The following is a 115,343-nucleotide window of genomic DNA, read 5'->3' as shown; positions in this document are numbered from 1 at the left end:
ATAGTAACTGAGTTGCAAATCCCCTTTTTCGCCTTTGTAAGTCTCCTTCCAGCTTACGTATTCGGCTACATTCATATTCACACCGTAATTGTTGATCGGGTTCTTTACAGCCCAATTGAAGGTGCGGGTATTGTCGTCGTTATCTACAACCGACAGCAAATTTCCATTTGAAACGTCGGTCATATTCTTCGGGACCGTTATGCTGATCTTCATGCTGTCGGGCTCGTCGTACATGTGATCCTTGCAAGGCCACCACACACTGGACCCCAGTCCCTGGCAGGAGGTAGAGATCATCGTATTGCCTTTTCCGTCGGGTATCCATTGCACGCCACCGTCCCAGGGCGGATTTTTGGCCAGCCGCGGTTTACCCGAATAGAATACTTCAATTGTTTCGGTATTACCCGCTTCCTGTTTTTTCTTTAGGTCAATAAAGAATGCATTACCGTCGCGTCTGAATTCCAGCGATTCTCCGTCCTGGGTCACCTTGCTGATTTGAAGCGGTTGTTGCAGGTCAACCTGAATGCGCTGGTTCGGTTGAAGGACCTTGTAAGTGATCGAAGTACTGCCTGTTAAAGTACTGTCCTTTGCATTAGGTGTGACTTTGAGATGGTAGTGAGTCAAATCCCACCACGCACGCTGCGGTGTGATGGCGCCTCGCAATGTGTCGGCGTGTGTGAATTTCTGATCTTGTGAAAAGCCGGGAGCTGCCGCAGATAGCAGCAGCAGCAACATGGAATGGCGTAGGTTCATTCGGTAGGTTTGGATTAATTATTTATTCAGTACTTCCATATCGTTCAGTTCCGGCCCGCCTCCCCGGTTGGCGGAGCCTGCTGCGATGAATATCTTTTTATTCAAAATTACCGCCCCGGTACCGTGGCGGCCCTGGTGCAGCGAAGGTAAATTTTCCCATTTATTTGTCTTTGGATTGAAAGCTTCCACTTCATTATGCGCCTCGACATGCGCGTCACTTTCTCCTCCGATTACGACTAACTTGTTCTCATAAACAACGGTCATATTCCCGGCCCGTAAAGTAGGCAGGTTATTTTCAGCAGGTAGCGTAGTCCATTTGCCAGTTTTGAAATCAAAAACATCTACTTCCGCGATTACCGTATTCAGTACCTGATTGATTCTTGCAGTGGACAATCTGCCGCCGGCAACATACAGCTTATTGTCAAGCACAGCTACCTGCACATGGTCTCTTGGGCGGGGCGCATCGGGTAGCGTTTTCCAGGTACCCTTGGCCGGATCAAACTCGTCGAACCAGGTAACCTGTCCGTCCCAATGTCCATCCTGAATACCGCACACGAGATAGATTTTGTCATTCATTACAAATGCACCAGCCGCGCCTCTCCGCCGGTTTTCCGGAATAGACGCACCTTTTCGCCATTCGTTTTTGACGGGATTGAAAATGTAAATGTCGGGAATCGGGATCTCGTGCGGGTAGCCGCCGGTAAATGCGCCAAGTACGTAGATCTCGTTTTTATAGGTAACTGCCTGAAAGTGGCTCATTTCGAGCGGAGTTTCCGCCAGGCTGGTCCATGCATCTTTCATGAAATCATATTCGTCTACCGGCTTGATACCTCGTCCCCCTAAAAGGTAGAGCTTCCCATTGGCAGTCGCCATTGCATTTTCATGCCGTTTCACCGGAAGATTCTCTGGCTTTGAAACCTGCCATAGCTGGGCATGAGCAGATGCAAAGATCAGGTTAAGCAGAAAAACCCGGCAGACCTTTTTGTAGAGGAGATTCATAGTTAAAAAGTGTTTGTGATGATCAGAAAAGCACTTTCCAGCACTTCGTATCAAAAAAGCACCATCAAGATACAATTATATTCTATAAAACCGAAAGACCAGCGAGTGGCTGGTCTTTCGGTTAATTTAGGTCAAAAACTGATTAATTTTTACTGCTTACCTGCAATGCGGGACTCTCAAACCCTAGCTTTTTCAGGCCCGACTGAATATCGGGATCTTTCATAAAAAGCTTCCATATCAAGCCTGTGCGGTAATTCTCAATCATCACGATAATGGGGCCCTGGTCAATGGCTAAATGCGATTTTGCGTACCAGTTTTGCGACTCGTTGAACGCATCCACAAAACCGTATTCACTCCATATCTTATCCCCCAGATCATCGTAAAAGTGGCGAAGCGCTTTCATCGATTCTTTTGGAGTATAAGGAAATGAGGAAAGTGCGGCAGTAGGTGTAATGGTACCGAAATCGTTTGTTGGCGAATGTGCATTGTATCCATTGTAAGTATCACTGGCAGTCAGTCCCCAGCTATTTTCACCATAACCTTTGAACTTACCAGGGTTGGCCACACAATGTTTATAGTTGATGAGAGTGTGGTTTACATTCTGCTCCCAGTAGTCGGCATACTGGTCTTTCAGCTGGCGGGGATCCAATCCTAGAAATGAATAGTGAGCAAAAAACAATGGACCACCGTAATCGAAACCAAGCGGCAGCTTTACCCCGTGATACTCTTTCCCATTTTTAAAATGATCACTCTGCGCCCAGCATTTATGGTACACCTGCTCGGAAATCGGGTAGCGCGGTGAAGCTGCGGCCAGTATGTACGTAATCAGGGTTTCATTGTAGCCACGCAGCTCGAAATTCATAGCCCAGCCATGATTCGGACTCCAATGCCAGTACAGCTGATTTGGATTTCCCCGCGTATACCAATCCCATTCTGCCTCACTCCAAAGCCACTGAATGCGGTTGCGCAGATCACGTTCCAAATCGTTTTCACCATCGAAATATTGCCTTGCTGCAAGTAATCCCTGGAACAGAAATGAAGACTCAACCAAATCGCCGCCATCGTCTTTTCTGCCGAATGGGATCGTTTTTCCGGTTGCTCCATTGAGCCAGTGCGGGAAAATGCCGTGGTAATGATCAGCCTTTGAAAGAAACTTTACCATTTTCAACAAGCGCGCAGCTACCGAGTCGCGCGGCTGCCATTTTCTTTCGGCCGCGACAATCATCGCCATCACGCCGAAACCGGTTCCGCCTGTTGTAACTACCTCGTCGCCATAATCAAAAGCGATATCGCTTCGCTCGCGTGACATACCGCTTGCCGGGTGGCCAAATTCCCAGAAGTAACGGAAAGTCTGCTTTTGAACCAGTTCGAGCAATGCAGTATCCGACAAGTTTTTCGGCCTCGCAGCTGCATTGAAAGCTTCTGCTTTCGCAGTAGTATTCTTTTTCTTCTGAGCATGACAATCCACTTTCGCGAATAGCAGCAATAGTCCTATTAGGTAATAGCAGGATAACTTCATAATTGAGTAGTTAAATTTCTTAATTGATATTCGGGCTTGTAAATCCCAGCTTTTTGAGGCCGGATTTTACTTCCGGATTAGCCATAAACAGCTTCCAGGGCAGCCCGCTTCTGTGATTTTCGATCATTACGACAATCGGCCCTTGATCAATAGCCAGGTAGGAGTCTGCAAACCAGAGGTCCTTCAATGAGAATGCATCATGGAACCCGTATTCGCCCCATGTCTTATCTCCCAGTTTATAGTAGAAGAATTTCAAGGCTTTCATCGACTCCGCCGGTGTATAAGGAAATGCTGATAGTGCCGCAGTAGGTGTGATCACGCCCCGGTCATTGGCTGGTGAGTTGGCGCTATAACCGCCAGGAATGTCGCTGGCGGTCAATCCCCAGCATTGATCGCTGTACCCGTAGAATGCACGAGGATTGGCGATGCAGTAGTTGTAATTGATTAATGTATGATTTTTGTTTTGGGTAAAATAATCGGCGTACTGATCTTGAAGTCCGGTCGGATTCAAACCTAAAAATGAATAATGCGAAAAAAACAGCGGACCTCCGTAAGGCTCACCTAAAGGCAGAGGAATGTTGAAATAGCTGTTCCCATTCTTCAAGCCGCCGGAGTTTGCCCAGCCTTTATCATAAACCTCTCTCGTAATACTGTGCGTAGGAGAGGAGGCAGCAAGCATGTAAGTGATCAGGCATTCATTCCAGCCGCGGATCTGATGGTTCATTTCCCAGCCGAAAGTAGGGCTCCAATGCCAGTAGAGTACGTTTTCTTTGTTTTTCGTAAACCAATCCCATTCAACTTTCTCCCAGATCGTATTGATATCGGCCCGCAATTTGCTCTCAGCTGCATTGTTAGCATTGAAATATTGCCGGGCGGTAAGCAGTCCCTGGATTAAGAAAGAAGTTTCAACTAAATCAGCGCCGTTATCCCTCTCACTAAACGGAACCACCGAGCCGGTAGCGCCATTGAGCCAGTGCGGAAATGCGCCGTGAAACTTCTGCGTTTTGTCTTTCAGGAATGCGGTAATCTTCTGCATTCTTTCCAGTCCAGCTGCACGGGTGATAAACTTTCGTTCAATCGCAATCGGGATGGTCATGATTCCGAACCCACTTCCACCGCTGGTAACAACGTCACCCGAACTGTTCCGTTCTCTTGCGAGTCCGCTTACCGGATGCGCAAAGTCCCAGAAGTATTTGAAAGTTTGCTGTTGTACCAGACTTAGCAATGCTTCATCCGTGATAACCGGGAATTTGTTGGTACTATCGAGCCGGGTATTCAGGTTTAAAGTAACAGCATCTGACAGAGCGGTATTCGTTTTCGATTTCAAGGCCGTGGTGGCTGATACCGTATAAGCATTAAGGTATTCGAGATTGTTGCTCGGGACGATTACGATGGTACTATCTCCATTTTCGAGGCTGGCCGAGAATGGGACTTTCTCCCCTGATCTTGACACGAAAGTAAGTCCACTAGCAAGGGAAGCGTTGCTGAGAGCGGATGAAAATGTGAACCTGAGATTGGGTTTCAGGTTCACATTTTTGTATTCAAAGCCTGAAAATGCACCGTCCATTTCCAAGCTGCGCAATGTGAAAGAGGGAGGCTTCACGGGAGACGGTGGTTCAGGATCATCCTTTGTATCACAGGAAATCCCAAACCAAACCAAAAACCCAGCAAAAACAATACTTCCAAATCTTTTCACACATTCAGTCATTCAGTCATTCACTCATTAAATCAGTACCCCGGATTCTGCGTCAGCAGCCCTCCGCTCAGGTCTATCTCGTTTTGCGGAATAGGCCATACTTCGTTCTTATTTGCTTTCCAGCCTTTTGGTCCAAAGATCTGGGCAGCTCTTCCCTGACGGATCACATCGAAGTATCTGTCAAACTCCATTGCCAGCTCTACATGCCGCTCGTGCCAGATCGCGTTCCGCAAAGCTGCCTGGTTCGTGGTTGTAACTTTTGGCAGTACATTTTTCAAAGTACCTCTGGCCCGGGCACGTACCATTTCAAGTGATGCAAGTGCCTGAGTAGTGTTTCCCAGTTCGTTCGCAGCTTCTGCATTCATGAGCAGTACTTCGGCATAACGGATTACACGTATATTCTGCTGAGCACCCTCGTTGAAGCCTGTGATAAACATGCTGAATGGAACGTAGGATTTCTGATTATACATCGGATTGTCGCCGACAGCAGGAATTACATCACCTGCAGGCGTTGTTTCGCCCCGGAAAATGATAGTTGCATCACGTCTTGGGTCGCCTGTTTCAAATGAATCAGCCAATGCTTTTGTCGGTACATTGAAGCCCCAGCCGCCTCCAACCACACCACGCACTCCCTGAACCTGGGAATACTGCGAGTTGGAAGCATCTTTATTTGATTCGATCAATGCATTCTGGATCTCAAAAATTGACTCAACAGAATTTTCGTTCGGAACTCGGAAAAGCGCCTCGTACGAAGGGAAAAGTGAATATTGACCCGAAGCAATCACCAGATTGGTCAAGTCAAATACCTGCTGCCATTTAGCCTGGTACATTGCCACCTTCGCATGCAGCGATTGTGCAGCTCCTTTTGTTACACGGCCAAGATCCGCTGCACTGTAGCTTAGCGGCAATACTGCGGCAGCGTCTGTCAGATCCTGTTCAATGGCCGCATAAACTTCTGCCTTTGGAGTGCGCGGTATGTTATATTCGGTCGCATCCTTCGGTAATGTCAGGCGGAGCGGTACATCACCAAAAGCCCTCACCAGGCGGAAGTACGAATAAGCGCGGACAAACTTGGCTTCTGCGATATAGCGGGCTTTAAGTGCCTCATCCATGCTGATTGCCGGAATGTTGGTAATTACCTGGTTGGCATAGTTGATGTTCTGGTACTGACCTTCCCAGAATCCAAGCAGCTGTCCGTCCGTTGAACCAACCGTAAATTCGTCGTATTGATTGAAGAATGGCGCATCGGACGCCGTCGAACCTTTCTCAGCATCGTCGGAACCTACGCTTTCAATGGAGATCGCAGCAAATGCCGTGTTGTTCCAGCTCCTGAGATTGGCATACATCGCATTGACAGCTTTTGTTGCGTCATCTTCATTTTGCCAAAAAACGGCTCCTGCTTGTTTTCCCTGCGGGTCAGTGTCCAGAAAGCTCTCATTGCAAGCCGATGGAATAATCAGCATACCAGCCAGTCCGAAATACAAGCCGGCTTTTCTGATATGGTTTTTAAATTCTATGTGATTCATGTTGATTCTGATATTAGAAAGTAACATTGATACCGAAGTTGTAAGTAGCCGATAGCGGATACACATTCGCGTCGATTCCAGCCCGTGTCGGCTTGTTCTCATCTGCTCTCACTTCCGGCGACAATCCTTTGTATTTGAAAAAGTTCAATGCATTCTGCGCATTCGCATAGATTCTCAGCTTCCGGATTTTAAGTTTCTCGTTAAATGATTGCGGCATTGTGTAACCAAGCTGCGCATTCCGCACCCTGAAATAATTTCCGCTCTGCACATAGAAAGTACTAGGAGAGTAGTTTACACCACCACCAATGTTAGCAGAAGGATAGGTATTGGAAGTTCCTTCTCCATGCCAGCGATTGTCATAAAAATCCTTGGTGAAGTTCTCATTACCATAGCGCCAGCCCAGGTTTGCATTGTAAATGTCTACCCCGGCAACACCTTGGAAGTCAAGCATCAGATCCAGGTTCTTATAGTTCCAGTTCGTATTGATCCCGTAGGTGAACTTGGGGTTTGGATTGCCGATCACCTGTCTGTCCAGACCTGTAATAGCCCCGTCCGGCGTGCCCGAGGTGCCAGTTATATCACGGTACCGGAAATCACCAGGTTTAGCAGTTGGCTGCGCTGAGTTGGCGATTTCATCCTGATTTTGGAAAATCCCGTCGACCACATAGCCGTAAAAGGAACCGATAGGATCGCCTACCCGGGTACGGGTTGCGCGTGCGCCGCTGGTAAGTCCTACGCCACCGTCATATATCGGATTAGCACCACTGGATACTGCAAGTACCGTGTTCTCGTTGAAGCCGCCATTGAAGCCGATGCTGTAAGAAAGATCTTTGCCGATCTCGTCTCTCCAGGTCAAAGCAAACTCAAAGCCCTTGTTCTGGAAATCAGCCTGGTTACCCACGATATTTCCTGATTGTGTACCAATGGAGGCCAATACAGGGATATCAAAGATTGCTCTTTCCGTTTTCTTGATGTAATAATCAAGTTCAACTGTCAGTCGTGATTTCAGGAAAGCGGCTTCTAAACCCACGTCAGTACCTACGCCGCGTTCCCAGTAAGTAGTGGGAGGGATGATGGTATTAATGCTGGCACCAGTGTTCACCAGGTTGTTACCAAATATCGCCGCCAGATTACCACCAGTTGCCACCGTAAGCGTAGACAGATTTGAAGGCACAGATGCATTGCCTATTTTACCCCAGCTACCTCTCAGTTTCAGGTTATCGAAGAAAGTCTGATCTTTCATAAAACCTTCATTACTGATCACCCAGCCCGCTCCGATAGATGGGAAATAGCCCCATGCATTTCCTCCCTGATAAAATTTGGAAGAACCGTCAGCACGAAGTGAGGCATTGAGCAGGTAACGATCGCCAAAGGAGTAGTTTATCCGACCGAAGTAAGAAGCGTAAGTTCCCAGATCACCTTTGTCCTCGATATTGCGACCATTTGCATTACCCAGCGAGAGGTACAAGTCGCCTTCACTGTTATAAGGAACGTTCAATGCACTTGCAGTCATCTCGTAGAATTGGTCACGCTGCGCTGATTGACCTAGCAGGGCAGTGAAGCTATGCTGTCCGAATTCTTTGGTATACGTTAAAGTATTTTCAAAAATCCAGTAGCGCGTTTGTGGGCGGGTAAATCTAAGCAAGCTCGTGGTATTACGCTGCTTGAAAGTCGCCACATATTCCGGGTTATAATAACGGGTTTCATCTTGCGAGTACCTGCCGCCTAAACTTGTTCTGAATGTAAGACCAGTTATAGGGGAGAACTCCGCGTACGCATTACCTGTCAATAAGGTCTTCTTGGTATTCTGATTGTAGTAGTCAATGGTAACCTGTGGGTTAAAGTTGTTGGCGTCGCCCAGATTAAAATCATTCGGATCACCATAGGAACCATCTTCTCTATACACAGGCACAATCGGGGCAGCAGTATACAACTCGCGGAAAATTCCAGCTGCTTCGTCTTTCGACTTACTGAAAGAACCTGTTGCAGTGTAACCCACTTTCAAGCTCTTCAACACCTGAAAATCGTTTTGAAGACGCGCAGTGTAACGTTTGAAATTGTTTTTCTGAACAACACCATCCTGATCCAGGTAACCTAGTGAGAAGTTATAGCTCGATTTCTCGCCACCGCCGCTGATAGAAAGCTGGTGATTGGTAATCTTGGCAGTCCTCAAAATCTGATCGTACCAGTCAGTACCTTCGCCGAACTGGTTTGGATCCAGGATATTTTCCTTGCCATTGATGTTGCTCAGCTCGTTGACCATCGTAGCGTATTCTTTTGCATTCGCCATTTTGACCTGATTCGTTACCTTCTGGAAACCGACAAAACCGTTGTAGTCCACAACCGCTTTGCCTGATTTACCCTTTTTCGTCGTAATCAGAACTACCCCGTTTGCTGCCCGCACACCGTAAATGGATTGGCTGGAAGCATCTTTCAGGATGTTCATACTTTCGATATCGCCTGAGTTCAGAAAGCTGATATCGTCGAACCAGACACCGTCTACCACATAAAGCGGGTTAGCGCTTCCATAGGCAGTACCTACGCCTCTGATCCGGATCTGCGGTGCTTCACCGGGCTTTCCGGAGTTGTTGATCTGCACACCTGCTACTTTTCCCTGCAAGCCGCTCACCGCATTCATCGAAGGCTGTCTTGAAATGTCCTCACCTTTAATCTGCACCACAGAGCCTGTTACATCGAGCTTCCGCTGGGTGCCATAACCTACCACGACCACTTCATTGAGTGCCTTGGCATCCTCCTCAAGTCCTACGTTGATGACGGTTTGCGTGCCCACTGTAATTTCCTGAGCAGTCATTCCGATCATTGAGAATACCAGCACCGCCTGTCCCGAAGGAACCCTGATTGCGTAGTTCCCCTCGGCATCAGTAGGAACGCCCGTTGTAGTCCCCTTTATAAGCACGCTTGCTCCCGGAAGTGGCGAAGCGTCTGCTGCGGATGTTACCTTTCCTGTCACATCTATTTCCTGGGCAAAAGAGGAAGTTCCCATTGCCAGAAAAACAAGCATGTACAGTAACCGTACAGTAGTTTTCATTTGGTATCTATAAAGTTGATTGAACTATTAAAAGAATTAATTGACTTCAAATTTAAATCCGAAGAGAGAGGGAAATCAAGAAAAGCACTACATCACCACTACATCACTGGGAATAATGCAAGGTTTGTAAAAACAAAAGCGGCTTTGTAGCGGATAAATCCAATCGGATCAAACATCCATCATAAACTGTACCAGATTGTCGTCGTTGCTCAATCCTAGTTTTTTGCGGAGGCGGTAGCGCTTTATTTCCACACCACGGATAGAAATCCCAAGTACAGGCGCCATTTCCTTGGTGGACAAATTCATGCGTAAACAGGCAGCAAGCCTGAGCTCGGATGGTGAAATTGTCGGAGATATCTGGCGGAGCCGCTTGAAGAATTGTTCGTGTACTTCGTCAAAGTTTTGTTCAAAAAGCTCCCAGTCATCCTTGCCTGCAACATTGCGCTCGATACTGTGCAGCAGCTTCTGATAATGGATGTTAGGCAGCTGGTGCCCAAGCTCAGCTTTGACCTGTTTGAGCTCGTTACTTATCTCTTCCAGGATCTCATTTTTGCGTACCACGTTAATCGCAACATTGCTCAGCTGCTGACTCTTGCTCTGGATCTCACTTTGCAGCTTCTCATTCTGGATCTGCATGATCTGCCGCTCGCTGGAAAGCCGCTGCTGTCGCAGCTTCTCTTCCTGCTCTTCGATCAGCCTTCTGCGGTGCCGCGCCAGGCGCTTCTCCTGGTAAAAGATCAAGCCAAATAATGCGGTTACAATCAAAATGGTGAATAAGCTTCTCGCCAGCAGGGTCTCCCGCCAGAGCGGCTGAACACTGAAGCGGTAGGAGGCGACCAGGTCATTGAGGCTGCTCCGGACTTCGAAAACATAATCCTCGGATTCCAGGTTGGTGAATTCAACAAAGCTTTGGTCCGTCCATTCCGACCATTGATCTGTCAGGCCTTTCAAACGATACCTGTACTGAATGTTACGGCCATATTCGGGGACTGAGTACGAAATGCGGATTGCGCGTACATTACTGGGCAAACGGGGAATGTTGCTTACTGAATAGGTTTCTGACAAATTGCGGAGGTTCGCAACTCTGCGGATAATGGGCGCAGAGTCGGTTGCGCCGGCATCAATATCTGATGATCTGTCATAAAGCGCATATCCATTGTCCAGACAAAAGAAATAATGCGTGTTCGTCACCGGAATAATTGTCTCGCTGTTCCGGATCAATTTCAATGACAGATCACGGGGTTTCTGGCCTGGGGAATAGAAGGTAACCCTGTTCATGAAAACCTTAAACCAGTCGTCGCCAATGCCGGTACGAACCTTAAATGGTTCTTCTTCAGGCATGAAATCGGCGCTGCTTTTCAGACTTTCCTGGCCTGCGGGTTCCAAGAATGTATTGGCGGATCTGATATGGATTTTGTTCCGCCAGTTAAACAGCTCGACTGAAAACTCGCTGGGTATGTTCGCCGGTGCCCTAAATTCCCGCCATTTCAGCGCAGAGTCAAGGCGGGGCGTTAGCTGGCTTAGGAAAAGTCCCTTGTAAGCATGTGCGAGCCAGAAAAACCCATTCTTATCCTCCACAATCTGGCGGATCGGAGTAGGGGGTACCCCTCTTACAGGATATGCATAGGTCCAGCGATTCTGTGTATTTTTTTTGTAAGTATGCAGCCCATTGTATGCGCCTTGCAGTAGCAACGTATCGTTTCCGCTTTTTATCGGCAGCATAATCCAGCCCCCGGTAATATTTGAAACCTTTCTGATCCCATTCTCTTCAATACTATACGTAGCGTCATTGTGGCCGCAAAGCAGCTGATCGTCAAACACTTTCAGCATCCACGTCTGTCCTTCGAGTCCGGGAACTGCTCGAAAGGGTTCGGACGAGAGCCATTTTTTAACAAAAACCCCCTTGTTTGAACCCACGTAAAGCTTACCGCGCCAGATAGCCGCCGCGTAAGTGGAGCCAAGCGGATTGTCACTCGTTTGATATGAAATAACCGGAGAGGACATAGCTACCAGGCTGATTCCCTGATCCATTCCAATCCATAGCTTCTGGTGGTTATCCTCATTGAGCGCAATTACAGTGTTGTTTTGAAGACCGGTTTCTTTGTTAAACCGGTACCTGACTTCACCATTTTTCTTCAAGATATAAACCCCATTCTGAATGGTACCGATCGCAAGGCTGCTGTCCCGGGAGAGTATGATAGCTTTGTTGATGATGTTTTGCTTCAATTCCTCTGAAACGGGGATCTGCCAGGGAGATAGTACGCCGTTTTGCCAGATGAAAAGACCGTTTTTTGTAGTAGTGATGAGAATCCGCTTTCCGGGCAGCGGCAGAATGGAGGAGATTATCGAGGTCGCGAGCGTCTCTGTTCCAGGTAACGGCGAAAAGTTCTCTCCTTTTAACTCATAAATTCCCTTATCGATAACGGGCACCAGCACGCGATCGTGTACATAGCGGAGGAACATGAAATTACCATCTGCCTGCATTTCCGTAAGCTTTTGCCCGTCGTACCGATAGATCTTGGCAAATGATTGAAAGTAAATGTATTTGGGCGTTTTAAGAATATGCCAGATCTCCTCCGTTTTGAGGCTTTTGAAATTGGCCTTTTTGCTGAGTGAATGATATTTCAGTTGTCCGTCAGCGGCTCGCAGCCAATAACCAAATTCAGAAAAGCCACCGACGTAAGTGCGTTGCTCCTGCACAGGTTTTAACTTTGTCTTGCCCGAAAGTGGCGGCGCAACGGTAATTTCGTCGCAAAGCACTGCGCGCACAATCTGTCCGTCGGGCAGGGGATACAATTTCCAGCTTGCCCCGTCATACTCCATTAAACCGTCGGAATTGGCTGCATATATGATGCCGTCGGAGCTCTGGCTGATCGCCCAGTTTTGGTTGTGGGCTTTGTATTCAGAAGAATAATAATTCACCAAAGGCGGTGTTTCCTGGGCAAAAACATGGGAGAAGATGCACAAAAAAACAAGTATAGCACTACCCGAACGTGCCTTATGATTCAGGCTAGCAAAAACATCCATGTCAACAAATGAAAAAAATACTTTCTATTTTCTTGCTTACCTCGTCAGTTGCAATGGCGCAGGTAAAACCAACAGACGACAATACCAGAACTGACATTCGGTACAATCTTAACGAATCAGGTTCACATTATGTAAAAGTAACTTTCACGAATCAGGCATGGTTCCGTTTCAATGAAAGTAACCCCGGGACTACCGTACTTGGCGATCCAAAAACAAACACATTCGACATCGGGCTCCGCAGAACCCGCTTGCAGCTGTTCGGACAAATCACAGACCGGATCTTCTTCTATACCCAGTTTGGAATGAACAATTTCAACAAGGTAAGTGCCTTCCCCGCCTATAATAACGCCGGAACGCCCAGCAACAGGAAAGTCGCTGCATTCTTTCACGATGCTTTAGGCGAGTATGAAATCCAGCGAAAAGGAACGAGCTTCATTCGTTTTGGGGGCGGGTTGACAATTGTTAATGGATTCTCGCGGTTTTCTCAACCTGGTATTGGTTCTATCATGACAATGGATGTGCCTGTTTTTGCGCAGGCGACTGTCGATCAAACTGACCAGTTTGCCAGAAAGCTGGCTATTTACAGCCGGGGACAAATTGGTAAGGTAAACTACCGGGTTGGTGTTGCAGATCCTTTCCCTGTTGAAACGAATGGGTCAGCGCCGGCTGCAATTAATCAGAATGCAGTCTTTTCACAACGTGGCAATCATAAGCAGTTTGAAGGATTGCTGATCTACAACATTTTTGACACCGACGATAACACAACCCCGGGGTACTTAGCAGGTACTTATCTCGGGAAACGCCGGGTTTTGAACATCGAAGCCGGTATCAACGCCCGTAAAAATGCAACATGGAGAAGAGAAGGTGCGGACACACTGTATCACAATATGACACTGTGGTCGGTGGCGGCTTACCTGGATATGCCCGTTGATAATGTAAAAGGTACTGCTGTTTCTGCCTACTTAGGTTACTTTAATACTGATTACGGCAGAGGCTACCTGCGCTACAATGGAATTATGAACCCTGCTACCGGCACTACTCAGCCGATTTCCGGTGCGAGCGGCACCCAGGGAAATGCGTATCCGATGTTTGGAACAGGCAGTGTGATCTATTCTCAGGCAGGGTTTAAGTTTAAAGACGGATTACTGGGCAGTCATGGTACGTTAATGCCTTACGCTTCGCTGCAATATGCAGATTATGAACGCCTTCGTGACGGAATGAGTGTTTTCAATGTTGGGCTAAACTGGCTGATCAAAGGACACAACGGCAAAATGTCGCTCAACTATGAGAACAGGCCCATTTACCGCAACAGCAATGTTGTCAATGAGCTGGAAGCAAGCGGCCGGCGCGGGGCTGTGACTTTGCAGTACCAGGTTTCAATATAACATAGAGCTAAGGAAAAGAGCAGGCGGAGCAGCATGGCTTCGTCCGCTCTTTTTTATTTGTCAAAAGTTGAAATTGAGTCTCGCAAAAATATACCTTCCATTAACACCCATTTGCTGGACGCGCCGCGAATACACAAACCGTCCAAGGCTCACATTACCTGAATGCGTGTGTTTGTCCTGGTACACATCAAATACATTATTCGCTCCCACCGACAGATTGATTCCCCTGGTCAGGTTGTAATTCACTGCGATATCAGTAACTACTTTCGCGCCAAACGTTTGATCCAGCGTTTCTTTCTTTCCTGTCAATGCATTTACAGGCCAGGAGTCAGGCTTGTTCGGGTCTATGGTTGGATCCAGGTAAGTAACCTCGCCAAAGCGCACGGCGCGTAACATAATGCCCAGTTTTCCCGCATTGTAATTGACTGTCAGGCTTTGTTTGTTCTTCGGACTGGCCACTTCAAACCTGCTTTGATCTTCCCGGTTGAAGTAAGTGTTTACCTGTTTTGTCTGGATCAGGATATCGGACGCATGAATAACAGGTTTTCCGTCAGCGCCTTTCTTTACTTCATTTTGAATGAAAGTACCCGCCAGCACAGCCTTCAAAGATTGATTACCTGAGAATTTGGTATGGTAGGAAAGTACGCCCTCAACTCCTCTGGAACGAGTATTTACCGCATTGGAAAAGAAATTGGCAGTAGTTGCATTTGCTGCCGCAAGCTGTGCCTTTAAATCTGCATTCCCGCCGTCATTGAAGTTATTGGTGAGTACAATGCGGTTGTCAATGTCAATCTGGTATGCATCTACAGTGAGCTCCAATGCATTTGAAACCTGAATGGTTGTTCCTACTGTAAAGCTTTGCGAGGTTTCCTGTTTCAGTTTTGGGATACCCAGAATAGCTGCGGGACGACTGTCGTTTGTAAAGGTGCCGCTTTCCTGCGCTACCTGCTGGCCGTTTTGCGTAACGAAAAGGGTATTGGTCTTGGCATAATATCGCTGCTGCAAAGAGGGAGCCCTGAACCCCGTGCTCGCCGAAGCCCTGAATGCAATTCCGTCTGTAATCTTGTAACGTGTAGCAAACTTGTAGTTCAATGTATTTCCAAAGTCAGAATAATGCTCGAAGCGCAGGGCTGCACTGAGTACCCACTTTTTCGTAAGGTCTTGTTCAAGGTCTATATAGCCTGCAACGCTGCTCCGCGAGTGAGATCCTGCATTCTGAGGAAAGAACCCTGAAAATACCTGAGCCCCGGCCGCTACTCCGGCAGCTACATCATAGTTTTTGTAAGAAGCTTCTTCTCCCGCAGTGATTGTGTATTTGTCAGTCCGCTGCTCGGCGCCGACTCCTACATTGAGTCCCGAAAGAACCTCCAACTTTCTGTTCAAATCCAGATTGATCGTATTCTGGGAAAATCCATTCCCTCCGGCATTGAACTCGCGCTGGATCATCGTCGCCGTGTTGATCTGTGTGTAGTTGATAGAATTGGAGATGGTATAGTCAAAGTTGTTTTTGCCAAAAGTGTTACTCAGATCAAACCGCCACTGACCTAATTTTCCGCGCAAACCGGCAGCTGCCGAAATATCATTCACATTGCTGTTGATCTCCGGCAGAAATCCATTCGGATACAATGCGAGTACTCCTGTTCTTACTGCGGCGGGAATGGAGTTAGGGTACCGGTAAAAACCTGCCGCATTGCCTTTTTTGTTGTTGTAGCCTCCAAATGCATATATCTCCATGGCCGGTGACACTGGTATGTTCGCATTCAAGACTACGCCGCCGCCCTGCACTTTCGAATTCCCGATCCGCATATCGAAATCGTTCCTCGTCAGGCCTTTTTGCGTAAGCAGCTGCTCATCAACAATGGCGCCGTCTACTGCCGGGAAGATCTGACCAGTGTAGGTGCCGGTACGGTTGGTCGCCTCCCGGTTCACAAATTCTCCCGTTATGTTCAGGAAACCTCTCTCGCCGATCTTCAATCCATAGTTCAACCCGACTTGCGCAGTACCTCCGTCGGACACATTCACTGTTCCTTCTTTTCCATTGTTGAGCACATAATTCTTGTCATACTTTGTCAGGTTCTGCCCGTAAGAAACATTTCCGCTCAACCCTGTTTTTGATTTTAATATAATGTTGATAACCCCCGCAATTGCATCCGAACCGTACTGGGCAGCTGCTCCGTCTCGTAGAATTTCTATTTTATCCACTGCAGTTGCAGGAATCGCATTAAGGTCGGTACCCACTGTCCCGCGGTTGACGGTACCATTTACATTCACGAGCGACGATTGGTGTCTGCGTTTACCATTTACCAAAACCAGCACCTGATCGGGCCCGAGTCCGCGGAGCTGTGCGGGGTCAATATGGTCGGAACCGTCAGAGATAGTCTGCCGGGAAGACTGAAACGAAGGCGCCACGTAGGTCAGGATCTGATTGATATCGACTTGTCCTACATTGTTGGTAATCTGCGATACCGGGATAATATCTACCGGAACAGGGGAGTCTATACGCGAGCGTCCGCCGCTTCGGGAGCCGGTGACTACTATTTCGGTTAGTACCTCAGATGATTCTGTAAGCGTGATGTTGATCAGGGAAGGCGCATTGCCCTGTACAATGGTGGGGACTATTTTGGTCGTGTAACCGATGAAAGAAACGGCCAGATTGTACGTGCCTGGCTCGGCGGCCAAGGAGAACTTTCCGTCTGCATCAGTAACAGTTCCGTGGCTGGTACCCTGGATCAGAATGGAAACCCCTGGAAGCCCGGATCCGCTTTTTTCATCAGTAACCTTCCCGTTAATGGATTGCGGGAATGCACACAGCGCATTCATAATCATTAACATAGCTAATAGTAGTGTTTTCATAAAAGTGTGTAAAAGGGTTAAAGAGAGATGAACTGTTAAAAACAAAAAAGCCGGCTTGGAGAATCCAGCCGGCCTTGCTTAATACAATTTAAGAAATTTAGAGACTTAGCGCGCCATTCATAGAACGAACGGCTTCTGCTGACTTTTCAAACGCAGCTTTTTCAGCGTCACTCAGACGAAGATTGATGATTTTTTCCCATCCATTTCTACCCAAAACAACAGGAACTCCCATACAAATATCTTTCTGCCCGTACTCTCCATTCAGATATACGCTGCATGGTACAATGCGTTTCTGGTTACGCACGATACTTTCAACCAAAAGCATGGTAGCCGCGCCTGGTGCATACCAAGCGGAGGTACCGATCAGTTTTGTGAGCGTGGCGCCTCCAACCATCGTATCAGCGGCTACTTTTTCAAGCTGCTCCGAAGACAGGAACCGGCTTACCGGAATCCCGTTGTAAGTAGCCAGTCGCGTCAATGGAATCATGGTAGTATCACCGTGACCGCCGATTACCATTCCGTGGATATCGAGCGGCGAAACGTCCATTGCAAGTGCGAGATAAGTTTTGAAGCGCGCACTGTCCAATGCGCCGCCCATTCCTATCAGACGCTTTTTGGGAATACCCGATTCTTTCAGGGCCAGGTAGGTCATCGTGTCCATTGGATTGGATACAACGATGATGATCGCTTTGGGTGAATATTTGAGAATATTTTCGGTAACTCCTTTTACAATTCCGGCATTAATTCCGATCAGTTCTTCCCTGGTCATCCCGGGTTTGCGGGGCAAGCCAGACGTGATTACTACTACATCCGATCCTTTTGTTTTTTCATAATCATTCGTGGAGCCGACTGGTTTTGTATTGAATCCCAGCAATGCGGCAGTCTGATAGATATCAAGCGATTTACCCTCACTCACGCCCTCTTTAATGTCGAGTAGAACGACCTCCTCTGCCAGCTCACGACGAATAATATTATCGGCAGTAGTTGCACCAACGGCGCCCGCGCCTACAACAGTGATCTTCATAGGGAAATATGGTTTATTGAATAGAAACTAATGCTTTTTGAATTTTTCCTAAAAGTAGGATACATAATTTGTTAATACCAAGGGGAATGTGATTTTTTGGCGGAAAAGTAACCGCAGTGATCCAAAATGCAATTTTTTACGTATTTAGATAGTTATATTGGCATTCAAAACCACTTTTTCCTGCCATTGTATAATGATTAACAAGTCCATGGTCACACAAATATTACAGTCGATTTTTTTCAGGAAAGCAAAAGGCAAAGCAGGCCGGTACGCACGTAACTCGGGTAAGCTGCTTGAACTGGCGAAAGATGTCGTTAGCAAGCTGCAGCGCGTAGGAGTGCGGGAGAACCTGGCCGAGTTCGCCGTGAATGTTCAGTTACTGATCCGGATGGTGCGGGCTTATGCTTCGGGTGAATACCGAAATTTGCCCTGGAAAAGTCTGCTTTCAATCGTGGCGGTGCTAATTTATTTCGTATCCCCCATTGACCTGATCCCTGATTTTCTGCCTATTGTAGGTATAACTGACGATGTAGCTTTAGTGGTTTGGCTGGTGAAGACTTTGAGTGATGATGTGAGTAAATTTGGTGAGTGGGAAAAGCGGAGAAATTCGATTAACATAGGATAAAACAGAACCTTTTAGTAGTTTCTGTAGAAAAGAATTTTTATTTTTGTAAACAATATAAAAGAAACAGATATGGAATCAGCAACCGTTTTGGCATTTATGGGATTGGGGGGACAGGAGATATTTTTTGTTGCCTTGTTCGTTTTACTCTTCTTCGGTGCGAAGAAAATTCCCGAGTTGATGCGCGGTTTGGGGCAGGGTATCAATGAATTCAAAAACGCTACTAAAGACGTTAAGGAAAATATTGAAAAAAGCATGGAAGACCCCAAATAACGCTTCCATCTTATTGAAGAAGGTATAACCAGAGCCTTTAAGCTAATCCCTTAATGGCTCTGATTATTTATTTACAACCCCACAAATAATTTACATTGAAAGAGTATCTGACGCTAGCTGAAATTCAGGAAGATTTGCGTAAAGGAGGTCTGACCTGCGTCGAGTTAGTTGAGCATTACTTACACAAGATTGAATCCAATTCCCATCTGAACGCTTTCGTTGAAGTATATTCAAGCGAAGCAAGGGAACAAGCCGCCACCGTTGATCAGAAAATTGCTAACGGTACCGCAGGCAGGCTTGCCGGAATGGTGATTGGATTAAAGGACGTACTTTCCTACAAAGGCCACGCTTTACAGGCTGCCAGCCAAATACTCGATTCTTATGTTGCGCCATTCACAGCTACTGCTGTTCAGCGGTTACTCGATGAAGACGCAATTGTAATCGGCCGGCAGAACTGCGATGAGTTTGCAATGGGATCTTCCAACGAAAATTCATCTTTCGGACCGGTGCTGAATGCAGCAGACAATACCAAAGTGCCGGGTGGTTCTTCGGGTGGTTCGGCAGTGGCAGTTCAGGCAGGTTTGTGCCACGCTTCACTAGGTAGCGATACTGGTGGGTCGGTGCGGCAGCCCGCTGCATTCTGCGGGGTTGTGGGTGTCAAGCCGTCTTACGGAAGGATTTCGAGGTACGGATTAATAGCCTACGCATCTTCTTTCGATTGCATCGGGCCCATTACCAAAAGTGTTTCGGATGCAGCATTGCTGCTCGAAATCATGGCGGGAGCTGACGATTTTGACAGCACGGTTTCCACGCAGAAAGTACCTTCCTATTCAACTGAATTAGAATTTACGGAAAAAGCCAGAATCGGTTACCTACGCGATTCTGTTGAAAACGAGGCTATTTCTTATGCTATTCGCCAGCAGACAATGGACTTGCTGGATCGTCTCAGGGCAGAAGGCCACGAGGTAGTTCCGGTGGAGATGAAATTGCTCGATTCGCTGTTGCCTACTTATTATATCCTGACAACAGCTGAGGCAAGTTCTAACTTGTCGCGTTTTGACGGTGTAAGATATGGTTACAGGAGTCCTGAGTCCGTTGATCTGGAATCAATGTATAAAAAGACCAGGACAGAAGCATTTGGAGCGGAAGTTCGCAGGCGGATTTTACTGGGTACTTTTGTTTTGAGTGCAAATTACTACGACGCATACTATACCAAAGCGCAACGCGTTAGAAGATTGGTGCGGGAGGAAACAAACCGGTTCTTTGAACAATTTGATTTCCTGATTTCACCCGTCACACCTACAACAGCCTTTACAATTGGTGAAAAGACAGAAGATCCTTTACAAATGTATCTTGCGGATATCTTCACTGTGCAGGCGAATGTGGTTGGTAATCCTGCTATCGCAATTCCAAATGGAGCAGATGCGAACGGAATGCCAATTGGAATTCAAATAATGGCTCCTTATTTTGGCGAGGAAAAAATGCTGGCGTTTGCTGACTACCTTGTCAAGCTGAATCAAAAGGTTGCCGAAGCATAATAATACGGATCAAGGGGTTTGATATTTTTTGACCCTGCTTATTGAGCTTGAACTGTATTTGACCCAAAGTTTAAAGTAAATTATCGTGCCAGAATTGCATGCGGTTATCCAAAAGTTATTCTGACGAAGATTCTTTGTGTGTTTAATGATAAATGTATTAGAGATTATTGCGATTCATCAGGGCGATTTCCCGAGTAGGGAGTTTTGAAAAGAGGATTTTCAGCCTGTAAATAGTTTAGAAACAGGTACTAGCCATCGAAAACCGTGAATTGATTAACCTTCAAAAAACATTTGATTAATGAGGCTTTCAAAAAAAGTATTGTGGCTCGGAGCCATGTGTGCAGGAATCTGGAACGCACCCGCAATGGCGGTAATTCCACAGGAGAAGTTAACATTCGAGCAAGATACGCTTAAAACCGAAGCTCAGGAGGAAGCAAACCTGCTTCCGTACCTGCCCGAAGTTGAAGAAATAGGACCTAACCCGGCTGTTCCCCAGGATCTCCTGAAAACACGGTTTGCTAAACTTGAAAAGTCTATACCGCTTACCTACCACAAGTCCTCTCACGAGTTTGTGGAATATTTCATTTATAAAAAAGCCGATTTTACCCGGACAATGATGGCGCGTATGCCTTTGTTTTTTCCAATGTTTGAAAAAGCATTGCAGAAGCACGGCCTGCCGACTGAATTGAAATACCTGTCCATGATCGAGTCCGGCTTAAATCCTACCATCATTTCCCATGCACGTGCTGGCGGTCTGTGGCAGTTCATGCCGGCAACCGGTCGCGAGTTCGGTTTGTATCAGGATAAATACATTGATGAGCGTTTCGAACCTGTGAAAGCCACAGAAGCAGCTTGTCTTTACCTCAAACAGCTTTACAGGATTTTTGGTGACTGGGAGCTTGCACTGGCTTCTTACAACACAGGACCAGGCAACGTGAAACGCGCAATGCGGCGGTCGAGAGGGACCACGTTCTGGACGATCTACAATGTGCTTCCACGAGAAACACGCTCCTACGTTCCGCAGTATGTGGCGATGAATTATATGATGAACTATGGGCACGACCACGGTATTTTCCCGGAAACCACCGAATTCCAGATTCCTCATGATACTGTTCACATTAACGGTTACATTGATCTTGCTGTTTTTTGCGAGCAGAGCCATGTTAATATGGAGGATCTCAAAAAGTTGAATCCTCAGATTACTAAAACGTCACTCCCTGCACATACCCGCGATTTCGTTCTTAAAGTACCGAGCGTACAATACACTTACTTTGTCAGCAACCGTGATTCTATCATGAACTACTGCACAGGTAAGCTGCTGAATGGGGCGCTTGTTGCAAAAGCGGATAGCACAAGAACAGACTCCCTGGGCGTCAATAAGGCATTCCCTTATGCATTAGCCAGTCAGTCATCGGAAATGGATGAAGATGAGGACGGAGGAGAAGAGCAGGGATTGATTGAAAGAAACCGCACTAAAAAAACCAGCCACACTGTACGCAAGGGAGAAACCTTATCCACCATTTCGAGAAGATACCACGTGAGTGTTGCTGAACTGAAAAAATGGAACCGCATCAGCAGATCAGCAATCAACAGAGGACAGCGGCTGGTGATCTATAAAACTGTCAAAGAAACCGCGCCGGCTGCGACGAGAGTAGCAGCGGCAGCTTCAAAAGCAGACGAGCAGAAAACATATAACCAGGCAAGGCATACCAGAAAGCGTTACCATACTGTTCAGAAGGGCGACACGCTGTGGATCATTTCACAACGTTACGGACTCGAAATCGGACAGTTGAAAAAGAGAAACAATATCAGAGGTAATTCTATTAAGCCTGGACAAAAACTGATCATTTCTGCCTAATGTTCAACAGTCCACAATGCACATACTATTTATATGATTGCCTACGTTAACGGAACTGTAGCGTACAAAGACCCGGCATATGCGATTATCGATGTGAACGGATTGGGCTACGAAGTTCGCATATCCTTACAAACTTATACCTCACTTCCCGAGCCGGGTGAACGTTGCAAACTTGTAACGTTTTTGAGTATCAGGGAAGATGCACATGTGTTATATGGTTTTTGGGGAAGCGACGAAAAAAAACTTTTCCTCGATCTGATCACAATTTCAGGAATAGGTCCGTCGACGGCTCTTGTCATGCTTTCTTCCCTATCTTCATCTGAAATAAGGCAGGGGATAATAGATGAAGATCTTCGACTGATCCAGTCCATTAAAGGCATTGGATCAAAAACTGCTCAACGCGTCATTCTGGAATTAAGAGATAAAATACGCAAGGAAGAGCTGGTATCAACAGGTCAGAAATCGTCAGACACATCTTCCGGAACTTTGAAAAATGAAGCCCTCGCTGCCTTGATCACCCTCGGAATCCCGAAGGCCACGGCAGAGAAAAGCGTGGACGCCATTATCAAAAGGGAAGGGTCTGAACTCACAGTAGAAAACTTGATAAAACTAGCGCTTCGTTAACCTGAGCCGCAATGCATTCTTGTAAAAACCTTTACGCAGATAAAATCGTCTTGATGGATTTGATTGTAATTACAACCTTCTCTAAATAAGTCTATTACTTTGTCATCAACGATTTACTCTTTTCTATTTAAAGTCTTAAGTATATCAGCCGGAGCGGCTTTGCTGGCCAATATCTCGGTTGATGCGGATGAACCATATTCACAGCATCCGCAGGAGTGGGTTGTGGAAGATACCATTCCCGATACGAACAGAAGAACAGTCGACAGGTCCGGGAACCAGCTGATCACACGCTGGAAGGATTACTATTCCAACCGGATCGCCGAGCCGCGTCCCCGCTCTCCTTTTTACCTCCGGGACCCGGCGAATATCTCTACCAATATTATTCTGGATAGTGCCGGCAAGATTGCGGTGACTGAAAAAGTCAGAACGCAGTCAGGCGACCTGAATTTCCGCGCCCCCGAGCGTATGGATCTTGAAACTTATGATAAGATCCAGGAAGACCGGGCATTCAAGAGTTTGCTGCGCGAGTATGCAGGCAGGCAGGATGGGAAAAGTGCAATGGGAGCCCGTGGGTTGTTGCCTAAATTGGATATACCACCCGGACTTTCGAAGTTGCTGGGCGATGATTTCATTAACTTCAAACCCACTGGCTTTGTCTCGCTTGACCTGGGCTTAATGCATCAGTTCCTGGATAACCCGGCGATCCCGATCCGCCAGCGTCGCAATACTCAATTTATTTTCAATGAGCAGATCAGCATCAACTTCGATGCGAGATTAGGCGATCAGCTGGGCTTTCAGACAAACTTTGATACAAAGGCCAACTTCAACTTCGAGAACGCGATTAAACTGAATTACAAGAATCCGGAGGAGAGCTTTATACGGAAAATTGAAGCTGGTAATATCAACTGGGCGATCAACAGCCAGCTGATTCCGGGCGTTCAAAACCTGTTTGGTTTGAAGACTGATTTTCAGTTCGGCCGTTTGAACGCGACCTTTGTGGCTTCCCAACAAAAGTCAAGCAAGGAGCGGATCGTCCTAAGAGGTGGCGCCCAAAACCGGGATTTCGAGCTGCGTGCTGATACTTACGATGAAAACCGCAACTTTTTCCTCTCTCAATATTTCAGAAATATTTACGAAAGCTCGTTGCGGAATACTCCTACAATCACTTCCGGGGTTACCGTAACCCGGATCGAAGTGTATGTGACTAACCGGACTACAACAACCGAATCCCTGAGGAATGTGGTGGGTTTCGCGGATCTGGGCGAGCCTGCTCCGTACAAGTCGGCCAATCCAAGCCTGCAGCCGATCCGTTCCAGCTCTCCGGCCGACAATGAAGCAAACGGATTGTACAAAACCTTAACTGAAAATACCGCATTCCGGCAGGTTGATAATACCAACAGTGCGATTACTTCGCTGGGCCTTGAAAAAACACTCGACTACGAATTGCTCCGTGGCGCGAAAAGACTGGTAGCAGATCGCGACTACACTTTTCATCCGCAGCTCGGTTATATATCGCTGACCAATGCGCTGAGAAACGACGAAGTGCTCGCAGTCTCTTATGAATATACGTTGAATGGGCGCGCATTTAAGGTGGGTGAACTTACCGAAGATTATCAGGCGCGCCAGGATAACGAGGTCATTGCTTTGAAACTGCTTAAATCGTCGACGATCCGCAACAACACCCGGCTGCCGATGTGGGATTTGATGATGAAAAACATCTATTCACTGGGTACCAGTCAGATTGACAAGCAAGGATTCCAATTGCGTGTTATTTACAAAGATGACCAGACAGGTATTGATAACCCCAATTTACAGGAAAGCAGCATCGCCAATGTGCCGCTGATCCGGCTCGCGGGATTGGACAGGCTCAACCCTGTAAACGATCTGCAACCTGACGGTAATTTTGATTACGTAGAAGGGATTACCATTGATAGCAGATCCGGCAGAATCATTTTCCCTGTTCTTGAACCATTCGGAACAAACCTGGCCCGCAAGTTCGGGGCAGGTGAGGACGCTTTCCGGAATAAATACGTGTTCAATGAGCTGTACCGGACTACGATGATAGACGCGCAGCAGGTTACTGAGCGCAATAAGTTTTTTCTCAAAGGATCTTACCAGACCAGCGGGGGAGCCGAAGTACAGCTTCCATTCGGGGTACTCGAAACTTCTGTAACAGTCACCTCAGGCGGTGTGCCCCTTTCACCTGGCTCCGATTACATTGTTGAAGCGCAGATCGGGCGAGTGCGTTTGCTCAATGGAAGTGTGCTTAACTCAGGGCGGGAGATTGTCATTGAATATGAAAGACCGGATATGTTCCAGAACCAGGTCCGTTCTTTATTGGGAACGCGCCTCGACTATGTGGTAAACCGGGATATGAGCATCGGATTGACAGCGATCAAGTACCGCGAGAGACCGGCAGGATTCTTGTCCAGGGTGGCAATCGGAAATGAGCCTGTGAACAATACCATGCTCGGCTTTGATATCAGGTTCAGAAAAGATGTACCGTTTTTAACCAAGCTCCTTGATGCATTGCCGCTGATCCAGACCAAGGAAATGTCAAGCATTCAGTTTAAAGGGGAATTTGCGAAACTACTTCCGGGTGTTTCCAAAGATGTAAATAACCGATCACTGGTAGACGATTTCGAGGCGGCCCGTACAATTTACGACCTTTCGCGCCAGCCTCAGAAGTGGCGGCTTGCGTCTGTTCCTGCCCAGTTCAGGACCGGATTTGACGGCAGAACCCTGAATTACGGATATAGAAGGGCAAAAATCTCTGCCTATACGGTTGACAATATTTTTGGAGGAGCGCAGGGGCTTGGCGGAGGTTACCAGCCACCTGCCAACATTGAAGAAGCGGATCGCAAGAATTTCTACGAGCGGTTGTTCCTTCCCAATGATATTTTCCCTAACCGCCCCATTGCAGGATTGATAACCTATCCGCAGCAGGTGCTTGACATCGCTTTCTACCCAAGTGAAAGGGGGATGTACAATTACAACACAGATCTGAATCCCGACGGCCGGCTAAAAGCACCGCGTCAAAATTTCGGGGCGATCAGCCGGGCCATTACTTCTGATAATGATTTTGATAATGCAAACATTGAAAGCATCGAGTTCTGGATGCTGGATCCATTCATTCCCGGTCCAAATGGGGTTGTCAGAGATGGATTTGAACGAGCTAACAACACAACAGGAGGTAAGCTTGTCTTTAACCTGGGGGATATCTCGGAAGATGTAATTCCCGACGAGCGTTACAATTTTGAAAATGGACTGCCTATCGGCCCGAAACAGGTTGGCGTCAATGTAGATTCTACGGCCTGGGGATATGCTACTAAATCTCAATATCTGATCAATGCATTCAGCAATGAGCCCGGAGCAAGAGAGCGCCAGGATATTGGTCTTGACGGATTATCAAATGAAGAGGAGCGTGCTTTCTTCCGCCAGTTTATAGACAGACTGCCTGCGAACCTGACGCCAGCTGCACGCGAGCGTATCCTGGCTGACCCTTCCGGCGACGATTTCCGATTCTTCCTCGGTTCCGACCTGGATAGTGCAGATGCCAAAGTGCTGGAACGCTACAAAAATTATCTGGGAATGGAAAACAACTCTCCTGAAAGTCTGGGAAGAGCTGCGGACGTTACGCCGGCTTCTACGAATGTTCCTGACGGAGAGGATTTGAATGTCGACAATACGATTAACGACAACGAATCCTACTACGAATATGAAATTGATCTGAAACCGAACCAGCTTGCAGTAGGGAACGGATATATTGTTGACAAAACGGAAACAGACGGACAAAACTGGTACCTGTTCCGGGTTCCGATTAAAGAGTTTTCAGGAGTGATCGGAAATATGAATGGGTTCAAGTCCATTCGTTTCATGCGCATGTATTTGACCGACTTCCAGCAGCCTGTCGTGCTTAGATTTGCACAGTTGCAAATGGTAGGTCAGCAATACCGTAAATACACTTCTAATCTCGATGCGCCGGGCTTGCAGGAAGTGCCCGAGCCTTACGATGCGAAGTTCACTGTGGGTACGGTAAGTATTGAAGAAAACAAAAACAGGGATGCCACAACTGGCGGCGATAAGTACCAATATGACATTCCTCCGGGCTGGCAGCGTGATCTGGACAATACCCAGCGTCCTCCGCTGCAGCTGAATGAACAGTCCATGAGTCTCTGCGTGACTGATCTGCGTGATGGTGATTCCCGTGCCGTTTTCAAGAATGTCAATCTGGATCTCTTGTTCAGAAAAAGGCTGCGTATGTATGTGCACATGCAGAATGACCAGGATGAGAGTGGAATGGTAGGAACCTTCATGCGTATCGGTACTGATTTAACCCAAAACTACTATGAGATTGATCTTTCTTCGCTGAGAGCCACTTCGTCCGGTCCTAAGTTAAGAGAGGAAATATGGCCGGAAGAGAATGAGATCAATATCGCATTGGCAGATCTGATCGAGGCGAAAGCTCAGCGGAACAGGCAGGTTGATAGAAACCTGAGCGTGCCTTACACCATGCAAACTGCGGATGGACGATACAAGCTAACTGTCGTGGGTAATCCTGATTTGAGTTCAGTGCGTGTCATGATGATTGGTATGCGCAATCCGAAATCAGCGGATCAGCGGCCGAAGAGCTTCTGCTTGTGGGTAGATGAGCTGCACGTGGAGGGTTTCGACGACAGGGGCGGTATGGCGGCGATCGCACAGCTGGATGCCAAGCTTGCAGATTTTGCTACGCTTACAGCCTCGGGGCGCTTGGAAACATTTGGATTCGGAAGTGTTCAGCAGCGGATCGGTGAACGCTCGCGGAACCTTACCCAGGAATATGGATTTTCGTCAAATATCGCAGTAGATAAATTGCTTCCTGCCAGCTGGGGGTTCAGTATTCCGCTGTTTGTGAGTTACGATCGCAGGAATGTTAAGCCGCATTTCAACCCGCTTGATCCGGATACACCGCTGAATACATCGCTGGATAATTTGCTTACCGACGAACAACGCGACGGCTATCGTCGCATGGTCGAAGAAAATGCGGTAAGGCGTGGTATTAACTTCTCGAATGTCAGGAAAGTAAAAACGAGACCGGGAGCAAGAAATCATTTTTACGATTTTGAAAACTTCTCGTTCACTTACGCATTCAGTGACGATAAGCGACGGAATGTCCTTACACAGGAATATAATCAGCGGATGTACAAAGGAGGGATTTCCTATGTGTACAGTAGCCAGCCAAAGGCATTTGAACCATTTAAAAAGTGGACACCTAAAAACAGGTGGGGCGAATTAATCAAGGATTTTAACGTGACTTTGCTGCCTAATATGGTTTCGTTGAGAACCGACGTAGACCGGCGTTTCCTGAAAACACAGCTGCGTAATGCAGATCTTACTACCGATGGTATTCAGCCGCTTTATGAAAAATACTTCTGGTTCAACCGCTACTACGATTTCGGGTGGAACCTTACGAGGAACATGACCCTGAATTACAGCTCGTCAGCTAATTCGATTATCGACGAGCCAATGGGCGATATCGACACGGGTGCGAAGAAGGATTCGCTTTGGACGAATTTTAAAAAGCTGGGCCGGATCAAGAATTTTGACCAAAAAATTGACCTGACTTACAGGCTGCCGCTCGATAAAATACCGCTTACAGACTGGATGACGGCGGACTACAAGCATTCCGTTGCTTACCAGTACCAGGCCAATGCGCTTGGGCTGCGGGATACCACCGGGCTGCCTTTTGGGGACATTATTCGAAACAGCAGAGAGCGCGGGGTAACAGGTAAAGTCGATTTTGTATTGCTTTACAATAAGCTGCGCTACCTCAAATTTGCCAACACACCTTCCGCGGGGCGCAAGAATTTTGCACGTAGCCCGGGTGATATCGAGGATATTGATATGCGCACAACGGACGTGCTGAAAAGTCTTACCCGCGCGCTGATGACCGTTCGCGGTATCAACGTGAGCTACTCGGTGCTGGAAACGACCGCATTGCCGGGTTACCTGCGCGCACCCAAGTATTTCGGGATTGACGACGCCAATGCACCTGGCTTACCTTTCGTGCTCGGCCAGCAGGACAGGAACTTCCAGAAAAAAGCAGCCGAGAAAGGCTGGATTACCCGAAGTGAGCAGCAGAATATGCCTTTCCAGCAAACAATTGCGAAGAACTTTTCTGCGAACACAACACTGGAACCATTCAAGGATTTCAGGCTGATTATCGAAGCGCGACTGACGCGCCAGGATGCTTATCAGGAATTCTACCGGCCAGATACCAGCGGTGGATTTGCTTCTCAAAGCCCATTGCGGAATGGACAGTTCAGTATGTCATTTATGTCGTTCCGGACTGCATTCGCGAAAATGCGCCGGGATAATTCTTCGCCCGTTTTTGATAAATTCAGAGCTTACCGGGAAATTATCCGCGACAGGCTGAACCAGGAGAACAGGAGCGGCGGTGAGTACAATGAGACTTCTCAGGATGTATTGATCTCGTCATTCTTTGCAGCTTACACGGGTAAGGATCCGAATACGGTGCGAACAAATCCATTCCTGAAATTTCCGATGCCAAACTGGGATTTCAGCTATAACGGGTTATCTCAGCTGCCTGCATTCAAAAGGCTTTTCAGCTCGTTTACCTTGAAGCACAAGTATATGTCCAATTATAGTGTGGGTAACTTCACCTCCTCGCTGGATTACGAGGCTTTGTATGTGAACCTGGCTGTGACGGGTTATCCATTGTCGTCGAGATTGAATGATCTTGGTCAGTATATTCCTGTGTTTGCGATGAGCACCATTACCTTGTCGGAGAAGTTTCAGCCGCTGGTGGGTGTTGAGGTACGTACGCAGAGCAGGATTACTGCGAGAATGGAGTATAACAGAGACCGGACGATCGCATTGAACCTTTCCAATTCCCAGGTTGCTGAGTTGTTCAATCAGGATGTAACGGTGAACATTGGTTTTACCAAAAACAATGTAAAGCTGCCGTTCAAATTGAATGGGGTGAAGAAGACTTTGAAGAATGATATGACAATGCAATTAGGAATGACTTTCCGTGATACCAGATCTATCCAGCGGAAGTTTGACGGAGAGAATATCCCGATTGCAGGTAACATCAACTTCCAGCTGCGGCCAACTGTTAACTATATGGTTAACAACCGGCTAAGTGTACAGTTTTACTTCGATCGGACATTCAACGACCCGCTTGTTTCCAACTCGTTTTACCGGGCCAGTACCTCAGGTGGCGTACAGTTGAAGTTCAATTTGGCTGAATAAATTTTTGATTTGGAAAATACACGTCACATCATGTAATTTGCGGATCAGATTCATCCAAAACTTACCTAATAAATCATGAATTTCCCTTCAAATCTAAAGTATACAGAAGACCACGAGTGGATTCTAATCGAAGGCGATACAGCAACAATCGGAATCACGGATCATGCGCAGCACGAACTGGGCGATATTGTATACGTGGATATCAATACTGTTGGGGATCAGCTGGAAAAAGGGGAAGTTTTCGGATCAGTGGAAGCTGTGAAAACGGTTTCTGATTTATTCATACCAGTAGCTGGAACGGTGCTTGAAGTAAATGAAGCACTTGACAGTGAGCCTGAACTTGTAAATACAGATCCTTACGGACGCGGCTGGATGGTAAAAATCAGCCTTGCTGGTCCCGCTGACGGGGACGGGCTGTTATCCGCAGAAGACTACCAAAAATTTATAGGTGCCTGATAAAAGGTTGAAGCTCCATTAGGAGCTTTTTTTTTGAAACCGGATCAACAAATGCATCCGGCTACCAATTTAGAATATGAAATTGCTAATCCGATCCGTCCGAATCATTGACAGTAAATCGCCGTTCAGCGGCCAGGTTAAAGACATTTTTATCGAAGACGGGAAAGTAAAAGAAATAGGGGATAACCTCTCCGCGGACGATGCGGTGATCAGGGAAACGAATGGGCTCTGTGTATCTGCCGGCTGGATAGATATGCGCGTAGCTGCGCGTGACCCGGGGTTTGAACACAAGGAAGATTTGACAACGGTGCGTGCCGCGGCCGCGCATGGCGGTTTCACGGAGATTGTCCTGCTGCCGAACACCAATCCGGTGGTGCATAGTAAAGATACCCTCAACTATATCCGCCAGGCGGGTAGCGGCAGTCTGGTTACTTTGCGACCCACTGCGTCGGTAACCCGGAAAGCGGAAGGTGTGGACTTTACAGAAATGATAGACCTGCATACTGCCGGGGCAATCGCATTTACAGACGGAGAGCACGCGGTTCAAAGTGCGGACCTGCTCCTGAAAACGATCCTGTACCTCCGCCCGCTGAATGCATTGCTCATGAACCGGCCTGAGGATGCAGAACTTGCATTGTACGGACAAATGCACGAAGGCGTAACAAGTACATTGACGGGCATGAAAGGTATCCCGGCTCTGGCAGAGGAAATGATGTTGATTCGCGACCTGAAACTGCTTGAATATGCATTGGAAAAAAGCATGTACAGCAATGCCGATCCGGTACTGCATATTTCATTGATATCGACTTCGGTTGCTGTCGACCTGATTCGCGACGCTAAAAAGCGGGGCTTGCCGGTATCCTGTGATGTAGCCGCGCACCAGCTTGCATTCGAAGACTCGGACTTACTTGGTTTTGATACTAACCTGAAAGTCAACCCGCCATTCCGTTCTGCGGACGATCGGGCTGCATTGAGGGCGGGGCTGGCAGACGGAACAATCGATGCTATTGTATCTGACCACAATCCGCACGATGAAGAGAGTAAAAACCTGGAATTCGACCACGCGGACTTTGGTATAACCGGTCTTGAAACTGCTTTCTCGTTAGCAGTAATGCACAGTGGATTAAGTGTGGAACAAATCATTGAAAAATTCACAAGTAAGCCAAGATCCATCCTGCGGCTACCTGCTACGGGCATTGTAGTAGGAGACGTAGCAAACCTGACGTTCTTCGAACCGGAAGCAGAATGGACATTTAATAAGAGCTACTCTAAATCAAAAAATACACCGTTTTTGGGACAGACGCTGAAAGGCAAAGTAAGTGGGGTGATCAACAACGGTAAACAGGAGTGGTATTCATGAAATCGATCATTGCGTATTTTAACAAACCTATTCTCAAACTTTCGCTGCTGTTCGGGCTGGCATTGGGGATACTGCTATTTGTCTTTTTTATCGGGTTATATCTGATGGGCATTGTTCCGCTGGGAAATAACAAGGTAATGGACTTTGGTATTCACATCATATTAATTGCAGGAGCGTGCTGGTATTACCGCAAAAAGGTGGGGAATGGATTTTTACACCTTTGGGAAGCGCTCACAATTGGGTACGTCGTCAATACCATAGGCGCGCTGATCGCGGGGTGGCTGATCTACTTTTTTGTTACTTACATTGATCCGGCTGTTTTTACCAATTACCTCGCCGAAATGAAAACGCTGATGCTCGAAGGAAAAGCGGAGCTGGTGAAGAACATCGGGGAAGCCGAGTTTATGAAAATGTATAATGGAGTTGGCAGTATGGAGCGATCGGAGATTATCATGGATGAAGTAAGCAAGAAGACAGTAATGGCGATTATCCCAATCCTAGTTATTTCATTGATATTCAGAAAGCAGGATTACGGCGTTTTTCATAATAAATCTTAAACCTATCGACTTACCTGAAACAATCTAGCAACTAATGGAAGAAAAAACATCTACCGCCCGGGTGGCTTTGAAGTACGGCGTACTGGCTTCGGTTGTCATCATGATTTACACAACTATCATCAACGTGGCCGGTCTAGGCCAGAACAAGCTGCTTTCCTCGTTGTCGTTTGTATTTATGATCGTTGCGATTGTGTTGGCAATGAAGAATTTTCGGGAGCAAAACAAAGGTTTCATTAGTTACGGAGAAGGACTAGGAGTAGGATCACTGGTTTCCGCGGTAATGGGGCTGCTCAGCTCTGCGTTCACGATGTTTTACATTCAGTTTATAGACAATACATTGCTAACCCAAAGTATGGACCAGGTGAGGGAAGATATGGAGCGGAAAGGAATGGACGATGCGCAAATTGACCAGGCTATGGAGCTTTCGCAGAAATTCATGTCTCCCGGAATTGTGTTTGTGATGGGCGTACTTGGCTATGTGGTGACAGGTTTTATTATTTCCCTGATCGTAGCTGCAATAATCCGCCGGGACAAACCCGTTTTTGAATAGCTTTTTCAAGGTTGATATTTTAAAATCCAGACAGTGTTTGCAATTTTCCGGAAAGAGATTGGCAGCTTTTTCAATTCACTGATCGCCTACATGGTGATGGTCGTGTTTCTTACTGCGATCGGACTGATCGTCTGGGTTTTTCCGGATTCCAATATCCTCGACTACGGTTATGCAGATATGGGATCGTTTTTCCGTCTAGCGCCTTACGTGCTGCTGTTCCTGATCCCGGCTATTACCATGCGATCTATTGCAGAAGAAGCCCGGAATGGTACACTCGAGCTGCTGCTTACCAAACCGATTACCAATGCAGACCTGGTAATCGGCAAGTTTCTGGCCAACTGGAGTCTCGTTTTACTGACATTATTACCAACACTAATTTATTACTACAGCATTTACCAGCTGGGTAGTCCGGTAGGAAATATTGACTCGGCCGCAGTCGCAGGATCTTACATCGGACTGCTGCTGTTTAGCGGAGCGGTGGTATCAATGGGCTTGTGGGCCTCTTCGCTCAACGACAATCAGATTGTAGCATTCATACTCGGGGTATTCCTAGCGTTTATTTGGTACGTTGGGTTTAGCGCGATCTCTCAGATGCTTGGCAGCGGCGTACTTTCGAAACTGTTTTTGTGGGTGTCGCTCGACGAGCAGTACCTCGCACTCGGCAAGGGACTGGTTGATTCACGAAACGTCATTTACCTGCTGAGTCTCATTGCTTTCTTCCTTGTTCTGACCCTCTGGCGTGTCGAAAAGCTGAGAAAGTAAAAGCTTTGAAATTCAACATTAACCTTTTGATCTAACCGCGTGTATTTGATCGTATATGATCGAAAACACACCTAGATGATCGCCTTTTATATAACACCCAACTCTCGTGTTGAACATGTGCAATCCGGCAGTTGGAAGAGGCGGCCGGGCGGGGCAATAATTTACAATCGCGCTGACCGGTTCTTGGGAAATTTCGCTAGATTGCCAGCAAGTAATGCACAATTAACTATTAAGCGACTCTTGGCGACAAGCAAGGTAAAATACTCGGAAGAGGAACTCGTGCTGGCTCTCAAAAGGAATGAGAAGGTAGCATTTGATTTCCTGTACGACCATTACTCTGGCGCTTTGTTTAATATCATTTCAAAAACGTTAAGGGACGAGGAGAAAGCCGCAGATGTATTACAGGAATCCTTCGTTAAAATCTGGAAGAATATAGCTTCATACAATCCGGAGAAAGGACGGCTGTTTACATGGATTATGAACATTGCGCGAAACGGCGCGATTGACGCGGTGAGGGTAGAAGGAAGAAAACCGGCAATGGGTGATATCGATGACGTAGCGGTGAGGAATGAAAAAGACGCGTACGAAGATTTACAGACAACGAGTTCGGAAATGAAGGCAATCATAGATATGCTTCGGCCCGAGCGAAAAATTCTTATTGACATGGCTTATTTCCAGGGGTACACTCATGAAGAGATTTCCGAGGAGCTGAGCATTCCGCTGGGCACGGTGAAATCGAGGATCCGGACCGCGTTACAAGAGTTAAAACAATACTTTGCAGCATGAATATCCAAGCATACATAGAGTCCGGCATATTGGAAGAATATGTATTGGGCACTGTCTCTCCTCAGGAAAAACAGGAGGTCGAGTGTATGTCTCATATTTATCCGGAGATTAAGGAAGAGTTGATGAGAACTGAGAATGCTTTGGAAGAATATGCATTGAAACATCAAACACCACCTCCGGCTTCATTGAAAGAGTCGATTTTCGCAATGATGAATTTTGATTCGGCTGGTGATACAAATAATGACACGCAAAACGGTGATACTGCCGGCACTCAGGAAGAAGTTAAAGTAAACAATAGCATCGAAGCACCCAGGGTTGTGGAGGCTGATGGTGGTAAGGTGATAGGCGATGCGTTTGAAAGGGTAGAGGTTGAAACAAGAGAAGTAACTCCCCTGTGGGCAAAGATTGCGGCTGCGGCTGCCATTCTGCTGGCGCTTTTTGCAGGCTGGTCGGCAATGCAGATCAGCAACTATAAGAACAGCAACGAACAACTAGCGGCCGAAATCGGCAGTATGCGTGGTGAGATGGAAGGAATGAAAAGCAATCTCGCCTATACAGAATCGCTTGCGGGAATGTACCGGGATCCACAGTACAAAGTGGTAAAAATGGCCGGTATGCCAAAATCTCCTCAAAGCAGCGTTGCAGCATTCTGGAACCAGCAGACGAACGAAGTAATGCTCGATGTGCAGAATCTCCCGGCAGCGCCTGCCGGCAAGCAGTACCAGCTCTGGACGATCGTGGACAACAAGCCGGTGGATATCGGAATGATTGATAAGGATTTTGCCGGGAAAGTACTTAGAATGAAAAACACCAAACCTGGCGCAGTAGCATTCGCGATTACATTGGAAAAAGAAGGCGGCGTACCCTCGCCGACAATGGAGGAGATGTATGTAATGGGGAAAGTGAGCTAGTTTCCGCATTGTGCAAAGTGCTTCGACCGCCCGGCGGCCCGGTGCGCTCAGCATGACAAGGCGGCGCAACTTGTAATCAGCATTGTGCATGTTGCTTCGACTGCGCTCAGCATGACAAGGCAGGCTAGCATGGTAAGTACATTAACCTTTTGTCACCCTGAGCGCAGTCGAAGGGCAGGCAACCAAGCTAGCTTACATGCGAGAAGCGTTGGGCACGTTGCTTCGACCGCCCGGCGGCCCGGTGCGCTCAGCATGACAAATGTGAGCAACCGTCAAGCTAAGTTCCGCTCAGCATGACAAGGCATTTTTAACCAGTTCGAGTAAACAATGAAGCGTCGTAATTTCCTAGGTAACATAGCACTGACAGGTGCATTAGTAAATACCATTACAGAAGGTTCGGCTAAACAGTCCGAACCTTTTCTGCATAAGAGCAAGCCCAAAGAAACACTCAAAGCCGATCTCGTCATCGCAGGCGGTGGCCTCGGCGGCTGCGCAGCGGCATTAGCCGCATTACGAAATGGCTTAAACGTAATCCTTACCGAAGAAACCGACTGGATCGGCGGGCAGATTTCCCAGCAGGGCGTACCGCCTGACGAGCATCAATGGATTGAAACCCACGGTGCGCCGAAGGCCTACCGCGACTTCCGCAATGCAATCCGCGAGTATTATAAAAAGAATTACCCACTCACAGCCGAAGCCAAAAGCCGAAGTCACTTAAACCCTGGCGACGGAGCAGTATCGCGCATTTGCTGCGAGCCCAAAGTGGCCGTCACGATTTTGAATGATTTGTTCGCGCCTTACCTCAGTGCCGGCAAGCTGACATTGCTCACCGAGTACAAAGCTATTTCCGCCGAAGTGCAGGGTAACCGCGTGACTTCGCTGGAAGTAAAAAGCAGCCGCCCTGGTAAGGGCCGCTCTGGGAAACAGTTAACATTAACCGCGCCCTATTTCGTGGATGCTACCGAGCTGGGCGACTTGCTGCCGATGACCGGCACAGAGTTCGTCACCGGCACCGAATCCAAAGCGGAAACCGGCGAGCTCCACGCCCCCGAAAAAGGCAACCGCGACAATGTGCAGGCATTCACGATGTGCTTCGCGATCGATTACCGGCCGGGCGAGAACCATGTCATCGAAAAGCCAGCGGAATATGATTTCTGGAAAAACCACGTCCCCAAAATGAGCAAACCCTGGTCGGGCAGGCTGCTGGACCTGGCGTATTCCAATCCTAAAACCCTCGAACCGAAAACGCTTGGCTTTCACCCGGAAGGCATCAAAACGGGCGACGCGCTCAACCTCTGGGTGTACCGCCGCATCATCAGCCGCCAGAACTTCACGCCCGGCACTTACGCGGGCGACATCACTATTGTCAACTGGCCGCAAAACGATTACATGCTCGGCAACCTCATCGGCGCCAGCGAAAAGGATTTCCGAAAGCACGTCGACCGCGCCAAACAGCTCAGCCTCTCGCTCCTCTACTGGCTGCAAACCGAGGCCCCGCGCCCGGACGGCGGCAAAGGCTGGCCCGGCATTCGCCTCCGGAAAGACATCATGGGCACCGACGACGGCCTCGCCAAATACCCCTACGTCCGCGAATCACGGCGCATCAAGGCACTTTTCACCATCAAGGAAGAACACGTTGGCGCCGCAAACCGTGAAATAGCCGTCGCAAACGGCGCGCCCGGCGACAAAACCAAAGCCGCTACATTCCCCGACAGCGTCGGCATCGGCTACTACCACATCGACCTCCACCCCAGCAGCGCCGGCGACAATTACATCGACTTCGCCTCCCTGCCATTCCAGATCCCCCTCAGCGCCCTGCTGCCCATACGCATGGAAAATTTGCTTCCCGCGAATAAGAACATTGGCACTACGCATATTACGAATGGGTGTTACCGATTGCATCCGGTGGAATGGAGCATTGGGGAAGCCGTGGGGTTGCTGGTGAAGTATGCGCTGGGGGAGAAGGTGATTCCGAGGAAGGTGCGGGAGGATAAGGGGTTAGTGAAGGGGTTTCAGGGGTTTTTGGTGGGGGAGGGAGTGGAGTTGGAGTGGAGAGTTTGAGATGAGTTAGGTGAAATATTCATAGATTGTGAAAAGTAAATAACACCACTAGGAAAAAAGACGATATGCCTACACTATTTATAGTCTTCGGTTTGAGATTCTATTTTTACTCCAATGAGCACTTACCGATTCATGTTCACGTTAAGAATGCAGACGGTGAAGCAAAGTTTGAGGTAAATCCTGTTAAACTGATTGATAATAAAGGGATAAAAAGGAAAGACATTAGTTTAGCAGAATCCCTAATCGAAGAGAATAAGGAAATCATCATTGCTAAATGGAAAGAGTATCATGGAAATTGAAGTAAAAAAAGTTTGGTTTGAGGATGATAATATATTTATCCAAACCGTAAATGGCGAAGAGCGCAGTCATCCTTTAAAGTGGTTCCCGAGATTATTAAATGCGTCCAGCGATGAAAGGGAAAACTACGAATTATCTCCTTTCGGAATTCATTGGGAAAAGCTTGATGAAGATCTAAGCTTTGAAGGTTTCTTTTCCTTTTCTAAGGAGCAGGCACCAACCAGGTCCACAACGGCGTAGGCTTAGGCTAGTGCCACATCGACCTGCATCTCAGCAACGGAGGTGAGAACTACATTGAGTTCGCATCATAGTATTCCAAATCCCGCTAGGCGCGCTGCTGCCCGTGTGCATGGAAAACTTGCTGCTTGCGAGCTATTCATAAATCCTGATAGTTTCCTTTCATAAAATAATGAAACATTTCGCCACTTTTGTTTTCACCAGCATATATTTTTCCATCGCCGGAAATATAAATTTGCAAATTATCGGGTAACAAGCCGATCTCACTTTCCGCCCTATACAATATACGCCCAGCAATCAAACCTTCTAATGCAGTCTCGAAGTCGATATGATTTTTTGAGATTAAACCGAGGAGGCCTGGATCTGATACATTGCAAGGGCTTTGCTCTTGAAGAAATTGGAGTATTACAAACTGCGGCACATCTAGCTCATACGGTTTCCATGGCAAAGCAGATAGTGGAATTTCTAATTGTTTTTTTGTTAGGTAGTTATATTTAAAATCCCAGCCCCATTGAGATTCATTAAGTTTTATTTCTTTACAAGCTAAGAATGGATGTACGGCTTCGTGGTCAAAATCGTCTCCAAAAATTTCTGAGCTTATGCCAAACTTGTATGATAGACGGGTCCAAATAAGCTCCAACATATGATACATTGATTTTCCTGACGACGACATAAGGATTTCCCAATAATACGGATTTTGAGTGAACGGAAAAGCCATGGGCATTCCATCATTTTTAATAATCGTGTTATTGCCGCAAATGTATAAATTAGGGAGGCCGCCAGGGCTATAACCTTTGGTTGATCCGTCTTTCAAATTCTGCTCCATTTTTTTTACAAAGCCTTCACGAAGTGAAAATTCGGATGAATAGCCATAGTATCCTATAACAATTCTTAGTGGATGAAAAGCTTCCATGAGTAATAAATGATAAGCCATTTTCTCCTTGTCCGGAAGTTTTTCGACTCTTGACCTTTCCGGCAATTTTTTACCTACCAGAGCACGATAAGCATCACGATGCATGCGGCCTACAAAAGATTCAGCATCCCTTGGGGTGGAAATATCTAGAACAGATCGGAGATTTTGGTGAGAATCGTCAATGTCATTGGCATACAAATTCTTTTTAACTTGAAATACGGCGATGACATCTCTAATATGATACTTGAAGCGGCCTGAAAACGAAATATTCTGTCCTTCACCAACAACTAGCATACAATCCATTTCATCACTCATTGCTCCTTCGTCGTTGAAAATGAAACTGCGCTGAACAATTTTCAAATTAAGGCCTTTAAAAACAGATCTAGATAAGAGTTGCTGAGTTACTCCTTCAAACATTTCCCCAATAGTTACCCGGTGTTTGACGCTGCTCTCATCCTGTTCAATCTTTGTCAGGGCGTATTGTTTAAATTGTTCTAAGAGGTCGGAAATAGTGTTTATCATTTAAAACAAGCATTAATAAGAGAGGGCCTGTACTCATCCAATAAACCAGGTAAGAAGAAAATATAGTCAAAACGCGATATACTATTGAGCTTATAACCAATCGTCCTCAGAATTTTCATTCTTTAAGAAACTTTTCAATCTCCACCCTCAAAACCGGCAAGTGCCTCACCATAATCCCCCAAATAATATCATCCGAAACCGAATGATCCGATTTTGAACATCGACAAGTTTTCGGGAATTGGTGATTCGAATGGCGCTATCCTTCTTGATAATGCGGTTCATTGCCTCTCCGATGATTTCAATGTTTCTTTCGACGGCGCGTTTTGTGCGTAAATCAGCTTGGTAGTTGGCGAATAGCATGGGCCGGTCGGCGAAGAAACTGTCGATCTCTGCGATCGCATTGAGAATGTCGTATAGCCAGGTTTTGATCTCATTGTCCATACACAAGCTGCTTTTGCTGGTTTATATTTTGCAGAAATATGGGTTTTTAATCGCTTTTTCTTCCAGCAGATCCACAGGGCGTTTGAAAATATCTTGCAATGAGAATTTAAAATCAAAATAGTTATCCGCGTAATCTTCAACTTGCATGGGAGTGAAGTCGACAATCAGATCAATGTCACTATCTCCGTCGAATCGATCCGTTAGAACAGATCCGAATGTATATAAGCTTTTCACTCTGTGTGCCTTACAAAGTTTCACGATAGCATCTCTGTACCTTTCCAGCTTGTTCATATTGCTGTCTTTTTCTTTTCAATGTTCGAGCTATTATTTCCCCCCAATCAACCGCTCCAACCTCCCCATCATCTCATCCTTCTCCTTCAACATCCGCTCATAAAGCTCCATTTTCTCCTCATGAAATCTTCTTATTTCTGCAATTGGATTGACATTGAATGTTGAATGCGGATTACCTAAATATGCCTGGTCGTGAAATGTATTTGAAATAATATTGATCGCCTGATCCTCATCAAAATTCCGAATTGCCTCAGCGGGGATTTTAAGAATGGCGGAAACTTGTTCGAGGATGTCGGCATCGATTTTTTCTTTTTGTTCGAGGAGCGAAACTTTTTGCTGGTTCCACTCTTCGCCGAGCTCGAAGGCGAGCACATCTTGTTTGATTCCGAGCATTTCGCGGAAGCGTTTCAGGTTGCGGCCTTCGTGGATCTTGGGGTTGGAGGTAGTATGTGTCATACAAATCGCGATTTCGTTGAAAAGGCAATTTATATAAATATGGCGGGAAGTTTTCGGGTAATTTACGGGGGGTGGGAGGTTGGTTACTGTTTCCGAGCTGGTGAGTTTTGTGGCTGGCTTGGTTTGCCCTTCGACTGCGCTCAGGGTGACAAATGACGGTGCCGCTTAGGTGATGGGGGTTAACTCACCCTTGTCATGCTGAGCGCAGTCGAAGCAAAGTGCGAGATGTTACATTCAAGCGATTTTCACACATTAACCAACATAAAAATGAACACACAAACACACACGAACGAGCCTTCGGAGGCGGTTTTGCTGGCTTTTGGCAAAGAGGTAGACACATTGCTGAGCAGCAGCAGCCCGGCGCGATGGAGGATGCATGTTTGGGATATGTTCGGCGGCTACATCCTCGCACAAAAGGAGCTAGGTTACACGCCGGAGCTGAGCAATACGTTTTGGTCCTTTAAGGAATTAGTGGAGTTTTTTGAGGCGGCGGAACGGATTCGGGGTGGGGAAATGGTGGAGTGACTGGTGTAATTTAGAATTGGTTTCAAGAGTGTTCCGTCGACTGAACTCGGCGGGAATGGATTGGATTGGAAAGTGTTCCGTTGACTGAAGTCAACGGGAACGGATTGTGTTGGTATTCAACCAACCCCATTATCTATAGCCGTCGGTTTTAACCGACGGAAACAGATGGAAAGAATGGTGCGTTTGTTCGGTAATTTTTGGTATATAGCATTCGAAATCAATGTGTTTAATCTTTTTTCGTAAACGTATATGAAAAAGTTGTCTACGATTTTGGCAGTAGGGTTTGTTTGCCTCGCTTTTTCGGGGAAAGCGCAGAAAGCGCCGGGTTGGGAAATTGGCATTCAGGCTGAGTATGGGCGCGATTGGTATCACAAAAGTTACGCAGCTGAAGTAAATTACGGGGAAGAGAACCTGGATTTTTCTACGGATCGCTCGTGGGGCGGGGGATTCTATTTTGAAAAATCGCTGAATCCGAGATGGTCTGTTTTGGGGCAGGTGGGATACGCGCAGAAGAAGATTCACCCGCAGCTTTTTCATTATCCAAGCCAAACGACTGGGCATCACTATACCCGAGAATTGCATCACAGAATTGCGGCGGATGCGGGCATGCGGCTTTATTTGAATCCGGAATCGCGCTTGAAGATTTTTGTGGACGGCAAACTGGGCGGGAATTTCTTCGTTTCAATCGTTCAGCGAGAGGCCAGTCAGGGGGACCGGGTTATCAAAGATGTCTTCAACTTTCAGCGCATAGCCCCGGTCGCATCGGTTTCGGCAGGTCTCAAATGGTCAAGACTTACGATTTCGGCAGAGCATAGAGACGATTTGATGGTTTCGCAAAGAAGTGATAAGAGAAGTGGAATTGCTGGAAAAGGATTGTTTGGGAAAGTTGGGGTAACCTTGTTTCGGGGTAAGGGTAGGTAGGATATCTTGCTGAAAACACATTAAAATAGCTAAATGAGGGCATTGTCGTTGATTTGCATTGCATTACTAATTTCTACATTATCCCACGGCCAAACGTCGCCGGAACCTAAACAAAGCCTCTCATTGAACGCTGGTCTTGTCAAGCTTGGCACCGGAGATATGTTCGGGCTGATGTTCGGGTTTTCATATGAAAAGAAGTTCAGCCCGCGGCTTTCCTGGCTGGCAGACCTGAGCACAACCATTCACGATGGCGCAGACCTGATGCTGGTCACCATTGAAAACCAGCCAACGCAAGACATATCTTATCGTTACACGATCGCCGGAGCACAAGTAGGAGGAAAGCTGGCTTATGATTTTATCAAGTCTTCAAAAATTGACTTCGGAATGCGGCTTGGCGCATTGCTTCATTACCAAAGTTCTTCCCTGGCTGATCAGCGGGCGATTTACTTCCCAATCGTCACAGGCTATCCGCTTCCTTTAACAGTGACCATACACAGGGAGCCGCAGCGCACCTTTGCATTGGGCGGACAAGCACAGCTTTTCGGCAATTATAATGTCAACAGAAAACTGGCAATAGGCGCGTCTCTTGGCTTACAGCTGGATACAAATGGAGATACCATGTTTCCGCAGTTGCAGGTTTCGGTGGGAAGGCGGTTTTAGATAGAGCCTCTGACAATCGCACGTACATTTCGACGTAGAGTAAGGTCGTTTGATACCAGACAAGTTTTAGCCAATGAATCAACCAATTTTATGATACCAGACTTCTTTTTGTACGGTCGCCGGGTGATCCACATTGAATATGATACTGCCACAAACTGGTCTAGCAGGCTTCCAAATGCAAACTGGCTTTGCATTCTGGTCAGCGATCGTCGTGAACGCCGGTACTTGGACGAGGTAATCAGCAAGATCATTGAGAAAGATGTTGGTTGGGTCGCCACAATAGGGAGCCAATGTGAATTAGTGCATGACTTAATTGACGAGGAGATCGCTTTTCGCATGGCAGATATTGAACCGCTGTATTTACCGAAACATAACATTATGACGACTTTTCATCATGATTTCAGTGATGGAATCTGGTTTTCTATCGTAGCAGCAGATGATGATGAATTTGAAATTAAATCAGTCGTGATTTTGGATTTGACGGAAGGTGCGAGTGATGACAAAATTCAGACTGTTTTGAATACAATAATTAACAAAGAAGCCGATTGACGATGTCACGAAAAAAGCGAGCAGCGCAAAGCGCCACCCGCCAAAAATGTAAAATGCCGAACCCTATTTCGCGCCCTTCGCCTTCTTCAAAGCTTCCGTGGTCAAATAATACTTCGCAATCATATTCGGCACTTCCCATTCCGGCAGCTTGCCAGCTTTGAGATACTCCATATACTTGTTCGCTACCTGCGCGAAGTGCGCTTCGTGGCCGTTGTCATACTTCTGAGGGATTGTTACTTCCCAGCCGGCTGCATTCTTTTTCAGCTCAATGCCCGGATATTTGTCCTGTGCGGCTTTGAAGCCGGCCGCAACTGCATCTTCGTAAGCTTTGCTCTTGTCTTTTGTCTCAATGTAAAGCACCGGCTTGTACTTCTGCTCTTTACCCTGGCGCACAATCAGGTTGGCTTTTGAGCCTTTCATGATCGAATAATGCGTATCGCCAGTACCTTCTGGCGCCTGGAAATTCCACAATACGGAAACTTTCGCGTGTACGCCTTTCAGTTTATAATTCATCTCACCATTGGAATACACATTCAATGCCGTATCCTTCACGTCTTTGCTCAGGAAATCAGGGAACTTCTCGCTTTTAGTCACCAGCTTAAATTGCGAAGGCGTCAGCTGCGTGGCAGTACGTTTCGCACCCAGCAGCTCGATGTCTTTTTTGTAATCCAAAGTCACGTCCGGGAAAGCGCTCCATTGAACCAGATCTATCAAATGCGTGGTTACATCCACCATGCCTTCGCCCTGCTGTTTTACATCAAAAAACCAGGTCGGACGAACGAGCGGCTCGCCTGAGATATATTTAAAAAAGTGGTGCACACTTTCTTTCATCACCGCCGGGTCTGATGCAGTTCCTTTTTGTAATTCTCCAAAAATCGCGGGAACAGAAGCAAGCTCGCGTTGCAGCGCATTCGTGATCTCGTAACGCTCTGTCATGATATCATACAAAAGCACCTTGTTCTTTTCTGCACTGGCAAATGCTTCTTTCAGTTTGTCAAAACCGGCTGCATCAATCGCCATTGGCTTGTCGGCCAGTACGTTCAGGCCAGCGTCCACAGACCGTTTGATATAATCCGTTTTCTTCTGATTATTTCCTGCCAAAACAACCACATTACCTTTCTTATCAGACAGCATTTTGTCCATAAAATCGGTACCGGTGTACACTTCTTCTTTCCAGCGGGTCGGATCTTCGCCACGGGTGTTATACTTTTCCACCTTGTCCAGGTAAGCTTTCACATCCGGACCGTCGGTTGCATACACGTGAACCACCGAATCCACATCGGCGTACATGGATTTTTGCACAAGCGCCGCATGGAAATGGCCGGGCTCAACCACGATCAGACTCAGCGGTTTTTTAGCTTCCTCATCCTTCGCCTCTTCCTTTTTCGAATTACATGCCTGGTTAAATGCCATTGCGCTCAATAAAGCGATTGTCAAGAGTTGTTTTCTCATTTGAATGGGTTGATGTAACAGGTGCAAGTTAGTTTCAAAACGAAACTACGCCTGACTGTAAGACGAAATTTCTTTGAGCATCCCTGAACTCGCCTTGTCTATAAAAAGAACCGCATTCGGGTGGTTGCGCAAAATGGTCGACGGATACAATTCCTGAATATCTTCCTCAACCGTATGGTAAATCGCCTGCGCCTTTTTCTCTCCCGGAACAATGCAGAAAGCGTATTGAGCCTTCATTAATGTAGGGATTGTAAGTGTCAATGCAGTCGCAGGGACCTCGTCAAAAGTATCAAAACAAGCATCATTCACCTGCTGCTGGCGGCAGGCGTCGTCAAGCTCAACTTGCTTCACGATCAGAGGGTCATCAAAAAACGCTACGTGCGGATCGTTGAATGCCAAATGCCCGTTTTCACCAATACCCAAACAAACAATATCTGTCGGGTTATTGAGCAACAGCTGCGCATAACGCTCGCATTCTGCATCGAGGTCGGCTGCATTTCCGTCGAGGTAGTTAACGGATTTAAGTGGTTTGAAATCAAACAAGCGAACTTTCAGAAAGTTACCGAAGTTCTGCGGCGCATCTGCGGGAATGCCCACATATTCGTCCATGTGAAATGCATTGATTTTCCCCCACTCTATCCCTTCCTCCTGTTTCAATGCATCCAGAAATTCATTTTGAGAAGGCGCAGAGGCAAAAATAATGTTCAATGTATCTTTCAAAGCCTGCAATTCCCTGATCTTGTCTGCTACGCAACGGGCGGCGGCGGCGCCCATTTCTTTTCGCGTTTCAAAAATTCTTATTTCCAGATTGTCCACTTTCATCTTTCGTGTTTTTAATACTTATATAGCGTTATTGTAAATTATCTTTCCTTTGACGATCGTTTTTTGTACCGATATATTTTGGTCAAAAATCACAATGTCAGCATCTTTCCCGGCCACCAATGAGCCTTTTCTCTGATCAACTCCCATGATCCGGGCTGGCGTGAGACTCGCCATTCTCACCGCATCAAGCAGCGAAACGTCGGCGATCTGCACCATAGTCCGCACGAGGCGGTCGGCTGTTGAAACGCTTCCTGCAAACGAAGTGCGGTCGGGGAGCTTGGCCACGCCGTCTTCCACGATGACTTTCAACCCGTTTTTGAGTGAACCCAATGTACTTTCACCCTCGGGCATTCCGGCGGCGCGCATAGCGTCGGTAATCAGTGCAATGCGATCAGCACCCTTGATTTTACAGATCAATTTTAAAAGCGGCGCAGGCAAATGCACGCCGTCGGCAATGATCTCCACGTCCATATCCAGCAAAAAAGCACTTTCAATGGTACCCGCATACCGAAATGCATTGCGCCGCGTCACGCCCGACATCGCTGAATATAAATGTGTGGCTAGGGTATAACCATTTTCAAATGCGTCCAAAACCTCCTCGTAGATCGCATCGGTGTGCGCTACTGCGGCGAGTATCCCTTTTTGTTTTAATCTTTTACCAAAATCAATAGCCCCAGGCAACTCCGGCGCCGCGCTCCACCTGGTAATGGAAGAGGAGTAAGCGAGCACTTCTTCATACTCCGCCGGATCAGGATTGCGGATATAACGCGGGTCCTGCGCCCCCCGCTGGCTCAATGCGAAATAGGGACCTTCCAAATGCATCCCGAGAAACTGCGCGCCATTTACATTCGCGGCATTTGCTTTTTCATACAGATCCAATGTTTCCAGCAAATCTGCCTTTTCGCTCGTCAGGGTAGTAGGTACCATCGCCGTTGTACCATACTTAGCATGCGTCTCAGCAATCCCCAAAAACGCCTCCACACTCCCATCCATAAAATCATATCCGCCCCCGCCGTGAATGTGAATGTCAATGAAACCCGGGGCCACGTAATGTCCGTTCGCGTCGATTACCTCGGCATCAGGAACATCGACATCACCCTGGTGAACACCAATAATTTTTCCATCCTCAATTACCAGCGTACCGTTCTTGATGTAGCGATAGGGAGTTATTAGTGTGCTGTTTATGATTTTTGTTTTCATTACTGATGTTAAATTTTATCATCTGGCTTGCCCAACCACTTTGTCATGCTGAGCGCAGTCGAAGCACATTGCGCAATGCCAAGAAGCGAGCGATGCCGCTGAAAGCCCTTCGACTGCGCTCAGGGTGACAAAGGCGGCGCGCATTAAAACTATCGCTGAAAGCCCTTCGACCGCCCGGCGGCCCGGTGCGCTCAGGGTGACAAACGCCGACTGCCGAAAGCCGACGGCCGACACCCCTAAACCCCCCACCTCCTAAACCGATGCCCCTTCACCGCATAAAACACCAGATACAAATAGCAAGGGATCAACACCCAGTATGCTTGGCGCACGTCAAGGTGATCGGCGAAGTAGCCGTAGAATAGCGGCATGATTGCGTTTCCGCAGAGTCCCATGATCATGATTGAGGCGCCTAGCTTGGTGAAGCGGCCCAGACCATCAAGGGCAAGCGGCCAAATGCCGGCCCAAACCAGTGAGTTGGCCAGACCAAGCAGTACCACAAACCAAATGGAGATATCAGCCTCGTGCCCAAGGAAGTTGACCTGGCCTTTTGTAAAAATGATCAGCAGCGAGAATACGGTTCCGAGGATCGTGCAAATCCGCAGTGCATTGACCTGACTGATGAATTTTGGAATAAGCGTAATGCCAATCAGATACCCGCAAATCGTGCAGAACAAGGTATAGGAAGGGAATACCTTTGCTTCCAGCAGATCAATGCCCATTGAATTGGCATAACCGATAATAGTATCTATCGCGATTACCTGCGTACCTACGTGCAGGAAGATTGCCAGTGCGCCCAGGATCAGGTGCGGGAATTGGAAAATGCTCGTTTTGCCTGCATTAGCAGTAGCTATTTCCTCACTTTCGTGCTCGGTATCAATCTCCGGCAAAGGCGATTTAAAAACGAGGATACCCAGCACAAACAAAAAGGTACCCAATGCAATATACGGATTGATCACACGCCGGATCAGCTCGTCCAAAGCCGCACTTCTTTCAATGTCGGTCATGGAGCCTAGCTGTGCGAAAAGATCCGTGTCGGTCGGTTTCAGGATTACAGCTGCGAAAACAATGGGAGACAAAATACCAGCAGCTTTATTGCAAATGCCCATCATACTGATCCGCTGGGCTGCTCTTTCCTTAGCGCCGAGGATGGTAATGTAGGGATTCGCGGCAGTTTGCAGAATAGCTAGTCCGATTCCGATTGTAAACAAGCCGAGCAGGAATATCTCGTAAGTACGTGTCATGGCAGCGGGCACAAAAATGAATGCACCCAACGCCATCGCCCAGAACCCGAACATCATACCTTTTTTGAAACCAACCTTTTTCAACAAAAAAGAAGAAGGTACCGACATCACGAAATACGCAATGTAAAAGGCAAATGCGACGAGATAAGCCTGAAAACTGGTGAGCTCGCAGGCTATTTTGAAATAAGGGATCAATATCGAATTGACCCAGGAAATGAATCCAAAAATGAAAAACATTACCCCGATCAGGAAAATAGAGATGGTGGTCTCCCGCCGGGTAAGGTTCTCAACTTTAATGGCGGCTGTTGCTGCTTTCATTAGGTATTGTTTTCATTGGTGTAAAGGGGTTAATATATGTCGCGTTTGTGCTCCCCGTGTGTGACTGGCTCTTCAAACGTAGCATTTGGCCTTCCCTTCGACTGCGCTCAGGGTGACAAAGGGGCGTTTTGTCACCCTGAGCGCAGTCGAAGGGAAGGCACGACGTTACCACTTGAAGGGAAGGCACAATGCTACTTATTGAGAACTAAACCGTCGGCTCCCAGCCCTTCTGATACTCTCTCTTCCACAGCTTCTCAGCCTCTTTGTTTCCTTTGATATGCCCGTTTGACGGATCAACATTCAGCACACCGCCGGAGCGTACTGCAATATTTCCGAGCTGGGCCAGAAGCGTACTCTGGTGCCCGCCTACGATCTCGGCATTCAATGGGGTACCTTTTTTGATCCCGTCAAAAAAGTTCTGGATATGCAGCGCATCGAGTCCCTGCGACGGGTTCATTTTGTTGAGCGGGTCGATCACAAAGTCGTTCTTGGCTTCTTTCACCAGCTTGTTTTTGAGGTCGAAAATCTGGTAAGTATTGCCTTCTCCAATTTGCAGGGTGCCATTGTCGCCATAAAACACAACCCCCACGCTCGCACCTTCGTTCGTGCGTCCATTGCAGCTGCGGCCTTCCCACGACATCATGGTATTGTTGGCAAATTCAAGGTTGATTACCTGTGTATCCGGCGTTTCCCAATCGTCTTTGTAGCGGAAACGGCCGCCTGTGGAAGTTACTTTGGTGGGATAATCCACCTGCAAACCCCAGCGCATCAGGTCGAGCATGTGGGTACCATTGTTCAAAGCCTCGCCTGTGCCCCAGTTCCAGAACCAGTGCCAGTTGTAATGCACTACATTGTCTTTGTACGCTTTGCGCGGCGCGGGTCCCTGCCACAGCTCGTAGTCAAGCCACGAGGGAACTGCCACTTCCTTACCCACGCCAATCGATGCCCGGTTGTTGGTATACCAGCCTTTTGCATAATAAGCCCGGCCGATTGCGCCATCGTGAACTGCCTTGATCGCAGCGGCTACATTGGGCCAGGAGCGGCGCTGGTTACCCATTTGGATTACATTCTTGTATTTTTTCGCGGCAGCAATCAGCAGCTCGCCTTCGTGCGGATTGTGGCTGCATGGTTTTTCGAGGTAAACGTGCTTACCTGCTTTTGAAGCGAGTATGGCAGCAGGCGCGTGCCAGTGATCGGGCGCGGCAACTACAAGCGCATCCATATCCTTATTTTCCAGTGCCTTTCTGAAATCGGGTACGTTTGCAGGTTTATACTTGGCAACTTCATTAACGGTACTGATCGCCTTTTCAGCAGCACGGGAATCCACATCAGATATGGAAACGATCTCACAGTTGGGCTGTAAGGCATAGTTGGAAGATAATGCAAGTCCGCGGCTGTTTACGCCCATCATTCCTACGCGCACTTTCTCGTTTGCGCCAATGATTTTGGCATAGCTCTTTGGTGAAAAGCCAGGTAACACGCCGCCAAATGCAATTGCCGCGCCTCCTGCAAGTGATTTCTTAATGAAGTCTCTCCTGTCGCTGCCTTCGCGATGAGCAGAACCGGCGTTTTCAGTATTGTTCAAATTGGTTGTCATGGGATATAGGTTTAAGATTTTAATAGTATTTCTCAGTTGAAAAAAGCACGGGAATGGAAATCATACTGGTGACATAAGTGAGCCGCGTCGGGTCTCCCTCACGAGGTAATCCGTACAAATACCTGCATTTGGGTGACGGAACTAATGCTTATTTTTTGCGTGCTTTGGCGAGCACTGTTTCGAGCATGACGCTTTTGCCACCTTGCCTTTTACTCTCGTCCGCGGCTTCCATGAAGGCGAATATTTCAATGGTCTCTTCGGGTGTTACCGGTACTTCGCCAGTCTGGAAATACTTTACAATATCCTTTAAAAGAGGCTCATACCCACCATACGGACCCAGTACTTTGTTTCCATCCTGCGTGAAAACTGTTCCGCCGTAATCGTGTTTTCCAGTGCGTGTCCCGCGGAATGTCCCTGTGCGGCCATCTTCCCAAATCCCTACTACAATATCCGTGTTTGGTGTATTTACGCGGGTCACACTTTTGCAGCCGGTACCCATTACCGTGTACAAAGCCTCTATGCCATGGATACCGTACCAGTAAAAGTCCGGGTGTGTTTTTTCAAGAACGGCCGGGCTATACGTATCTGCGCCTAGTACTTTCGATTTATCAATTCCTTCAACACCTTTCATATACCTTAATGAAGAAGCAGAAAACACAGGTATCTTGTATTTTTTGGAAGCTTCGTAAATCGCCAGGGTGTCTGCGAGTGAAGCAGCTACCGGCTTGTCGATAAACATTCTTTTACCAGACTTGAAAACTTCCAGTGCCTGCTGCAAATGCAGCCTTCCATCATTGGTTTCGAGCAGGATCACGTCAGTTTTACTCAACAGATCCTGAATGGAGCCGACGATTTCGACGCCTAGCTTTTTCACTTCTTCAATGTAGCCGGGTATACGTTTAGCGCTGGATTCAATTTCTTTGCTGCCATAAGGATAGGCAGCCGTTACTTTGTAGCCTTCAAAAACCGGATCGGGCGTTGCTGCATTCAACGCCTTGGCGAATGCAATGCTGTGCGAGGTATCCAAACCGATGATACCGACGCGTTTTCCGTCAGCTGGCCTAGCCGAAAGCGGTAGGTGATCAAGCAAGCTGAGGCTTGCGCCTGCCGCTGCCGATTGTAAAATGAATGTTCTTCTGCTAAGCGAATGCATAGAGATTTAGGAAAAGTGTTTAGGAATAGGATTAATGATGTAATGTGATCGGGTACGTACCCGTAAATATACTAACATATTTGAATTTGCAAAATGATCAGTTTTGATAAAACGCCTGGTTCTCCCTGGTAATGATGTCGATAGGCATGAAATGCACTTTTTCAACAGGAGTACCGAGCACCAGTTTCTGATAAAGCGCCATTAATCCGCGGTAACCCTGTTCTTCGGGTTTGTGGCAGATCAGGAAATCGATCAGACCTTCGTTCAGGTAATTGATGTTTTCTTTCAAAAAGTCGTAACCGATCAGCGAAATATCGGTCCGCTTGCTCTTCTTCAAAAACGAGGCAACCGCGAAAACCCTGGAATTGGTTACAAAAATGGCTTCCAGGTCTTCATGTTCGTGCAAAACGCGCGTCAATGCATTGGTTACCGATAAATTATCTGTATCCGGAATATCAACCCGCACAATTTCGCAGGGTTGATCGTGGTCTGTAAAGTAAGCGCGGAACCCTTTTTCGATCTGCAGGTAATTGTAATCAATCTCTTTGGAAATGTTGACTACCAGTACTTTGTTGTTTTCTTTCAAACGGTAAGTCAGCAATTTGGCGCCTACATAACCACTTTGGTATAAATGCGGTCCGATATAGCACAAATTATCCTGCCCCGGCAGATCGGAGTCGATGAATGTTACTGGGATCTTTTTGTCGTGACAAGCCTGTGCAAACTCCTTCGATTCTTCAATGAAAGAAGGAGAGAGCAGCACACCTTGTATATCTTCTTTCAAAAGCTTGCGCGACTGCTCTTCGAAAGAATTCTTATCATTCAGATCAAAAAAGAAGTGAAGAATTTCAATTCCGTATTTCTTGATCTCAGACTCCGCCCGCGTGATACCGCGCAAAGGCGCTTCCCAGAAATCCGTTTCATCTGAAACCCGCGGGATTAAAACGGCCAGCGTAATAATTTTCCGTGAAGCTAGTCTGCTTGCAAGTATATTCGGTTGGTAATCAAGTTCCTTAATAATTTCATTAATTTTCCGCTTGGTCTTTTCAGAAACGCCTGTCCGGTTATGAATGACCCTGTCGACGGTTGCAATGGACACATTGGCCCGTCGCGCAATTTCCTTCACTCCATAGTAAGTAGTATCTTTTTTCATCGGTATTAGCAGAAGGCATTTTCGCCCAATATAAAGCGCGTTTTTCCAAAAACAACAAAGAAGTAGCACTGGTATCAGGAAAGGCTGCACAAGCACCCTGATATTTATGTAAACGAAAGTCCACTAATTCAGTAGAGAATAAAATATTTTCCTAAATTCCCGGTCTACTCAGCTCGTTTCTACTTTGACATCAATTTCAATTCATCCAAAAGTCATGAAGTTCAGGATTCTGTCAGCCCTCTGTTTGGCAATTATCATATCGCCGGTTATGCTGCACGCCCAATCACCAAAGCCCAGCCGGCCCAATATCATCTTTATCCTGGCCGACGATCTCGGATATGGAGACGTAGGTTTTAATGGTCAAAAGCTGATCAAAACGCCCAACATTGACAAGCTAGCCCGGGAGGGGATGATTTTCAGCCAGTTTTATGCAGGTACCTCCGTGTGTGCACCTTCGCGCTCTTCTTTGCTCACTGGCCAACATACCGGTCACACTTACATTCGAGGCAATAAAAGTGTTGAACCCGAAGGCCAGTACCCGATTGCCGACTCGGTCACTACCATTGCCGAAGTTTTGAAAAAATCAGGTTATACCACAGCTGCATTCGGCAAATGGGGTTTGGGGCCGGTAGGGTCGGAGGGAGATCCCAACAAGCAGGGTTTTGATAATTTTTACGGTTATAACTGTCAGAGCCTGGCGCACCGCTACTACCCCAATCATTTGTGGAATAACGGCGAGAAAATCGTTCTGGAAGCGAACAAAAACCTGATGTACAACAAAGAATATGCGCCGGACCTGATCCAGCAGCAGGCTTTGCAGTTTATGGACAAACAGCAGGCAGGAAAGCCTTTTTTCCTTTTTTTACCCTACATTCTTCCACATGCAGAGCTGCTCGTGCCTGACGATAGCCTTTTTCAGAAGTACAAAGGAAAGTTTGAAGAAAAATTTCACAAAGGCGCTGATTATGGTCGTAATGCGACTCCGGGCGGCTATGCATCGCAGGAATTCCCACGGGCTACTTTCGCGGCCATGGTAGCTCGGCTGGATATGTATGTAGGACAGGTAATGAGCAAGTTGAAGGAAAAAGGTCTGGATAAAAATACTTTGGTGATCTTCACTAGTGACAATGGTCCGCACGTAGAGGGCGGCGCTGATCCTAAGTTCTTTGGAAGCAGCGGCGGGTTCAGGGGCGTGAAGCGCGACTTGTACGAAGGAGGAATCCGGGAACCCTTTGCGGCGCGCTGGCCGGGAACCATCAAGCCGGGTTCTAAAAGTGACTACATCGGCGCATTCTGGGACATATTGCCCACTTTCGCCGAGCTGGCCAACGCGCAAGCGCCACGCAATATCGACGGGATTTCATTTACGGATGCATTAAAGGGCAGGCCAACCCAAAAGAAGCACGATTACCTCTACTGGGAATTCCATGAGCAGGGTGGGAGGCAGGCTGTGCGGCAGGGAAACTGGAAGGCAGTGCGATTGAAAGCAGCGGGTAACCCGGATGCATTGGTGGAGTTGTACGACCTCTCCAAAGATCCCGCCGAGACCACCAACCTCACACCACAGTTCCCCGAAAAAGCCAAAGAACTCGGTCAGCTCATGAACCGCGCCCATGTTACCTCGGCAGTATTTCCGTTCGGGAGTTTGGCGACGAATTGAGACATTAGACGTACCGCAGGATCATTTAAGGAGGTTTATATTGTTTGTATTTTGTAAATCGAATGTCATAAACTCTGGCAAAAACATTTGACCATCATGAAAGCAATTACACATACAAATTGGGCGTCGGTAATTACTGCGGCATTGTCGGGAATTGGAGGAGGAGCAATGCTGGGAGGTTCCTTGTTTGGTTTTCCGGGCGCGGTGACTGGCGGACTGATCGGGGCATTTGTTTGCGGGCTTGCTGAGGTAAATACAGAAAAACGTCTGCGCAGGGAGCAAAACATGTGATTTGATGGAAGTATCTCCCTTTTTTACCGCCTGTTGGACTGGTTTAGGTGGTATAGTGTATGTGGCAGTTTTGATCTTCCAATGTCGAAGAGAGCAAATCAATTCATTAGACTTCGGCGCGTCTTGCTTTCAATTTTTATCTCTCTTAAATGGTTCAAAGCAGATCATAGGTGTATATCAGTACTATTACTCCTATGCAAAAACCTTTGAGCTGGATCGACTTTACCTGGCATATGGAGGCCTCTGCGTGATGTGGATCGCATACATAGGTTTGAAAAAAAGATTTGCATTTGCAATGGCTGCCAAGGAATAACAGTATTATAGTTCAGTACCATATTAGTATGACATCAATGATCGATTTCCGTTTTAACTATCCCCTTACCAGTTCGCATCATGAGCTTATGAAAGGCGTGCTGGCTAGCATTCCTGAGGAAATAAACCTGCGTATGGTGCCGGTAGGAGGGGTGGGGGAGGACCGTGAACTCGGTGCACGCTGGCTGTCGCGGCCCGATCATATAATTGACGCTGAGAACATTCTTATTGCAGGAGGCGGGCACAATGCATTGACCTCTATTCTACTCGGTGCAAGATTTTCAGGAGAAGTTGTGGTGACCGATTCCATTACGTATAACGGATTTAGTGCACTCGCCAGAATGCTCAATGTGAGGCTAATTCCTTGTGCCTTCGACAGTGAAGGCATGTTACCAGATGCGTTGGAAAGGATCTGCAGTCAGGATAGTGCGAAGGCGGTTTACCTGATGCCGACTGTTCATAATCCTTTGTGCATTACCATGCCTGAGAGCAGGCGCAGGGAAATTGTGGAAGTGGCAAGGAAATATGATTTGATGCTGATCGACGATGATGCCTACGGGTTCCTTGAGGTGCAGCCTCCCCCTAGTTTTGCGGAACTGGCACCTGAAAGAAGTTTTTACATTTACAGTTTTGCCAAACCACTGGCAGCCGGGCTCAAATGCTCCTACATCGTCGCGCCGCCTAAATGGCAAAGCAATATTATAGAGGGAATACGTTTATCCGGCAGCGGCGCTCCTGCTTTGATGACAACTTTGGTTGGACAATTAATCAACACTGGCGTTGCTGATCGCATTATCCAGGAAAAACGTGTTGAAGGCACTTCGAGGCAAAAGATCGTAAGCGAAATACTAACCGGATTGCAATACATTTCTCACGAAAACAGTTTTCATCTTTGGGTCCCTCTTTCTCCCAAAACGGATGTCGCCGTGTTCGAGGGTGAGTTGAAAAATGCCGGCGTTGAGGTGGTGACTAGCTTAGCATATCAGGTTGAAAGCGATTCAAAAAACAATGGTTTTCGGATTGCGCTAGGCAATGTCGAAAGTCATTCTGAGATCCGCACCGGGTTAAAGATTATATCCGATATTCTCAGAAAGCCTTAACCAGCTAAATCAACCCCAACCCCGCCGCCAACTTAATCAGCGAAGCTGTGTTGGATACTTCGAATTTCATTAGGTGTAACCCCGTTATGATTAAATGTTTGTATATTTAATCAGGCAAATTCTTTCAAATGATGGAAACGTTAATCATACAGGCAGAGAGCGAGCAGATAGCTGCTCTGAAGGCATTCTTTAAATCTGTTGGCATAACATTCAAAACCGAGCTGGATACTACGGAGTACTTGATGAGCAACGAAGTCAACCGTAAGGAACTAGCAGATTCAATACAAGAAGCGAAAGAAGGAAAAACACAAAAAGTGCACCTGGACGATATATGGAAGTAGAGTTTACCGACAAGGCAAAAACTCAACTTCAATATTGGAAACATACAGGAAACAGCGCTATTCTAAAAAGGCTTCGAGCTTTGTTGGAATCCATTTCCGAAACCCCATTCAGTGGCATTGGCAAACCGGAGCCGCTTAAATATAACTTGTCAGGCTACTGGTCGAGGCGAATTACCGATGAACATAGGCTCGTATACAAGATACATGATAACAAGATCATCGTTGTTCAATGCCGCTTTCATTATAGCTAACCTCCTCTTAAATCAACCCCAACCCCGCCGCAAGCTTTATCAGCGAAGCTGTGTTGGATACTTCGAATTTCATTAGCAAATTCTGGCGGTGTGTATTGACGGTGGTGACACTTACAAAGAGCTGCTCGGCGATTTGGGTGTTGGTTAGTCCCTCGGCGATTAGTAGCAAAACCTCCTTTTCTCTTCTTGTTAAAAACGGTACCGTCTTGGTAGGAGCAGGGGAAGATGCCTGATCAAAATTGACATTCATGAAATAGCCGCCCGCCTGCACCTGCCGGATCGCTTCCAATATTTCTTCTTTGCCCGAACTCTTGATCAGATAGCCCGACGCGCCATTCTGGATCATCCGCGATACATAGGACCGTTCGTTGAAAGTGCTCAGCGCGAGTGTCTTCACTGCCGGGAACTGCTCTTTTATTTTCTTGCAAAGTTCTATTCCGCTGATATCCGGGAGGCTGATATCCAGAAATGCAATATCTACCTCATTCGTTTTCAAAAAGGCAATCGCATCAATTGCATTCGCGGCTGTGCCTGCCACCAGGATGCCTTCACAATCTGCCAACAGCGATTTTAAGCCTTCCAGTACCAGCGGGTGGTCGTCGACGATCAGTATCTTAACACTCATAGTTGCTGTTTAATAATCATTCAGACCTCAATTTCAACCAATATAGAAGTTCCCTCGTTCGGCGCTGACTGGATATCCAATTTCCCATTCAGGTAGTCTACCCGCGCCTGGACATTCCGCATTCCGGCGCCTTTGTTCTGATCGAGCTTGCTGATATCGAAACCTTTTCCATTATCTTCCACGGTCAGGCTCACGCGGTTATCGACTTTGGTAAGCTGTACCTGTACTTCGGTTGCTTCTGCATATTTGAGCACATTGTTGAGCAGCTCCTGTACGATCCGGTAGAGTACGATTTCAATGGAAGAATCAAGCCGCTTTTCAAACCCGAAATGCTGCATGCTTACCAGCAGCTTGCCCGACGCGCTAATCCCGTCGCAAAAGTCGCTTAATGCATCGATCAGTCCGAAATGGACCAGTGTTTCGGGCATCATACTATGGGCGACGCGGCGCATTTCACTGATCGCTCCATCTAATTGGTTCAATGCCCGGGTGAACGTCAGCGCGCTCTCTTCGGGCAGGATTACATTTCCTTTCACGGAGTTGAGTGTTAATTTAATACCTGATAATAGCCCGCCGAGCCCGTCATGTAAATCCCGAGCTACGCGTGTGCGTTCTTCTTCCTGGCCTTTCAAAATAGAGTTGGTGGCCACAAGCTGCTTTTCCTGTTGCAGCTGCAATACTTCCTGCTCGGCAATGCGTTTCCGAATGGTGATGTTCCGGTAAACCAATATAGAAATGCTCACCAGCACCACCAGCCCGGCCGCAAGTCCGTAAATCAATGTGTTGCGCGTTTGTTTTTCTTTTTCTAATGTGAGAATCTGCTTTTCCTTCTGTGCGGTCAGGTATTTCGCGTCAAGTTCCTGCAATTGTTTCTGAACGTCGAGACCCTGAATGGAATCGTTGAGGATGACGTATTTCATCAGGTACTCGTAAGCAGCTTTGTGTTTGTTTTGCCGGCTCAGGTCGGTTGCATAGTCTTCATAAAGCTCTACCAAATGATCCGTCATCTCATTTTCTTCGGCAATTTTCAAGGCTTCTTCCGTGTATTTCGCTGAAAGTGCGGGGTCTTTATAATCTTCGGCGACAAACATCAATGCACGCAAACATTCCATTTCAAGGAATACGTTTCCTGTTTTTCTCGCCAGTGCTAGTCCTTTTTCTCCATATTCCTTTGCTTTTCCAGGGTTCTTGAATCCACGGTAGGCGCGGCATAAACCGGCATAAGCTTGTACAACAAAGATCTCGGAACCGATCTTCTGCGAAATCGCAACACCCTCATTGAAATGGACAACAGCTTCTTTATATTTTTTCAGATTCAGATAGCAGGTACCCAATGTGGTCAGAATATCAGCGAGTTGCAGACTGTCTTTCATGGGCCTGGCGAGTTCCAGCGCCTTCTTTTTGTAACCCAATGATTTTTCAAAAAGATTGGCATGTTCAAATGCGGCACCAATGTTGACGTACAGTCTAGGCAGATAATCTTTCCGGCCCAGCTTCTCAAACTGGTCCGCAGACTGCTGGTAATATTTGATCGCCTCCGTAAAATTGCCCATGTACGTATGACTTGTAGCTATGTTGGCCAATGCTTTTCCCACATTCAGCGGATTTTTCATCTCCCTCGCTATTGTGAGGCTCTCCTTATTTAGTTTTAAAGCCTGATCAAACTTCCCCTGCAAGTTGAGAATGTAGGTATAATAGGTCCTGAACTTAAATTTGCCTGCTGCATACCCCAGCTTGTCACTCAGCGCCCCGGCTTTTAAGTAATACTTCGCAGCACTATCAAGGTTCTGATTTTCCACATGCTGACCATAATCAATGTAAGCGAGCACCATACTGGTATCCTGCCGCGCAGCCTGCAAACGTCGCCGAATGGTTTGAACATCGGAATCCTGGGCAGAAACATGGAAGCAGATCAGCAATAAACACAGCGCCTGGGCAATAAACTTCATATTGTCGGAGGATAGATCGACAGGATTTTACAGGAAGCAAAATTCTGAAATAAAACAGTTTAGAAATATCCTCTAAAAGCATGATTTTTCAAAAATCGTGTTTTTAGAGGATTGATTTAAGAGAACCGAAGAAGGTACCTTTGTTTTGTCAAAAAGGCGCAGGAATGCATTTGACATAATCCATTAGCCATGAAAAAAGAGCCTTGTACCGGGATGTAGTTGCCGGGTGCGGGGACAAGAATGAAGAGCCCGGCCCAGTCCGCTTTGCAGCTTTACAAGCCTGCACTGGACTGGGCCGGGCTGTTTTGCGTCAGCTCGGAGCGTTTGTACTTCTGAAGCGGTACAGTGGGGATATAACCTTTGGTCCCGTTTTCCAACGACACCCGGTAGCCTTTCGCCATTTCGCCGATTATTCTCACGACCGTATTTGCAGGCAATGCAGTGATTTGGGCGGATTTGTCAAATTGGGGAGAAAAGAAGAGGCCCGCTTTCTTTTTCAATGTAACCGTATCGCCAAACCATTTGGACGTTTCAGGCAGCCTGGGCAGCTTTTCTTTTTTGTCGTTGATAAATGGAAGCGGGTTCACAGCGCCCTGCCCGCGTAAGTAGATCCCGAAATGCAAATGCGGCGCTGTAGTAATCGCATTGCCGGTATTCCCTACCAGGCCCAGCGTATCGCCGATGGTTACGCGTTGCCCGCTCGACACCAGTTGGCTGTCCAGATGCGCGTAGTAGAGGGAGTAGGGATTTGACAAGGCCGATAAAAAGACCACTTTGCCGCCGAGGTTATTGGTTCCTGTCTGCGTTACAAAACCATCCTGTGCCGCCACCACCGGCGTACCGCGTTTTACACGGATATCAACACCCTCGTGCGACCTGATCCCGCCATCTCGATCGGCACCCCAAAAACTGATCAGATCGGACATATTGTGACCGGATACCGGAAAGCTCAGCGACGGCAGGGTAGTCAGCGAGAGTGTTACCGCGACCTTTTCATTGAGGCCGGTTTGCAGCCGCAGCAATAGCGTATCCTGTTCGTAGTTGGTATATGTCAATGATTGTCCGTCTTTGCTCAGGTAGTCGAGTCGCTGCGTTTTTTCATTGCTTTTTATTTTATACAATTCCAGAAACAAGTGTGCAGTTGTGTCCGCGTCATCGCGAAGCGGGGTAATGACGAGCTTTCTTCCTTCCGGTACTTTGAGCCTGATGGCCTGTGCAGGCACCGAGTCACCCAGATAGAAACGTTCCTGATACGGCGCAATGGAAAACACGGAATCCCTTAAAACAGCCTCTCCGACGCGGAACCAGGTTTGTCCTGCGGGTGTCTTTTCCAGTTTGGCCTTCAAAAGGTCACGTTCGTAAAATTCCTGGGGTGTCACCGGAAACCAATGCGAAACGGGCACAGGCTTACAGGAAGCAAGCAGCGCTAAAAGCAATGCGGTCAGTGACAGTTGTTGCAAATGTTTCATGACGTAGGGACTTCGTTTTAACCGGCTACTAACAAATTCATGCCCGCAAAGCATGATATAGTGTAAAAAAGGGGTATTTAGGACAAAAAATTCTATATTACGTGCAACTTTCAACCTAATAAGCCGCTAAAAACATGATACAGTTAGGCCTCTTAATTACACACAAACATCGCTTATTGAGTGTTGCTGCTATCCTGGATGTTTTTGAATCAGTTAATAGCTTTTGTGAAAGCGAGGGAGCGCCGCCTTTTTTCAATATCACGCTTTTTTCGCCCAACAAGGAAGCCGGGCAGTTTTACGGAGCGTACAATATGGAGCCGATCGACGGTTCGCCAAAACAGGACCTGGTTCTCATTCCTGCATTTGGCGCGGGTGACCTGAAATCGTCCTTGCTAACCAACCAAATGTGCATTCCCTGGCTTCGTGAGCAGCATAAGCAAGGCACGGAACTGGCGAGCTTCTGCACCGGCGCATTCCTGCTTGCGGCGGCTGGCTTGTTGAATGGCCGGCAGGCAACTACCCACATCGATTCCGCTCAGGCGCTTGCATCGAACTTCCCCGAGATAATCATGAAAAGTGACGCTGTTGTCACCGAAGACCGCGGGATATATACTAGCGGAGGCGCGACGAGCAGCTTTCATCTGATGCTTTATCTGATCCAGCGCTTTTGCGGAAAAGAGCTGACGTTGCGCACAGCCAAAATGTTCGCGATCGATATGGATCGTGAGCAGCAAACCTATTTCGGCACATTTACCCCGCCACAAAACCACGGCGACGGGCTTGTGAATATGGCGCAGCAAAAAATAGAGAAAGAATACCAGGAAGGAAGTACGATCGAAATGCTGATTCAGGATATACCTGCCAGCCGGCGTAATGTGGTGCGGAGGTTCAAGCAGGCAATTGGGGTTACACCGATCGAATATCTGCAGCGAACCAGAATCGAGGCTGCCAAAAAGCTGCTTGCGCAAACCGACCAGAGTGTGCTGGAAGTAATGCTCAATTCGGGGTATAACGATCTGAAATCATTTCGCCAGCTCTTCAAAAAAAGCACCGGGGTAACTCCCAAGGAATACCGCGACAAGTTTAACATTGCTAGGCTGGAAAGCGGCGCCCGGCTCGATCGCAGAATGAGCGGGGTAGTGTAATAAAAAAGGGGAGCCGGTCAGGCTCCCCTTTTTCGTTAGTTTAGCTTGGCAAGCTTCCTGAATGCCCTATCCTGATCCTGACTGATCTCGACGATATACATACTTGCCGGCAAATGCGTAATGTTGATCTTGTGGGTGAATTTGTTGCCCGTTTTCTGCACTTTTGCTTTGTGGTGCAAACGGCCGGAAGCTGCTTCGAATATCTTGATTTCAACTTCCGTATATTTTTCATTCGCAAGATCAATGCTGACAAAGTCGGAAGTAGGGTTCGGATAAATGCTTGCATCGGCGTGTAAAGGCTGTGCTTCAACCGCAGGCGCCGGGCTTTCTACCATCGCTTTTCTTGCACTTGACTGCTCCGCAATTACGAAAATCGGCGTTTCACCAGCAGTAACTGTTACTTTCCCATCAACGATCGGCAGCTCCTGCACGCTCATGCTGTTACTTCCGGCTTGCGGCGTGTAGATTTTCGCAATACCTGCTTCATTCAGGTTTACGGTATACTGCTCTGTACGACCAATTTCATCCGGAACTGTCAGAATGAAAAGTGATTTTCCATTGAGTTCATAGCGGTCCACAATCGGATCGGAGTTCAATGTTTCTTTGTAGCGGTAGTCTCCAAAACGCTGGTTTACCTGGTAAATGTAATCTGCGGCAGGTCGGCGCGTCTGATCCCAGTTCAGCAGGCCTGACGTTCCAAACATCCCGGATCCATTGTTATCATCATACATTTGATAAAAGAAAACCTTCTCAATGCCCGAGCGCGCTGAAACCAGTGAAGTTCTCAGAATCCAGTCAGCCTGTGTTACCTGAGCTGATTTACTGCCGATAGGTATCGCTTTAAGCGGACTTCCCTGGTTCACATCGTAGCCTGTTTCCGTAATCCAGACCGGCATATCCTGCGAAACTTCGTGCGTTGTTTTTACATACTCGTCAATGATTCGCTTCGCATTCGGGTTTTCAGGAGCAGTACCGCGGGTAGATGTTCCGCTCTGGTTCAGTGTTGCGTCATCAATGTATAAATGGAAGTTGACAATATCCCAGCAAAGGTTTACAGAACCGTCTGCGCGGTAGCCGCGGAATTCTTTGCACCAGTCGACCATACCTTTGATGTAATCAGGGCCGGTTACAAGACCTGCGATTACCACTTTCATGTTCGGGTCAGCATTTTTGATTCCCACGCCAGCACCCATTGTATTCTTGTGTCCGTCGTAAAATGCGGAAAGATTGGCGGCGTATTCCCGTGCGGTCTGGTAAGCTTTGCGGCCTTTCCACCATTTGTCGCGCTCGTTGTCGCATTCAATGTACTTCACGAGGTTCAATCCAATTTTCACTGAGTTTGGAACATCGCCATTCCATCTTGGCGTGTTATGTGTGCTGAGCAGGTTTGGATCAACGTTCGTGTTGCTTCCGTATCTTGCTGCGTATTGGAAACCAACTTTCGCCTGCTCAATGTAGGAAAGCGGGTCGGCGAAGTTCTTTCCGTAACGTACCGGCGTATTTTCATTGTCGCGCTCACCGGCAGGGTAAGTATCCAGCATCCAGCCCGGCAGTGTTTTCAGGCAAGCCAGTACTTCCATATTTTCAGCTTTGCAACGCTCATAAATCGCATCGTAATTCCAGCCTCCGGAAAGTGTCGGGTTATAAGTATAAACGCCTTCCTGCGGTTCCAGCTTCTCCCAGTCAATGTAGTGACGGAAGCCTGGAAAACCTTTTGCAAGGTTCATCAGCGGCTCATTGATTACCTGCGGGTTATTACCCACTTCAAAATTCCATTCATATCCGTTTACACCAAAAGTATCTCCCAGTCTCACTGATTTGTGCGGCACGGGAGTAGGGCCTTGTGAAGGTGCGGTGTAAGTACCATAAAACTCAATTTCAGTCGGCAGCACACCTTGTACTTTCAGAACGAGGTATTTAATGTTGCCGATAGTCGCATTCAGCTTAAACCGGTTTTCTTCCGAAACCTGCGCGTCGGGGTAGGGACCTACCCAGCTGTTGTATTCGTAGCCTTTGAACGAAGCGATTTCAATGCGTTCCCAGTTATTGTTAATGATTGACAGCGTCATCGGGTTGTTAGCCGCACTGCCTTCAAGGTCGAAGAACTTGATGCTTTCCAAAGTCATTTGCTCGCCTTCCAGCAATGGGTAATATGCTTCATATTCGTTGATGACCTTACCCCAGCCTGTATTGACCGACGCCTGTGTATTGCCGTCGAAAAGTGGTTCAAGGGAGCTGGTTGCATTGGTAAGCTGGTACCAGCGCTTTCCGTCTATTGTTACTTTATTTGTCGGTGTCGAAGGCTGTACAGGATAAATAACCTGTGTTTGAGAAACATTATCAGCTGCGGCGAAAGAAGCGCTGGCGGCCTGAGAAGCTGTGATGATCGCACTGCCCTCACCCTGGATCGTCGCCACCCAGGCTGAACCTGTGTTCGAAACTGTGATTACCGCATTGTTTGAAGAAGTAAAAGTAACAGGTACCTCGCTGTTGTTACTTGTAGCATGTAATGTAAAAGGTGCATTTGCAACTGTTTTGGCAGGAAGCGCAGCGAAGGTAATCACCCCTTTCGGATCCGGGATTGTTGCTTCTTCTACTTCAAACCAGTTGAAGTTAAACCCGCCCCTGTTGACTTGCAGCCTCAGCACCTGCTGACCTGCCGATAAGGTTACTGTATCGGCAACAACGGCGTAAGTCTGCCAGCCGCCTGTCCAGGGTATATCCACACTGCCGAGGGTATTGCCCGAAGCATTTTTGATTTCGAGCTGGCTGTTACCAGTCGCTCCCGCTACCCGGAACCTGAAAGCATGCGGGCCGGCATTTTGCACGTTCACGTGGTAATCCATCCAATCGCCAGGATCTGTGCCGCTTACGTTCAGGCCGCCGCCATTTACGTCTCCGGTATTTTCAGTTTGTAACCCATTGATCCCGTCAAAATCCTCTGCCTCTATTTTTCCGGGAATGTTTTTGGTCAAAAGCGGGGTCTCTCCTGCTACTTCAAACCAGTTGAAATTGAATGCGCCTCTTGTCGCCTGAATGCGCAGCAGGTGACTACCCGCGGTTAACGTAGCAGTAGTGCTCACGGTAACATAGTTTTGCCACCCGCCTGTGCGCGGTATGCTCACCTGACCAAGAGAAGTACCATCGCTGTCTTTGATTTCGATCAACCCGTCTCCCCACGCGTTGGATACCCGGAAGAAAAACTTGTAAGTGCCGCTGCTGGCAACATTTACATTGTAATCCAACCAATCATTATCGTCGATATTGGCTACGTTTAATCCACCGCCAGTATCTGGTGTGTTCTCTGTGATCACGTTACTGGCTGCATCAAAAAGCTCGCTCTCTACTTTACCAGGAATATTGATCGTACCTGTGGAAGCTTCAAACCAGTTGATCGCAAATACTCCGTGTTCGGCAAACAAACGGATTGTCTGGTTACCCGAAGGCAGGGAAGCAAACATGGTAACAGTTGCCCAACCCTGCATTCCGCCTGTTCTTGGAAGTGTTTTTTGTGCCAGTACAGCGCCGCTGCCTGATTTGATCTGCAAAGAAGCATTGTCGCTGAAACCGTTAGCGATCCGAATTCTGAAAGTGTAGAATCCCGCAGTAGCGACGTTGACGTTATACTCGACCCAGTTGTTGTCGTTCATCCAGCCCACATCTGTGCCTCCGCCGGCATCTTCTGTCGGTTCTGTTCCTACCCCGAAAACTGCGTCGTAGCTTTCAGCTTCTATTTTACCTGTCAATGGACGGAACGTTTGTGAAAACGCATTGAAGCCGACAATCAATAAGAAGGAGAGTAAAATGTTTTTCATATAGGAGAGTTAAAAATTCGGTCTAATATAGTAGTTGTTCGTATTGTTTCATTCAAGTGTCAAATTTTTTCAGTGAAAAATTTGTGGCTACATCGCTACAAACCTTGTCGGTATAGCTATACGTGATGAAATAGCCCAATGTGCAGCTGGATGGAATCTTCGGGTGAATAGAAGTTGTACTACAAGGTGGGTGGGGAGAGGGGAGCTGCGTGGTTTAGACAAAAAAAACTAACCTTTGAAATGAAGGTTAGTTGAATGCTGGAATTCCCGGCTGTCCGCCGGGCTCCCGGATTGGTTCTACTTCGGGGATCACAGGTTCTACGGGTGGGATCCCTGGTTCCGGTTCAAAAGGCGGCGTTTCGGGTTCTCTTTCGTAAGGCGGTGTTTCCTCAGGAATGTCGGGCGAAGGAACCTCCGGTCTTGGATCAAACGGCGGCGTTTCGCTCGGACCCGTCGGATCGCCACCACCATCAGCGGTCGGCTCCCAGTAGGTATTTGCAAGATAAATGTCCATGTCTTAGTTGTTGTTGAAGTTGTAAAGTGACGGTCATGTAAGTACAATAACTGTGCCTGAGATTATGATCCGCTCGCTTATTGTATTGCCAAAAACTTATTTGAAGCTTTGAAGAGCTACTTAACTATATACACGATGATTGATTCAATACACAATCAGAAGCAATGCAAAATAATTATGGAAAGGATTGAAGGCTACCTTCAAAAAGCAACCTCAGGAGGCGGCTTTCAGGTGTTGAATGAAAATGAGTTGGCTGAACTTCACCAGCTATCAGTACTTGCTGAACAATACGAAGATACCGTTCTGAATATAATGCCTATCGCAGTAAAGAAGGCTTAATTGTTTCCGGCGTCAAAAAAAATTGCCGTATCAGGAATTATTTTCTGAGCACGGTTGTAATGTAGCCACTGTACAGTAAATCAATATATTCAAATCTATCAATATATCTAGGCATGGAGGTTCGAAAAGTGGAGCGGATATCGAAAGCGTTGAGTGACCCAAGCCGCATCCTGATATTAAAGCAATTGCGTCAGAAGGAAGATTGTTTGTACTGTCACGAAATAGCTGATTTCATAGACCTGACTCAGCCTTCCATTTCTCACCATGTGAAGCAGCTCGCAGACGCAGACCTGATTCTGGTAGAAAAAGAAGGAAGAAACGTGAAATACAAACTCAATCAATCCATACTCAATGAGTACGTCGATTTTTTAAATACGCTTAAAGTCTAAAAATTTTTTTACCCAAATACATCGAAACATTTCAATATATCAATAAGTAACCGGTGTTAACTTAAATACAAGCTCCGGTTACTTGACTACTCTCCCGATTTGCCAATTACTCGTTTTTCATTCATCGAAATATTCAAATATATAAATCAATCAATACATGGAAAGGACAATTCTCTCAGCCAAAATCGTCTCCGGCCTGATTATCACCGGAGTGATCTTGCTCTCGGTATTTCTCAAAGGGTATACCTCCGAAGATGGGGTTCCCAAGAAAGCAGCAACTGCTGCTGCAAAGCCTGCGGCTGGCGCGGGTTCAGGTGTGCCGGTTGATGGCCAGGTGCTTCGTTCAGAATCACTGAATGATGAAATGACGGTTTCAGGTACGCTGCTGGCTTACCAGGAAGTAAATATCACCAGCGAGCTCAACCGCAAAGTGGTGGCGGTACATGCAAAAGAAGGAAAATTCGTGAATGCAGGTACATTACTCTTCAAGCTCGATGACGCCGATCTGCTTGCCGAAATGGAACAATTAAGACAACAGGAAAAATTGGTTTTACTCAATGAAAGAAGACTTAAAGACCTGATCGACAACGAAGCAGCCAAGCAACAGGATTATGACGAAGCATTTACAAATCTGAAAGTTCTGCAATCCAAGATCGAACAGCTGAAAGTTACCATTGCCAAAACGAGCATTCGTGCGCCGTTCAGCGGGAACCTAGGCATCGTGAATGTACATACCGGCGCTTACGTCACTCCGGGCAGTCCGCTGGCGCTGCTGACAGACAACAGCAAGCTCAAAATCGATTTTGCAATTCCTGAAAAACATGCGAACACGCTGAAAACGGGCGACGAAGTGCAATATCACGTAGAATCGAACAACCGCGCGTACAAAGCGAACATCATCGCACATGAAGCCGGCCTCGACCAGAAAACACGCACACTGCTGATGCGGGCAGTCACCAACAATAGCGGCCGCGACCTGCTGCCGGGTCAAAGTGCCAGGCTTACCTTACGTTTAAGCAACACCGGTAATGCATTAATGGTACCAAACCAGGCGCTGATCCCTTCTTCGAAAGGATATAGCGTGTATGTGGTCAATCAAAATAAAGCAACCTTCAAACCAATCGAAGTGGGCCAGCGCAATGCGTATTCGGTACACGTGACCAAGGGACTCGCTCCCGGCGACACGGTGATTACCAGCAATATGCTCCGTTTAATGCCTGGTTCAGAAGTTCAGCTGGTTTCAGTTCACTAATAAATTATTCATCATGAGTGCGATTTCTCAAGTAAGTATTTCCCGGCCGGTTCTGGCCGGGGTAATGTCCGTACTGCTTATACTTTTCGGGATTGTGGGTTATACCTTCCTCGGAACCCGGGAATATCCCGTCACCGATTCCCCGATTGTCATGGTAACTACGGTTTATCCGGGCGCGAGCGCAGACATTATTGCCTCGCAGGTTACCAAACCGCTGGAAGAAGCGATTGCGGAAGCAAATGGGATCCGGGCGGTTTCGTCTACTTCCCGCGAACAGGTGAGTATCATTACCGTAGAGTTTGAGCTCAATGCAGACCTCGAAGCAGCCGCCAATGATGTGCGTGATAAAGTATCCAAGTCACGCCAGCAGCTGCCTACCGACATTGAGCCTACCATCGTGGAAAAAGCTGGTCCGGCCGACTTCCTGGTGTTCCTTACCGTGCAGAGCAAGACCAAAACACTGGAAGATGTAACGGATTTCGTCAATATCAATATCAAAGAAAGGCTCCAATCCATTCCGGGAGTAAGGCTGGTTGACTCTTACGCAGGCCGGAAACGCGCGATGCGTTTGCGAATGGATCCTGTGAAACTGGCTGCATACGGACTGACTCCGGTGGACATTCAAACTGCATTGCAACGTGAAAACGTCGACTTGCCAAGTGGCCGCATTGAAGGCCAGAACACAGAGGTAACACTCAAAACGCAGGGCCGGCTTGTGACTGAGGACGATTTTAACAATATGATTATCCGCGAAAGCGACGGTGCGATTGTGCGGTTTAAGGATGTAGGGCAGGCAGTGATGTCTTCTCAGAATGAGCGTACTGCAATGATTATTTACAATGGAAAAACGGCTGATTACGGAGTAGGTACCGGCGTAAGTCCGCAGCGTGGCGCCAACTCGCTCGCGATTGTGGATGAATTCAAAAAACGGTTTGAGGAGATCAAGAAAACCGCGCCGAAAGAGTACGAGATCGCATTGGGTAAAGACTTCACGGTACCCGTAAGAAACTCACTTTCAGAAGTTGAGGAAACGTTATTGCTTGCATTCGCATTGGTTTCGCTGATCATTTTCATCTTCCTCCGCGACTGGCGTAGTACCATTATCCCGCTGCTCGCAATTCCCGTTTCGATCATTTCGGCCTTCTTCATTATGTATGTGGCCGGGTTTTCGATTAACGTTTTGACGCTGCTGGGGCTGGTACTTGCAATCGGGCTCGTGGTTGACGATGCGATTATTGTTTTGGAAAACATTTATAGCAAGGTTGAGAAAGGTATTTCGCCCATTGAAGCCGCCCGTCTTGGATCTAATGAAATCTATTTTGCAGTAATCTCTACCACCATTACGCTGGTTTCCGTGTTTCTTCCGATCCTCTTTTTGGGCGGATTGACCGGTCGGCTCTTCAAAGAATTTGCAATTGTTGTTGCAGGTTCAGTTACCATTTCCGCATTCGTGGCGCTGACTTTAACGCCGATGATGAGCGCGTATTTACTGAAATCCAGTTCGGGTCAAAGTTGGTTTTACCGAAAAACAGAACGCTGGTTTGTGGCGCTGAATAATGCTTATGGAAGATCGCTTTCCGCATTCATGAAAGTGCGCTGGCTGGGCGTGGTACTGCTGCTGGTATCATTTGGAGTAGCATTCTGGCTCGCGCCGAAGTTACCTTCTGAATTGGCGCCGCTGGAAGACAGGTCGATGATCGGGCTCGCTGTGATCGCGCCGGAGGGAACTTCGTATGAGAGTATGGAACAAAGCATGAAGCAGATCGGTAATTACATCAGCGATTCCATTCCTGATTTGAATGCACAACGCACTTACACAGCGGTAGCCGCAGCAGGAGGTACTTTGGCGCAGCCTGTGAATGGCGGTTTTCAATGGATTTTCCTCAATGAACCAAAAGACCGGAAAAGTGGCTTAACCCAGGCGCAGATTTTCCAGAAGCTGGTTGTCGCTTCGCAGCAGTTCAGAAATGTGTTGATCATACCCGTGCAAACGCCGACGATCGGCGGTTATGGAAATACGCAGCCGGTGCAGTATGTAGTGCAAGCGCCGAGCTTGAAAGCACTGATCGATGTAATGCCGAAGTTGATGACCGAAGTAGGGAGCAACAAAAAACTGACTTTTGCCGACGCCGATTTCAAGATCAACCGGCCGGAGATCAGTATCAGCATTGACAGGCAGCGCGCGGCCCAGTTAGGTATCTCCACGCAGGATATTGGTCAAACTTTGCAGCTTGCATTGAGCAGTCGGAGATATGGTTATTTCATTTACAATGACCGTCAATACGAAGTGATCGGCCAGCTCGACCGCGAAGACCGCTCTGCGCCTTACGATCTGAAATCGTTATACCTCAAATCCGGCAGCGGCGAAATGGTGTCGCTCGACAATTTGACGAGACAAAATGAAGGGATCAGTCCACCGGCGATTTACCGGTATAACCAATCTTACAGCGCCACCATCTCGGCTACGCCTGCTAATGGAGTAAGTTTAGGAGAAGCGATCAAGGAGCTTGATAAAATCTCCGCCAAAGAACTACCGAAAGGTTTTACAACCGCACTGGCCGGACAAAGCCGCGATTATTCCGAAAGTAGTTCAAGTCTGATATTCGCATTCATTTTCGCGATTATCCTCATTTACCTCGTGCTCGCGGCGCAGTTCGAAAGTTTGGTCGATCCATTTATCATTCTGCTGACAGTTCCGATGGCGCTGACAGGTGCGTTGCTGAGCTTGTGGTTCACTGCGCAGACCGTCAACATTTTCAGCCAGATCGGGATCATTATGCTCATTGGTTTGATCACCAAAAACGGTATCCTGATCGTGGAATTTGCCAATCAAAGCAAGGAAGAAGGGGCTTCTACATTTGAGGCGGCCAAAATTGCGGCAGTCTCCCGTTTCCGTCCGATTCTGATGACGACGCTGGCGATGATCTTCGGTACGCTGCCGATCGCGCTTTCGCTCGGTACCGCTTCGGGTAGCCGGCAGTCGCTTGGTATTGTAGTAGTCGGCGGCTTGATCTTCGCCGGTGTGCTCACATTGTACGTCATTCCTTCTATTTATTCTTACCTGTCCCGGCCGCATAAAAAGCGCCATGAAGAAGGACAGCAAACGCTGGCGAGAGAATCAGCTTTACAACCGCATTGATCCGCAGCATACCCCAACAACATCATGAAAAGTGAACTTTTAAATCAATGGACACGCGCATTACTGACCTTCACATTGGTCGGTGTGCCGTTCTTCCTGGCAGCTCAAAAGCAGACCATCTCTTTGGAAGAGGCAATTGAGCAAGCCAAAGCACATAACCGTGAGCTGCGGATAGATTCGCTCGGTATTAACAGATCGAGACAGCAGACAGCGATCACGAGAGGATTATTGTTGCCGAATATCAGTCTGAGCGGACAGTACCAGCATTACTTTCAGCGACCCGTATTTTTTGGTCTGAATGGGAATGCTGCATCTTCCGAACGCATTGATTACGCCCGTTTTGGCGGAGAAGATGTGGCTGGCGCGCAGGTTTCGCTGGTGCAGCCGATCTATAATGCAGGAACGCGGCACGAGATCGCGCGCCGGAAGCTTTTTGAAAAACAAAGTCAGCTCAGCTACCGGGACAGGGAAGTGAATGTTATTGCGAGTGTAAAGCAGAGCTACGTTCGGCAGCTGGTTTTAAACGAGCGCCTCAAATTGCAGCAGGAAAGCATTCTACGGAACAAGAAAGCATTGGCCGACTCCCGTTATCTGCTGGCGCAGGGAAAAGCTTTGCGCGTGGATACCTTGCGGGCTTATACTTTGGTCAAAAACCTCGAACCGGACGTGCTGAGACTTACTTATGCTCTACAAGTGAGCCAGCAGGAACTCCGGTATTTGCTGGGCGACACGCAGCAAACCGAGTACGTACTTTCGGATTCGCTGAGGCTCAGCCCGGCAGATTCCATTCCATCTGAAACCGGCGCATACCGCCTCTCCGTGCAGCAGCGCCCCGATTTGCAATTACTCAACCTTAATAAAGAGATTGCAGATAAAGAAGTTATGTTGTCGAAATCGGCCCGTTTGCCGGTGGTGAGCTTTATCAGTCAGTACCAGTTACAGACACAAACAAACCAGTTCCGCTTCGGCAATGCAGGGTACCCGCCCGTTTTCTTTGCCGGGATACAGTTTGCGATACCGATTTTCAATGGTAACCAAAATGTAAACCGCGTCGCATTGGGCAAGATCGAAAGGCAGCAGGCTGATATCGTATATACCAATGCGCAGGAACAATTAAAGACGCAGATCAAGCAAGTCCTGGCGAGTTTGTTTGAAACCTCGGAACGCATCAAAACACAGCAGAATGTATCCCAAACTGCGGAATTAAGCTATTCCATTACCAAGTACCGCTACGAAAAAGGCGTCGCAACAAGGCTGGAATTAATGGACGCTGAATTTGCATTAACTACTGCGAAAGCCAATTACCTGGAATCTGTTTTCGATTATTTGTCAGCCAAGATCGAGCTTGACAGGATTTCCGGCGATTCGAAATCTGATTTGTAAGAATTTACTGGGATAAGGTTGTATTGGTATACCGCGGGATAATTTTCCTGCGGTATATCTGTTTTGGGGTATTTGTAAAATTTAATTCTTGCAAAGAAATTTTATATTTGAATTATACTCCCATCTACAATCGTCAATTATGGAACAGCATTACGATCAGCAAAGGCAGGTCACTTTTCACGGAAAAGGCAGCGGCTTGTTTGGAATTTACATCATCAACATCCTGCTCACCATCTTTACATTGGGCCTCTATTATCCCTGGGCCAAAGCCGCCATTCTCAAATACCTGTACGCCGAAACGGAATTTGAACAAAGCCGCTTCACGTTCCATGGTACCGGCCGTGAAATGTTCCTTGGTTTTATCAAAGCGATCGGGATTTTCATTGTGCTTTACGGGGTGTTGCTCACCGCGGCTTGGTACAAAGACAAGACTTTGCTGGCCATTGCTATCATTTTTTTCTACGGCGGATTTCTGCTGCTTATTCCGGTGGCGATTCACGGTTCAATGCGGTACCGGATGTCACGCTCTTCGTGGCGGGGCATTCATTTTGGCTACCGTGGAGAGTTGAAAGAGTTTGTACAAATGTTCGTAATCGGCAGCATTCTTACACTTTGTACCTTCGGGATTTATGCTTTCTGGTTTATTATCGATATCCGTAAATACATTTTCAAGCATCTCAGGTTCGGCAATTTAGAGTTTGATTATGTGGGCAAAGGCGACACGTTTGCGTGGCTGAATGTGAAGGGTTACCTCCTGTCATTGTTTACGCTCGGAATCTATTCTTTCTGGTATGTTAAAAATCTTTTCAATTATTACATCAACAATATCAGGATGTACCAGGGAGATCAGAAACTGGTATTTCGTTCCACTGCAACTGCGGGCGGCTACTTCGTGCTGATCGCTGGAAACTTGCTGATTATCGTGCTCACACTTGGGCTTGGAACACCATGGGCGATCGTGCGGGCACTCAATTTTGTATTTACCAACATCGTAATTGAAGGCCCGCTTGATGTGGACGCGATTCGGCAGACGGAGGAAAATTATACGGATGCGACTGGCGAAGATCTGGCAGATATGATAGATATTGGCCTGGTGTAGGGTCAAATAGTAATTGAAATGCAGCAAATAAATGTCAGGTACCATGATGGCAGGACCTCAGCCGCCCACGACGCAGTGCTTGAACTGATGCCGGGTTACTGGCTGATTCATCCTGTTTCAGCAAATGCTGATTTTCAAACTGTGAGGTGGGATCTGCCCGGCATCGTGACCGAGCAGGGATTCACCAACCTGGCGATATTCAGGTACGGCGACTACCCGCAGCAAACCATTGAATGCAAAGACGATAACCTTCCGCAGATTTTAAAGCAAAAATATCCTGACCGGGTATTTTTCAGGAAAAGGATATCGGATAATGTCTTCAAAAGTCCGCTGATATTACTCGGGTTTATTCTTTTTATACTTGGGCTGCTCGCAGCTACTTACCTTTTTGTTCTCCCATTTGTAGCCGAAAAAGCAGCGAAACAGATTCCGCAGGACATTGAAGTCAGGCTTGGAGACACGATGTATAGCAACCTGATCGCGGGCTATGAGGTTGACAGCAGTCTTTCCGTGAAGGTCAATGATTTTGCAAAAGCCATTGATTTCAAAACTAGTTACCCGATCCAGATTACAGTCGTCAAAGAAAACGAACTCAATGCATTTGCGCTGCCCGGCGGGCATATCGTTGTTTTTGACGGCATTTTGAAGAAAATGAAAACGAAGGAGGAACTTGCCGCCTTGCTGGCGCACGAAGTTTCGCACGTGCATTACCAACATTCACTGAGAAGCGTTTTACGAAGTTTGTCGGGCTACCTTTTCGTTTCATTAGTGCTGAATGACGTTAGCGGAATAGTCGCTGTTGTGGCTGAGAATTCCAATATGCTCGTTAATCTGACCTATTCAAGAGAGCTGGAAATGGATGCGGATCGAAAAGCAATGGGCGTATTCCAGGCGCAGGGGATCAGCTTAAAAGGGTTTGTGGATTTGTTCAAAATCCTGGATAGTGAAAGCAACAATGCCGCGCCAAGCGAGCTGCTCAGTACACACCCGCTCACCGCCGATCGGATACAACACGCAAGCGAGCTGGCCCGGGAGCAAACCTCCTTTCGAGACCAATCCGAACTGCAAAAACGCTGGCTGGAACTCCGCAAAGCCGGCGCGCCGAGCCGTTAATGGCACTGTTTTTGTGACCTCTTCTGAAAAGAACCGATTAATTATGAAAGCGTTAACAAAAGAGGGTGAGCAATACGTAGCTGATATTGCTTCAAAATATAACCTGAAAAGAGAGTCCGTTGAAAGTCTGCTGAAAGCCGTGATCAACGGTCGAGGTAACATGGCGCAGTTCAACATTCAGGAGCTGGGCGGCCAGGGTCAATGGATGCGCGGCGGGATGACGATGGTAGGAGATATGTTCAATGATTCACTCCGCGGGACCGTCGACAAAGTGTGCAGCGAGCTGTCTGACATTGTGAGCACAAGAGTGCTTTACGAAGCCGCTCCGGAGACAGCGGAGAACAGACAAAATGCATCTTCCGAAACATTCCGGGAAGGTAGCAACAGCTCCTGGCCTTCTGTTTTCGGGTCACCCACCGCCAGCGGCGCACAGAATAATTTTCGCTACGCCTACTTTGCGCCAGTGCGCAGGCTTGTGATAGAAGAGAATGGAAAACGGACGATTTACGATACCAAGCATCACCACATAACCGGCGTTTCACAGCAGCAGGGTAGTGGCAGTTCTTACCGGTTCACAAGTCAGGACGGACCAGTTGACCTGAGCAGTTTGACCGTGATTTCGGAGCCAAATACACAGCAGCAACCCACTCCTGAAATCGCGTACGACGTCACCAGCACTGCCGACCTGAGAACCGACCAAAATACATCGACTCCCCAGGAAATCATCATTGCGACCATTGAGAAGGTAAATATGCTTTTTGAAAAAGGGCAGATCACAGAGGAGGAATTTAAATCGAAGAAGCAGGAGTTGCTAGCGCGACTTTAACATTGCTCTCTAAAAGTGGAAGGCAGCGACCTGGAATTTTCCGGCGTCGCTGCCTTTTTATTTGAAAAATTGAGCACTTTTGATGTTGTTTTAATGCATTTGACGCTCGATGATTTTTGCACAAATCTCAAAGTTTGTAGATCCCATTGCTGTAAAGCTCGACAGGTGGTTTGAGGAGGGAATTCGTTTTGTCCCCAACCTGATCATGGCGATCCTAATCCTGGTCTTATTCCGGTTTTTCGCGCGGTATGGTAGCAGGTTTATGGAAAATGTGCTGGGCCGCGCTTCGCAAAATATTGCATTAGTAAGTCTTGTATCAGCAATCACCCGGATTGCGATTGTGATGACCGGGCTCTTCTTCGCATTGGGCGTATTGGGATTGGATAAAACAGTAACCTCGCTGCTGGCCGGAGCCGGCGTACTTGCGCTTGCACTGGGTTTCGCATTCCAGGATCTGACAACGAATTTCATCTCCGGCGCATTCATCGCCATCCAGCGCCCGATCAAAGTTGGAGATGTGATTGAAACCAATGGATTTACCGGAAAAGTACTCTCCATTGGTCTACGTTCCGTAAAGCTCGACAACTTCGCCGGCCAGCACGTGGAGCTGCCGAGCAAGGATATTTTTCAAAAACCGATTGTCAACTTCACGTTTTCAGGTGAAAGAAGGGTGCAGGTGGAATGCAGCATCGGCTACAAGGATGATCTGGGAATTGTAGAAAACCTCGCACTCTCGGTAGTCAACCAGCTTCCATTCCTGAACAAGCTAAAACCCGTCGAGCTCAACTTCACCAGGTTCACGGAAAAGAGCATTGATTTTGAAATCCTCTTTTGGATCGATCAGAGTAAAATAGGTCCCGGCCCGGCGAAGAGTGTTGCTATGAAGGCGGTAAAGCAAGTTTTTGATGAAAATGGGATATCGTTCCCGACGCCTGTGGTGCCGGTTAGGGGTGGGGAGGGCAGAATTCAGGAGGCGAGAGATTAGGGTAGGTTTTAGCACTACAGAAAGACAACTGTCGAATCCCGCAATTCAATTTTATATGATTTTTCTTTCTTTGGCTTATTGATGTTCCCAAATTCATGAATAATCAATTTGCCGTTTTCAACTTTCGCCTGGATTTCAAAAAGCCCGCTCTCAACATCCTTTATTTTTGGAATCTCGACTGATATAACTGACCTATTACCAGGCAAGTAGCCTGTTCGGTATGAAGAATCTACGAAGATGTCATTTCGATCCTTTGCATATACAATTACATCCTTCCACAAATTTTGGCTGGTATTTTCAATATCAAAATATACCATTTTTGTCTCAGTTCTGTCGATAAAGTCGCAAGACGCTAGCATAAGTCCAAGGCTCACGAGATATGAAAGTGCCAATTTTCTCATAAGTAGCAAATTATTGATTAACGTGTACTAAATATTTTTGGACTTTTAGCCAGCGTACGAATGCGAGCTGCAACGATATAAAGCTTGCACGCTGATGTAACTCGCGGCTAAACATGATGAGATGAAAGTAAATTACTGTATAGTTGTCAAAAAGAAAATTCGACGAGCGAAGCTACGGATAAGACAAATGGGCAGAAACGTTCGACAAGCAGATTTGTCATAGCAGCAAGGCAAATAATTTTTAGCAAAACCCTCTCCCCACTTTTTCCTTTACCATTCGAAAATTCCTTTTGATTTCTTCAAACAATCATCTTACGTTTGCCTCGCTCAAAATTCTCAACATAAGTCTTATTGCCGGACCTCCTTCAAGAGGTCAGGAGTGTGCTATACGGAACTACGTATACCTATTAACGGTGTCGTGGCTACCGTAATGGACGTATAGCACCATTATCCTTATGTTGAGGATTGAGCAACGGAAAGCGCGGCACCGTTAACTGGCCGGGCACCATGCAAAACGGTATACATACACCATGTCAGACATCGAAAAAACCATCAAACCCCGGTTTACTTCCGAAGAACTCATTCAAAATTTCGTCGACGCCGAATACGATCCCGCTGAAATGGAGCAGCTTTTCACCGATATGATGCTCCGCTACATTTACCCCACCAAAGATTGGAACCCCGGCCCGAGGGTAACACGGGATGTACTGGATCGGGGAGAGATTTTCCTGGATCTTTTGAGAGGAATACGTTGCAGATTGTAACTTCAAAGACGGGGAGAATATATCTACCCCCAAACAAAACAAAGCCCCCGCTACAAACGCAGCGAGGGCTTCTCTATGAACCTTAACTTATATTAATACCTGTAAGTCTCAGCCTTGAATGGACCTTCTGTCGATACGCCGATGTAGGCAGCTTGTTCGTCAGTAAGTGTATCCAGGTTTGCGCCTACGTGTTTCAGGTGCAATGCAGCTACTTTTTCGTCCAGTGCTTTTGGAAGTACGTATACTTTCTTCTCGTAAGCAGCAGTGTTGGTCCAAAGCTCGATCTGCGCCAAAGTCTGGTTCGAGAATGAGCAGGACATTACAAATGAAGGGTGACCCATTGCGCAGCCCAGGTTAACCAAACGGCCCTCAGCAAGTACAATAATGTCTTTTCCCGCTACATTGTAAATATCAACCTGTGGTTTGATCTGCGACTTGGTGTGTCCGTAAGAGCCGTTCAACCACGCCATATCGATTTCGTTATCGAAGTGACCGATGTTACAAACAACCGCTTTGTCACGCATTGCCAGGAAGTGACGCTCTGTGATGATCTTGTAGTTTCCTGTTGCAGTCACAAAAATGTTAGCGCGAGGTGCAGCTTCGTCCATTGTTACTACTTCAAATCCGTCCATTGCAGCTTGAAGCGCGCAAATCGGGTCGATTTCAGTAACCAATACACGGCAGCCTGCGCCACGAAGCGACTCCGCAGAACCTTTACCTACGTCACCGTAACCTGCTACTACTGCTACTTTACCAGCAAGCATTAAATCAGTTGCACGACGGATTGAATCTACCAAAGATTCGCGGCAACCGTATTTATTGTCAAATTTCGATTTAGTAACTGAATCATTTACGTTGATCGCAGGCAAATGAAGCGTACCATTTTTAAGGCGGTCGTACAAACGAAGCACACCCGTTGTAGTTTCTTCCGAAAGACCTTTGATACCTTCGATCAGCTCAGGATATGCGTCGAAAACCATATTGGTAAGGTCGCCGCCGTCATCCAAAATCATATTCAAAGGCTTGCGGTCTTCGCCGAAGAACAACGTTTGCTCAATGCACCAGTTGAATTCTTCCTCGTTCATTCCTTTCCACGCATAAACAGGGATACCTGCTGCTGCGATCGCCGCTGCTGCGTGGTCCTGCGTAGAGAAGATGTTACATGAAGACCAGGTAACTTCCGCACCCAGCGCAGTAAGTGTTTCGATCAAAACCGCAGTCTGAATCGTCATATGCAGACAGCCTGCCACACGTGCACCTGCCAAAGGCTGTGAAGGGCCGTATTCTGCACGGATCGCCATCAAACCTGGCATTTCAGCTTCTGCCAATGTAATTTCTTTGCGTCCCCACTCAGCCAGAGAGATGTCTTTTACCTTGTAAGGAATGTACGTGTCGGTCGACGTTGCCATTATTTTACAGTTTTAGTTATATCTTGATTATAATACAAAACTAAGTAGAAAAACCACGGAGGGGAAGAAATGTAGATACAAATTGTGATTTGTGATCGTAAATCAGATATTTTATCTTTTCAGTCGCAGCTTACACCTACTTTGGCACTCACACTGCCCCATATCAATAGCAATGGCAGATATTTTGTCTTGACCACAAAAAGTTGCCTTGTTGGCCTTTTAAGTCGCGCGCAGTTACAGATTGCCCGTCTTTTTTAGCCTTATAGCTTTATATTTGCAAACTAATTAGACAACCATCCTTTTATCACATGAATAAAAACTACACAACATTAAACAGTTTGTTTAAGAGTAGCCTTATAGTAGCCTTAGTACAAGGATATCTGATAGCAAGTCCAGGTGGGATTGCACCTGCCTTTTCTGGAACAGCATCTTCAAAAGAGACAGGCTCAAAAATCAATCCTTTTCTACGTTTTGATCAGTCCAATAAAGGATTAGCACCGTTGGCAAGCGGCACCTTGATTTTTTCTTCCAATCCGGCTGATGGGTCTTGGGATGATGGAATTGCGGAAGATGGGCAGGGAGGCGCAGGAGATATATCTGACATAACAATCCAGATAGAGCTCATAGCTGATGCTAGCGGGACTAATCTCGGTTTGCCACTTAACTGGAAGAGTGCCTCAGAGCTATCAAATGCTGATGGGTTTACCGGTCTTACAACATTCGACCAATCTATTAACTCGACTGGCTGGCCGGGATTTGCCATTAAAAGTGTGGATAGTAAGGAGTTTCTGCTTAGCGGATTCCAATGGTATGATTGGGGCGGCTATACCGGCGAATCTGTTAACGTAGTTGGCTATCGTGATGGCTTTCAGGTTGCAACAGGAGCGTTTAATTCAAATCAGGATGGAAATCACATTACTGTTAATCTAGATGAGACATTCGCTAATGTGGATGAAGTACGTATTCTTTTTTCTTCTGGTTTGGGATGGGGTTCTATCAATAATGTTGTCGTTGGTGAACCGGTTCCGTTGCCAGTAAAACTCATATCTTTCAAGGCTTCAAATAGTGAAAAAGCCACCGATCTGGTTTGGACAACAACGGAAGAAAGCAATGCATCGCATTTCGAAATTCAGAGAAGCACAGATGGTAAAACATTCCGGAACGTCGGTGAAGTTCAGGCAAAAGGAGAGAGTAACTCAATCGAAAGCTATCATTTCTCTGATTTCCGTTCCGCTTCCATGCTATTATCTACATTATACTATCGTCTTAAAATGATAGATAAAGACGGGACTTTTACGTTTAGCTCAATATCAAGTGTCATGCCGGATCGGACGCTTCCAGTGATCTACCCCAATCCGGTATCTGAAAAACTGCACCTTTCTGAACAGATACTTGGGAATTTACAATCTATAAGTATAGTTGATTTGAAGGGAAGCGTCATTTATCAATCCAATACGGTTGAACAAAGCGGAATATCAGCTTCAAGAATTAAAGCTGGTTTGTACATGCTCAGAATAACATATAATCATGGGGAGGTATTAAGTGAAAAGGTGTTAGTTGCTCACTGAACAGACTTACGGACAAAATTCCCGGAAAAGCATAGGTTCACTTAAACTTATGATACGGCTACACACCTGACGATATTTGGATCCGTCACCCGCCTTGTGTGTAGCCGTAAAACACGCTCTTGTGCTCGTCAGAGTACTCGAATCAATTTAGGGGTATGTTCTTAGGCTTGCCAATGCTGTTCGTCGACAATTTCCATACATCTGTCTACCAGCTTTGCCGCGCAGATCTTTGGCTTTTGAAATAGCTATATTTGTTCATGCGTGTGAATGTCCCGATACTTTCCGGTCCGGTCAGAAAGAGAGCCCTGCTTCATGTTTTGTTCTGGATAACCATCCTGATCATATTAACGGTTATCTATGGCGCCGGTATGCCCGGCTATTGGCTTGCACTTGGCATTGTAGCCCTTTTCCTGCCAATCCACATGCTCTATTTCTATAGTATCGCCTATTTTCTGATCCCCAGGTACTTCAACAGAAAACGATACACAGAGTTTGTGATCTATCTGATTTTATGCGTCGTTTTCTCTACCCTTTTATTCAGGCTGCTCGAAGTACTGGTGGCCGATCCGATCATTTACGCGGCGGTCAGAAAAACAGATCCTTCATTTGTGTGGGTCAAGTTGCAGGGAAGTTTACGCGAGCAGCTTTCGCGGCCGGTATACCTGATCAATTCATTTGAACAAACGAATATTTTTGTCTGGATAGCCTTGTCCATTAAATTTTTCAAGATGTGGTTTGAAAGAAGGCAAGCGGCCATCGAGGCAGAGCTTAACTTTTTGAAAGGGCAGCTACACCCTCATTTTCTGTTTAATACCCTCAATAACCTTTACGCATTGACATTGACCCAATCGCCCCAATCCCCGGCGGTGGTAATGGGACTGGCGGAAATATTACGTTACATGCTCTACGAAGCAAATACTGATATTGTGGAGCTTGAAAGGGATATCCGGATTGTGGAAAGCTATATTGAGCTCGAAAAGATCAGGTACGAAGAGCGGCTTGACATCAATTTCAGTATAAACGGACTTTCACCAGGTTTTAAAATAGCGCCGCTGCTGCTCTTGCCACTGGTTGAAAATGCATTCAAACACGGCGCCAGCGAGCAGGTGGGACAAGCCTGGATCAACATAGATCTGCGCATTAAAAACAATAATCTCAAATTCAAAATCGCCAACAGCAAGCCCGAGACGAGCGTCAAGGAAGTGGGGAAACATCACGTGAGTATTGGTCTGGCAAACGTGCGCAAGCGGCTCGACATTCTTTATCCTTCGGCGCACCAGCTGCGGATACTGGAAGAGGATGACGTATTTGCGGTAATTTTGGAGATAGAGTTGGACAAACGACTGGAAATCTGAGTAACATGAAAATTACAGCCATGCTGGTCGATGATGAGCCGCACGCGATCGAGGTACTGGACAATTATCTGGGCAACTTCGGAGAGATCGAAGTGGTAGCCCGATGCCAGGATGCGATACAGGCTTTTCAGGTTTTGCAGCAGCAAAAAATCGACCTGATGTTCCTGGATGTGAAAATGCCCGGATTAAAGGGCACAGACCTGCTGCGAAGCCTTAAAAATCCGCCCAAAGTCATTTTTACAACCGCTTACCAGGATTATGCCGTGGAAGGTTTTGACCTGAATGCGGTAGACTACCTCCTTAAACCAATCCCATTTGAACGCTTCCTGCGTGCAATCGACAAGGTTTTTACAGGTTTGAACATCAGTAACCAGTCCGTTTCCATTGCACAACAGAATTTAGCCGCGAACAAAGACACTTTTCTTTACCTCAAAGTCGATCGTAAAATGGTAAAGGTGAATGTAAATGACATTTACTGGATAGAAAGTCTGCGCGATTACATCAAGGTGGTATTGAAAGACAAAGTGCTGATTACAAAACAAAAGATCAGCCTGCTGGAAGAACTGCTCCCCGAAGACAGCTTTATCCGCATTCACCGCTCATTTATAGTTTCAGTTGAGAAAGTGGAAAGCTACCATTCCCACAAAATCGAGATCGACGGCAAAGAGCTCCCCATCGGCCGCAATTTCAGAAATGATTGTCAGAGAAGGTTTAAACTAATCTTCTGATTAAATCAGAAAAAGCAATCCCTTGCCCCGGACTTCAGTCCGAGTCCGAAAAAGGTTAAACTAATCTTCTGATTAAATCAGAAAAAACAATTCCCTGGCCCCGGCTTCAGTCCGGGGCCCAAAAGGTTTAAACTAATCTTCTGATTAAATCAGAAAAAAGCAATCCCTTGCCCCGGACTTCAGTCCGGGGACAAAGAAATAAAAAGGAAGAATGCTCCTTACTAGTGGCGTTCGTCGATAAAAAATGTTGTTGATCGACAGTTACGTTCCCGCCTTATTTCTCCTCGGCTTTTCAGCTTAAAATTGCAGCGCCATTTGCATTGGCACTCTCATTTTTTAAGTAAATAGCCATTTAGCCATGTTAAAAAGTAAAAGAATCCTTCTGGCAGTGCTCTCTCTGGGGCTGCTTGTATCAGGTTGTAACGAAGAAGACGAAGTGAAACCCTCCCAGCTCACAGCACGCGCCGGCGCTGACCAGAATGTGAAAGTAGGGGAGCTGGTGACAATCGATGGTACCGGATCTACGGACAGCGGCAACAAGCCCCTCCAATTTCGCTGGAATGTCACCAAAAAGCCGGCAGGAAGTAATGTAACCCTGGCAACACCTTCTCAGGGTAAAGTCACATTCACGCCCGACCTTCCCGGTGACTATGAAGTGGATATGACGATTTTCAATGAAAATGGCGAGAATACCGACAAAGTCCTGGTGACAGCGAGCGTTATCCAGCCTATTGAGCTCGAAAGGGATATCAGGACTAAAACGGTTCTCGAAAACCGCATCGACAACCCGAACATACCCGACTACATTGTCAACACCAACACCCAGGTAAACGCAGAACTTACATTGAAGCCGGGCGTCGTAATTGCATTTGCAAGAGATACCAGGCTGGAAGTCAACTACAATGGCGGTATCCTGATCGCAAAAGGTGATTCGGCCAAACCGATCCGGTTAATTGGTAAAGAAGCAAGTAAAGGATACTGGTCCGGTGTGATTTTCAGATCAGCCAGCAGCGCGAACGAAATGGAATACGTACAGATCCTGCACGCAGGTGGAAAGCCGATTATCTCAACGATTAAAGCAGGTTTGGCCGTGATCGGAACTTACAAGGCCGACCTTTCCATCAAACATTCACTTTTTGAAGACAATGACGGTTATGGTCTGTATGTGGATGATGCGGTAACGATCTCGGGTTTTGAGAAAAATACATTTAAAGAAAATACAGAAGCGCCGGTTTTCGTAGCTGCCAGCATTGTGAGCAGTCTTGACTATAATTCAAGTTTCACGAACGGAAACGGCCGGAATGTAGTCGAGATCTTCGCTTCTACGCTGAAAAAGAATGTTACTACAGAAGTAGTTTGGGCTGGTTTTAAAGACAAAACACCTTACCGCATCCTCGAAGGAATGGGCTCAGACGCCAACTGGAAGATTATGCCGGGCGTAACGATCGAAATGGGCCGTGGCGCAAGACTGTCGATTGACGACGGTTACTTCAATGCAGTGGGTACAAAAACCAATAAAATCGTGATCAAGCCAGCGGAAAATTCCCGCGCTTACTGGCGTGGACTGATTTGCTTCTCCACGAGTGCATTGAATAAAATGGAATACGTAGACATTTCGGGAGGCGGCAGCACTGCACTTGTATCGGGCAAGAAAGCCAACATCGGAGTTTACGGAGGCAATTCAAGACTCGAAATCCGGAATTCTCAAGTTACAGGAAGCGGCGGATACGGTGTGTTTATCAATTACCAGGCTAGCGTGAATGAGGACATTGAAACTGCAAATACGTTTGCAGACAATGTGGAGGGGAAATTGCTGAAAGAGTAGTCTGATGGACAACCTGACTCCCTGCATCAGCCTGATCTTCGGGCTGATTGCATTCCTCACTGTGTTCACATTTTTCCAGGCAGCAGGTAGCGGTATCAGATTCGGGATACTGCTTATTTCCTGGGTTGCATTGCAAATCTGTATTTCAGCATCGGGCTTTTATCATGCAACTAGTACCGCATTCCCGATGCTCCTCATTATGGTGGTCCCGCCTGTGATCCTGATGGCCTGGCTGTTTATGGCCAGGTCCGGGAAATCACTGCTCGATCGCATGGATTTGCATTTGTTGACCGTGATCCACGTGGTACGCGCTCCGTCGGAAGTGGTGATGTACTGGCTATTTATATGCAGAGTAGTACCCGCTGAAATAACACTTCAAGGCGGTAATCTAGACATTGTAGCCGGGTTAACTGCACCAGCGATCTACTATTTTGGTGTATTAAAAGAGAAGATCAAATGGCAGTTGATGGTTTGCTGGAACGTGCTTGGGCTCGGGCTGACGGTTAGTGTCGCCTTGAAATTTATCGCTTCTGCCGCCTTCATTCCGCAAAACCTCACATTTGAGCAGCCGAACATTGCTTTGTCTCATTTTCCATTCGTATTCCTGCCCGGTATTATCATGCCTTTGATCATTTGCTCGCACCTGGCGGCGATCCGCCTGCTGGTAAAAAGCAATTCCGCGCAGCCTAAAAACAAAGGAGACCAGGGTTATATGTTGCGCCAGCTCATGATCAAAACGCTAGCCAGCCATGGAAAACCTCAAAATTAACCTGCTCACTGCCTTGCTGATGGTAGTGAGCCTTTCTTATGACTATCCGCCGCAAACAAAATCGTCGCGCCAGCCGGTACCTGAAAAGGGATTTTGGGTAACAGTAACAGATCCTGGCAGTGGCACTACCACAGTCCGCTTTTATGCGACGAGCAACTATTTAGTGTCTGAGAAAAAGGAAAACAAAGAGCTGGATATCAGAAAGGTTTCAGTCAGAAGATATCTGAACAATGCATTGAAAGAAGCACTCGAAAAAGACTCAATCGCCCAATCTCTGCCCAAACTATATGAAATCAATTGAATTAATCTCACTAGTGCGCCTGGCCGGTTTTGCATTGTATTTTTTCATTGCGGCCCAGGGTGCATTCTATCATTTCGGATTTGGAAAAGCATTGTACCAAATTCCCGCCGAGCAGTTTATTGAGCTGCGCAAAGTAGTTGACCCGGTGGTCAGGAGCAAGTTCAAGGTGCTCTACCTGTCTGCCCTGGCCGTCATGCTACTGTGGGTTGTGTTGACAGATAAATCGACTGGTTTCTGGTCTTACGGTCTCATACTATCGGCATTTCTGTTGCTCATAGCAGATATGGTCTTCATTCTCCGGTTCAGCGAGCCTGTTAATGAGCTGATCAACAGCGACCTTTTAAATACAGAAAGAGGCTATTCCAATGCGAGGTCCGAGTGGTTGAAATTCATTTTCATCAGAGGATACCTGTCACTTACCGGCTTTGCGCTACTTGTCATACAGTTGGCCTTCAAGTCAAATTGAGCAATGCGTGCAAACGTATAGTCTTTTCAGTGGATCATTTTAAACTCAAATAGCCATGAAAAACCAATTCTTCTCATTTGCTAATTTCCGGGGCAGGAAAGCGCTGGTGGCGGTACTATTGGCAGGCTTTTCGTTCGCTGCCTGTAAAGAAAACGGCCCGGATGTAATCCCGGATATAATCAGTAAAGACGAAAAAGCCATTATTCCGGCCAGGGATCAGCGGTTCCTTTACAAGATCATTGAGAGTGACAACACAGAATCAAGTGCTGTTACGCGGGTGCTTGCAGTGCGCGATTCGGCTGGTGTGCCTGTGTACGATATTGAAAATGCGATTCAGTATGAAGACGCAGGCCGCCTGGTTTTGAGATACCGTGCATTCAGTAAAGACGGGCAGACAACCAACGAGATATCCCAGGCCGCCGGACTGAATGCGATCACGGAATACATTGGCAGTTTTGCTATTATCAAAAGCACAGAATTGAGTGGATTGCCGCAGCGACAGCTATTCGAGAACAAAGGAACAGTGGGGAGCAAGGTAACTTTCAGCAGCGCGCCTGTGCGACAATATATGGAGCTCGAAATCCCCATTGAAGATGGCGATCCTGTATCAGCAGAGATCGAGTGCGTGGTGACTTACCATGATGGCAAAGCAGTGAAAGAGGAATCGGTGACCACTCCCGCAGGAACATTCAATTGTACCAAATGGGAATACACCTATGATCTTGAAACAAAGCTTACTTCCGACGCATTTCCTCCTGAGGAATCCGGGGTCATTTATACAGTGCGCCTGTGGACCGCTCCGGGAATAGGGATCGTGAAATCAGAAGAGCTTTCAGGCTCGGATGTGACAACAACCGAGTTGCAGAAAATCGAAAAATAAAGCTGCTATGCGGAAACAACTGATTCAAATGTATTGGCTCGCGGGTATGATCCTGTTTTTCAATGCCTGTAAAACTGACAACAATCCAACTCCCGACGGAGGCGAGTTGGAGAAAGGATATGCCACCGGCAAAGTTACCGGTACAGACGGAAGCCCGCTGAAAGGCGTGGAGATTGTTGTAGATAACACGATGTTGTATAATTCGTATGCTTTGGGCAGAACCGACGAAAACGGTAACTACAAAATCCAGCTGCCTAAGGTCGGGACTTTCATGGCTTCGGCGCAAATCAAGAAAGAGTATAACGGCGAGCTATATGAGCTCGATCTTGATCCTGATGTTTACGAAGAATTCAGTATCGATGGCGCTGTTCGCAATTTTACATGGAAAATGTCGGGCCGGCGACCTGAGGGAGAAGGGTATTACGGTGCGTCCATTGAAGTGAATAAATCGGTGAACAGCGGAATATATGATTCTGAAAACATCGAATTCACCTTAATACCGGTGGGAAACCTGATCGATGGTTCTAAAGGAAAAACACTGAAACTGAAACACGGTGCACCTTTCTCGAAAGAATACGGGCGACTGGTAGATGTGCCTTTGGGAAGATATAAAATGACGGCTTACTACAATGGAGAGTCAGGGAAAATGCCGCTGAAACTCAGAAAGCACTTTTCAGAAGATGCATATGTGGCTGAACTGACCATCGATTTCGAACCCGAAAACATCTGGGGAAAGAACATCTCCATCATCAGTTACACAGAATAAAAATCATCAACAGAAAATCAATCCAAAATCCCCGGGCTAAAGCCCGGGGCAAGAGATTTCTATATGGGCCGAAGGCCCATTAATTCCATCCATTCCCGTCGACTTCAGTCGACGGATCACATTCTGAAAACGGATCACATTCTGAAAACGGATCACATTCTGAAAACGGATCACATTCTGAAAATGGATCACATTCTGAAAATGGATCACATTCTGAAAATGGATCACATTCTGAAAATGGATCACATTCTGAAAAAATGGATCACATTCTGAAAAAATGGATCACATTCTGAAAAAATGGATCACATTCTGAAAATGGATCACATTCTGAAAATGGACCACATTCTGAAAATAGACCACATTCTGAAAATAGACCACATTCTGAAAATAGATCACATTCTGAAAATAGATCACTCAAACAATTTGATCAGAATAACCAATTAAATCAAAACAGAGAAGCTCTTGAAAATGGCGCCTACTCTAACTGCGTCGAATATACGCGCCTGGGAGCCGCCGTGGTTCAGTACCGATTGCTCGTGAGATGTAACACACATTTCACAACCATTCAGAGCAGATACAACCAGGCTCAGCAGTTCGAAAAACTCTTTGCCAAGTACCGGATTTACCATAATGCTCATTTTGATACCTGCCGGCGCATTGTCATAAAACTCCTTGTGCATGAAATGCCTGAAGCGATAGAACACGTTGTTCGCATTCATCAAAGAAACGCACGCAGTAACTTCTGCAATTTCCTTCTCCTCAGCGCCTTCTGTTTTCAAGAGCTCCTCAATCGCGGAGATCAGAGCGGTATTTTTTTCATTCACTGCCACCGATAATGCGATTAAAAGCGCCTCTTTGCGGTTCAATGTATTTGACTTTAATACATTGCTCACGTTCACTTTCAAATCTTTCAGATAGCGGTGGTCAAGTGCTGCTAGTTTGTTGATCAGCACACTGTCGAAATCTGCGGGCAGATTTACTTCTTTATACAGGGAATCTTTGGTATTACCTGTTGCTGCAAATGGATACATGTAGGGAAGTTTGAGTGAAGAGTGGGAATAAGTTTGAAAGTTTATGAGTTCAAAAGTTTATGAGTTCATGAGTTGTCCTGGGGGGGCACTCATAAACTCATAGACTCATAAACTTTAAACACTTCAATTAAGCAAGAGTAGCCTCGCCTTTTTGCCAGTTGCAAGGGCAAAGTTCGTCAGTTTGAAGTGCATCCAACACGCGGATTACTTCGCTTACATTACGGCCAACTGATAGGTCGTTTACGCTTACCCAACGAATAATTCCTTGTGGGTCAACGATGTAAGTTACACGGTATGCGATTTTCTCGTTTTCTTCCAAGATACCCAGCTCTTCTGCCAATGATTTAGAAGTATCAGCCAGCATCGGGAATTGCAGGTCACGCAAATCGTCGTGGTTTTTTCTCCATGCAAGGTGAACATACTCGCTGTCAGTAGAAGCACCGATCAGGATTGTGTCACGGTCAGCGAAGTCACCAACATGCTTGCCGAATTCAGCGATCTCTGTTGGGCATACAAAAGTGAAGTCTTTTGGCCACCAGAACATAACCATCCATTTCTCAGCGTTTTTGTGATCTTCTGAGGTAATATCATAGAATTCGTTTCCTTTTTCCAATGATACTACCGATGTTTTTTTGAATTCAGGGAATTGAGATCCTACTGATAAAATTCTATTTGCCATGATTGCTCGTAGTTGATAAGTTGTATTTTTTTGTGTTACAAATTTATAACCATGCGTATCCTTAGGCAACATTGAACCTGGTACTATGTAAGGAAAGAGTTGTTTTAAACAAATGAATTTAATTTTATTTATACAAAAGTAGATGTTATAAATAGCATCAATAACTCCATTGATTTACGCAATAGGATTATACCCATATTTACTTTGATACACCAACTATCCCGGAAGCAGATTCAAAACCGTTTCGAGCGACATTCCTCTTGACCCTTTGATGAGAATGTATGTATTTTCCTGCGGATTGTCCATTACCCAGTTGTGCAGCGAGAATTTATCAGGAAAGTAGTAGGCTTTGGGCAATGCAGGCAATGCGTGTTGCATTAATGTGCCTGCGAGTATCACGATATCGAATTGCTCAGCGGCGATTTGCTTGCCCAGCGCCAGGTGCTCCTCAGGTGCCGCGTCGCCCAGCTCGAACATATCTCCCAGTATCAGCATTTTGCGCGGCGCATCCAGTCTGGCAAAGTTGGCAACAGCGGCTGACATTGATGACGGATTCGCATTGTAAGCATCCATAATCACTGTATTCGATCCCTTTTTTACAAACTGCGAGCGATTGTTATCTGGCTGGTAAGTAGCAACTGCTTCGAGCGCATCCGCGTCGGATACACCGAAATGCTTGCCAATCGCCAGAGCGGCGCAGATATTATCAAAGTTGTAGGTTCCTGGCAAATGCGTCGTTACCGTTTTACCTCCTGACTCGAAAACGACGACAGGGTTTTCAGAGATAAGCTTCGGGTTAACCGGGCTGTTTTCTGAACAATAAAAAACAATTTCGCCAAATGCACGGCGCTTGCTCACCATTTCCATGATCACGTCAATGTTCGAATTCACGAAAACGGTACCCTTCTTTTTGGAAAGAAAATCAAACAGCTCACCTTTTCCTTTTTTCACACCCTCCGGTCCACCGAAACCTTCCAAATGCGCTTTTCCGATATTGGTGATCAGCCCGTGCGTCGGCTGCGCGATCGTGCATAGCAATGCAATTTCCTCCTGGTGGTTAGCGCCCATTTCAATCACCGCCATCTCCTGTTTTGCGGGATCAATGGAGAGTATCGTCAGCGGTACGCCGATGTGATTATTCAGGTTGCCTGCGGTTGCATACGTGTTGAATTTCATCGCTAACACTTTCGCAATCAGCTCCTTTGTTGTTGTTTTTCCATTAGAGCCGGTAAGTGCGACTACCGGGAATCCGAACGTTTTCCGGTGATGCCGCGCCAGGTCCTGCAATGCAGCGAGTACATTTTCAACCAACAGAAAACGCTGGTCTGCCGCTACATTTGCATCATCTACCACTGCGAAAGCAGCGCCCTTTTGCAGCGCCTCGGCTGCGTATTGGTTACCGTCAAATTTATCCCCCTTCAATGCGAAGAAAATACAACCATTCGTGATCTTGCGTGTGTCTGTACAAATGGATGCGCCTTTTTTGAAGTGCTGATAGAGGGTTTCGGTGGATGTAAACATGGAAATAGCTGTTCGTTATAAAGTTATCAGGCCTTATTTCGTTAGGTTTGAAGAGCAGAAACGCAGGCCGGCGCGGTGTCCGCGGACACTTGCAAAACTAATAGATTATTCCTCAACGATGCGAACCATTTATACCTCCTTATATCTTCTGATATTTTCTTTTCTGACAGCTGGCGCAGCTTTTTCGCAGCAGGTCTGGTTCAAAATGGATACTGTTACCAGCGTGACTTCCAAAGGAGTTAAAATGCTCAATCCCTGGGCAGGCGGACTGAATGCATCCCAATTCCTGAAAATGCATTTGAACAACGATTCAGACGAAGATCTGGTCGTATTCGATCGCACCAACAGCAAAGTGACCACATTTGTAGCCGGGGTTGATCCGGCCAATTCTTCCAAAAAAGCCTTTATTCACGCACCTTACTACGAAACGCTCTTCCCGCAGGCCGATAACTGGATGATACTCGCCGACTATAATGGCGACGGGAACAAAGATCTTTTTGCAAGTACCTCGCTAGGGATCAGTGTTTATCAGCAGATCAAAACGGCGGGCTCGTGGACCTGGAAGCTGATGCAGCCCGTGATCTTTACCAAAGGTTTTTCAGGAAATATCAATTTGCAGGTTTCCGGCACGGATATTCCGGGCATCACCGATATTGACGGCGACGGCGACCTGGATCTGCTCACTTTTGACTTCTCAGGTACATATATCGAATTACATCAAAACCTCAGCGTCGAGAAATTTGGTGTTCCGGATAGCTTAGGCAATGCAGCAAGTCCCGTTTTTCAGCGCAATGGCGATTGTTGGGGCAACTTCCGGAAAGGCAATGGGGAAGGTTTTGAATTTGATGTGGACTGTGGCGTGGTTACTAACCCTGGCGGCCGCGAAATGCATGCAGGGAATTCCATTCTGCTGCAGGATTTGAATGGCGACGGAAAAAAGGATTTGCTGGTGGGTCACATAAGCAATGAACATATCTCGCTGCTTACCAACTCGGCTGCCGGCCTGATCGCCGATTTTACAACTTACTCCAATATTTATCCAACCAAAGATCCGGTGCTGCTGCACATATTTCCCGCTGCATTTTATGAAGACGTGGATTTCGACGGTGTACCCGATCTGCTGATCGCGCCGAGCCTGCCGTCAAATGATCTCAATCTGACTGATTTCAAATCGTCAGGTTGGTTTTACCACAATGCAGGTACCGCTTCAAAACCCGATTTCCAGCTGATACAAAAGAATTTCCTGCAAAATCAGATGCTGGATGTAGGTGAAAATGCAGTGCCCGCATTCTTCGATATCGATGGTGATGGCGACCTTGATATGCTGGTTGGCACAGGAGGCGTACCCCGAAGCAATGGTTTTCGCGGCGGATTCTGGCTGCTCACCAACACAGGTACCGCAGCGACGCCCCGCTTCGAGGTTACTTCCGAGAACTACCTGAACCTGCCGGCTTCGCTCGGACTGTTTAACCTCAAACCACAATGGGCCGATTTCAATGGCGACGGTGTCGCAGACCTTGGTTTTTCCGGGGTGTCACTCAGCACGCTCAAATTGGAGTACAGGTACATTCCAAACAAAGCGGCGGCCGGCGTCCCGGCGCAGCTGAATGTAGCCGAGGCAGTTATTATCGCACTGCCAGCAGAGCTGATCAGCAGCGATTCCCCTCATTTTTACGATACTGACGGCGACGGCGACCTTGATCTGCTTGTGGGAAGAGGCCAGGGAAATATTTATCATTATAGCAATACTGCTAACAACAAACAATTCGCATTTAAGCTCGAAAGCGACGCGCTGGCCGGTGTAGGGATCAATTTTGCAGGCCGATCGCCCCAGCTGGCTGTTGCTGACTTCGATCTCGATGGTCTGCCAGACCTCGCAACCGCCGATCACACCGGTAACCTTCGGATTTTCCACGGTGCCGGATTTGGTAAATGGACAGGGCGTGAAAGTCAGCTGATCTCGGTAAACGGAAAGGCCGATGCGCCCAATTTCGGGAACTACCTGTCCATCGCCGCCGCCGACCTCAATGGTGACCGCAAGCCTGATCTCGCGATCGGGAACAATGCGGGAGGGGTTCGTTTGCTTACCAATGTTTTGCAAGTTGAAATTACGGGTACGGAGCCCGGGATCAGCCCGATCCGCGTTTTCCCGAATCCCGCAGCCGACTTTTTGAAAGTAGCATCATCAGAACCCGGTACCTTTGATATCATCACCGTGGGAGGAAAAAAGATCTTGCAGAACCAGCGGGTCAATGCAAATGCGGAGCGGACAATTTCCACCGCCAGCTGGGCTCCGGGCTTGTATTTGGTTGAATGGAAAGGCGGTAACAGGCGATTTGTAAAAAAGGTGATTGTAGAGTAGATACCCGTCAGGAGGCTCTTACATGATAAAATCCTAAACTCATGCAAGCTCTTCTTGGCGTTATTTTCCACTTTATCGGTGGTTTTGCTTCCGGCAGTTTCTATATTCCTTACAAACAAGTCAAAGGCTGGGCCTGGGAATCGTATTGGATCGTAGGGGGATTATTCTCCTGGATGATCGTCCCGCCGCTTGCAGCTTACCTGACCATTCCGGGCTTTTCAGAAATCATCGCGCATACTGATAGTGGTACCCTGCTGATCACCTACATTTTTGGGTTGCTATGGGGGGTAGGGGGGCTCACCTACGGCTTAGGCGTACGCTACTTAGGCGTATCCCTGGGTAGCTCTATCATCCTGGGGCTAACTTCCGTTTTCGGTGCATTGATCCCGTCCATTTATTATCAATTTGAACCAAAAGCCGGCAAAGACAGCATTTCAGATTTGTTCACAAATACATGGGGGCAAATGGTCCTGCTCGGGCTGCTGATTTCCATTATCGGTATTATCATCTGCGGGAAAGCCGGCAGTATGAAAGACAAAGACCTGACCAGGAACGGTTTCGTTCCCGATGATAAGTCCGAGTTCAAGATTGGTCTGGGACTGACGGTTTCCATCATTTCCGGGGTACTCAGTGCCTGCTTTGCATTCGGGATCGATGCGGGCAAAGTAATGGCGGAAGAAGCCAATAACATCTGGAAAGCCGCTAACCCAGGGGAGGGAGAGTTTTTATTTCAAAATAACGTAACCTACATTATCATTCTCTGGGGCGGGCTTACTACCAATTTCATCTGGTGTATGTTTTTGAATGCACGCAACAGAACCTTCGGTGATTATACCAATTCATCCACGCCGCTGGTTAGAAACTACATTTTCTCCGCGCTGGCAGGTACTACCTGGTTTATGCAGTTCTTCTTCTATGGAATGGGTGAAAGCAAGCTGGGTAACGGGCCGAGCTCGTGGATACTGCACATGGCGTTCATTATCCTCATTGCCAATACCTGGGGGCTTATCCTGAAAGAATGGAAGGGAGTAAGCAAGAGAACCATTACGACTGTCATTACCGGTATCCTTGTGATTGTGCTTTCAGTATTGGTGGTGGGTTACGGTAACTACTTACGGGAATAGTTTTAGGTATTGACCAAATCGGAGAAATATTTAAACAAAAGCATGATAGCGCAGGATAGTTAAGGCGGCATCTGTATTGATATTTACATACTGATTACAAGAATTACTTGGATGTATTGAAGTAGAATGTTTATCAATGATTTCTGTCCCTGATTCCCGTGGAGCATTCAGAGAATTTACCCGACGCCTACCTGGTCACACGTTGGCAGCAGTTTTGTGCTGGTGATAAAAGTGCATTTGGAGAAATAACAGAGCTGAATTATGCTCCGTTGTACCATTACGGCACCCGCTTTACCCCGGACCGAGATATGATCAAGGACTGTCTGCAGGACCTTTTTCTTTCGATCTGGGAGAAACGGGAATCGCTGGCTGAAATCGCTGCAATCAAACCCTATCTGTTTCAGTCGCTGCGCAACAACCTTGTACGCAGGTGCAGGCGCCAGTCTGTATTTTCTGAAATAGGCGGGAACGAACCCTTTGATGACATTTCACCTGAATCTGACTGGATCATCAACGAAACTGACCACCTCACCAGCACCAGGCTCCGGCAGGCGATCGACTCACTCCCGAAAAGGCAGCGCGAGGCATTGTACCTGAGATACTACGAGAACCTTTCTTACGAAGAAATCGCTGTTATAATGCGCTTGCAGCGCCAGGCTGTGGCTAATTACCTGCAATATGGAATTCAGAAATTGCGTGAATACTGGCACCACGCCGCTGTTTTCCTGGCTATTCTCTCCGAAATCAATTGGTATTGATAAATTCCTAGAAAATATTTGAGAGTTCATGGGTACTATTTGCTGGCGCGATACTCATCGTATTAAAGCAAATAACTTTTCAAGAAATCCATGAATAGCTATAAAGACTTCGAGGTCAAAGACTGGGTGGAGGATCTGCAATTCCGGCGCTGGGTCTACCAGGGCGAATCCGACCTTTTTTTTCGAAGTTACATTCAAAACAATCCTTCGCAGCTCCCCGCAATGGAGCAGGCAAGGGAAATCCTGTTGTCGGTACGCGGCGAGCTGGACGTTATTACTGAAACCGAAGTCAAATCCCGGGTATCCGAGATCCTCGACGCCATTCCCCCGGCCGCCCCGCAGCCGTTTTTCTGGTGGAAAGCCAACTGGCTGAAAATCGCTGCCATTTTAGTCCTCGCCTTTGGCATTGGTTTGAGCTTGTACCGCAGGCCCGGCGCTCTGAATGACCTTGCATTCACTTTTGCAAAAGTGCAGCCGCCCAAAAAGGCCAGGAGCATGCAGGTGACCAATCACACGGGCAACATACGGCTGGTAACACTGCCCGACGGCAGCTCGGTTATCCTGAAACCCAACGCACGCATTACTTACCCGGAGCAGTTTGACAAGAACAAAAGGGAAGTGAGCATGGCAGGTGAAGCGTTTTTTGAGGTTGTTAAAAATCCGGCACAGCCTTTCATTGTTTTTGCAGGCTCAATGGTAACCAAAGTAAAAGGTACCAGTTTCAGTATCCGCGCCAACGATGGAGACGATGAAGTGAAACTGGTGGTAAAATCCGGTTTGGTGGAAGTATCGGCAATGGAAAATGATCACGAAGCTGCCGGTCAGCCGCGATCGCGCAAACTGATCCTGAAACCAAACGAGCAGGTGACATTCAACCAAAAGAACAATGTAATGACAGCAAAACTGGTCGAAAAGCCTGTTTTACTAGACCTACCTGTTGAAAAGCAGGATTTTGAATTCAAGCGCACTCCGCTCGCCGAGGTATTTACCATGATGGAAAAAACCTATGGGATCATGATCCGCTTCGATGCCGACGCTGTTTCCGAATGTACCATTACTGCAAAACTGGGAGATGAGCCTGTATCTGAAAAAATGGATATGATCTGCTCAGTGGTAAATGCCAGGTACGAGCTCAGTAACGGTGTGATTACAGTCACTTCCGAGGGCTGTGACTAGACATTCTTAACCTAAACCATCTATGAAAATACTTCTTCAATGTAATATGGTCATTTTTCTGACCATGAAGTTTACCGTCGGTCAATGTATGCTCCTGCTGCTTTTTGTAGAGATCGCGACGGCCAATAACCTACGCGCACAGGAGATTTTGAGTCAGCGTATATCCATAACAGTTAGCAATATGGATGTAGCCCAGGTGCTCGAAAAAATCGAGGGACAAACGAAGGTACGCTTCGTGTATAGTGCCGAAATAATCGGAGCCGAGCGCAAGGTAAGTTTTGACGGAACGAACCAGCGCCTCGATGCTGTACTCGAAAAATTGCTTGTCCCGCTGGGCATCGAATACAAGGTTTCCAAAAGGACCATTTTGCTCAAAAGAGCGGCGGAAAAGAAGACCTCCGAACAGCGCATTGAAAATCCGGAAAGTACACCCGCAGCAGACAGGGACGTGACGGGTACAGTCATCGACGAAAAAGGTGCAGGCATTCCCGGGGTAAGTGTGGTTGTAAAAGGTACCACGCAGGGTACTTCCACCAACATCGACGGTAAGTACCAGATCCTCGTGCCGGAAGATAATGCCGTATTGATTTTCAGTTTCGTAGGCTATATCAGTCAGGAAATTGCATTAGGCGCTGCAACTACGCTGGACGTTACGCTCAAAGTTGACGAAAAAGCATTGGAAGAAGTGGTAATTGTAGGTTTTGGAGAACAAAAGAAAGTGTCTGTCACAGGCGCGGTTTCGTCTGTGAGTTCGGAAATATTACAGCAAAGTTCATCAGCAAGCTTGGCCAATTCCTTGTCGGGGCGCTTACCGGGCCTGACCTCCATTCAATCGGGTGGGGGCCAGCCGGGACGCGATGACGCTACGATGTACCTCCGCGGCGCCGCAACAACGAATGGAAAAAGTCCATTGATATTAATCGACGGCGTGCCCAGGGATAACATCCGCACTCTGGACGCGAATGAAGTAGCTTCCGTTTCCATTCTGAAAGACGCATCTGCCACTGCAGTATTTGGGGTACGCGGCGCGAACGGAGTTATCCTGATCACTACCAAGCGCGGTACCGCCGGTAAAACCGAGCTCACGATCAATACCGAGCAAAGTTTTTCGTCATTTACCCGTGAGCCCGAGCGCCTGCATTCGCTTGAATATATGGCGCTGCGGAACGAAGCTTCCAGAAACGACGGGATCACGCCGCTGCCGTTTACCCGGGAACAAATGGACAAATACGCCAATCCGATCGCCGGCCTCGACCCGAACGATCCTGAGTACGCGCAAAAAGCAATGGTCAGAAGATATATTTACCCCGACCACGATTACTACCGCGAGTACATTTCAAGGTACGCGCCGCAAACACGCGTGAATATGAATGTAACAGGAGGTACCGACAAGGTTTCGTATTTTGTAAATGGCGCATATCTGCACCAGGGCGGTAACCTCAATGTAGAGCCGAAGTCTGTATTGGGCTATGATCCTTCCTCTAAAATGGACAGGTACAGCTTTCGCGCCAATCTGGATTACAAAGTGACCAACTCGCTCAAAGCGTTCTTAAACATAGGCACTTACATTGAGCAGGTGAATATGCCGGCGGCCTGGCTTTATGGGAATGATACCAACTGGATGATGCGCGACCTGCTTTACCAGGCACAAACGATCTTGCCCATTACTCCCGGGCCAACTACCATTGACGGTTTCGGCGTTGCACCGGGCCAGATAGTAGATCCCGGTTATATGGACCGGTCGGCATTTGAGATTATGAACAGAATGGGCTACCGCAATGAAATACGCTCGAATCTGAATGCATCCTACGGAATGGAATGGGATCTGGGAAATACGGTCACCAAAGGTCTGAGCATCAGAGGTATGATTTCCTACGATTCAAAATCGACAACTGCAATGCAGGGCGACAAGTCGGAAAGGCTTTACCTGGCCGAAGTGAACCCGGCTACGGACGTGCTTACTTATGCTGTTAAAAGGTCAGACGAAAAGTTGCTGTCGCTTGGCAAAGGCGCCGATTCCCGCTATAACATCAATATGCAGGGTTCCATTAACTATCAGCGGCTGTTTGGCGGGAAACACGATATTGGCGGGATGTTCCTCGCGCAGCGCGATACCTGGGAAACCCCGGCCGGCGAAATCCCCTACAATGTACTTGGCGTGGCTGCGCGGGCTACTTATGGTTTTGATGAAAGATATCTGGCCGAAGTAAATATGGGATACAATGGATCGGAGCAATTTGCGCCTGGTCACCGGTTTGGTTTCTTTCCGGCAGTGTCTGTGGGCTGGGTTTTGAGTAATGAGAACTTTTTGAAAAACAACAGATATGTGACCAACCTGAAATTCCGGGCTTCTTATGGAAAAGTGGGCAATGACATTCTGGGCGCGTCCCGCGAAACAAGCCCGCGGTTTTTGTACCAAAGCAATATCACCATGAGCGGTGGCGGTCCGCTGGGAAGTTTGGGGCTAGGTCAGCAGATCAATATGGGTTTGTTGGGAAATCCGAATATCACCTGGGAAGTAGCAGCTAAACAAAACTATGGGATCGATTTCCAGCTTTTGAGAGACCTGAGCCTCACTTTCGACTACTTCAGGGAAAAACGCAGCAATATCCTTATCAACAGGGGTACCGTTCCCGAATTTCAGGGCGTGCCGCTGGGCAATATCCCCAAAGTGAATATGGGGTTGGTGGATAACAAAGGTTACGAGATCGAGCTGACGTACAATAAGGCTTTTTCCAAAGATTTCAACATCATGATTTCCGGAAACTATGGGTACAACCATAATACCGTCAAGTTCATGGACGAATCGATACGCGATGAGAGCTATGTTCACCGGTACCGGCAGGCAGGATACTCTTTGAATCAATCGTGGGGTTATAAAATTGATTACAGCAATGGAAACGGCTTTTTTAATTCCAAAGAGGAGCTCGATTCCTATCTCGCCAAAACCAGGTACGGATTCGGCGAGCCGAGGGTAGGGGATTTCAAATACATTGACCTGAATGGCGACGGTACCATCGACGACAAAGACCAGGCGCCAATTGGTTACTCCACCATTCCGCGCGTTAACTACGGCCTGTCGCTTACAGTCAATTACAAGGGATTCGATTTTACTACCTTTTTTCAGGGTGTTGGAAAATACACGATGAACTACGCGCAGCAGGGTGTATATGAATACATTATCCGGGGTACCTATTTCGATTACCACAAATCTGCCTGGACTCCTGAACGCTACGCTAACGGAGACAAGATCACTTACCCTGCATTGAGCACACATAGCACGACAAACCATACCGCCAATGATTTCTTCATCATGGACAGATCTTTTACCCGCCTCAAAAACCTGACGCTCGGCTACACATTGCCTTCGGGATCTTTGAAAGCCATTGGTATCAGCAAGTTCCGGGTATATGTAAGTGCACAGAATTATTTCACGTGGGACAAGCTCAGGATGAACCACCTCGACCCGGAAAACGACGATTCGCTCGGGTACCCGGTAACCAAAATGGCGAACCTCGGTCTTAACGTCACCTTTTAATCAGAGAGATCAATGAAAAAGATATATCGTTTTTCAATGCTTGTTTTTGTCTTGCTGACTTCCTGCAAAGGTGTGCTGGATATGGCGCCGGACGGAAAGCTGGCCATGGATGAAATTTTTGCAGATAATGATAAAGTAGGTGCTTTTTTAAATACCTGCTACGCCAATATGCCCGTAAAAGGAACCCGCTATTTCTTCTGGAGTCGCGGCCCCGTTAATTGGAGTGACGAGTCCTGGGATACCGACGCAGAAGCCGAATCGTGGATTATGTCTGGGAGAATGTACAATGGAGATGCGTCCGCAGGCAGTCACCCGGTAACGAACATCAGCGCCGACGGTGGGAATGGAGAGTACTGGGCAAGATACTGGGCTGCGATCCGGAATTGTACCGTATTCATCAGCCGCATTGACGAAGCTACTGTACGCGTACCGACCGATCGGGCGCGATGGAAAGCGGAGGCGCATTTGCTGCGAGCTTACTACTATTCGGAACTGCTCAAATGGTTTGGCCCCGTGCTGCCGATCGAAAGAGAGCCTTACGAATTTTCCCAGGATTTTTCCACCGTGGAAAAGGCGAGCTATTACGATGTGGTCAAATTCATTATCGAAGACTGCGATGTGGCATTGAATACGGCCGAGCTTCCGTGGCGGGTTACCACAGCCAGCGAAGGCGGTCGCGTGCACAAAGGTTTAGCCGAAGCGATCAAGTCCAAAATGATCCTTTTTGCAGCCAGTCCGCTCAATAATGCAGGCCAAAATCTTTGGCCGGAGGCTTACCAGATCAACAAAACTTCGCTGGAAAACTTGAAAGCAAATGGATACCAGCTGTACAATCAGGTTAATTTTCCGCAGACCTACCTTTCTGAAACGGCTTTCCTTGGCCCGAACAAAAATGTAAACACCGCCATTTATAACGAATATTTCACCCAGACCATGAACTACTCGGCTGCGTCGGTGGATCGTGAAACCATTTACCAGAGCCGCGAAAACCAGGGTAACATCTGGAATATCGACGGGATTGGCTCGCAGGATGGTTATAAGTCGGGAACTTGTCCTACGCAGGAGCTGGTGGATGCTTATGAAACGATCGACGGTCAGCCTATCCTCGACCTGGATAGGCCGTACCTCGACGAGCAGCATTTACAGCCTAACTACAATGCAGCTAACAAGCTCTACAATCCAAACGATCCTTACGCCAACCGCGACCCGCGTTTTTACGCTTCCATTTATTACAATGGATCAAAGCGCAAAGCAATGTGGAATTTTGCGGAAGCACCGGAGTCAGTGGAAAACTACCCGGCACCGATTGGCAACCGCACCCGCATTATTGCTACTTACGCCGGTGAGCCGCAGACCGGCATTCACCCGACCATGCGCCGGGCAACACGTACAGGGTATTATGAGCGCAAGTTTTTACACCCCAATTCAGGCAACGACAATCCGATCGCTGGTGCCAACTGGAAGCTTTTCAGGCTGGGCGAGGTGATACTCAATTTTGCGGAAGCAGCGGCCGAAGCAGGCCAGCTTGCGGACGCAGTGAAAGCTGTAAATGAAATTCGGACGCGGGCGGGAATGCCCAATTTGCCTGCCGGTCTTTCCAAAGATGCATTAATTAAACGCGTGCGCGCCGAGCGTCGGGTAGAGCTGGCGATGGAAGAAAACCGGTATTTCGATGTGCGCCGGTGGTCACTGCCGACGGAGGATCTTTCCAAAACCGACCGCTGGATTACCGCAATGGAAATCACCCGGAATGCAAACGGCACTTTCAGCTACAAGCGGCGGAATGTGCGCGGGACGGAGAGAAAGAATTACACAAACAAGTTCCTGTGGGTGCCTATGCCTTTGAACGAGGCAAACAGACTAAGGTCTATCACAGGGGCAAACTGGCAGAGTCCGGGTTGGTAATCAATGTAGTTTTCAACGATTTATACGATCATTTTTTATGATAACATATATAAAATCCGGTATTCTGTCGCTTGCAGCCTTTGTGATCCTGTCTGCATTCGGCACGACCGCTTTGGCGCAGGAGTCGACAGAAACGATCAACGGGCTTGTGCTCGATGAGTTTGGTAAGCCGCTTTCGGGTGTTGTGATCAATTCTGAAAACGGGAAAAACGGTACTTCTACGAATAGTAAGGGAGAATTCGCGATGAGCATCGACGACGGCAGTTCGGCCATTGTTTTTTCATTATATGGTTACAAAAACCAGAAGATCAATGTAGCCGACAAGCAGGAAATCGAAGTTAAGCTGCAATGGGATGCGCACAGGAAAGACGAGATAATCCAGCTGGGTTATACGTCACAGTTCAGGAATGATATTTCGGGCTCAGTAGCAACTGTAAAAGGAGAGGAGCTGGAAAAAGCGCCGGTCGCTAACCTGACGCAAACACTTGCCGGCCGCCTGCCTGGGCTTACTACGCAAGAAACCTTTTCGGAACTGTCGCGCGCAACTACCAACCTGTATATCCGCGGGCTTGCTGCGGCGCGGGATGGCGGGCCGCTGGTGATCATCGACGGGATTATCTGCGCTTACAACAGCAACCAGACTTTGGATTACATTACTGCCAACGAAATTGAGACTGTTACCATTTTAAAAGATGCTTCTACCCAGGCACTTTATGGAATTCAGGGTGCGAATGGGCTGCTGGTAATCACTACGAAAAGAGGGAAAAAGGGTCCGTTGCAGATCAAAACCCGGTTTGACCAATCTGTGCAGCAGGTAACCACAACCCCGCCGTTTTACAATTCGGCCGATTATGCCACCATGCGCAACCAGGCTGCATTAAATGATGGATTGGGGCCTAATTACCTGTTCAGCCAGCAGCAGATCGAAGGTTACCGGACAGGCTCAGATCCCGCTCTTTACCCAAATAACAATTGGTATAAACGCTTTATCAAAGACTTCGCCAACATGCAGCGGGCGAGTGTGAACGTGACAGGAGGAAACGACAAAGTGCAGTTTTTTTCCAACATCAACTTCATGCACCAGGGCGGCTATTTCAAAACAGACCAGGCGCGCTACAATCCGAATGCAAACAATATCTGGGTGAACTACCGCTCGAATGTGGATATGAACCTGAACCGTTACCTGAAAGCATTTGTGCGGCTGAGCGGGAATGTAAAGCGGGAGCGTACGCCAGGCGCAGGCAATGCAGATGTGTATTCCAGCATTTTTCGCATTCCTCCGACAGTTTACGGTCCGGTGACCCAGCCGGTAGTGGATGGATCGGGCGAAGTAACTGATCCCGGTGGAAAAGTGATCACGACCGAACGTGTGGAATCGCCTACCTATGGAATGCTCAACCGGACCGGCTACGTGCGGCATACCGTTACCAACATTACTTCGCAGTTTGGCCTTGACCTCGATATGGGTTTTCTGACAAAAGGTTTGAACCTGACCGGCAGGCTGGCTTACCAGACCAACTCCGTGGGAAGTTTGAGTACCAAGCAGGATTATGAGCGCTGGGTGCAGACGAGCGATTCTTCGGGTACCGGATTCATCAAAAAAGGTGCGCAGAACAACACGCCGCTGGCTTACTCAAAGTCGCATTCTTACTATTACCACCTGACCTACAATGTAGCGATGAACTATCAGCGTGACTTTGGTCGGCACCGGGTGGGCGCAATGGCGTATATGTTTTACCAAAACCTGACAAGAGCTGAAAACGACTCAGCGCGGATGCTGCCTTATAACAGGGTTAGCTCAGGTTTTGAGGTGAATTATGGGTTTGATAACCGGTATCTGCTGAAACTCGACCTCGGCTATTCAGGATCAGAGCAATATGCGAGAACTGCGCGATATACCACAACACCGGCAATTTCGGCAGCCTGGGTTATTTCGAATGAGGCATTCTTAAAAGAAAATGCATTTCTCACTTACCTGAAACTGCGCGCTTCTTACGGGAAGACTGCCAATGATGAAAGCGGGCTCGCGCGGTATGCATACCTGGATAATGTAACTGTGACAGGCGGCGGGCCGATCGGCTCACTGCAATACGAGGTCAAAGAAGGCCAGGTAGGTAATCCGAACATTGCCGCTGAAATCTCCAGGAAGCAGAACTTCGGGATCGATCTGGGCTTTTTGAATGCAGTAAACCTTTCGGTGGATGTTTTTCATGAGAAAATGGATAATATGATCGTCAGCGCATTGTCTACAATTCCGCTTTACCAGGGCGTGCAGCTCGTTAACTATCCCAAGCTCAATGCAGGTAGTTTTGAAAACAAGGGGGTTGATTTAACGCTCGGGATTAACAAAGCGCTGAGCCGCGACTTTTCGGTATTCGGAAATTTGATGGTGAGCTATGCCAAAAACAAAATCATCAACCAGAATGAAGCCCTCAAAACGGAGGATTATGCTTACCGTAAATGGCAGGAAGGCTATTCTTACGGTCAGAAGTTTGGATACCTCATCGACCGCAGCAATGGAAACGGATACTTTAATTCGCAGGTGGAGATCGACCAAAGCGGACTTACCTACGGGTTTGGTACCCCTCGCCCCGGCGACCTGAAATACCGCGACCTGAATGGAGATTCGAAAATTGATGAGCGCGACAAAGCGCCTATCGGAACAGGCATGCTGCCGAGCACGATTTATTCTCTGTCAGCCGGGTTTACTTACAAAAACCTGGATCTGAGTTTCCTTTTTCAGGGCGTAGGCAAATACGCGACGGTTGAAACAGGGAGTCTGACGGGTATCTGGGAAACGGAGTACGACGGCGTATTCGGATCACTCCACCGCAATGCGTGGACACCCGAGCGCTATGCGAATGGAGAAGGAATAACAGCTCCCGCGCTCTCGCTGGCGAAGAGCGTCAATCACGAAACCAGTGACTACTATCTCGACAACCGCTCTTATCTGCGCCTGAAAAATGTAGAGATCGGCTATACGCTTCCTACGTCCATATCTCGGTACATTCTGGCTGAGAAAATCAGGATATTGGTCAGCGGGCAAAACCTGATTACCTGGGATAAAATGCGGTCGAAAGATTACGGCCCTGAGGGCGGCGGTTTTGCCGGCTTTCCCGTTTACCGCGTGTTCAATGCAGGTATCAGTGTCATTTTCTAACTCTCCCATTTTACAAAAATGAAAAAATATAAGATACTTCTCCTGACACTTGCGGTTACCTGCATATTGATTTCCTGCAACGAAAAGCTGGACTTACCCAGCGACGGCCGCATTACCATGGACCAGGTTTTCAGCGACTATAATCGTACACGCGGTTACCTGAATTCCTGCTATGGGTTTGTTCCAAAACCTTACATGGACCGCGCTTCCTTTACCGACGAAGCGCAGGACGCAGACGATATTACGCCCGGATCGAAATACATTGTCTGGTACGGCGGCAATGTGACTTCACTTACTTATGCCCAGAACTCTGCGGATGGAAGTCCGTGGGGGAAACTGTACGAAGGGATCAGGAAATGCAATGTTTTTATTGAGAATATTATAACGGCAACGGTTTACGCGAGTGAAGGCGAGAAGAATTCCTGGATCGCGCAGGCGCATACTTTGCGTGCATTGTATTACCTCCAATTAATCAAACGCTACGGCGGCGTACCAATCTTCGACAAGCCGCTCGCGATTGACCACGATTTTTCACAGGATAAACGTGCCAGCTTTTCGGAGGTAGTAACCTTTATTCTGGCTGATTGTGACAAAGCACTTTCGTATCCTGCTACCCGCGAGGGATTGCCCTGGGATGTTTTTGACAATCAATATGGGATCATGACGCGGGCGGTTGCTTATGCTGTGAAGTCACAGGCTGTTACTTATGCAGCCAGTCCGCTTTGGAGTGATGGTACGTACAACTGGCAAACAGCCGCCGCAATTACAGCGGAAGCACTGGGAGAATGCCTGGCAAACGGCTATCAGCTTTTTAACCAAAAACCAACCGCCGATATCGCTCAAAACAGCTACGCGCTTTATTTTTTCACCAGTTCGAATGACCAGCGCGCTACCGATAAAGAAACCATCTATCATGCCGGAGATGCTATGCAGGTTTGGCGGTATGCAGGCATGCCGACCAATCCTGGCATGGAAAGAACAGGTCCCTGCCCCACACAGGAAATGGTAGACAGCTACGAAATGGCCAATGGGGAAGCACCGATAACAGGGTATTCCGATGCTAATCGTACCACGCCGGTTGTTAATGCAACCTCGGGCTACAAGGAAACGGATCCTTATGTGGGACGCGATCCCCGCTTCTATGCTTCCATTTACTACAATGGCGCTGTCAGGAACCTGGATCAGCCTGCCGGCAAGAAGGTCGAAACTTTCGTGGGCGGGGCTGAGGAGATTTCTGATATCAACCGGAAACATACTCGTACGGGCTACTATCTCAGGAAGTTCAACAATTTCAGGTCTGGGCAGAACAATGATGCGGACGGGGCGATCAGGCTGTTCAGGTTAGCTGAGCTGTATCTCAACTTCGCGGAGGCTGCGTACCAGTCGGCCGGGCCGGACGTGGCTGTTAAGGTGGGCACACAAACCATGTCGGCGAGGCAGGCTGTAAATGCGGTGCGGGCGCGGGCAGGAATGCCGGGCTTTCCGGCGGCGATGACGAAAGATGCTTTTGAGAAAAAATACAGAAACGAAAGGCGGGTAGAGCTGGCATTCGAAGAGCACCGCTTTTTTGATGTGCGCCGCTGGAAGATCCTGGATCAGACCGACCGTTTTGTAACAGGAATGCGGATCACAAAAAGCGGTACCAATCTCGTTTATCGCCGATTTAAGTTTACCAACCGCAATGCATTTTCAGATAAGTATCTGCTGTACCCGATCGATCAGGCCGAAGTCGACAAAATCATTGGGTTATCCGGCGCAGACTGGCAGAATCCCGGCTGGCTTGATTAGATCTTAGATCATACATATCCTAAATCCTTAATTAATGCTAAAACGAATTTTCACACTATTGAGCCTGACCGCGACCGCTAGTTTTGCACAGCCGCTGGCAGGTACCGATGACCTCGGCAGGACAATCCCGCAAAACAATGTCGTAGGGAATCCCAAGAGTAACCGGCAGGTAGGTATGTTCTATTTTCTGTGGCACGATGTGGCACCTGCGCGGCATTGGGATTTGCATGAAATTGTTTCTAAAAATCCGGCAGTACTGGAAGATTTTGACCATCCTGACTGGGGCGGCGATCCGAAGAATGGCGTGGGAATGTACTATTGGGGCCAGCCGATCTACGGTTACTACAAAGCGGATGATTACTGGGTGCACCTGCGGAGCATTCAGCTGCTGACTGACGCGGGAGTCGACTTTCTGGTTATTGATGCAACCAACCGGCTTACCTATGCAAAGCAGGCCGATGTATTGATGAAAGCAATGGACGCGGTGCGCGCACAAGGCCGGAAGGCGCCGAAGATTGTTTTTTATACCAATACACAATCCGGCGAAACGATGCAGGAAGCCTATGATATGTTTTACAAAGAAGGCGCACCTTACCGCCACCCCGATTGCTGGTACATGCTCGATGGTAAACCTTTGATCATTGGGATCAGTAAAGAAGCAGAAGGCAGCAACTATAAATCGTTTTTTACTTTTCGCGAATCGCAGTGGCCGACAGAGGCGCAGAAGACAAATGGCTGGCCATGGATCTCTTTTACCAGACCTCAAAAAGTACATTATAATACGAAAGGCGAAGGAGAGATCATCAATGTATCGGTGGCGCAGCATCCCAATCCGACTGCCGGAATGGGCGGCTCGGCATTTTACGGTAACAAGGATAACTGGGGCAGAAGCTATCGGAATGGTTCGCCCGGCGATCCTAAAAAGGACATTGCCTTTGGTTACAATGTGCAGGAGCAATGGGATTTCGCGATCAAGCAGAATACGCCGTTTGTATATGTTACCGGCTGGAATGAATGGATCGCGGGTAAGTTTCCCAGCCACGACAAAAATCCGGAGCATTCGTGGTTTTGCGATCAGGCGAACCCGGAGTACAGCCGGGACATTGAGCCTTCACTCACGGCAGGTTTGAAAGACCATTATTATATGCAGCTCGTCGCCAATGTGCGCAGGTACAAGGGTGTGGAGGTGAATCCGGTGTTAGGACCGGCAGTTTCGGTTGCAGGTTTCGATGATTGGAAAAATGTCACGACGGTTTATAAAGACTATACAGGAGATACCCAGGCGCGCAATCATCCCGGCGCGCAGACTGAGCCGGCAGTAACTTACGTAAACAAGACCGGCCGCAATGATTTCGATGAAATGAAAGTGGCGCGCGACAGCAAAAACCTGTATTTCTATGTGAAAACAGCGGCTGAGATCACGCCCAACTCAGGCGATAACTGGATGCGCCTCTACCTTGATATAGACCGGAAAGCGGCGACCGGCTGGAAAGGGTACGATTTCCGCATTGTCTCGGGAAATACTTTGCAGCAATATAAATCAGGTAACTGGCACGACGTACGCAAAGTGACTTACCAGGTGGCAGGTAACGAGCTGATGGTGACTATTCCTAAATCCTATTTAACAAATTTGAAAACGCCGCTGAATATGGAGTTTAAGTGGAGCGACAACATGCAGGAAGATGGAAATCCGCTCGACTGGTATGTGAATGGCGACGTAGCTCCGGGCGGAAGGTTCAGTTTTATCGCAAACGAATAGGTTTTTGTCACCTTCAGCGCATTAACGCTTTGTCACCCTGAGCGCAGTCGAAGGGCCCTTCAACTGTGCTCAGGGTGACAAAAATTTACAAACAATCTTTTGAAAAATGAAAATGAAATTTCCAATAATATTTTTACTCCTTGTCTCACCTGCACTCGCACAGAACTACAGCCCGCTGGTTACTGCCACCGACGCAGTCGGCCGCAGGTTGCCTTCGCATCAAGAAGCCGGTGATTTGAAAAAGGACAAGTTTGTCGGGTTATTCTATTGGACCTGGCATACGCAACAGGCGAAGAATAATCCTGCATTGAATGTAACCGAATACCTTTCCCGCAATCCCAAGGCAATCCACGATTACAACGATCCGATCTGGCCGAAGCGGAAGAGCCCATGGTTTTGGGCAGAGCCGCTGTTTGGATATTACATTGATACCGACGAGTGGCTGCTGCGCAAACATGCCGAAATGCTGGCCGATGCGGGTGTGGATATGATCATTTTTGATTGTACCAATGGGAACCTGACCTGGAAAGAATCTTACATGAAGCTTTGCGAGGTATTTACGCAAGCCAGAAAAGACGGCGTCAAAACACCTCAGATTTGCTTTATGCTGCCTTTCTGGACAACTGACGGCGGGAAAGAGATCATCAGGGAGATTTACACAGATCTTTACAAACCGGGAAAGTACAAGGATCTGTGGTTTATGTGGAAAGGAAGACCATTCATTATGGCTTCGCCTGAATTTACCGAAACCATCAAAGGGAAAGCTGCTGAACCTGCATTGGAAAAGGAAATGCGCAACTTTTTTACATTCCGGCCGGGTCAGCCGGTTTACAACAAAGGTCCTGAAAAAGAAGATCACTGGGGCTGGATGGAAATATTCCCGCAGCACGGTTTCAGGAAAAATGCAGACGGGACTTTCGAGCAGGCTACGGTGGGCGTGGCGCAAAACTGGACGAAAGCGCGGGGACTGACCGCATTGAATGCAACCGGTTCATTTAGCAGAAGCTACACTTCAAAGGGGCATATTACCACGCCAGGCGCCGTGAATTATGGCTTTAATTTCCAGGAACAATTTGACAGGGCACTTGAAATCAATCCTGAGCTGGTTTTTATCACTGGCTGGAATGAATGGATTGCCGGCCGCTACGATGTGTGGCAGGAGCAGACCAATGCATTTCCCGACGAATTTGACCAGGAAGGCAGTCGCGACATTGAGCCAATGAAAGGCGGGCACGGGGATAATTATTATTATCAAATGGCTGCAAACATCCGCAAGTTTAAGGGGTTACCCACGCGGGAGCGTACTTCGCCTGCGACTACCATTGCGATCGACGGAAAATTCACGGAATGGGAGCAGGTGACTCCGGCATTCAATGCGCACAAGGGTAATACGATTCACCGGAACAGTCCGGGCTGGGGGAGTTTGGTGTACACGAACAATACCGGTCGGAATGATATTGTGCTTTCAAAAGTAGCTCGTGATCAGGATTTTGTGTATTTCTATGTAGAAACCGCGCAGTCTCTTTCGCCAAAAACAGATCCGGGCTGGATGCGACTTTTCATCAATACTGATAAGGATAAGAACACAGGATGGGAGGGATATGATGTTGTTATCAACCGCATTAATCCTGATCAAAAAGCAATTGTTGAGAAAACCGACGCTGCCTGGAACTGGACAAAAGCAGGTGAAGCTGAGTTCTTTGTTAATAAAAATAAAATGGAGATCAAAGTGCCAAAATCAATGCTCGGAATCACTGGCGAGCCTGATTTTGAATTCAAATGGAGTGACAATATGCAGGAGCAGGGAGATATCATGGATTTCTGGGTTAATGGAGACGTGGCACCTGCGGGAAGAGCTAATTATGTCTATCAGCCATAGTACTTTACCCCCAACCCCCTAGGAGGGGGCTTATATGTGAGATGCAAAGCGCCCTCCTCGGGGGTTAGGGGTATTGGGGCCACAGAGCATTGACCCAAAAGATTCTTCACCCTAACAGGAATATAAACGAGGCATTTCGTACTTATAACATCACATTGAAAAATGACCGGACGCTTACAGGCCTTTACGGAGAACAGAAGGCGATACAATGGTATTTGCCGATCAGTTCAGGAACATAATCCCGGAAAGGATTTTTATGCATTACTGGATTATTTGCTGAGTGTGAAATAGTGCAGGTCCTTCGACAGCCCGGTACGCTCAGGTTGACAAAAAAGGTAAATAGTGAGATTTTTGAAATATAAATAAGATAGCAATGCATCATAAAATGAAATTCCTCTGCCTCTTGGCCGCTTTAATGCCCTGCTTTGTCCAGGCGCAGACCAAGGCTAAGAAAGGTAGCGATATCACATTCAAGAAAACAGAACTAACCAAACGGTTTATCTCCGAAGGGGCTGCAATGGGTGATGTGAATAAGGATGGAAAGAAGGATGTGCTGGCCGGCGCATATTGGTTTGAGGCGCCTTCGTGGAAAGCACATGAAATTATGAAGCCCGATACTTTTCAGGTAAATGGCGGGTATAGCAATTCATTCCTGGACTATGCGATGGACGTTAACCAGGACGGATGGATTGACCTCGTGCGCATAGACTGGCCGGGGAAAGCTGCATACTGGCACGAAAATCCGAAAGGGAAAACGGGACACTGGCCGGCGCATTTGATCCATTCATCGGTTGGAAATGAATCGCCGATGATGGTGGATATAGACGGTGACGGCAGGCTGGATCTGCTTTGCAATGATCCTACTGCCAAGAAAGTGATCTGGCTGAAATCTCCTGCGAAAAAGGGTGATGTTGCCTGGGAAAAGTATGTGATCAGCAACGATCCCGATAATTCAACCCACATGTACACGCATGGAATCGGGTATGGGGATATCAATGGCGATGGAAAGAAAGATGTGCTTGTAAAAGCGGGCTGGTGGGAAGGTCCGGCGGAAGGGCCGGTCAAACATGGGAAAGAGGAAGACTGGAAATTCCATCCCGCCGACCTGGGTAAAGATTGCTCACAAATGTATGTAATGGATTTAAATGGGGACGGGTTGAATGACGTTCTGAGCGCGTCTGCCCACGATTATGGTGTATGGTGGCACGAGCAGCAGAAAGATGCACAAGGCAATGTAATCTGGCGTCACCACACGATTGACGATTCGTTTTCGCAGACGCACGGTTTGGAAATGAAGGATATCAATGGCGACGGTGATATGGATTTTATTACGGGCAAAAGGTATTTTGCGCATCACGGAAACGATCCGGGTGAATTCGAGCCGGCAGTCGTGTATTGGTTTGAATATAAGCCAGGTAAAACGCCAACCTGGATCAGGCACGAAGTTGATAATGATTCAGGTGTGGGGCTGCACGTTACTGTGGAGGATATTAACAATGATGGTTTATTGGATATTGTAACAGGTAATAAAAAAGGAGTGCGGGTTTTCACACAGCAAAAAGTTAAATAATCACACATGAAATTCGGGATCAACACTTACTTATTTGCGTCGCCTTTTACGAATGATGGTGTTTCCTGGTTTCCAAAGTTCAAGGAATGGGGTTTTGATTTTGTTGAAATAGCGATTGAAGATCCTGCCAATATCGATCCTTTGTTGGTAAGAAAAGCATTGGATGCTGCGGAGCTGGAATGTCGCTCCGTTTGTGCGGCTACCGGGCCAGGGCGTGATCTGAGAGGGAATAAAAAAGAGCAGCTTACCTCTTTGGAATATGTGGAACAGCTCATCGATATTGCGCCGGTACTTGGTAGTAAGCTCGTGGCGGGACCTATTTATTCCTCGGTCGGCCGCGCTGATTTATATGATGATGAAAAGAAGCTGAAACAGTGGCAAACAGCAGTTACTAACCTGCGTAGACTGACTGGATATGCAAAAGAAAAGAACGTAATGTTGGCGATTGAGCCATTGAACCGGTATGAAACGGATATGGTCAATACGTGTGAGCAGGCTTTGAAAATGATTGCGGATGTAGGAAGTGACCATTTGCTCGTGCATTTGGATTCATTTCATATGAACCTCGAAGAGAAAGATCCCGCGCTGGCGATCAGGAAAGCTGGACATAAGCTGGGTTTGCTGCATGCATCCGGAAGCGACCGTGGTACGCCAGGAGGTGACCAGATCAACTGGGACCGGATTTTTGCAGCCCTCGACCACATTCATTACCAGGGCGACATTGTCATTGAATCATTTACACCCGACGTCAAGATCATCGCGAAAGCGGCTTCCATCTGGCGGACAATCGAACCTTCTAAAGAATCCATCGCGATTGACGGTTTGCGTTTTCTGAGATCGCTCGCCTTTTGAGTTTAGTAGAGGGGAAATGCGTGACAATTCTGATTACGTTGAAGCTTTCCTATATTTGATATCATTGCAAAAAAACATCTTCCATGACAATCGACACACTTGAACAACTCGACTTCGCTAAGCAATATACTTACGCAGACTATCTTAAATGGCAGTTCAAAGAACGTCTTGAACTAATACGCGGATATATTTATAAAATGTCGCCGGCACCTTCGCGCCGGCACCAGAAAATCGTCTGGAACTTAAATGGAGCTATTTGGGCGTATTTGAAAGACCAGCCCTGTCAAGCTTACTCTGCTCCCTTTGATGTTCGTCTTCCAATTCGCGACAAAAAGAGCAACCAGGAAATTACTACGGTTTTGCAGCCCGACATCTGCGTGATCTGCGACAGTTCCAAGTTGGACGATCAGGGTTGCATTGGAGCTCCCGACCTGGTTATTGAAGTACTTTCGCCGGGCAATTCTGCGAAAGAAATGAACCAGAAATTTGATATATATGAAGAAAGTGGCGTGAAGGAGTACTGGGTTGTCTACCCTGAATACGAGCACGTGCTGATATTTACATTGTCTGAGAATGGCAAATTTGTCGGGCAGCACCCAAAAACCAGCAAAGATCTGCTCAGATCAATCATTCTGCCGGATTTGACGATTGATTTGTCCCAGGTTTTTGAAGATAAGTAATCATGTTTGAATTTAAAACAAAAAATCCCGGTCTGAAAACCGGGATTTTGCTCTTATATCAACCTGAGAAATCAAGCTGTTAATTCTTCTTCCAAACGTGAGGTGCTCAATTGTAAAACCTCTGTGGTCCAAGCCCTGGTTTTCGCAGCTAGTTCAGCATCTTTTGCAAGAGACTGACCGTATGACGGAATCATTTTCTTGAATTCCGTCTCCCATTCCGTGGATTTTGCTTCCGGGAAACAGCGGTTAATCAAGTCAAGCATAATAGAGACTGATGTGGAAGCACCCGGAGACGCGCCCAGCAATGCTGCAAGAGAACCATCAGCAGCAGTTACCATTTCTGTCCCAAATTCGAGCACACCGCCTTCTTTCTCGTCTTTCTTGATCACCTGAACGCGTTGGCCGGCTTTCAGCAGATCCCAGTCTTCCAGCTTTGCGTCAGGCAGATAGTCTTTCAGCGCCTCAACGCGATCCTCAGGAGACTGACGAACCTGGTCAATCAGATATTTTGTGAGCGGAATATTGTGTATCCCTGCTGCCAGCATTGGCTTTATATTGTTAAGCTTAATAGATAGCGGCAGATCCAGGTACGAGCCGTTTTTCAGGAATTTAGTTGAAAAACCCGCGTATGGTCCAAAAAGTAATGCCTTTTTCCCGTCAATCATTCTGGTATCCAGGTGAGGGACAGACATTGGGGGCGATCCTACCGAAGCTTTTCCGTATACTTTTGCCTGGTGTTTTTCTATGATTTCAGGTTTGTTGCAGACGAGCCACTGTCCGCTTACAGGGAATCCGCCGAATCCTTTTCCTTCCGGAATGCGGGACTTTTCAAGCAATGGGAGAGAGCCTCCGCCAGCTCCGATGAATACGAATTTCGCCTGCACATTGCGGGACTTACGTGTGTCACGGTCTTTTACTTCAATACTCCACGAACGGTCACGGTTGCGTGTAAGATCGTCGACTTCATGGTTCAGGTACAGATTCACACCCTCCTGTTTTTCCAGGTAGTTGAACATCGAGCGGGTAAGTGTACCAAAGTTCACGTCGGTTCCAAGTTGCATGCGGGTAGCCGCAACTTTCTCGTCCGGCCGGCGGCCTTTCATCACCAACGGGATCCAGGACCTGATTTCCTCCTGGTTCTCCGAATATTCCATTCCATGAAAAAGGTGATGGCTTGTCAGTGCCTCGTACCGCTTTTGCAGATAATCTACATTTTCCTCACCCCAGACAAAGCTCATGTGTGGAATATTATAGATAAATGTGGCAGGCGGGTCAATGATCCCGTTTTCCACCAGGTAAGCCCAAAACTCTTTGGACACTTCAAAGGACTCCGCAATTTTCACTGCTTTTTTGGTCTCGATAGAACCATCCGGTAACTGAGGTGTGTAGTTGAGCTCGCAAAATGCCGAGTGTCCGGTACCGGCATTGTTCCATGCATCGGAACTTTCAGCAGTAACACGATCAAGCCGTTCGAATATGGAAATAGTAGTAGCAGGATTTAACTTTTTGAGCAATACGCCCAGGGTTGCGCTCATGATCCCCGCACCAATCAAAACCACGTCAGGAGAGCTCGTTTTTGAAGACTTTTTGGTATTCATAACGAAAAAAGTAAGATATGTTTAGCGGGATGCAAACCCGGAAAAGTACAAAGTGCAGTTAGATAACAATTTAGCTAATGCCTTTCGTTTCGAAAATAGTATAATTCCAAAAAATAAATTTAAGGCGGGTTGCAAGTTCTTGTCTGGGGGCAATTAAAACTTATTAAGTTGCAAAAAGGCTGTAAGGAGAAGGCATAAAAAAAGAGGCTGTCTCAAATGAGGCAGTCTTTTTTCATTTTAGAGGTTTGGGTAATTTTTCTGGATTGATTATCTTTAGTTATAAGCAAACCAAAGAAAAATGGGTCGCCGACAGCCTAATTTCAAGCCTTATCACCAGCATCAGTTGATGCTGCTTCCTCCAAGTTTAGAAGATCTTGTCCCCAAAGGGCACGTTGTCCGGGTGGTCAACGATGTGATCAATAAGATCAATTTAGAGCCGCTCAATGCCGCCTACTACCTGACCGGTCCGGCAAGTTACCATCCCCAGATGCTGTTAAAAGTGCTCGTATTTGGCTATATGAGCAATATTTATTCAAGTAGAAA

Annotated in this window: 94 protein-coding genes (1 of these 94 running past the window's edge); 62 read left to right on the top strand and 32 right to left on the bottom strand. The window is 47.3% G+C overall.

Going from position 1 to position 115,343, the window contains the following annotated elements:
• The 7 genes from Q369_RS0115175 to Q369_RS0115145 form a co-directional block, all read right to left on the bottom strand.
• Positions 1 to 750 carry the 5' end (the start) of a M1 family metallopeptidase gene (locus Q369_RS0115175; RefSeq protein WP_229206851.1) on the bottom strand. Its footprint begins 894 nt before the window's first position, so 750 of the gene's 1,644 nt are visible here — the first part of the coding sequence; it begins with the start codon at positions 748 to 750; its stop codon lies beyond the left edge, outside the window.
• 18 nt (positions 751 to 768) lie between these two features.
• Positions 769 to 1,749: a Kelch repeat-containing protein gene (locus Q369_RS0115170; RefSeq protein ID WP_031528649.1), complete on the bottom strand. Its 981-nt coding sequence runs from the start codon at positions 1,747 to 1,749 to the stop codon at positions 769 to 771.
• Between the two features lie 142 nt (positions 1,750 to 1,891).
• Positions 1,892 to 3,268, bottom strand: a complete 1,377-nt coding sequence (locus tag Q369_RS0115165; protein ID WP_031528648.1) for a glucoamylase family protein — start codon at positions 3,266 to 3,268, stop codon at positions 1,892 to 1,894.
• 19 nt (positions 3,269 to 3,287) lie between these two features.
• Positions 3,288 to 4,964 (bottom strand): glucoamylase family protein, encoded by a 1,677-nt coding sequence (locus Q369_RS0115160; RefSeq protein ID WP_031528647.1) that lies wholly within the window; start codon positions 4,962 to 4,964, stop codon positions 3,288 to 3,290.
• Positions 4,965 to 4,996: 32 nt separating this feature from the next.
• Positions 4,997 to 6,490, bottom strand: a complete 1,494-nt coding sequence (locus tag Q369_RS0115155; protein ID WP_031528646.1) for a RagB/SusD family nutrient uptake outer membrane protein — start codon at positions 6,488 to 6,490, stop codon at positions 4,997 to 4,999.
• 13 nt (positions 6,491 to 6,503) lie between these two features.
• Positions 6,504 to 9,539 (bottom strand): SusC/RagA family TonB-linked outer membrane protein, encoded by a 3,036-nt coding sequence (locus Q369_RS0115150; RefSeq protein ID WP_031528645.1) that lies wholly within the window; start codon positions 9,537 to 9,539, stop codon positions 6,504 to 6,506.
• Between the two features lie 168 nt (positions 9,540 to 9,707).
• Entirely contained in the window at positions 9,708 to 12,461 is a 2,754-nt protein-coding gene (locus tag Q369_RS0115145; RefSeq protein WP_229206850.1) for a triple tyrosine motif-containing protein, read from the bottom strand.
• Between the two features lie 113 nt (positions 12,462 to 12,574).
• Between Q369_RS0115145 and Q369_RS0115140 the strand changes: the two genes are divergently transcribed.
• On the top strand, positions 12,575 to 13,951 hold the full coding sequence (locus Q369_RS0115140; protein ID WP_031528643.1) for a hypothetical protein: 1,377 nt from the start codon (positions 12,575 to 12,577) through the stop codon (positions 13,949 to 13,951).
• A gap of 60 nt (positions 13,952 to 14,011) precedes the next feature.
• On the opposite strand, the gene Q369_RS0115135 is transcribed toward Q369_RS0115140, so the two are convergent.
• Together Q369_RS0115135 and mdh are read right to left on the bottom strand one after the other, a co-directional pair.
• The gene (locus tag Q369_RS0115135; protein WP_031528642.1) at positions 14,012 to 16,804 is read right to left on the bottom strand and encodes a TonB-dependent receptor; all 2,793 of its coding nucleotides are present in this window, start codon (positions 16,802 to 16,804) and stop codon (positions 14,012 to 14,014) included.
• Between the two features lie 97 nt (positions 16,805 to 16,901).
• Positions 16,902 to 17,828, bottom strand: coding sequence for a malate dehydrogenase (mdh, locus tag Q369_RS0115130; RefSeq protein ID WP_031528641.1), 927 nt, complete (start codon positions 17,826 to 17,828; stop codon positions 16,902 to 16,904).
• A gap of 208 nt (positions 17,829 to 18,036) precedes the next feature.
• Here mdh and Q369_RS0115125 point away from each other — a divergent pair, with 208 nt between their 5' ends.
• The 16 genes from Q369_RS0115125 (at position 18,037) to Q369_RS0115050 (ending at position 37,980) form a co-directional block, all read left to right on the top strand.
• Positions 18,037 to 18,453 carry a YkvA family protein gene (locus Q369_RS0115125; RefSeq protein ID WP_035333546.1) on the top strand — a complete coding sequence of 139 codons (417 nt, stop codon included), beginning with the start codon at positions 18,037 to 18,039 and terminating at the stop codon, positions 18,451 to 18,453.
• A 69-nt stretch (positions 18,454 to 18,522) separates the two neighbouring features.
• The gene (locus Q369_RS0115120; RefSeq protein WP_031528639.1) at positions 18,523 to 18,723 is read left to right on the top strand and encodes a Sec-independent protein translocase subunit TatA/TatB; all 201 of its coding nucleotides are present in this window, start codon (positions 18,523 to 18,525) and stop codon (positions 18,721 to 18,723) included.
• A 95-nt stretch (positions 18,724 to 18,818) separates the two neighbouring features.
• Positions 18,819 to 20,261 carry an Asp-tRNA(Asn)/Glu-tRNA(Gln) amidotransferase subunit GatA gene (gene gatA / locus Q369_RS0115115; RefSeq protein WP_031528638.1) on the top strand — a complete coding sequence of 481 codons (1,443 nt, stop codon included), beginning with the start codon at positions 18,819 to 18,821 and terminating at the stop codon, positions 20,259 to 20,261.
• Between the two features lie 298 nt (positions 20,262 to 20,559).
• On the top strand, positions 20,560 to 22,119 hold the full coding sequence (locus tag Q369_RS0115110; RefSeq protein WP_229206849.1) for a lytic transglycosylase domain-containing protein: 1,560 nt from the start codon (positions 20,560 to 20,562) through the stop codon (positions 22,117 to 22,119).
• A 33-nt stretch (positions 22,120 to 22,152) separates the two neighbouring features.
• Entirely contained in the window at positions 22,153 to 22,743 is a 591-nt protein-coding gene (gene ruvA, locus Q369_RS0115105; RefSeq protein ID WP_031528636.1) for a Holliday junction branch migration protein RuvA, read from the top strand.
• A 99-nt stretch (positions 22,744 to 22,842) separates the two neighbouring features.
• Positions 22,843 to 30,000: a T9SS outer membrane translocon Sov/SprA gene (sov, locus tag Q369_RS0115100; protein ID WP_031528635.1), complete on the top strand. Its 7,158-nt coding sequence runs from the start codon at positions 22,843 to 22,845 to the stop codon at positions 29,998 to 30,000.
• 75 nt (positions 30,001 to 30,075) lie between these two features.
• Positions 30,076 to 30,456, top strand: coding sequence for a glycine cleavage system protein GcvH (gene gcvH / locus Q369_RS0115095; RefSeq protein ID WP_031528634.1), 381 nt, complete (start codon positions 30,076 to 30,078; stop codon positions 30,454 to 30,456).
• A gap of 76 nt (positions 30,457 to 30,532) precedes the next feature.
• Positions 30,533 to 31,816 (top strand): dihydroorotase, encoded by a 1,284-nt coding sequence (locus tag Q369_RS0115090; RefSeq protein ID WP_031528633.1) that lies wholly within the window; start codon positions 30,533 to 30,535, stop codon positions 31,814 to 31,816.
• On the top strand, positions 31,813 to 32,373 hold the full coding sequence (locus Q369_RS0115085; RefSeq protein ID WP_031528632.1) for a DUF4199 domain-containing protein: 561 nt from the start codon (positions 31,813 to 31,815) through the stop codon (positions 32,371 to 32,373). The genes Q369_RS0115090 and Q369_RS0115085 overlap by 4 nt, the downstream gene beginning before the upstream one ends.
• A gap of 34 nt (positions 32,374 to 32,407) precedes the next feature.
• Positions 32,408 to 32,923: a DUF4199 domain-containing protein gene (locus Q369_RS0115080; protein ID WP_031528631.1), complete on the top strand. Its 516-nt coding sequence runs from the start codon at positions 32,408 to 32,410 to the stop codon at positions 32,921 to 32,923.
• Positions 32,924 to 32,956: 33 nt separating this feature from the next.
• Positions 32,957 to 33,685 (top strand): gliding motility-associated ABC transporter permease subunit GldF, encoded by a 729-nt coding sequence (gldF, locus tag Q369_RS0115075; protein ID WP_031528630.1) that lies wholly within the window; start codon positions 32,957 to 32,959, stop codon positions 33,683 to 33,685.
• Positions 33,686 to 33,925: 240 nt separating this feature from the next.
• Positions 33,926 to 34,471, top strand: coding sequence for an RNA polymerase sigma factor (locus tag Q369_RS0115070; protein ID WP_031528629.1), 546 nt, complete (start codon positions 33,926 to 33,928; stop codon positions 34,469 to 34,471).
• The gene (locus Q369_RS0115065; RefSeq protein WP_031528628.1) at positions 34,468 to 35,382 is read left to right on the top strand and encodes an anti-sigma factor; all 915 of its coding nucleotides are present in this window, start codon (positions 34,468 to 34,470) and stop codon (positions 35,380 to 35,382) included. The genes Q369_RS0115070 and Q369_RS0115065 overlap by 4 nt, the downstream gene beginning before the upstream one ends.
• A 327-nt stretch (positions 35,383 to 35,709) precedes the next feature.
• Positions 35,710 to 37,443 carry an FAD-dependent oxidoreductase gene (locus Q369_RS0115060; RefSeq protein ID WP_031528627.1) on the top strand — a complete coding sequence of 578 codons (1,734 nt, stop codon included), beginning with the start codon at positions 35,710 to 35,712 and terminating at the stop codon, positions 37,441 to 37,443.
• Positions 37,444 to 37,508: 65 nt separating this feature from the next.
• On the top strand, positions 37,509 to 37,742 hold the full coding sequence (locus Q369_RS0115055; RefSeq protein ID WP_031528626.1) for a DUF4160 domain-containing protein: 234 nt from the start codon (positions 37,509 to 37,511) through the stop codon (positions 37,740 to 37,742).
• Entirely contained in the window at positions 37,732 to 37,980 is a 249-nt protein-coding gene (locus Q369_RS0115050; RefSeq protein ID WP_031528625.1) for a DUF2442 domain-containing protein, read from the top strand. Before Q369_RS0115055 ends, Q369_RS0115050 begins: the two co-directional genes overlap by 11 nt.
• A 136-nt stretch (positions 37,981 to 38,116) precedes the next feature.
• Here the strand turns inward: Q369_RS0115050 and Q369_RS0115045 are convergent, their stop codons facing one another.
• The 4 genes from Q369_RS0115045 to Q369_RS0115030 form a co-directional block, all read right to left on the bottom strand.
• Positions 38,117 to 39,412, bottom strand: coding sequence for a DUF6602 domain-containing protein (locus Q369_RS0115045; protein WP_031528624.1), 1,296 nt, complete (start codon positions 39,410 to 39,412; stop codon positions 38,117 to 38,119).
• Positions 39,413 to 39,577: 165 nt separating this feature from the next.
• Positions 39,578 to 39,853: a HepT-like ribonuclease domain-containing protein gene (locus Q369_RS27740; RefSeq protein ID WP_229206848.1), complete on the bottom strand. Its 276-nt coding sequence runs from the start codon at positions 39,851 to 39,853 to the stop codon at positions 39,578 to 39,580.
• A gap of 21 nt (positions 39,854 to 39,874) precedes the next feature.
• On the bottom strand, positions 39,875 to 40,144 hold the full coding sequence (locus Q369_RS27735) for a nucleotidyltransferase family protein (RefSeq protein ID WP_205624321.1): 270 nt from the start codon (positions 40,142 to 40,144) through the stop codon (positions 39,875 to 39,877).
• A 33-nt stretch (positions 40,145 to 40,177) separates the two neighbouring features.
• Positions 40,178 to 40,600 carry a helix-turn-helix domain-containing protein gene (locus tag Q369_RS0115030; protein WP_031528623.1) on the bottom strand — a complete coding sequence of 141 codons (423 nt, stop codon included), beginning with the start codon at positions 40,598 to 40,600 and terminating at the stop codon, positions 40,178 to 40,180.
• Positions 40,601 to 40,867: 267 nt separating this feature from the next.
• Between Q369_RS0115030 and Q369_RS0115025 the strand changes: the two genes are divergently transcribed.
• The 4 genes from Q369_RS0115025 to Q369_RS0115010 all read left to right on the top strand — a co-directional run bounded on the left by Q369_RS0115025 (position 40,868) and on the right by Q369_RS0115010 (position 43,255).
• The gene (locus tag Q369_RS0115025) at positions 40,868 to 41,125 is read left to right on the top strand and encodes a hypothetical protein (protein ID WP_031528622.1); all 258 of its coding nucleotides are present in this window, start codon (positions 40,868 to 40,870) and stop codon (positions 41,123 to 41,125) included.
• Between the two features lie 249 nt (positions 41,126 to 41,374).
• Positions 41,375 to 42,046 carry a hypothetical protein gene (locus tag Q369_RS0115020; RefSeq protein ID WP_031528621.1) on the top strand — a complete coding sequence of 224 codons (672 nt, stop codon included), beginning with the start codon at positions 41,375 to 41,377 and terminating at the stop codon, positions 42,044 to 42,046.
• A 123-nt stretch (positions 42,047 to 42,169) separates the two neighbouring features.
• Positions 42,170 to 42,706 (top strand): hypothetical protein, encoded by a 537-nt coding sequence (locus tag Q369_RS0115015; RefSeq protein ID WP_157488203.1) that lies wholly within the window; start codon positions 42,170 to 42,172, stop codon positions 42,704 to 42,706.
• A 90-nt stretch (positions 42,707 to 42,796) separates the two neighbouring features.
• A complete protein-coding gene (locus Q369_RS0115010) occupies positions 42,797 to 43,255 on the top strand; it encodes a DUF7684 family protein (RefSeq protein ID WP_031528619.1) in 459 nt (152 codons plus the stop codon).
• Between the two features lie 63 nt (positions 43,256 to 43,318).
• Here the strand turns inward: Q369_RS0115010 and Q369_RS0115005 are convergent, their stop codons facing one another.
• From Q369_RS0115005 to Q369_RS0114975, 7 genes are all read right to left on the bottom strand, one after another.
• Positions 43,319 to 44,707 (bottom strand): putative oxidoreductase C-terminal domain-containing protein, encoded by a 1,389-nt coding sequence (locus Q369_RS0115005; RefSeq protein ID WP_031528618.1) that lies wholly within the window; start codon positions 44,705 to 44,707, stop codon positions 43,319 to 43,321.
• Positions 44,708 to 44,752: 45 nt separating this feature from the next.
• Positions 44,753 to 45,529 carry a glucosamine-6-phosphate deaminase gene (locus Q369_RS0115000; protein WP_031528617.1) on the bottom strand — a complete coding sequence of 259 codons (777 nt, stop codon included), beginning with the start codon at positions 45,527 to 45,529 and terminating at the stop codon, positions 44,753 to 44,755.
• An 18-nt stretch (positions 45,530 to 45,547) separates the two neighbouring features.
• On the bottom strand, positions 45,548 to 46,729 hold the full coding sequence (gene nagA, locus Q369_RS0114995) for an N-acetylglucosamine-6-phosphate deacetylase (RefSeq protein WP_031528616.1): 1,182 nt from the start codon (positions 46,727 to 46,729) through the stop codon (positions 45,548 to 45,550).
• 236 nt (positions 46,730 to 46,965) lie between these two features.
• The gene (locus tag Q369_RS0114990; protein ID WP_031528615.1) at positions 46,966 to 48,288 is read right to left on the bottom strand and encodes a sugar MFS transporter; all 1,323 of its coding nucleotides are present in this window, start codon (positions 48,286 to 48,288) and stop codon (positions 46,966 to 46,968) included.
• A 205-nt stretch (positions 48,289 to 48,493) separates the two neighbouring features.
• A complete protein-coding gene (locus Q369_RS0114985; RefSeq protein WP_035333510.1) occupies positions 48,494 to 49,885 on the bottom strand; it encodes a Gfo/Idh/MocA family protein in 1,392 nt (463 codons plus the stop codon).
• Between the two features lie 148 nt (positions 49,886 to 50,033).
• Positions 50,034 to 51,038, bottom strand: a complete 1,005-nt coding sequence (locus tag Q369_RS0114980; RefSeq protein ID WP_031528613.1) for a Gfo/Idh/MocA family protein — start codon at positions 51,036 to 51,038, stop codon at positions 50,034 to 50,036.
• A gap of 97 nt (positions 51,039 to 51,135) precedes the next feature.
• Positions 51,136 to 52,191 (bottom strand): LacI family DNA-binding transcriptional regulator, encoded by a 1,056-nt coding sequence (locus Q369_RS0114975; protein ID WP_031528612.1) that lies wholly within the window; start codon positions 52,189 to 52,191, stop codon positions 51,136 to 51,138.
• A gap of 268 nt (positions 52,192 to 52,459) precedes the next feature.
• Between Q369_RS0114975 and Q369_RS0114970 the strand changes: the two genes are divergently transcribed.
• The 6 genes from Q369_RS0114970 (at position 52,460) to Q369_RS28760 (ending at position 56,146) form a co-directional block, all read left to right on the top strand.
• Complete coding sequence (locus Q369_RS0114970; protein WP_051664089.1) at positions 52,460 to 53,851, top strand: arylsulfatase; 1,392 nt, start codon at positions 52,460 to 52,462, stop codon at positions 53,849 to 53,851.
• A gap of 96 nt (positions 53,852 to 53,947) precedes the next feature.
• A complete protein-coding gene (locus tag Q369_RS0114965; protein ID WP_031528610.1) occupies positions 53,948 to 54,142 on the top strand; it encodes a hypothetical protein in 195 nt (64 codons plus the stop codon).
• Positions 54,143 to 54,146: 4 nt separating this feature from the next.
• A complete protein-coding gene (locus tag Q369_RS0114960; protein WP_031528609.1) occupies positions 54,147 to 54,455 on the top strand; it encodes a hypothetical protein in 309 nt (102 codons plus the stop codon).
• A 28-nt stretch (positions 54,456 to 54,483) separates the two neighbouring features.
• Positions 54,484 to 55,554 carry an aminotransferase-like domain-containing protein gene (locus Q369_RS0114955; protein WP_084165755.1) on the top strand — a complete coding sequence of 357 codons (1,071 nt, stop codon included), beginning with the start codon at positions 54,484 to 54,486 and terminating at the stop codon, positions 55,552 to 55,554.
• A 128-nt stretch (positions 55,555 to 55,682) separates the two neighbouring features.
• Positions 55,683 to 55,895, top strand: a complete 213-nt coding sequence (locus Q369_RS0114950; protein ID WP_031528607.1) for a DUF2683 family protein — start codon at positions 55,683 to 55,685, stop codon at positions 55,893 to 55,895.
• A complete protein-coding gene (locus Q369_RS28760) occupies positions 55,886 to 56,146 on the top strand; it encodes a Txe/YoeB family addiction module toxin (RefSeq protein WP_084165754.1) in 261 nt (86 codons plus the stop codon). The genes Q369_RS0114950 and Q369_RS28760 overlap by 10 nt, the downstream gene beginning before the upstream one ends.
• Positions 56,147 to 56,153: 7 nt before the next feature.
• On the opposite strand, the gene Q369_RS0114945 is transcribed toward Q369_RS28760, so the two are convergent.
• The 3 genes from Q369_RS0114945 to Q369_RS0114935 all read right to left on the bottom strand — a co-directional run bounded on the left by Q369_RS0114945 (position 56,154) and on the right by Q369_RS0114935 (position 60,189).
• A complete protein-coding gene (locus tag Q369_RS0114945) occupies positions 56,154 to 56,771 on the bottom strand; it encodes a response regulator (RefSeq protein WP_031528606.1) in 618 nt (205 codons plus the stop codon).
• Positions 56,772 to 56,791: 20 nt separating this feature from the next.
• The gene (locus Q369_RS0114940) at positions 56,792 to 58,720 is read right to left on the bottom strand and encodes a tetratricopeptide repeat-containing sensor histidine kinase (RefSeq protein WP_031528605.1); all 1,929 of its coding nucleotides are present in this window, start codon (positions 58,718 to 58,720) and stop codon (positions 56,792 to 56,794) included.
• A 272-nt stretch (positions 58,721 to 58,992) separates the two neighbouring features.
• Entirely contained in the window at positions 58,993 to 60,189 is a 1,197-nt protein-coding gene (locus Q369_RS0114935) for a peptidoglycan DD-metalloendopeptidase family protein (RefSeq protein WP_031528604.1), read from the bottom strand.
• 176 nt (positions 60,190 to 60,365) lie between these two features.
• On the opposite strand from Q369_RS0114935, the gene Q369_RS0114930 reads away from it, so the two are divergent.
• Positions 60,366 to 61,334 (top strand): GlxA family transcriptional regulator, encoded by a 969-nt coding sequence (locus Q369_RS0114930; RefSeq protein WP_229206847.1) that lies wholly within the window; start codon positions 60,366 to 60,368, stop codon positions 61,332 to 61,334.
• 35 nt (positions 61,335 to 61,369) lie between these two features.
• Here Q369_RS0114930 and Q369_RS0114925 read toward each other — a convergent pair whose 3' ends face one another.
• Complete coding sequence (locus Q369_RS0114925) at positions 61,370 to 65,149, bottom strand: carbohydrate-binding protein (RefSeq protein ID WP_031528602.1); 3,780 nt, start codon at positions 65,147 to 65,149, stop codon at positions 61,370 to 61,372.
• Positions 65,150 to 65,396: 247 nt separating this feature from the next.
• Positions 65,397 to 65,663, bottom strand: a complete 267-nt coding sequence (locus Q369_RS0114920; protein ID WP_031528601.1) for a hypothetical protein — start codon at positions 65,661 to 65,663, stop codon at positions 65,397 to 65,399.
• A 177-nt stretch (positions 65,664 to 65,840) separates the two neighbouring features.
• Between Q369_RS0114920 and Q369_RS0114915 the strand changes: the two genes are divergently transcribed.
• From Q369_RS0114915 to Q369_RS0114875, 9 genes are all read left to right on the top strand, one after another.
• Entirely contained in the window at positions 65,841 to 66,002 is a 162-nt protein-coding gene (locus tag Q369_RS0114915) for a hypothetical protein (protein ID WP_157488201.1), read from the top strand.
• Positions 66,003 to 66,115: 113 nt separating this feature from the next.
• The gene (locus Q369_RS0114910; RefSeq protein WP_031528599.1) at positions 66,116 to 66,391 is read left to right on the top strand and encodes an ArsR/SmtB family transcription factor; all 276 of its coding nucleotides are present in this window, start codon (positions 66,116 to 66,118) and stop codon (positions 66,389 to 66,391) included.
• A 157-nt stretch (positions 66,392 to 66,548) separates the two neighbouring features.
• The gene (locus tag Q369_RS0114905; protein ID WP_051664078.1) at positions 66,549 to 67,643 is read left to right on the top strand and encodes an efflux RND transporter periplasmic adaptor subunit; all 1,095 of its coding nucleotides are present in this window, start codon (positions 66,549 to 66,551) and stop codon (positions 67,641 to 67,643) included.
• A 13-nt stretch (positions 67,644 to 67,656) separates the two neighbouring features.
• Positions 67,657 to 70,782, top strand: a complete 3,126-nt coding sequence (locus Q369_RS0114900) for an efflux RND transporter permease subunit (protein ID WP_031528597.1) — start codon at positions 67,657 to 67,659, stop codon at positions 70,780 to 70,782.
• Between the two features lie 24 nt (positions 70,783 to 70,806).
• Positions 70,807 to 72,165, top strand: coding sequence for a TolC family protein (locus Q369_RS0114895; protein WP_031528596.1), 1,359 nt, complete (start codon positions 70,807 to 70,809; stop codon positions 72,163 to 72,165).
• 139 nt (positions 72,166 to 72,304) lie between these two features.
• Entirely contained in the window at positions 72,305 to 73,264 is a 960-nt protein-coding gene (locus Q369_RS0114890) for a YjgN family protein (RefSeq protein WP_031528595.1), read from the top strand.
• 18 nt (positions 73,265 to 73,282) lie between these two features.
• On the top strand, positions 73,283 to 74,377 hold the full coding sequence (locus Q369_RS0114885; protein WP_031528594.1) for a M48 family metallopeptidase: 1,095 nt from the start codon (positions 73,283 to 73,285) through the stop codon (positions 74,375 to 74,377).
• 43 nt (positions 74,378 to 74,420) lie between these two features.
• Positions 74,421 to 75,203, top strand: a complete 783-nt coding sequence (locus Q369_RS0114880) for an SHOCT domain-containing protein (RefSeq protein ID WP_031528593.1) — start codon at positions 74,421 to 74,423, stop codon at positions 75,201 to 75,203.
• Between the two features lie 109 nt (positions 75,204 to 75,312).
• Positions 75,313 to 76,188, top strand: a complete 876-nt coding sequence (locus Q369_RS0114875) for a mechanosensitive ion channel family protein (RefSeq protein ID WP_051664077.1) — start codon at positions 75,313 to 75,315, stop codon at positions 76,186 to 76,188.
• Positions 76,189 to 76,202: 14 nt separating this feature from the next.
• Here Q369_RS0114875 and Q369_RS27730 read toward each other — a convergent pair whose 3' ends face one another.
• Entirely contained in the window at positions 76,203 to 76,589 is a 387-nt protein-coding gene (locus tag Q369_RS27730; RefSeq protein ID WP_031528591.1) for a hypothetical protein, read from the bottom strand.
• Between the two features lie 530 nt (positions 76,590 to 77,119).
• Here Q369_RS27730 and Q369_RS0114865 point away from each other — a divergent pair.
• Positions 77,120 to 77,353: a hypothetical protein gene (locus Q369_RS0114865; protein ID WP_031528590.1), complete on the top strand. Its 234-nt coding sequence runs from the start codon at positions 77,120 to 77,122 to the stop codon at positions 77,351 to 77,353.
• A 92-nt stretch (positions 77,354 to 77,445) separates the two neighbouring features.
• Here Q369_RS0114865 and ahcY read toward each other — a convergent pair whose 3' ends face one another.
• The gene (gene ahcY / locus Q369_RS0114860) at positions 77,446 to 78,762 is read right to left on the bottom strand and encodes an adenosylhomocysteinase (protein ID WP_031528589.1); all 1,317 of its coding nucleotides are present in this window, start codon (positions 78,760 to 78,762) and stop codon (positions 77,446 to 77,448) included.
• 308 nt (positions 78,763 to 79,070) lie between these two features.
• Between ahcY and Q369_RS28370 the strand changes: the two genes are divergently transcribed.
• The 9 genes from Q369_RS28370 to Q369_RS0114815 all read left to right on the top strand — a co-directional run bounded on the left by Q369_RS28370 (position 79,071) and on the right by Q369_RS0114815 (position 87,420).
• Positions 79,071 to 80,330 (top strand): T9SS type A sorting domain-containing protein, encoded by a 1,260-nt coding sequence (locus tag Q369_RS28370; protein ID WP_051664076.1) that lies wholly within the window; start codon positions 79,071 to 79,073, stop codon positions 80,328 to 80,330.
• Positions 80,331 to 80,587: 257 nt separating this feature from the next.
• Positions 80,588 to 81,685 carry a sensor histidine kinase gene (locus Q369_RS0114850; RefSeq protein ID WP_031528587.1) on the top strand — a complete coding sequence of 366 codons (1,098 nt, stop codon included), beginning with the start codon at positions 80,588 to 80,590 and terminating at the stop codon, positions 81,683 to 81,685.
• 5 nt (positions 81,686 to 81,690) lie between these two features.
• The gene (locus Q369_RS0114845; RefSeq protein ID WP_031528586.1) at positions 81,691 to 82,413 is read left to right on the top strand and encodes a LytR/AlgR family response regulator transcription factor; all 723 of its coding nucleotides are present in this window, start codon (positions 81,691 to 81,693) and stop codon (positions 82,411 to 82,413) included.
• A gap of 358 nt (positions 82,414 to 82,771) precedes the next feature.
• Positions 82,772 to 84,238, top strand: a complete 1,467-nt coding sequence (locus tag Q369_RS0114840) for a PKD domain-containing protein (RefSeq protein WP_031528585.1) — start codon at positions 82,772 to 82,774, stop codon at positions 84,236 to 84,238.
• 4 nt (positions 84,239 to 84,242) lie between these two features.
• The gene (locus Q369_RS0114835) at positions 84,243 to 85,007 is read left to right on the top strand and encodes a DUF8737 domain-containing protein (protein ID WP_051664075.1); all 765 of its coding nucleotides are present in this window, start codon (positions 84,243 to 84,245) and stop codon (positions 85,005 to 85,007) included.
• Positions 84,988 to 85,308 (top strand): hypothetical protein, encoded by a 321-nt coding sequence (locus tag Q369_RS0114830; RefSeq protein WP_031528583.1) that lies wholly within the window; start codon positions 84,988 to 84,990, stop codon positions 85,306 to 85,308. The genes Q369_RS0114835 and Q369_RS0114830 overlap by 20 nt, the downstream gene beginning before the upstream one ends.
• On the top strand, positions 85,295 to 85,774 hold the full coding sequence (locus tag Q369_RS0114825; RefSeq protein WP_157488199.1) for a hypothetical protein: 480 nt from the start codon (positions 85,295 to 85,297) through the stop codon (positions 85,772 to 85,774). The genes Q369_RS0114830 and Q369_RS0114825 overlap by 14 nt, the downstream gene beginning before the upstream one ends.
• A gap of 55 nt (positions 85,775 to 85,829) precedes the next feature.
• Complete coding sequence (locus Q369_RS0114820; RefSeq protein WP_031528581.1) at positions 85,830 to 86,654, top strand: TapB family protein; 825 nt, start codon at positions 85,830 to 85,832, stop codon at positions 86,652 to 86,654.
• 7 nt (positions 86,655 to 86,661) lie between these two features.
• Positions 86,662 to 87,420: a carboxypeptidase-like regulatory domain-containing protein gene (locus tag Q369_RS0114815; RefSeq protein ID WP_051664074.1), complete on the top strand. Its 759-nt coding sequence runs from the start codon at positions 86,662 to 86,664 to the stop codon at positions 87,418 to 87,420.
• Between the two features lie 36 nt (positions 87,421 to 87,456).
• Here the strand turns inward: Q369_RS0114815 and Q369_RS29035 are convergent, their stop codons facing one another.
• A complete protein-coding gene (locus tag Q369_RS29035; protein ID WP_157488197.1) occupies positions 87,457 to 87,666 on the bottom strand; it encodes a hypothetical protein in 210 nt (69 codons plus the stop codon).
• A gap of 51 nt (positions 87,667 to 87,717) precedes the next feature.
• Here Q369_RS29035 and Q369_RS29030 point away from each other — a divergent pair, with 51 nt between their 5' ends.
• Entirely contained in the window at positions 87,718 to 87,864 is a 147-nt protein-coding gene (locus Q369_RS29030) for a hypothetical protein (RefSeq protein WP_157488195.1), read from the top strand.
• Here Q369_RS29030 and Q369_RS0114800 read toward each other — a convergent pair.
• From Q369_RS0114800 to Q369_RS0114790, 3 genes are all read right to left on the bottom strand, one after another.
• The gene (locus Q369_RS0114800) at positions 87,861 to 88,451 is read right to left on the bottom strand and encodes a carboxymuconolactone decarboxylase family protein (RefSeq protein WP_031528578.1); all 591 of its coding nucleotides are present in this window, start codon (positions 88,449 to 88,451) and stop codon (positions 87,861 to 87,863) included. The two genes, Q369_RS29030 and Q369_RS0114800, sit on opposite strands and share 4 nt — an antisense overlap.
• Before the next feature lie 127 nt (positions 88,452 to 88,578).
• The gene (locus Q369_RS0114795; RefSeq protein WP_031528577.1) at positions 88,579 to 89,130 is read right to left on the bottom strand and encodes a peroxiredoxin; all 552 of its coding nucleotides are present in this window, start codon (positions 89,128 to 89,130) and stop codon (positions 88,579 to 88,581) included.
• 216 nt (positions 89,131 to 89,346) lie between these two features.
• A complete protein-coding gene (locus Q369_RS0114790) occupies positions 89,347 to 90,651 on the bottom strand; it encodes a UDP-N-acetylmuramoyl-tripeptide--D-alanyl-D-alanine ligase (protein ID WP_031528576.1) in 1,305 nt (434 codons plus the stop codon).
• A gap of 118 nt (positions 90,652 to 90,769) precedes the next feature.
• Here Q369_RS0114790 and Q369_RS0114785 point away from each other — a divergent pair, with 118 nt between their 5' ends.
• From Q369_RS0114785 to Q369_RS0114725, 13 genes are all read left to right on the top strand, one after another.
• A complete protein-coding gene (locus tag Q369_RS0114785) occupies positions 90,770 to 93,013 on the top strand; it encodes a T9SS type A sorting domain-containing protein (protein WP_035333540.1) in 2,244 nt (747 codons plus the stop codon).
• 41 nt (positions 93,014 to 93,054) lie between these two features.
• Complete coding sequence (rhaT, locus tag Q369_RS0114780) at positions 93,055 to 94,137, top strand: L-rhamnose/proton symporter RhaT (protein ID WP_031528574.1); 1,083 nt, start codon at positions 93,055 to 93,057, stop codon at positions 94,135 to 94,137.
• A 158-nt stretch (positions 94,138 to 94,295) separates the two neighbouring features.
• On the top strand, positions 94,296 to 94,895 hold the full coding sequence (locus Q369_RS0114775) for an RNA polymerase sigma factor (RefSeq protein WP_051664073.1): 600 nt from the start codon (positions 94,296 to 94,298) through the stop codon (positions 94,893 to 94,895).
• A 90-nt stretch (positions 94,896 to 94,985) separates the two neighbouring features.
• Positions 94,986 to 96,071: a FecR family protein gene (locus tag Q369_RS0114770; protein WP_031528572.1), complete on the top strand. Its 1,086-nt coding sequence runs from the start codon at positions 94,986 to 94,988 to the stop codon at positions 96,069 to 96,071.
• A gap of 22 nt (positions 96,072 to 96,093) precedes the next feature.
• Positions 96,094 to 99,609 carry a TonB-dependent receptor gene (locus tag Q369_RS0114765; RefSeq protein ID WP_205624320.1) on the top strand — a complete coding sequence of 1,172 codons (3,516 nt, stop codon included), beginning with the start codon at positions 96,094 to 96,096 and terminating at the stop codon, positions 99,607 to 99,609.
• A gap of 12 nt (positions 99,610 to 99,621) precedes the next feature.
• On the top strand, positions 99,622 to 101,514 hold the full coding sequence (locus Q369_RS0114760) for a RagB/SusD family nutrient uptake outer membrane protein (RefSeq protein WP_031528570.1): 1,893 nt from the start codon (positions 99,622 to 99,624) through the stop codon (positions 101,512 to 101,514).
• Between the two features lie 37 nt (positions 101,515 to 101,551).
• Positions 101,552 to 104,674, top strand: a complete 3,123-nt coding sequence (locus tag Q369_RS0114755) for a SusC/RagA family TonB-linked outer membrane protein (RefSeq protein WP_051664072.1) — start codon at positions 101,552 to 101,554, stop codon at positions 104,672 to 104,674.
• Between the two features lie 18 nt (positions 104,675 to 104,692).
• The gene (locus tag Q369_RS0114750) at positions 104,693 to 106,462 is read left to right on the top strand and encodes a RagB/SusD family nutrient uptake outer membrane protein (protein WP_031528568.1); all 1,770 of its coding nucleotides are present in this window, start codon (positions 104,693 to 104,695) and stop codon (positions 106,460 to 106,462) included.
• A gap of 34 nt (positions 106,463 to 106,496) precedes the next feature.
• Complete coding sequence (locus Q369_RS0114745) at positions 106,497 to 108,221, top strand: hypothetical protein (protein ID WP_157488191.1); 1,725 nt, start codon at positions 106,497 to 106,499, stop codon at positions 108,219 to 108,221.
• Positions 108,222 to 108,333: 112 nt separating this feature from the next.
• Positions 108,334 to 110,100: a hypothetical protein gene (locus Q369_RS0114740; protein WP_205624319.1), complete on the top strand. Its 1,767-nt coding sequence runs from the start codon at positions 108,334 to 108,336 to the stop codon at positions 110,098 to 110,100.
• A 385-nt stretch (positions 110,101 to 110,485) separates the two neighbouring features.
• Positions 110,486 to 111,670, top strand: a complete 1,185-nt coding sequence (locus Q369_RS0114735) for an FG-GAP repeat domain-containing protein (RefSeq protein ID WP_031528565.1) — start codon at positions 110,486 to 110,488, stop codon at positions 111,668 to 111,670.
• A 6-nt stretch (positions 111,671 to 111,676) separates the two neighbouring features.
• On the top strand, positions 111,677 to 112,522 hold the full coding sequence (locus Q369_RS0114730; RefSeq protein WP_031528564.1) for a sugar phosphate isomerase/epimerase family protein: 846 nt from the start codon (positions 111,677 to 111,679) through the stop codon (positions 112,520 to 112,522).
• Between the two features lie 83 nt (positions 112,523 to 112,605).
• Positions 112,606 to 113,202, top strand: a complete 597-nt coding sequence (locus Q369_RS0114725) for a Uma2 family endonuclease (RefSeq protein WP_031528563.1) — start codon at positions 112,606 to 112,608, stop codon at positions 113,200 to 113,202.
• A gap of 71 nt (positions 113,203 to 113,273) precedes the next feature.
• Here the strand turns inward: Q369_RS0114725 and Q369_RS0114720 are convergent, their stop codons facing one another.
• Positions 113,274 to 114,800 (bottom strand): malate:quinone oxidoreductase, encoded by a 1,527-nt coding sequence (locus Q369_RS0114720; protein ID WP_031528562.1) that lies wholly within the window; start codon positions 114,798 to 114,800, stop codon positions 113,274 to 113,276.
• Between the two features lie 298 nt (positions 114,801 to 115,098).
• Here Q369_RS0114720 and Q369_RS27725 point away from each other — a divergent pair.
• Positions 115,099 to 115,343 (top strand): transposase (locus Q369_RS27725; protein WP_035333503.1); only part of this gene is annotated, 245 nt, incomplete at its 3' end.

This window comes from Dyadobacter crusticola DSM 16708 (assembly GCF_000701505.1).
In the GTDB taxonomy this organism is placed as follows: domain Bacteria; phylum Bacteroidota; class Bacteroidia; order Cytophagales; family Spirosomataceae; genus Dyadobacter; species Dyadobacter crusticola.
This window is presented reverse-complemented; position numbering and strand designations above follow the sequence as displayed.

Coding starts and splice junctions, on each gene's coding strand:
- Q369_RS0115170 (WP_031528649.1), bottom strand. CDS start 1,749: ATGAATCTCCTCTACAAAAAGGTCTGCCGGGTTTTTCTGCTTAACCTG.
- Q369_RS0115165 (WP_031528648.1), bottom strand. CDS start 3,268: ATGAAGTTATCCTGCTATTACCTAATAGGACTATTGCTGCTATTCGCG.
- Q369_RS0115155 (WP_031528646.1), bottom strand. CDS start 6,490: ATGAATCACATAGAATTTAAAAACCATATCAGAAAAGCCGGCTTGTAT.
- Q369_RS0115150 (WP_031528645.1), bottom strand. CDS start 9,539: ATGAAAACTACTGTACGGTTACTGTACATGCTTGTTTTTCTGGCAATG.
- Q369_RS0115140 (WP_031528643.1), top strand. CDS start 12,575: ATGAAAAAAATACTTTCTATTTTCTTGCTTACCTCGTCAGTTGCAATG.
- Q369_RS0115135 (WP_031528642.1), bottom strand. CDS start 16,804: ATGAAAACACTACTATTAGCTATGTTAATGATTATGAATGCGCTGTGT.
- mdh (WP_031528641.1), bottom strand. CDS start 17,828: ATGAAGATCACTGTTGTAGGCGCGGGCGCCGTTGGTGCAACTACTGCC.
- Q369_RS0115125 (WP_035333546.1), top strand. CDS start 18,037: ATGGTCACACAAATATTACAGTCGATTTTTTTCAGGAAAGCAAAAGGC.
- Q369_RS0115120 (WP_031528639.1), top strand. CDS start 18,523: ATGGAATCAGCAACCGTTTTGGCATTTATGGGATTGGGGGGACAGGAG.
- Q369_RS0115110 (WP_229206849.1), top strand. CDS start 20,560: ATGAGGCTTTCAAAAAAAGTATTGTGGCTCGGAGCCATGTGTGCAGGA.
- ruvA (WP_031528636.1), top strand. CDS start 22,153: ATGATTGCCTACGTTAACGGAACTGTAGCGTACAAAGACCCGGCATAT.
- gcvH (WP_031528634.1), top strand. CDS start 30,076: ATGAATTTCCCTTCAAATCTAAAGTATACAGAAGACCACGAGTGGATT.
- Q369_RS0115090 (WP_031528633.1), top strand. CDS start 30,533: ATGAAATTGCTAATCCGATCCGTCCGAATCATTGACAGTAAATCGCCG.
- Q369_RS0115085 (WP_031528632.1), top strand. CDS start 31,813: ATGAAATCGATCATTGCGTATTTTAACAAACCTATTCTCAAACTTTCG.
- Q369_RS0115080 (WP_031528631.1), top strand. CDS start 32,408: ATGGAAGAAAAAACATCTACCGCCCGGGTGGCTTTGAAGTACGGCGTA.
- Q369_RS0115065 (WP_031528628.1), top strand. CDS start 34,468: ATGAATATCCAAGCATACATAGAGTCCGGCATATTGGAAGAATATGTA.
- Q369_RS0115060 (WP_031528627.1), top strand. CDS start 35,710: ATGAAGCGTCGTAATTTCCTAGGTAACATAGCACTGACAGGTGCATTA.
- Q369_RS0115055 (WP_031528626.1), top strand. CDS start 37,509: ATGCCTACACTATTTATAGTCTTCGGTTTGAGATTCTATTTTTACTCC.
- Q369_RS0115050 (WP_031528625.1), top strand. CDS start 37,732: ATGGAAATTGAAGTAAAAAAAGTTTGGTTTGAGGATGATAATATATTT.
- Q369_RS0115045 (WP_031528624.1), bottom strand. CDS start 39,412: ATGATAAACACTATTTCCGACCTCTTAGAACAATTTAAACAATACGCC.
- Q369_RS27740 (WP_229206848.1), bottom strand. CDS start 39,853: ATGGACAATGAGATCAAAACCTGGCTATACGACATTCTCAATGCGATC.
- Q369_RS27735 (WP_205624321.1), bottom strand. CDS start 40,144: ATGAACAAGCTGGAAAGGTACAGAGATGCTATCGTGAAACTTTGTAAG.
- Q369_RS0115030 (WP_031528623.1), bottom strand. CDS start 40,600: ATGACACATACTACCTCCAACCCCAAGATCCACGAAGGCCGCAACCTG.
- Q369_RS0115025 (WP_031528622.1), top strand. CDS start 40,868: ATGAACACACAAACACACACGAACGAGCCTTCGGAGGCGGTTTTGCTG.
- Q369_RS0115020 (WP_031528621.1), top strand. CDS start 41,375: ATGAAAAAGTTGTCTACGATTTTGGCAGTAGGGTTTGTTTGCCTCGCT.
- Q369_RS0115010 (WP_031528619.1), top strand. CDS start 42,797: ATGATACCAGACTTCTTTTTGTACGGTCGCCGGGTGATCCACATTGAA.
- Q369_RS0115005 (WP_031528618.1), bottom strand. CDS start 44,707: ATGAGAAAACAACTCTTGACAATCGCTTTATTGAGCGCAATGGCATTT.
- Q369_RS0115000 (WP_031528617.1), bottom strand. CDS start 45,529: ATGAAAGTGGACAATCTGGAAATAAGAATTTTTGAAACGCGAAAAGAA.
- nagA (WP_031528616.1), bottom strand. CDS start 46,729: ATGAAAACAAAAATCATAAACAGCACACTAATAACTCCCTATCGCTAC.
- Q369_RS0114990 (WP_031528615.1), bottom strand. CDS start 48,288: ATGAAAGCAGCAACAGCCGCCATTAAAGTTGAGAACCTTACCCGGCGG.
- Q369_RS0114985 (WP_035333510.1), bottom strand. CDS start 49,885: ATGACAACCAATTTGAACAATACTGAAAACGCCGGTTCTGCTCATCGC.
- Q369_RS0114980 (WP_031528613.1), bottom strand. CDS start 51,038: ATGCATTCGCTTAGCAGAAGAACATTCATTTTACAATCGGCAGCGGCA.
- Q369_RS0114975 (WP_031528612.1), bottom strand. CDS start 52,191: ATGAAAAAAGATACTACTTACTATGGAGTGAAGGAAATTGCGCGACGG.
- Q369_RS0114970 (WP_051664089.1), top strand. CDS start 52,460: ATGCTGCACGCCCAATCACCAAAGCCCAGCCGGCCCAATATCATCTTT.
- Q369_RS0114965 (WP_031528610.1), top strand. CDS start 53,948: ATGAAAGCAATTACACATACAAATTGGGCGTCGGTAATTACTGCGGCA.
- Q369_RS0114960 (WP_031528609.1), top strand. CDS start 54,147: ATGGAAGTATCTCCCTTTTTTACCGCCTGTTGGACTGGTTTAGGTGGT.
- Q369_RS0114955 (WP_084165755.1), top strand. CDS start 54,484: ATGACATCAATGATCGATTTCCGTTTTAACTATCCCCTTACCAGTTCG.
- Q369_RS0114950 (WP_031528607.1), top strand. CDS start 55,683: ATGATGGAAACGTTAATCATACAGGCAGAGAGCGAGCAGATAGCTGCT.
- Q369_RS28760 (WP_084165754.1), top strand. CDS start 55,886: ATGGAAGTAGAGTTTACCGACAAGGCAAAAACTCAACTTCAATATTGG.
- Q369_RS0114945 (WP_031528606.1), bottom strand. CDS start 56,771: ATGAGTGTTAAGATACTGATCGTCGACGACCACCCGCTGGTACTGGAA.
- Q369_RS0114940 (WP_031528605.1), bottom strand. CDS start 58,720: ATGAAGTTTATTGCCCAGGCGCTGTGTTTATTGCTGATCTGCTTCCAT.
- Q369_RS0114935 (WP_031528604.1), bottom strand. CDS start 60,189: ATGAAACATTTGCAACAACTGTCACTGACCGCATTGCTTTTAGCGCTG.
- Q369_RS0114925 (WP_031528602.1), bottom strand. CDS start 65,149: ATGAAAAACATTTTACTCTCCTTCTTATTGATTGTCGGCTTCAATGCG.
- Q369_RS0114920 (WP_031528601.1), bottom strand. CDS start 65,663: ATGGACATTTATCTTGCAAATACCTACTGGGAGCCGACCGCTGATGGT.
- Q369_RS0114915 (WP_157488201.1), top strand. CDS start 65,841: ATGGAAAGGATTGAAGGCTACCTTCAAAAAGCAACCTCAGGAGGCGGC.
- Q369_RS0114910 (WP_031528599.1), top strand. CDS start 66,116: ATGGAGGTTCGAAAAGTGGAGCGGATATCGAAAGCGTTGAGTGACCCA.
- Q369_RS0114905 (WP_051664078.1), top strand. CDS start 66,549: ATGGAAAGGACAATTCTCTCAGCCAAAATCGTCTCCGGCCTGATTATC.
- Q369_RS0114900 (WP_031528597.1), top strand. CDS start 67,657: ATGAGTGCGATTTCTCAAGTAAGTATTTCCCGGCCGGTTCTGGCCGGG.
- Q369_RS0114895 (WP_031528596.1), top strand. CDS start 70,807: ATGAAAAGTGAACTTTTAAATCAATGGACACGCGCATTACTGACCTTC.
- Q369_RS0114890 (WP_031528595.1), top strand. CDS start 72,305: ATGGAACAGCATTACGATCAGCAAAGGCAGGTCACTTTTCACGGAAAA.
- Q369_RS0114885 (WP_031528594.1), top strand. CDS start 73,283: ATGCAGCAAATAAATGTCAGGTACCATGATGGCAGGACCTCAGCCGCC.
- Q369_RS0114880 (WP_031528593.1), top strand. CDS start 74,421: ATGAAAGCGTTAACAAAAGAGGGTGAGCAATACGTAGCTGATATTGCT.
- Q369_RS0114875 (WP_051664077.1), top strand. CDS start 75,313: ATGATTTTTGCACAAATCTCAAAGTTTGTAGATCCCATTGCTGTAAAG.
- Q369_RS27730 (WP_031528591.1), bottom strand. CDS start 76,589: ATGAGAAAATTGGCACTTTCATATCTCGTGAGCCTTGGACTTATGCTA.
- Q369_RS0114865 (WP_031528590.1), top strand. CDS start 77,120: ATGTCAGACATCGAAAAAACCATCAAACCCCGGTTTACTTCCGAAGAA.
- ahcY (WP_031528589.1), bottom strand. CDS start 78,762: ATGGCAACGTCGACCGACACGTACATTCCTTACAAGGTAAAAGACATC.
- Q369_RS28370 (WP_051664076.1), top strand. CDS start 79,071: ATGAATAAAAACTACACAACATTAAACAGTTTGTTTAAGAGTAGCCTT.
- Q369_RS0114850 (WP_031528587.1), top strand. CDS start 80,588: ATGCGTGTGAATGTCCCGATACTTTCCGGTCCGGTCAGAAAGAGAGCC.
- Q369_RS0114845 (WP_031528586.1), top strand. CDS start 81,691: ATGAAAATTACAGCCATGCTGGTCGATGATGAGCCGCACGCGATCGAG.
- Q369_RS0114840 (WP_031528585.1), top strand. CDS start 82,772: ATGTTAAAAAGTAAAAGAATCCTTCTGGCAGTGCTCTCTCTGGGGCTG.
- Q369_RS0114835 (WP_051664075.1), top strand. CDS start 84,243: ATGGACAACCTGACTCCCTGCATCAGCCTGATCTTCGGGCTGATTGCA.
- Q369_RS0114830 (WP_031528583.1), top strand. CDS start 84,988: ATGGAAAACCTCAAAATTAACCTGCTCACTGCCTTGCTGATGGTAGTG.
- Q369_RS0114825 (WP_157488199.1), top strand. CDS start 85,295: ATGAAATCAATTGAATTAATCTCACTAGTGCGCCTGGCCGGTTTTGCA.
- Q369_RS0114820 (WP_031528581.1), top strand. CDS start 85,830: ATGAAAAACCAATTCTTCTCATTTGCTAATTTCCGGGGCAGGAAAGCG.
- Q369_RS0114815 (WP_051664074.1), top strand. CDS start 86,662: ATGCGGAAACAACTGATTCAAATGTATTGGCTCGCGGGTATGATCCTG.
- Q369_RS29030 (WP_157488195.1), top strand. CDS start 87,718: ATGGATCACATTCTGAAAATGGATCACATTCTGAAAATGGACCACATT.
- Q369_RS0114800 (WP_031528578.1), bottom strand. CDS start 88,451: ATGTATCCATTTGCAGCAACAGGTAATACCAAAGATTCCCTGTATAAA.
- Q369_RS0114795 (WP_031528577.1), bottom strand. CDS start 89,130: ATGGCAAATAGAATTTTATCAGTAGGATCTCAATTCCCTGAATTCAAA.
- Q369_RS0114790 (WP_031528576.1), bottom strand. CDS start 90,651: ATGTTTACATCCACCGAAACCCTCTATCAGCACTTCAAAAAAGGCGCA.
- Q369_RS0114785 (WP_035333540.1), top strand. CDS start 90,770: ATGCGAACCATTTATACCTCCTTATATCTTCTGATATTTTCTTTTCTG.
- rhaT (WP_031528574.1), top strand. CDS start 93,055: ATGCAAGCTCTTCTTGGCGTTATTTTCCACTTTATCGGTGGTTTTGCT.
- Q369_RS0114770 (WP_031528572.1), top strand. CDS start 94,986: ATGAATAGCTATAAAGACTTCGAGGTCAAAGACTGGGTGGAGGATCTG.
- Q369_RS0114765 (WP_205624320.1), top strand. CDS start 96,094: ATGAAAATACTTCTTCAATGTAATATGGTCATTTTTCTGACCATGAAG.
- Q369_RS0114760 (WP_031528570.1), top strand. CDS start 99,622: ATGAAAAAGATATATCGTTTTTCAATGCTTGTTTTTGTCTTGCTGACT.
- Q369_RS0114755 (WP_051664072.1), top strand. CDS start 101,552: ATGATAACATATATAAAATCCGGTATTCTGTCGCTTGCAGCCTTTGTG.
- Q369_RS0114750 (WP_031528568.1), top strand. CDS start 104,693: ATGAAAAAATATAAGATACTTCTCCTGACACTTGCGGTTACCTGCATA.
- Q369_RS0114745 (WP_157488191.1), top strand. CDS start 106,497: ATGCTAAAACGAATTTTCACACTATTGAGCCTGACCGCGACCGCTAGT.
- Q369_RS0114740 (WP_205624319.1), top strand. CDS start 108,334: ATGAAATTTCCAATAATATTTTTACTCCTTGTCTCACCTGCACTCGCA.
- Q369_RS0114735 (WP_031528565.1), top strand. CDS start 110,486: ATGAAATTCCTCTGCCTCTTGGCCGCTTTAATGCCCTGCTTTGTCCAG.
- Q369_RS0114730 (WP_031528564.1), top strand. CDS start 111,677: ATGAAATTCGGGATCAACACTTACTTATTTGCGTCGCCTTTTACGAAT.
- Q369_RS0114725 (WP_031528563.1), top strand. CDS start 112,606: ATGACAATCGACACACTTGAACAACTCGACTTCGCTAAGCAATATACT.
- Q369_RS0114720 (WP_031528562.1), bottom strand. CDS start 114,800: ATGAATACCAAAAAGTCTTCAAAAACGAGCTCTCCTGACGTGGTTTTG.